Raw genomic sequence first — 104,254 nt, forward strand, 5'->3', positions numbered from 1 at the left:
GCGACAATGGCGGCTCCGGCAAGAGCGACAATGGCGGCTCCGGCAAGAGCGACAATGGCGGCTCCGGCAAGAGCGACAACGGCGGCTCCGGCAAGAGCGACAATGGCGGCTCCGGCAAGAGCGACAATGGCGGCTCCGGCAAGAGCGACAATGGCGGCTCCGGCAAGAGCGACAACGGCGGCTCCGGCAAGAGCGACAATGGCGGCTCCGGCAAGAGCGACAACGGCGGCTCCGGCAAGGGCGGCTCTGAATCCAAGCCGGACTAAGCTTATCCGCACAGAAATGCAAAAGGTGAGGCCGCCCTTGCGGCCTCACCTTTTTGAGTCATCGCTTTGTGTATCGATCGGCAGCACACACGGCGAGGAAACCAACGCCTGGATCGTCGCCTTCGGGCACGCCGCCGCTCCGCCCTCGCTCATTCCTGTCCTCCGGCTTGACCAGCGGGATGTCACAGCAATGAGGGTGGAGAAGTGGGCGCCCGTCAAAGTCCCGTTGGTGCGATAGGATAGGGTGCCGACGGATAGTGTGGCCGCTTACGCTGCACAAGCCTCGCACAAACCGCGGATCTCGATCGTCGTCTTCGCTGGTTTGAATTTCTGCCCCCGCACCCAGGCCATCAGTCGGTGGTCGACCTCGTGATCGTGGAACTCCGTCACCTGGCCGCAGCTTTCGCAGATCGCGAAGGCGACGATGCCGTGGCTGTGGCAGTCGTCACCCGGATGGGCGCAGGCGACGAAGGAATTGATGCTTTCGAGCCGGTGCACGACACCGTATTCGAGCAGCTTTTCCAGCGCCCGGTAGACCTGCAGCGGCGCGCGAAACCCGTGGTCCCTCAGCTTGTCGAGGATGGTATAGGCGCTGAGCGGCCCTTCGGCCTTTTCGAGCACGTCGAAGACCAGCGACTGGTTCTTGGTGAGTTGCGGTGTCGTCATGAACCTTGTCCTTGCATGCCTGCGCGATGCCGCCTGAGGGGAAGCAGGCTGAGAATGAAGAGGATCAGCGCCGCGACCACGATCGAGGGACCGGAGGGCGTGTCGTAGGTGAGCGAGCCGAACAGCCCGCCGACGACGGCAACCGCCCCGATGACCGAGGCGAGCACCGCCATCATCTCCGGCGTCGCCGAAAAGCGCCGCGCCGCGGCCGCCGGAATGATCAGCAGCGAGGTGATCAGCATGATGCCGACGATCTTCATGGCAATGGCGATGACGACGGCCATCAAAAGCATGAAGAACAGCCGCGCCCGCTCCGGCTTCAGACCCTCGGCCTCGGCAAGCTCGGCATTGACGGTTGCCGCCAGCAGCGGCCGCCAGAGCCAGGCCATCGCCACGAGCACGAAGAGCCCTCCACCCCAGATCAGCGCGATGTCGGTCGTTGAAACAGCAAGGATGTCGCCGAACAGGAAGGCGATGAGATCGATCCGCACCCAGCTCATGAAGGCGACCATGACGAGGCCGATTGCCAATGTGGCATGCGAGAGGATGCCGAGCAGCGCATCGGCCGACAGCGCCTGGCGCTTCTGCAGGAAGAGCAGCAACACCGATACGAGGGCTGCGACGGCAAAGACGGCCAGCGTCAGATTGAGTTCGAAGAGCAGCGACAGCGCGACGCCGAGCAGCGCCGAATGGGCGATCGTATCGCCGAAATAAGCCATGCGCCGCCAGATGATGAAGCAGCCGAGCGGTCCAGTCGTCAGCGCTAGCCCAACGCCGGCGAGGATGGCGCGAACAAAGAAATCGTCAAGCATGGCGGCCCTCCCCACTGTGGGAATGGGCGTGCGAGTGCTCATGTCCATGATGACCATCATGATCATGAGCATGGTCGTGCCCGTGATCATGCGCGTGATGCCCGTCATCGGGGTGGCAATGGTCGGTCACCGAACCGTCGGCATGTTGCACGCGCCCATCCGGCAGATGCGTATGGTCGTGATGATGGCTGTAGACGGCAAGCGTCTGCGCCGCGCGGCTGCCGAACAGACGCACATATTCCGGGCTGCGGCTGACGGCTTCGGGCGTGCCGCGGCAGCAGACATGGCCGTTGAGGCAGATGACCGTGTCGGTCTCGGCCATGACGACGTGGAGATCGTGCGAGATCAGCAGGATGCCGCAGCCGCTGGCGTTGCGGATCGATTTGATCAGATCGTAGAGCGCGATCTCGCCGGAGAAATCGACACCCTGCACCGGCTCGTCGAGCACGAGCAGGTCGGGTTTGCGGGCAATGGCGCGCGCCATCAGCGCCCGCTGGAATTCGCCCCCGGAGAGATGCTGCACCTCGGCATCGAGCATATGGTCGATGCCGGCGGCTTCGAGTGCCGCGCGCATGTCACGTTCCGGCAGGGGTCCGGTCAGCGTCATCAGCCGGCGCACCGAGAGCGGCAGCGTCCAGTCGATCGCAAGCTTCTGCGGGACATAGCCGACCTTCAGGCCGGCCAGACGCTTCACCCTGCCCTCATTCGGCTTCAGCACACCGATCGCCGCCTTGGCGCTGGTCGACTTGCCCGAGCCGTTCGGCCCGATCAGCGTCACGATCTCGCCGCGCGAGACGGAAAATTCGACGCCGCGCACAAGCCAGCGGCCGTTGCGCAGAACGCCGACATTCTCAAGCGAAACTAGCGGTTCGCCCTTCGTATTTGCGGGAGAGAGCATCAAATTTTCCGACAGCGCTGTTGCATCCTGCTATTGCACACGTTATAGCATAACGCAATTGATGTAATAACATAACATCTGCAATTCAAGCGGAGCATTCGATGAAACGCACCCTGGGCCCAGCCCTGAAGATCCTGGCCTTCAAAATTCCGCTCGCCTTCGCCCTACCGGCGCTGGCGGTTCCCGCCTTGCTGTTTGCCGGCAGCATGCGGGCGGCCGATGCGCCCGTCGTCGTCACTTCGATCAAGCCGATCCATTCGCTGGTTGCAGCGATCATGCAGGGTGTGGGCGAACCGGAGCTGATCGTCGATGGCGCCGCCTCCCCGCATACTTACAGCTTGAAGCCGTCGAATGCGCGCGCGCTGCAGGAAGCCAAGGTGATCTTCTGGACCGGTCCTGGCCTCGAGGCTTTTCTGGAAAAGCCGCTGCAGGCGCTGGGCTCGAAGGCCAGCATCGCCGAGCTCGATCATGCCCCCGGCCTCGTCAAGCTGCCCTTCCGCGAAGGCGGCGCCTTCGAGCCGCATGAGGATGGCGATGAGCATCAGGGCGCTTCCGCCGAGGGTGAGGATCACGATCATGCCGCCGGCACCGGCCATGATGATGACCACGACCATGGCGCCTTCGACACGCATCTCTGGCTCGACCCGATGAATGCCAAAGCCATGGCCGCCGTGATCACCACAACTCTTGTCGCCGCCGATCCCGCCAATGCGCTGACCTACCAGGCCAATGCCAAGGCGCTGGACGACAAGCTGACGGCCCTGGACAAGGAAATCGCCGCCACGGTCGCTCCCGTCAAGGACAAGCCCTTCATCGTCTTCCACGACGCTTACCAGTATTTCGAGCATCGCTATGGCATCCGCGTCGCCGGCTCGATCACCGTCAGCCCGGAAACCATTCCCGGTGCAGAGCGCGTTTCAGAAATCCACCGCAAGGTCGGCGAACTGGGCGCCACCTGCGTCTTTGCCGAACCGCAATTCGAGCCGCGCCTCGTCAATGTCGTCATCGAAGGCACGAACGCCAGATCCGGCGTGCTCGACCCCGAAGCCGCAACGTTGAAGGCCGGCCCCGATCTCTACTTCACCCTCATGCGCGGCATCGCCGACAGCATGAAGGATTGCCTCTCCAGCGCATGATAATCATGCGGCGCTGCGGGGAGAGCTGAGGCGGAAAGAGGCGGATGACCCCGTTCCGCCTTTTTTCGGCCCCGCCGATGTAATGATATAACATTAAAATGCGAGGTTTCATGGACAACAGACTTCCGGTCACGGTGCTCTCCGGCTTTCTCGGCGCCGGCAAGACGACGCTGCTGAACTACGTGCTTGCCAATCGCGACGGCATGCGCGTCGCCGTCATCGTCAACGACATGAGCGAGGTGAATATCGACGCCGCCCTGGTGCGCGACGGCGGCGCCAATCTGTCTCGCACCGAGGAGCAGCTGGTCGAGATGACCAATGGCTGTATCTGCTGCACCCTGCGCGACGACCTCTTGAAAGAGGTGCGCGATCTGGCGACCCAAGGCCGCTTCGACTACCTGCTGATCGAATCCACCGGCATCGCCGAGCCCCTGCCCGTCGCCACCACCTTCGAATTCCGCGACGAGAACGGAGAAAGCCTTTCCGACGTCGCAAGGCTGGATACGATGGTGACCGTCGTCGATGCCGCCAACCTGCTCGCCGATTATGCCTCCGCCGATTTCCTCGCCGACCGCGGCGAAACGGCAGGCGATGGCGATACCAGAACCATCGTCGACCTGCTGGTCGAGCAGATCGAATTCGCCGATGTCGTGGTGCTGAACAAGATCGGCACGGCAAGCGAGACGGAACGGGATGCCGCGCGGAAAATCATCACCGTCCTCAACCCGGATGCGCAGCTGATCGAGACGGATTTCGGCAAGGTGGTGCTGAAGCAAGTGCTCGGCACCGGCCGCTTCGATATCGACAGGGCCGAGACCCACCCGCTCTGGTACAAGGAGCTGCACGGCTTCAAGGACCATGTGCCGGAAACCGAGGAATACGGCATCCGCTCCTTCGTCTACCGCGAAAAGCGGCCCTTCCATCCGGCAAAATTGCAAGCCTTTCTCGATCTGACATGGCCGGGCGTGGTGCGCGCCAAGGGCTTTTTCTGGCTGGCGACGCGGCCGCATCATGTCGGCGAGATCAGCCAGGCGGGCGCCCTCGTGCGCACCGGCAAGATGGGTCTTTGGTGGGCGGCGGTGCCGCGCGAACAATGGCCTGACGAACCGGGCTTCATGAATGCCATCGGCCCCTATCTCGACCCCGTCTGGGGCGACCGCCGCCAGGAGATCGTCTTCATCGGCGCCGACCCGATGGATGAGGCTTGGATCAGGAGAGAACTTGACGCCTGCCTCATCGAGACCGCGGTCTTCGCGCCCGATCGCTGGCGCAACCTGCCCGACCCCTTCGCCAGCTGGAGCCGCCAGGCGGCATGAAGGCGACGGCAATCAAACCCTATCGCTGCGTCTGCACGGAGTGTGAACCGCTGCGGCCGATCGAGGGGCTGCATCCGTTGACGCATGAGGGGAGTGTGAAGGTTGATGCCGGAAGACCGAAGGGGTTGCTTGGTATTATTGCAAAGAGGATGACGGCGGCACGGCGGCAGAATTAGGCGGGGCCGAGCCCCATCCACTCTCATCCCTGTGCTCGTCACAGGGATCCAGCGCGCCCAAGTCTGTGGGCGCGGATGACTCTTTTCCAAAATCACATTGAGTCAATCACCGCGCGGACACGCGGTGCTGGATTCCTGTGACGAGCACAGGAATGAGGGAGCGTGGGGAGAGCGACGACGCTGATCGGGACGGCGTTCTGCACCAGACGGTGCCTTCAGACAAGTCACCAGCGGAAATCTCCGCACCCCTCCCAGAATCGGAAAGGGCGGCCAAAGCCGCCCTCCCATACTTCCAATCAATGACCAGCAATAATGCTGGAGATCACACCGCTGGTGATGCCGATCAGCAAGTAGTCGTTGTCGGCCCGGACCCAGCGATAGCCGCGCGGGGGAGGCGCGAGCCGGTAACGGCGGTAGTCGTTGACGTCGTGAAACCAGCGGCGCTCGTTGGCGTTGACGCGGTATCCCTTCTTCCAGTGCGGCCGCACGACCGTTTTCTCGACGATCACCTTCTTCTGCACGACGACAGGCGGACGGCGATAGTCATCAGCGCTGGCCTGGGAGACAACCATCGGGGAGAGAAGGAAGGAAGCGGAAAGGAGAGCTGCAAAAATCTTTTTCATGTCGGGTTCCTTATGTTCGGCGCAGGAGGAAACTAGGCCCGAAAAGATGAACCGAAACTGAAATGAAAATTAAACTTTCGTAATGGAATCCGATGCCTGGGGCGCAAAGCTTATATTACAGATTAGACTTATACACCCTTATCAATAACAGGGGCTGCAACTGGCACGGGGCCCCCGGAAGATCCGATTCGATTTTCGGAAGGATTGGGCGCAGATTCCATTCATGGAGCGTCCTTTGCGCCTCCGATCCAGCGTTCGGCGCTTGTCGGATCATCGTGGGGGATCGCTCGATCCAACAAAGATGGAGGAAACCATGCCCGGCATCAGCATGCGCTATATCGTCGACGACGTCGACGCCGCCTTGGAATTCTACACGAAACATCTTGGCTTCTCGGTCGCTCTTCATCCCGCGCCCAGCTTTGCCATCCTGACAAGGGATGGTTTTCGTCTGCTCGTCAGCGGCACGACCGGTCCGGGCGGAGCGTCCCAGGCAATGTCCGACGGGCGAAAACCCGAACCCGGCGGATGGAATCGCATCCAGATTGAAGTCGCCGACTTGGAGGCGGAAGTTGCCACGCTGCGCCAGGCGGGCGCGCGTTTTCGCAATGAGATCGTGCAGGGCATAGGCGGTAAGCAGATCCTGCTTGAGGACCCGGCCGGAAACCCGATCGAACTCTTCGAAGCGCCGAAGAGATAAATGCGAGGCGCATCAATCATGTGTTCAACTGCGCATTCTTGCGCGCGACACCAAGAAACCGCACATATCATCTGACGACAGCCGGCATCGGCATCGCCGCTGGAAGAATGGCGACCCGTGCCTTGCTACCTCTGTCCGAGCGTGTAGTTTCGGACTCGGATCAATTCAGAGGTAGGGAAACCATGTCCGAATCCGCAGGCGGCGTCTTCGACTATGTCGGGATACTCGCCGTGCTTCTACTGGTGGCTGCTAACGGCTTCTTCGTCGCTGCGGAATTCGCGCTGGTTTCGGTCAGGCGCAGCCGTGTCACCGAACTTGCCGCGGCAGGCCGCATGAATGCCTCCGCCCTCCAGCGCGCTGTCGACAATCTCGACGCCAACCTTGCCGCCACCCAGCTTGGTATCACCATCTCGTCGCTGGCGCTGGGTTGGGTCGGCGAGCCGGCGCTTGCCCATCTGATCGAGCCTCTGGTGTCCTGGCTGCCTGGGCAATGGGCGGCAACAGGCGCGCATACGGTCGCCATCGTCATTGCCTTCGTCATCATCACGGCACTGCACATCGTGCTGGGCGAGTTGGCGCCGAAAAGCTTGGCGCTTCAGCGCAGCGAGGCCACTTCGCTTGCCGTCGTGCGTCCGCTGGGGCTCTTCCTGGTGCTGTTCAAGCCGGCGATCTTCGTTCTGAACGGCATGGGCAATCTTGTGCTGCGGGGCGTCGGCCTTCGCGCCGGAACCGGGGAATCATCGTTCCATTCGCCGCAGGAACTCAAGCTGCTGGTCGCCGAAAGCCAGGAGGCCGGCCTTCTCAACCAGGTGCAGCAGCAGCTCGTCGAGCGGGTGTTCAACATCGGCGACAGACCGATCTCCGACATCATGACCCCGCGTCTCGATATCGAATGGTTCGACGCCGACGACAGCGAGGCCGAGATCCTGAAGACCATCCGCGAATGCAGCCACGAACAATTGCTGGTCGCCCGGGGCTCGATCGACGAACCGATCGGCATGGTGTTGAAGAAGGACCTTCTCGACCAGGTTCTCGACGGCGGCAAGGTCCGGCCGATGGAGGTGATCAAGCAGCCGCTGGTGCTGCATGAGGGCACCTCGGTCGTGCGCGTGCTCGACAGTTTCAAGGCCTCGCCTGTCCGGCTCGCCATCGTCATCGATGAATATGGCAGCCTCGAGGGTATCGTCACCCAGACCGACCTGCTCGAAGCGATCGCCGGCGACCTGCCGGGATCCAACGAAGAGCCCGACATTATCGTGCGGGAAGACGGATCGCTCTTGATCGATGCGATGATGCCCGCCTTCGACGCCTTCGAACGGCTGGGCCTGCGCGATCGTCCGGATGCCGATTTCCATACGCTTGCAGGCTTCGCGCTGCACCAGCTCCAGCACATCCCCGAAGCCGGCGAAACCTTCGTTTTCGATAGCTGGCGCTTCGAAGTGCTCGATATGGACGGCATGCGCATTGACAAGATGCTGGCGACTCGCATCCCCGCGGACGGGGCGGAAGGCTAATGCATGTCGCCCGGAAGTGTGCAACGGTTCCGGACGACATGCATGATATATAAAGAGCTCTAACCTGTCGCCAGCGTCCAGAGCATTCCCGCTATCGCACAGGCAAGCAACGTCGCGATCACAGACGTCTTGAACCGGAAGATCGCGATGGCGGCGGCGGCAGACAGCGCCATTGTCGCCGGCACGGCCGATTGCAGCACGGGGATATCGAGCCGCAAGCCGCCAAGGTGGACGGTCGCGACCTCGGCAAACAGCGTATGCAGGCCAAACCAGAGGACGAGGTTGAGAATGACCCCGACCACCGCCGCCGTGATCGCCGACATCGCGCCGGCGAGCGCCACATTGCCGCGCAGTTTTTCGATGAAGGGCGCACCAAGAAAGATCCAGAGGAAACAGGGTACGAACGTCACCCAAGTCGTCAGGATTGCCGCTAGCGTGGCGGCCAGCATCGGATCGAGCGAACCGGAATTGCGATAGGCGCCCATGAAGCCGACGAACTGAAGCACCATGATCAGCGGCCCCGGCGTCGTCTCGGCCATCCCGAGACCATCGAGCATCTCGCCGGGTTTCAGCCAGCCGAAACGCTGCACGGCCTCCTGCGCGACATAAGCGAGCGCGGCATAGGCACCGCCGAAGGTGACGACCGCCATCTTGCTGAAGAACAGGCCGATCTCGGTGAAAACGTCGTGTGCCCCGAAAGCCGCATAGAGGGCGGCGATCGGCGCGAGCCAGAGAGCGAGCAGCGCTGCCGACATACTGAGCGACCAACCGAGATTGGGGCGTGCATGCGGCGGTATGCCCTCGCCGAGCGCCGACTCCGCATCCGACACCATTGGCCCGCTTCCGGCCTTGTGGCCGCCGCCCGGTTTGAAGGCGGCAATGCCGAAGCGGCCGCCGAGAAAGCCCGCGATGGCGGCGGCAAGCACGATCAGCGGGAACGGCACATGGAAGAAGAAGATGGCAACGAAGGCCACAGCCGCGATCGCAAGCATGACGTTGTTTCTAAGAGCGCGGCTGCCGATGCGGATGACGGCCTGCACGACGACGGCAAGCACCGCCGCCTTCAGCCCGAAAAACAGGCCGGCGACGATGCCCACGCTGCCATAAGCGGCGTAGATATAGCTGAGACAGAGGATCGACAGGAATCCCGGCAGCACGAACAACAAACCAGCGACCAGACCACCCAGCGTGCGGTGCATCAGCCAGCCGATATAGACGGCGAGCTGTTGCGCCTCGGGGCCGGGAAGCAGCATGCAATAATTCAGCGCATGCAGGAACCGGTGCTCGCCGATCCATCGCTTCTCGTCGACGATGATCCGGTGCATGACGGCGATCTGGCCGGCCGGGCCGCCGAAACTCAAGGCGGCGACGCGCAGCCATACCTTGAAGGCCTCACTGAAGGAGACGCCGTGGTGATGCTCCTCGTCCGCATGTCTCTCCATCGTCTTATCCGCGCGGCCGTTGTCCGTCAACTCGGCCATTTCATGCCCTCTTCTTTGGCGTAGGCCAGTTGTGGGTTTCCTCGGTCGCGTCCCGGCACCAGCGGAAGAAGGCATCGTAGAGAAGCATTCCGGCTTCGAGCTGCTCCAGATCGTCGGAAAACATCCTGGAGAGACCGAGCGATGCTGCAAGCAGGCCGGGCGCCTCGGGCGCGAGATCGAGCCTTGCGGTATCCGCCGCCCTGACAATCTGCGCCAGACGAAGAAGCGGTTCGGATGCCAGGCCGAATTCCTCGACCATCACGTCGAAGGTGCAGAGCTCACCGCGATGGCTCCAGAACACGTCTTCGATATCGAAGGAAACCGCCCCGAAGCGTTCGCCAACGGCTATAACCTCGGGCGCCGGCACGAACAGGAAGACGGCGTTCGGATCGACGAAGCGGCGGATCAGCCAGGGACAGGCGATGCGGTCGATCTTCGGCCGCGCCCGTGTCACCCAGGCGGTGCGCCCCTCCGCGTCGCGGCGCGGAAGCTTTTCCGATGGCACGGCCGCCCCGCCGGCAATCCAGGCTTCGAAGCCGCCCTCGAGGCTCTCGGCGTCGATCCCGGCATGGCGCAGATAGGCGGCCACACCGTGGCTGAGCTTGCTGCCCTTTTGACAGACCACCACGACGGTGGCGGCATTCATGCTGTCCGCCCAAGACGCAACCTCGGCATGATCGCGCCGGATCGAGCCCGGAATTAGGCGCGGATCGAGCGCGAAGTCCTCCTCGGTGCGAACGTCGACGATGCAAGGCGCGCCGGGGGTTCCGATGAGGCGGCTGAGTTTGTCGGGAGAAATTTCGAGAAATGACGGCATGACGCGTCCTCCGTTGATCGGTGTTACTGGACGCGATTCTTCAGCATGACGCCTCGTGGGATGATCGCAACCCCATGGCAAAACCATGCGCAAACAGACCCCGCCGTGTCAAGCGGGCGCTTGCATAGAACAGCGGAACGCAGCCGATTCGGGTCAGCTGCCGCCCGGAATGCCTTGATATCAACTGCTTCGCGGTCCCGGTACGGAACAAAATCCTCACTTCGGCATTATTGTTTCACCGAAAGAGGAGAAAGTACCATGACGTACGACCCCAATAATGCCAACGACCCGAACCGCCCGCTGAACCCAAATCTGGATCTGCGCACCACGCCGAGCGCGCGCAGTAATAATACGTGGGTTGTCTGGGTCGCTGCATTGGCCGTGATCGCTGTCGCTGCATTCGCCTATTCGCAGTGGAGCACCCCGGGCACATCCCCGGATACGACAGCCTCCACGACCCAATCCGAGCCGGCACCGGCTGCACCCAAGCCGATCGCTCCGACCGACAACAGCGCAACGCCCGCACCGGCACCTGCACCGGCCACTCCGCCGGCTGCGCCTGCCCAGCAGTAACCGCTGCTCGGCTAAAGGAAGCCGACCCAGTGCCGGCTTCCTTTTCTGTCGTGTGCTCTTGAATACCGGCAGAGAGAGCTTATTTTAGAGATATTGAATTTGTCTCTGATGGCTGACCACGGAGGTACTGGCAGCCGTTATCGAGACAGATCGAGGAAGGGTCGGTGCGATTTTCGCCCGGCCTTTTTTCTTCGGTCTCAGACAGCTCTCGCAGCGGGATATTATTTGGGGATCCTGTTGTAGAAGGATTGGGGGTCGTACACGCACTGGTAGTCAAGAAGGCAAATCTTGCCGTTGGCATCCCTGACCCTTGCCGTGTCGTACTTGTCGCCGAGATTGCACCTGGCCGGAGGATAGCGAAAGCTACGGCCGCCAAAACCCATGCGCACGAAAACCGCTTTGTCTTTACGGATGATCTGCGCAAGCTCGTCGCAAGTATGATCCCTGGCATTGACCTCCACCGCATCGATGGCAAGGGCTGCGGACGGAAACAGCAGCACAAACGCCAGAACAATGCTTTTCATGAAAACTCCTGATTGTGGGAGAACGTCTTTGGCCGAACCCGCCCAAGACCATTTGCTCTACGGAAAATTATAGGGCGATGCGGGATCGAAGACGCAGGCATAGTCGAGAATGCACTGCTTTCCTTGACCATCGCGGAAACTCGTGCTGGTGCGCTTGTCGCCCATGCTGCATTGCGCCGGCGGATAGCGGAAGCTACGGCCGCCGAAGCCGACACGGACGAAGACCTTCTTGTTCTGGCGGATGATCTGCGCAATCTCACTGCAGCTATACGCGCTCGCCTTGATCTCCATCGCCCCCGCAGCGAAGGCCGGCAACGGCAGAGACAAGGCAACGACCAGAACGACGCTTCTCATGGAACCCTCCCGCTTATCAGAGAGCAAATAGGGCGCGGGGATCGACGCTGCCAGACATGCTGACGACACGAACCATGCAGCCCGGCCCGGAACAGTCTCCGGCAGGCCAGAAGATCCGGCCTGAGTTCAAATAATTGGGGATTTTGTGAATGTTTGCTACGATTTTGGCCCGTAGCGGCGCTGGTCAACGGCGGAGGCTGAAGAGGAGAGCATGACTTTGGATTATCCCGCTTCTGACGGTACGGTATTCGCCATAATACTGTTGTCGGTGATTGTTCTGTTTCTGGTTATTGTCGAAATAAGAGAGCTTCTTTTTTATAAGAGAAATAATTGGGATTTCAATTCCGACAGCAACGTCGGATTTAAGATGTATAATGGCGACAGCACCTCTGGAGAAGATCTGACTTCGAATAGAACAAGGGTTTGCTATGGAACTCCGTTCGTGATTTTAGGTTTTTCAATACTTTTAGCCTCGATCGCCGCAATCCATTTGTCGATGTAGATGTATGCAGCGAACTCGTGCTGACGCGAGAGGACGCCATCAGATATATCGTGCGGGAGTGGATGGAGAAGAACACCTATTTGCCGGTGCACGAGCTGGATGAAGATGGCGATGTGGATAGGTCTGCATGAATTTCGACCTAGTGAACTCATAAATTGAGTAGAATCGGTCATGCAAGTCGGCTAGTCGTAGTCCATGCTCGAGTTTGATAAACTACAACTCGGCCAAGGTTGGGTGGCCGAACCAAATGCGCCAGAGCCCCAGGTTTCAGTTGAGGGCTCCTCCATCAACGTCCGTTTCCGGTCGTATAGACCGGTGCGCGACAAAAAGCCGACGGGTATTCTCAGGGCGTTGAGCCTGTTTTCGAAGACCAGCCCGAAATTTGATGAGACATGGGGCACTTTGAGATTTGTTGGTTGCAGCCGCTGGCGCTGGGACAGCACCAATGATCATGAATGGTATAAGGTAAGCGGCCATGGTCGTTACAGCGGTGTGGCTCCTCGTTGGGGCGAGTTCTATGAGATAATCGGTCTCGACCCTGACCGCGACGCCGTGTCTTGGGAAAAGATCGGGGCAGACACCGTTAGCTCTCGGCATTTCCTATATTATTTCCGCGATGAAACGCTTGAGTTCATGGCCGAAGAATGGTCGTTCATCCCGACCTGACGGCCTAAATCGGCTCGTTCGGCGCTGGGACTTTCCTGTCGTTGCCCGACCTGATTCAGATTCAGGGATGAGCTGCCATGATCTGACCGACTTTGAATGGCGCGTAATTGCGCCTCCCCTACCTAACAAGCCGCGAGGCGTGCCTCGCGTCGATGACCGACGGGTGCTCAACGGCATCTTTAGGGTTCTACGATCCGGTGTCCCTTGGCGTGATGTCCCCGAAGGAGACCCGATCATGCAGGTAATATTCTGGCACTATCGGTTGCACTGGCTGGATGCCAGACGCAAATAAGAACAGGCTTTCGTTCAAAGCCTACGAAGTCGTTCTCGCTGTCCGGCCACGTCTTGCGCCAGCTGTATTTGAGTTTCAGCTGTTCCTGCATGCGGCTTGATCTCGGCATGTCTAACCGTATCGCTGGACGATTCTAGGTATCAGGGGTAGGACTCCGAGGGAAACCTTCAAGGGGGCGGTGGAGACAGTGCGGAAACTTCAACTGGACAGTCTGCGCGCCATTGCTGTCTTCGCGGTGATCATCACGCATACATGGCTTGCTGGAAGCACTTATGGCCATCTGGCTGTGCGCTTCTTCTTCGTGTTGAGTGGTTTCCTCATAACCAGGCACTTGCTACGCTCATTTTCCGATGGTCGCCAAACACCCGGCTCTGCATTGCGGGCGTTCTACGTCAGACGCAGCTTCCGCATCATGCCGGCATATTACGCGCTCCTGTTGATCATGTTCTTCCTTGAGGCGGACGGGTGGCGCGATCAATGGTACTGGCATGCGTTCTATGGGACCAATGTGCTCTTTACAAAGACTGATAGCTGGAGCCCATGGTTCTTCTCTCACTTGTGGTCACTCAGTGTCGAACAACAATTTTACTTGGCCTGGCCGCTTGTCGTGATGCTGCTGGGCCGCAAGTTCCTGGCGCCAGCCTGCTTCCTCGGGATCGCTATCGCTGTCGGTGTCAGGATAGTCATCAGCCTGAAGATGCCCGGAACCACTGTGATCTATTGGACCATGCCGACAAGCTCCTGGGACGCTCTTGCCGTAGGTGGCCTTTTAGCTCTCGCTCCTGCAGTCAAAGAGCTGTCTATCTTCAAATGGCGCGCCATGATCCCTGTCTACGCAGGTGTTATCTTGCTCTATTGGCTGCTAGAATACCCGTCTTCCCCGTTTGCTGCAGCCCTGTGGTATGAACTCATCGAAGTTTTGCCGCTTCTAATCTTCGCTCATCTGGTGTTTCTGGGATACCACGATGCCTTGCCGCGCTTCTTGAACTGGCGCATTCTCACGCAGCTCGGGCTCATCAGCTACGGCATCTACCTTTACCATGAACTGGCCATCGACCTTTTTCAGCGTGTCGCAGGCCCTCAATACTATCCAAGTCTGATCCAGTTCGCCGGGGCGTCGGTTATATCAGTGGTGCTCGCGGCTATATCCTGGGTCTTGCTTGAACGGCCTGCTCAGCAAGTAGGCCGTCAATTGAGCAGCCGCAGCCGACCCGAAACTATTCGTTCCAGTGACTTGCGTTTCAGGCGCAAGTAACTCTTCTGCCCGCTGCGGTGATAGGACAGAAGAGATGAGGCTGACCAACCCAAAGATCATCATCCGATTGCAAGAGCTGCGCCGCGTTATAGATCGCCCGCAGGCGCGCGGCCTTGCCAGTGCGGACAGAAGCCGGAAAATCTCGAAGCATCCTATGGGCCGATCTCAGTCATCACCTGCCCTAAGTGCAAGGAGAAGATGACGGTCAAGACGAAACCGTTCTTCCGGAGCGCTCTAACGGAGCTAGATCACGAAGCCGTGCGAGTTATTGGGGCGTGGAACGAGAGGATTGGTGGATGACCGTCCGTCGCCAGCCCACTAACCCGGCCGGCAGCTGGCCGCTGCGCATGACTGCGGACATGGCGGCTGGCGATTGCGGAGAAAAGCACGTCGAGGATTTCCTCGAGCGCGTCGGTACCGCATATCCACAGCCGCGCGTAGTTGACACCACCCGGCGGAAGTTTTGGTATCGTGACGACTTGGACCGCGCGATGAACATCGGCGCCGTCGAAACCGCCTCAAGCATTGGAGCGAAATTCCGTAACAAGATCAGGGAAAAGCGGAACGATCGAACTGCCTAAGCACGTCCACCGCGTCATAAAGCGCCGGAAGAGCGGCGCCGAGACGGTCTACACCTTCTACACCAAGTTCCGAAACACCGCCGCAGCCTGGCCGTCCCTGTCCCTGTCGCAGCACTTGGAACGTGACTTCCAGAGCCGGGTCGCCATTTGCGAAGCGCTGTAGCGCGACGACAAAGGTTTTCTGCTGGATGGCAAGAGGCTCCCCGACCACTCGGAAAAGGGTTTCTGGCCGGCCGCCGAGAAGGCTTTCGAAGCTCTTGAACCCGTCGGCGGTCTTGTAATATTTCGTGCGCGCGCCCGCATGTAGCATCACGCTAGGCGGAGTGGATCGGGATCCAGACCGTCCTTTTCGTCTTCTGCGCCTTGACGGCTATCGTGGTTCCTCCTGCCTTTGGCTTGACCATGGCGAGAACGTCGCCTTGGCGCTGGCCGGTGAAGAAGGCTGACATGGCGATAATCTTATCGTTGGCCGGTATGCGATCGATCCATTTCCTGTAAGGACGGAATGGCAGAAGCTAATGGACGAAGAGTCGTTCAAGCGATTCCGAGAGGAGAGGATCGTCTTCCACGGGCTGCGGAAGAACGCGGTCATCAATCTGCTTGAGGTGGGGTGCACCGAAAACCAGGTCGGATCGATCTGCAACATGTCTGGGCAGATGGTTCAGCACTACGGGCGGGAGGTCGCTCTGAGGAGTTTGGCGAAAGACGCCATGAAGCCCATGGAGGCACGATGGAGCGAGATCGAGCCGGCTGCTTTCAGGAACAGGATCGGAACGTGAATTGGAAACCGCTTCCAAAATGTTGGAAACCGGTAGTCCGGAATTGCCAGCACAATCACATAAAACCCAATAATATCAAGAGGTTTTTGGTGGGTGATGTAGGGCTCGAACCTACGACCCGCTGATTAAGAGTCAGCTGCTCTACCAACTGAGCTAATCACCCGTTCGCGCTTGGCTGCGCGGTGTGACGGGGCGTATAAACAGGATCGGCAGGCTTGTCCAGCGCATCGGCGAAAATTCTTTGGTTAATCGCGAAGATTTTTCGGGATGGGTGAAATGCGGGGCATAATCCCGGAAACCGGGATCGATTTTCGGACAGGATTAGACGCAGATTCAAAGCGATAAGGCAGCGCGCGCGGCTTCGGACGCGCGGCACGCCATAAAATTAAAGGTCGAGCGTGCCGCTCGCCAGCCGCACTGCCTGGCCGCCGATCCGCGCGTTGGAGATCGCGCCGCCGTCGACATCGATATGCAAATGGATGAAGGATGGCCGGCCCATCTCGACGCCTTGCTCAATCATGATCGGGTGATGCCCGTCCGTCAGCCGGTCGAAATGGTGGATCGCGCCGGAGAGTGCCGCCGCCGCCGAACCGGTGGCCGGGTCTTCGACGATGCCCATGCCGCTTGCGAACATTCGCGCATGGAACTTTGCCACGTGGTTGACCCCGCCGCGGCAATAGACATACGCCGAGGCAAGCGCACCCTCGACGAAGGGCACGATCTTTTCCCAGAGCTGCGGATCGAATTCGACCCGCTGCGCGGCTCCGACATCGTGCACCGGAATGAGCAGGAAAGGAACGCCGGCGCTCCAGACCGAGGGCACATGATTTTCAAAGCCGATTTCGGTCACCTTCAGCGACAGCGCATCAGCCATGCCGAGCTTGTCGAGCGGCATGACGGCCGGTTGCGATTTCCGCGGCAGGTCGAATTCGGCAAAGCTCGCCTCGCCCTCCCTCAGCCGCACCGCGCAGCGCACTGGCCCGACGTTTTCCTCAAGCACCGTCACGAGATCGAGCGTCGCCGCGCCATGCGCCCGTTCGGCCAGCGCCACCGCCGTGCCGACTGTGGGATGACCGGCAAACGGCAGCTCACGCCCCGGCGTGAAGATCCTGAGCTTTGCCGCATAGGCGGGATTGCTCGAAGGCTGCACGAACACTGTCTCGGAGAGATTGATCTCCCGGGTGATCGCCTGCATCGCCTCGTCGCTGAGATCGTCTCCGTCGAAGATCACCGCCAGCGGGTTGCCCGCCAGCTTTCGATCGGTGAACACGTCATAGACGCTGTAGCTTCGCGCCACATCGGCCTCCTTGAATCGGTCATCGCGCCGCCAACCTGCCCGACCAAACGGCCGAGTGCAAGGCGCTAAGTCAGATGGATGCAAGGAGCCAAGCCGGAGCGTGTCCTTCGAGGCTTCGGCCTTTGGCCTCTTATGCGCTCGCCTTGCCGAAATACCAGCTAATCACCGGCAGCATGGAGATGTTATAAGGATAGGCCTTGGGATCGGCCGAGCGGATCGCCACTGCACCGGCGATCTCCTTGTCCTCGGCGACCAGCATGTGAGCCTCGATCCGCTTCACCATCTCATCCGCCGTCATGTCGAAGCGGAAGAGCCGCATAAGCGTGACGGTGCGTCTGGAATAGCTGGCGTAGAGCCCCTGCCCTGCCACGGAATCGGAAAGGTCGAGGCCGGTCTCCTCATGGACCTCGCGGCGCATATTGGCCTCGATGTCGCAGCGCCCGTCGACGATATCCTCCTGTTCCAGCGAACCGGCGGCGAAATAGACCTGGCCGGGATTGGCGGTATGCGCGCCCATGCGGATCGCCACCAGCGCGCCGTCTGAGCTTTCCAGCACCGGATAAGCAAAGATATGCAGGCCGCCCTGGCGCTGCGGCTGCCGGCGCCACCACATGAAAGCGGAAAAGGGAGTGACGTAGCCCTCGCCCGCAATCCCGTCTTCACTGAACGACAGCCGCTGCTGGAACACCAGGCGTCCGTCGAACAGCGCCGGGTTGGCGGCGGTTTCCTTGGCCCAGTTCTCGCGGATCGCTGCTTCCTCGGCAAGCACGAAGGGATGGCTGCCGGGCAGGACGCGCAGATCGACGCCGGCGATCGGGAAGACCGTGGCCTCCGGAGGCCAGCCGGCGAAATCATCGGAAAAATCGCTGTTTGCAAAATTCATGTTCAAATTGGTTTTCATGTTCGCTTTCAGGGGAGATCCAGTGTCATGACGACGGGGCAGTGATCGGACGCCTTCGGCCGGTCCCAGCCTGTGCGCGGATAACGCTCCACCTCCTGCCCCGGTGGGAAGATGGTGCGATAGGGCTGCCCACTGCGGATGATGTCAGGCAGGCGGCCGGCATTGTGGGCGGCAAGTGCTGGCGAAAGCCAGAGATAGTCGAGCTGGCAGAGCCACTGCTCCTGCGGCCCGCGGGAGTGATAGAGCGTCCAGCGGTCGAGGGCGGCACGGCGGCGCACGACGTTTTCGGCAAAGCCGTCATGGCTGAAAACGTCGAGCGCGCTTTCGGCCTCGTCCTGATGCTCGAAACGATAGCCGGCCCCGCGGCGGCCGATGACATCGACGCGCTCCTGGTAATCGTTCATGTCGCCGCAAATGGCGAAACTCTTCTTGGCCGTGTGCCCGGCGCCGAAACTATCCTCGATGATGCGGCGCACGGCGCGCGCCTCGGCGCGACGGATCGGCATCGTCGATTTCCGCCCGTCGAGCTCGTCGCGCGGATTGCCCATCGATTTGAAATGCACGACATAGAGCGAGAATGGCCGACCGCCGATCAGGAGATCGAGCTCCAGGCAGTCGCGTTTGAAGATCTTGTCATCGATGCGGTTGGTGAGCGCCAGCTCCTCGTCGAAGAGATCGAGATCGCGATAGGTCGTCATCGCATGACTGCGGACTTCCTTGAGTTCGATCTTCTGGCCGTCGCGCGTTTCCTCGCGCATCAGCACGGCGACATCGATGCCGCGGCTGTCATTGCCCTCGACCAGATACTTCTGCCGGTAACCGTTTCCGACCATGCGGAAGAGATAGCCGTATTCGAAGGCCTGGAGAGCGGCCATATTGTCGATTTCCTGCAGGCAGAGGATATCGGCATCCGCATCGGCGATCGCCAGCGCCGTCATCTGTCTCGTGTCGTCGGTCGCGGCGATCACCCGCGCCTGCTCCAGTTGCTGATAGACGCCCTCGCTCGATACTTGGAAAAGCTTGATGACGCGATCCTGGCGCAACTGGTTACGAAAACCGGTGAAATCGAAACGGGTCAGGAGATTTTCGACGTTGAAGGTAGCGAGGCGAAGCGACATGGCAAAGGTCCGGTTGCGGGCAGTACCTTATCCGGCAATCGCACGGGGAAAAGATGGCGGGGCCAAGAAATATGCGGACAACCACCCCTTTTGAAGCCCCGGATGCAATTGCCTGCCTCGATCAAAGCCGCCAGCCGGCGCGGATGACGACGCGCACCCTTTCACCGGGCACGACAGCCACACGGCTAAAGCCACGCAACGTCTGGCCGTTGCCGAGCGTGAGCTTGACCGCATGACGTTCGCCCTCGAAAAGCACTGCTTCGACGGTTGCGGGAGCCCCCTCGCCGCCGATCGTCACATCTTCCGGCCGCACCAGAATATCGGCGCCGTCGGTGTTGGCCGCGTGGAGCGTATCCTGCAGCTCGTCCCACTCCAGATGGCGTTCGCTGCCCATCACCGGCAGCGTCAGGATTGCCCCTCGCCCGATCAGCCCCCCGACGACACGTCCCTCCGGCCGGGCATAGATCTCGGCCGGCGGCGCCACCTGCAGCAAGCGCCCTTCCGACATGACGGCAACGTCGGTTGCAAGCGCCATCGCCTCGCTCTGATCATGGGTGACGTAGATCATCGTGGCACCCGAGCGCTGGTGGAACTCGCGGAAGGTTTCCTCCATCTCCTGTTTCAGGTGCCGGTCGAGATTGGCGAGCGGCTCATCCAGCAGCACGACGTCGGGCGAGGTCACCAGGCAGCGGGCGAGCGCCACGCGCTGGCGCTGGCCGCCTGAAAGGTCGGCAGGACGCCGCCCGGCATAATCAGCAAGCCGGACGGAAGACAGCGCCTCGCCGACCTTCGCGCGGTAGGCCTCGTCGGAAATGCCGCGCACCTTCAAGGGGTATCCGACATTGTCGGCAACACTCATATGCGGCCAGAGCGCATAGGACTGAAACACCATCGCCATGTTGCGCTTCTCAGGCGGCAGCGCCTGGGCAGCATCGGCAATGACCCGCTCACCGAGATGGATCGAGCCGTCGGAGGGCGTCTCGAAACCGGCGATCATCCTGAGCACCGTCGTCTTGCCGCAGCCGGAAGGCCCGAGCAGCGCCAGGAAGCCGCCCTCCCGCACATCGAGCGAGAAATCGCTGACGGCCGGCCGCCCGGTGCCGAAATCCTTGGCCAGCCGGTTGAGGATCAGCTTCGCCATGGGACTACCCCTTTCGGCAGGCGTTTTGCCAGGAATTCGAGCAGCAGCATCATGACGACCACCATGAGGACGACGAGCACCGAGAGCGCCGAGGCGAGGTCGGAACTGCCGCTGTCGTCGAGATTGTAGGTGGCGACGCCGAGCGTCTGGGTGCCGGCCGACCAGAGAAGCGCGGAGATCGTCAGCTCGTTGCAGGCAATCAGGAAGACGAGGATGACGGAAGCGCCGGCGGCCGGCGCGATCAGCGGCACGATGATATCGAAAAGCCGGCGGAAGAAGCCGGCGCCGGAAAGCCGTGCCGCTTCCTCCAACGCTGGGTCAAGCTGGTGGAAAGCGCTGACGACGGGTTTCAGGCTGACGGCGAAGAAGGAGGAGAGGTAAGCGATCAGGATGATCCAGATCGTGCCGTAGAGCGAAATGTGCAGGAACGGGATGGGTGCCGCGAACACCAGGATGAAGGAGACCGCCATGACGATGCCGGGCAGCGAATAGGGTATCTCGATCAGGCTGGACGCGATGCGGGAAGCAGCATCTCTTCGCCGCGTCAGCGCATAGGCCGCAAGCACGGTCACCGTGAGGAGACAAATAGCGGTAGCGGCGGCGAGCGACAGCGAATTGACAAAGGCGGTGCGCGTCACCGCCTGCCGGAACAGGATTTCCTCGAAGGCATGCAGCGACATGGTCTTGAAGGTGAGCGGCACGCCGTAGGCCGGCACCAGCGCGCCGGCGACGAGCGCGGAGAAGGGTGCTGCCAGCATGAAGAACAGGATCGCCCAGAGAAGCGGCGTGAAGGCGAACCGCCAGGCGCCGAGCTCGAAGGCGGCACTCGCCCCCGACAGGCCGATGATGCGATAATCGCGGCCGCGCAGCGCCCGATCCTGGATCATCAGCCCAGCGACCGAGATCATCGCGATGATCCCCGAGAGCACGGCGACATCGCCGAAGGTGCGGCTGGTGAAAGCGGAAAACTTGGTGAAGATGAGTGTGGGCAGCGTGAAGATCGAGGCCGGAATGCCGAGAATGGCGGGAATGCCGAAATTGCCGGTGCAGGAGACGAAGGAGATCGCCGCCCCGGCGATGATGCCGGGCAGCGACAGCGGCAGGATGATGTCGCGGAACACCCGCAGGCTGGAGGCGCCGGAAAGCCGTGCCGCCTCGACCCCGTCGCGCGGCAGCGTCATCAACCCGGCCCGGAGCGCGAGATAGACCAGCGGCGCATGCTGCACGCCATAAAGCAGCGCGATGCCGCCGACCGAATAGAGCGGCTGCGGCGAGCCAAGCGGTGGGGCGATGGAGAGCGCCTTCAACAGCGGGCTTGATGGCCCCGACATCTGCACCCAGGCCAGCGCCGTCACCTGCGGCGGGATCATCATCGGCAGCACGAAGAAGAAGCTGAGCAGCCCCTTGCCAGTGATATCGGTCAGCGTCAGCAGGAAAGCGAAGAGACAGCCGATGACGAGCGAGATGATCGTGCCGAAAAGCGCCGTGACGATGGTGTAATAGGTCGCCGACCAAACCGACGGGTCGCCGAGCACAGTCAGAACGCCGCCGTTGGCGAAGGCCGCGATCCCGACCATCGCAAGGCGGGCGAGCGGCAGCACGCTGAGGATCAGGACGGTGATGACGACAAAGGGAAACAGCCAGGCGGGCTGGCTGTTTCCGGTTCTGACATAGCCGTGCATGGAAGGATCAGTTCGAGCCGTAGAGACCCGAGAAGGTCTTCAGATCCTGATCGGTATTCTTGAGCGCATCTGCGGCCTTGATCGGCAGGACCTTGATGGTGTCGCGCGACGGAAAACCTTCCGGCAGCTTCATGCCGTTACGGGCCGGGATGTAGCCGAGCTTGAGAAAACCTTCCTGGCCCTTTTCTGAGAGCACGTAATCGACGAACTTCTTGGCGGCATCGGCATTTTTGGTGCTGGCGAGGATGCCGACCGGCTCGGTGACGGCCGAAACGCCTTCCCTCGGGAAGACGAACTCGACCGGAGCGCCCTTGGCCTTCTCGCGGATCGGCAGATAGTCGACGACCATGCCATAGGCCTTTTCGCCCGAAGCGACCGACTTCAAGACGGCGCCGTTGCCGCCGGCGGCAATCGCGCCGTTTTCGGCAAGCGACTTGTAGAAATCCCAGCCGAGGCCGGGAACGGCGGTGAGCGTCTGGGCGTGGATGAGGGCCGCACCCGAAGCGAGCGGGCTCGGCATGGTGACGAGGCCCTTGGCTTCCGGCTTGGTCAGATCCTTCCAACTCGCAGGCTTCATGCCGGCCGAAGTATTGTACATGATGCCGGTCGTGATCAGCTTGGTTGAATAATAATAGCCGTCGGCATCATAGAGCGTGGCGTCGTATTGCCCGGCTTCCGGCGACTTGTAGGCGAGGAGCTTGCCGTCTTCCTTGAGGCGCTCCAGGGTCACCATGTCGGCGATGAGGAGAACGTCGGCAACCGGGTTGCCGGCCTGGATCTCGGCCTGGAGCTTGGCCATGATCTTCGGCGTGCCGTCGCGCACCCAGTCGACGTTGATATCGGGATTGGCAGCCATGAAGCCATCGACCGTCGCCTGCGCGTCTTCGTTCGGCTGGCTGGTGTAGAGAACGAGGTTTGCGGCAAGGGCCGGAACGGCGAGGAAGCTCGCGGCAAGAAGTGCAGCGGCGGAAACGATCGTTTTCATGGGAGGGATCCTCATTGCGGTCACCCCTCCCTTATTGGGGGTCGTTGACAGGGATGTGACAGGCGCCGCCGCTGGACGCCGACAAGCCATCGCTGCAAACCCGGTCGATCGCGGCCTCGCATGCAGGCTCATGCTTGCCAAAAGCCGAGCCACGGCACTTCAGCGCCGTGGCCCTGATCGAATGTTACTTTGCCGCCTCTTCGATGAGGTCTGCCACCTTCTGCGGCTGCGAAACCATCACGACGTGGGAAGCGCCCTCGACCACGACGGTTCGCTTGGACCCGGCCCGTTCGGCCATGAAGGCAAGGGCTGCGGCCGGAATGTTCTTGTCGCCGGTGCCGTAGACGAACCACGACGGCAGCTTCTTCCAGGCAGGCTCGCCCGACTTTTCGTTGAGAGCCGCGTCGGTGACCGGCCGTTGCGCCGCCGCCATCAGGGCAGCCTGTTCAGCCGGCACGTCGCTGGCGAACTGGTCATGGAACTTCGCTTGGTCGATATAAAGATCGACGCCGCCTCCGCTCAGTTTCACCGGCGCCGCAAGCGCAGTACCCAGCGTGCCGCCGGGAAACTTGCCGGCGAGATCGGCAACCGATTCCCCTGCATCAGGTGCGAAGGCCGCGACATAGACCAACGACTTGACATTGTCGTGGCCGTTTGCGGCAGCCGAGATCACCTGCCCGCCATAGGAATGGCCGACGAGGACGACCGGGCCGGCGATGCTGGCGACCACATCGGAAACATAGGCGGCGTCATTGGAAACGCTGCGCAGCGGGTTGGCAGCAGCCACGACCGGGAAGCCGTCCTTTCGCAGGATTTCGACGACGCCGTTCCAACTGGAGGAATCGGCAAAGGCGCCATGGACGAGGACGACGGTCGGCTTGACCGTCTCGGCAACGGTAGTACCGGAAAGAAGTGCGCCCGCCAGGGCGACGACAGCAGCAAACTTGAACATTGGCAATTTCCTTTCGTCGGTTGGGTTTGACTAAGATTCGTACCTGGAGGGCAATCACTCGTCTCCGCATCTCCTGACGCGGCAGGCCGCCCATATTCTCGATGACATATAATTTGTAAGCGATTTGTTTGTGCACGATCTATGTAGGCCAGAAAGCTCGAGACGTCAATAGCTTGCAAATAGATCGCGCACAAATTATATTGAGGCCTGAGGAGAAGGTGATGAAAAACGCCACACCAGATGATCTCACCGACGTGCCGAAGGTAGATGAAATGCTCTGCTTTTCAATCTATTCGGCAGGCCATGCCTTTAACCAGCTTTACCGCCCGCTGCTCGATGAGTTGGATCTCACCTATCCTCAGTTCCTGGTGATGACCGCATTATGGGCGCATGACGACCGCACGGTGAAGGATCTGGGCGAGACCCTGTTTCTCGACTCGAGCACCCTCACCCCGCTGTTGAAGCGGCTGGAGAAATCAGGCCTCGTCACCCGCAACCGAAATCCCGCCGATGAGCGCCAGGTCCTCCTGCGCCTGACGAAGGAGGGGCACGCCTTGAAGAGCCGTGCCGCCCCAGTGTTCGACTGCATCGGAAAAGCCGTCGGTCTCGACGCCGCGACCGTCAACACGATTCGGGAAACGATCGCTTCCATCCGCGACGACATTCACAAGAAGAACGAGGAAGAGACCTGACGCGGCGCGTCATCGCTGCGCCCGAACGATTTCCGTCGACAAGCCGATGGCATATTGTACGATCAGTCTGCCGGCGCCCTGCCGCCGGAGACGCGCGTCGACGGCGCCCGGCCCGAAAGATGTAGGCGCTCGAAATCTGGCCTAGCCTCACGCAGGCGTGAATACCCAGCCATTGCCATTCCGCCGCGCTGAGGTACGTCACTCGTGTTTTCGATGAAGGAGGAATTTCAATGGAATATCGTCTGCTCGGCCGTTCAGGCCTCAAAATTTCGACTTTGACCATGGGCACGATGACCTTCGGCGGCATCGGATGGGCCAAGATCGTCGGGGACCTCGGCGTCTCCGAGGCGCGGAAGATGATCGATATCTGCATCGATGCCGGCATCAACCTCATCGACACCGCCAATGCCTATTCCAACGGCGAATGCGAAAACATCATCGGCGACGTGCTCTCTGGCAAGCGGCCGCAAGGCGTGCTGGTTGCCACCAAGGCCCGTTTCGGCATGGGTGACGGCCCGAACGACCAGGGACTGTCGCGCTACCACTTGATCCGGGAATGCGAAGCGAGCCTCAAACGCTTGAAGACCGATGTCATCGACCTGTACCAGGTGCATGAATGGGACGGCCAGACGCCGCTCGAAGAGACGATGGAAGCCCTCGACACGCTGATCAAGCAGGGCAAGGTGCGTTACGTCGGCTGCTCGAACTATTCCGGCTGGCACATCATGAAGGCGCTCGGCATCGCCAACGAGCACCGCTACCAGCGCTTCGTCAGCCAGCAGATCCACTATACGCTGGAAGCCCGCGACGCCGAATACGAGCTGCTGCCGATTTCGATCGACCAGGGCCTCGGCGTGCTGGTCTGGAGCCCGCTTGCCGGCGGCCTGCTCTCCGGCAAACACCGCCGCAACCAGGCCGCTCCTGAAGGCACGCGCCAGTTTGCCGGCTGGACCGAACCGCCGATCCGAGATGAGAACCGCCTCTGGAACATCGTCGAGACCCTGGTCGCGATCGGGCAGGAGCGCGGCGTCTCGGCCGCACAAGTGGCGCTCGCCTGGCTGATCGGCCGCAAGGCGGTCACCTCGGTCATCATCGGCGGCCGCACAGAAGCCCAGTTCCGAGACAACATCGCCGCCGCCGAGCTGAAGCTCACGAACGAGGAGCGCAAGCGCCTCGATGCCGTCAGCCTGCCGCCGGTGATCTATCCCTACTGGCACCAGCTGAACACGGTGAGCGACAGGCTTGGTGAGGCCGATCTCGAGCTTTTCGGCCCGCATCTCCAGCAATAGGCGATGATGAACCCGCCATTGCACGGCGAAAGACAGGCGTCATAAAAGATGCACTTTCGCCGTGTTAGCGTAAGAGCCCGCTACTCCTGCGAGGTTCGGCATGCTAAGGAATTACAAGGTCCTGAAGGGTACGGCCAGCGCACTCGCCCTTGACGACGACAACGATCCGCACATCGAGATCCGCATCGAGGCGAACGGTATCAGCTACCGCATCGCGCTCAACGTCCGCTCGAAGGAATCGCCGCACGACCTGCTCTACGCCAACATCGTCGATTTCAAGCACCCGGCGCTGACGGAAGCGCTCGAAGAGCTGCCGATGGGCCTGACCGACATCCGCAAGGACCGTCCGGGCCCTGCGATCGATTATGTCCGCGGCGGGCTGATCGAACGCGAAGACATGAACGTCGCGCCCTTCCAGCTATCCGGCCCGAAGAACGACCTGCGTGATTTCATCGAGCCGATCGTCCAGGAAGGCATTGCCGATTCCGACGTGCATTTCTACGCCTTCGGCGAGGCCTGGGGGCCTGAAAATAACAAGCCAGACCAATATTTCGATTTCGAGCCGGGCAACGGCATCCACGACATCCACATGAACCAGGGCGATGGCGGCAGCTTCAAGGCCACCAACGGGCCGAACCAGGATGGTGCATTGCTCGTCCATTTCAACGACACCGACGAATGGGCAGCGATCTTTCTCTGCTTCCAGTCGCAGAACTGGAACACCGATGCGGCAACGGGCCATCCCGTCTCCGACGGCCGCGGCGGCCAGGGTCGCGGCGAAGGCACCCGCCGGCCGCAACCGATCGTGGCCTCGTCGCTGCGCATCATCGCCGCGCTGATCAACCCGGTAAACGGCGCAGGCGGCACGGAAGCCGAAACGGTGACGCTGATCAACCGCTCCGACATGGCGGCATCGCTCGACGGCTGGAAGCTGGAGGACGAAAACGACAGGACCCAGACGCTGTCGGGAACGCTTGAGGCCGGCGAACTCCGCACCATAGCGCTCGATGCCGCAAGCGGCCCCCAGCTTGCCAACAGAGGCGGCGACATCATCCTGCGCAATGCCGACGGCGCCGTGGCCGACCGCGTCGGCTACGGCAAGAGCGAAACGGCGAATGAAGGGTGGACGACGATTTTCTGATTGGTGAACGTCCATTGCGAATACGAGAGCAAGCGGTTCTCTCCCTCTTCTCCCCTCGGGGAGAAGGTGGCCCGAAGCGTCGGATGAGGGGGCCGCACCGCACGCCTTTGCTTGCCTTCGCTTGCGCTCAGCGCATTCGCTCCTGACGTCGCGCCCCCTCATCTGCCTGCCGGCATCTTCTCCCCGCTGGGAAGAAGGGACTCGTGGCATCGTCGCACCCACACTCTCTCAATCGACAACAATCAGCCGCCGATCTCGGCCGAGATCAGCGCGCCCAGGCGGCCGATGCCGTCCTCGATCACCTGCTCGTTGGCGCAGGAGAAGCTGACGCGGAAAGTGTTGGCGCCGGAACCGTCGGCGAAGAAGGCCTTGCCGGGTACGAAGGCCACCTTGGCGGTTTCGAGCGATTTCGCCAAGAGCTTGGCGCCGTCCATCCCCTCAGGCAGCGTGATCCAGATGAACATGCCGCCTTCCGGCTTCGTCCAGCTCGAGCCTTCGGGCATGTATTTTTCGAGCGCTGCCAGCATGCAGTCGCGGCGTTGGCTGTAGGCGGTTTTGATCTTGGCGACCTGCGCATCGAAGCCGCGCTCGGCGACATCTGATATCGCCATCTGGTTGATCGTCGAAGAATGCAGGTCGGCCGCCTGCTTCATCAGCACCAGCTTGCGGATAACGGGCGCATTGGCGACGATGAAGCCGACGCGAAGGCCGGGCGCCAGCGTCTTCGAGAAGCTGCCGCAATAGATCGTGCGCGTATCGTTGATATGGCCCTTCTCGGCGATTTCGAGCGCCAGGATCGGCAGGATCGGATCGCCGTCGTAACGCAGCGACTGATAGGCCGCATCCTCGATGACGGCGATGTCGAGATCTTCCGCCAGCGCCAGGACCTTCTTGCGGCCATCAAGATCGACGGTTTCGCCGGTCGGATTGGAGAAGTCGGCGGAGAGATAGGCGAACTTCACTTTGCCGCCGGCAGCGGAAGCGGCCGCGCGGTAGGACTCGGGCGTCCGGTTGCCGTTCGGCGTCAGTTGGTCGTAGGCCGGTTCATAGGCGTTAAAGGCCTGCAGCGCGCCGAGATAGGTCGGCCATGTCACGAGCGCGGTGTCGTTCGGTGACAGGAAGAGCTTGCCGAGATAATCCAGGCCCTGCTGCGAACCGGAGACGATGAAGACATTGTCGAGTTCGCAAGGAATGCCGAGAGCAGCCATCTGCCCGACCAGCCATTCGCGCAGCGGCTTGTAGCCTTCGCTGACCGAATATTGCAGCGCCGAATTGACGGCGGCGCCGTCGAAGATATCGGCATAGGCCTGCTTGAACTCCCGATCCGGAAAGAGCGCCGGATCCGGAATGCCGCCGGCAAAGGAGATGATGTCGGGCCGGTCGAGAAGCTTCAGGAGTTCACGGATTTCGGATGCGCGCATGCGCGACGAGCGCGACGCAAACATGGTGTCCCAGTTCAGCATGGGGTTTCCTCGTATTTTCTATACCGTCGACAAACCATGCGGTGGAAATTATGTCAATAATGCTGACCTATTTTCTTGTTATGGTGACAAGTTGGAAATCTTATATTCCAAAGCTTTGGTGCGAGATTGGCGAACGTCTTTGCGACGGCGCTCGATCCCGAATTTGCTGCTCGACGTCAGCCGCATCAAGTGATTATTCCTCTGGTCAAAGCCGAAACCGGCTGATTCAGACCTTTCCAAGACCAGCTCGGCGGCAGTAGTGTCGCCGCCACTATTCAATTTACTATCAAGGTGCCAGCAATGACCGTGACGTCGGCCTCTCCTGAAATCAAAATCGAACTCCACAAGTCTCCCGTCCCGGAAGCCGATCGCATCCAGGCACTGGAGACGCCCGGCTTCGGCAAGCTCTTCACGGATCACATGGTCCTGGCACGATGGACTGCCGACAAGGGCTGGCACGATGCAAAGGTTACGCCGAGGCGGCCCCTGGAACTCGATCCTGCGAGCGCCGTGCTGCACTACGCTCAGGAGATCTTCGAGGGCATGAAAGCCTACAAGGCGGATGATGGCCGGATTCTGCTCTTTCGGCCTGAGGAGAACGCACGCCGCTTCGCGCAATCGGCAACGCGCATGGCGATGCCTCCCGTGCCCGAAGAACTCTTCCTGAAGGCGGTCGAAGAACTGGTCCGCGTCGACAAGGCCTGGATACCCTCCGGCGACGCCAGCCTCTATCTTCGCCCCTTCATGTTCGCCAACGAGGCGTTTCTCGGCGTTCGTCCGGCGCAGGAATACGTCTTCTGCATCATCGCCTCTCCGGTCGGCGCCTACTTCAAGGGTGGCGCGAAGGCCGTCTCCCTCTGGGTCGAGACCGAATACACCCGTGCGGCCGCCGGCGGCACGGGTGCCGCAAAATGCGGCGGAAACTACGCAGCCAGCCTCGTGGCGCAAGCCGAGGCGACGAAGAAGGGTTGCGATCAGGTCGTCTTCCTTGATGCCGCAGAGCATCGCTGGGTCGAAGAACTCGGCGGCATGAACGTCTTCTTCGTGATGAACGATGGATCGGTGGTGACCCCGCCCCTTGGCGGCACGATCCTGCCGGGCATCACCCGGGGGTCGGTGATCGTGCTCGCCGAAGAAAGGGGCTTGCGCGTCGAGCAGCGCCCCTACTCGTTCGCGGAATGGCAAGACGACGCTGCCAGCGGCAAGCTCGTCGAAGCGTTCGCTTGCGGCACTGCCGCAGTCCTGGCGGGCATCGGCCTGGTTCGACATGCCGGCGGCGAGTTTCTGGTCGGAGACGGACAGACCGGCAAGTTGACCAGCGAACTGCGCCAGCAGCTCGTCAGTCTGCAGAAGGGCGTAACGAACGATGAGCACGGCTGGACGCGCCTCATCCCGACCTGAACGTCGGACATTCCACGCGAACGGCGGCGTCAACACCGACAGGGTGCCGCTCACCGTCGCCCGCAAAGCCGTCGGGTTAGAGATATATTCCGCCCTCGCCGGAGCGAGCATATACCGCGAAATGCATGGTGGCGCCCCTCGACACGAGGCTTGCCCACCATGCCGCGGAGATATCGGCAGCGCTCAACCTTACCACCGCTGATGCCATCACCAGCGCGACGGCCGAGCACCAAGATGCGGATATTCTGACCTGCGACGCCGATTTCAAGGATTTCGAGCGGGTCGTGCATATCGATAAAAAAGACTGACCTTGATGTGACCCAAGTGTTCGACGGCGGCGCATAACGCTTCTATCATAAAGTGGGAAATGGTAATCTGGCATCGGAGACGCCGAAACCGGCATGGACGGACGGCACTGAATTCAATGGCGAAAATGACGATCTCTCTTCCGGATGATCTGGCGGGCTATGTCGCACGCCGTGTTGCAAGCGGTGGATATAGCAGTGCCGGCGCCTATCTGGCGGAACTCGTCCTGAAGGATCAGAACCACCGCAAGCTCGATGACGAAGAAGTGCGCGAGATCCTGAGGCTGGCTGAGGAGAGCGGCATCAGCGACCGACGTATTGCCGACATTCTGATGGAAACCAAGGCGAAGCTGCGTGACCACCTATAGGCTGACACGAACCGCAGACGCCGTTTTGTCGGGCATCGACGAATATGCCAGCCTGCATTTCGGCGAGGCGCAGGCGGATGCCTATCTTCTCGATTGGGATAGGATTTTCGTACTGCTTTCGCGCGTGCCCTCCATGGGAGACGAGTGCGACGAACTCGGCTCCGGCCTCCGCCGCCTCCTCCACATGCGCCACGTCGCCTTCTACCGCGAAATACCGGACGGCATCCTCGTCATCGACATTATCGGCGCCGACCGGCTTCCCGAAAGACATCTTCAATCAAGACGACGCTCCCCAACGGCCGACCCGCATGTCTCGTGACAGCACCTCCGCCTTTTATGAAGAAAACGCCAAGACATACGCCAACCGGGCGCGCAGCTTGCCGAAGCGGCAGCTCGACGTCTTTCTCGCCGGTATCGCACCGGGTGGCGCAATCCTCGAACTCGGCTGCGGCGGCGGCCAGGACAGCGCCTACATGCTGTCGCAGGGTTTCCAAGTGACGGCGACCGATGGCTCGGCCGAGCTTGCCAGACAGGCGGAAGCGCTGATCGGCAGGCCGGTCAAGGTCATGCTGTTTCAGGAACTCGACGCCGACAGCGCCTTCGACGGCGTCTGGGCGCATGCGAGCCTTCTTCATGTCCCCAGGGCTGAACTGCCAGATGTCTTCACCCGCATCCGCCGCGCGCTCAGAACCGGCGGCCTTCTTCACGCCAGCTTCAAGGCGGGAGAAGCGGAAGGCCATGACGGCTTCGGGCGCTACTACAACTACCCCTCACGCGAATGGCTGTCGGCGCTTTTGACCAAAGGCGGCTGGCGCAACCTCGCCATCAAGGAAAGCGACGGCGGCGGCTATGACGGCAAACCGACCCGCTGGCTCGCCGTGAGCGCAGAACGATAGAGGCCAAAGTTTCGCCTCGGCCTTAAGCTGCAGCGGAATTACCTTTCGAAACAATGTCAGCGTGTCCTGGCCGTCAGTTGGCAACAGGCTCCCCGCGATGGGTTTGAGCGGTCATGGGCTGCCGCGCCGCGAGCAAATAGAACGCAACCATATGGGTGATCATCAGCAATGGAACATAGACGATCACGACCACATAGGCTGCGCCTAGTTGCCCAGCCAAGGCAGGCAGGCCGGACTGGGCGCCGTGATAATAGTTGATGACCAGATCACCGGCGCCTACGAGATTGAAGGCTACGACGAATAGCCAGAACAGTGGGCGGATGCGGAACGAAATCAGCGCCAGCATGGCCAGCAGCCCGGCAGCAAGATCGCCATAGGCGGCCGTGACGGCAAAGCCGGACGGCAGATCGGGACCGACGACGCCGGGAAGGATGAAGACGAGGCCGAAAAAGCGGAAGCTATGGAGCGTTGCGACGGCCCGCTGCGCCCCGGCGCGGTCCATCGACTTGAGCCGGGGCAGGCCATAGACGCCGATGCAAAGCAGCCAGGCGACGTAGCCGAGCAGCAGGTGAAGCTGGAAGATGGCGGCGGGGGACATTTTGCCTCCTGTTGGGCTGCGGGTTTCCAGCGCAATATACGGCCGCTTATACCGAGCGACTATTCGGGATAATATGGACAGGGCATGAAGCAGAACTTCACAGTCAGGCAGGGCGCGCTCGACGGGGTGGAGGCGTTCCTCAGCGTTGCGCAGCACCGCAGCTTTCGCCGGGCAGCGGCGGAACTCGGCGTCACTCCCTCCGCGATCAGCCAGGCCGTGCGCACGCTGGAGGCGCGGATCGGCGCAGCCCTGTTCATCCGAACGACGCGTAGCGTAGGGCTGACGGAAGCCGGCGAGCGTTTCTTTTCGCGTGCAAAAACAGCCTTCGAAGAGCTCGTCGCCGCAAGCGCTGACGCGCATGAGCTTGGACAGCGACCGGCCGGACGGCTGCGCCTCTCGGTGCCGCGCGCCGTTGTCCCGGTCTTGATCGAGCCGCTGATTGCGTCCTTTTCCCAAGCTTATCCCGAGATCGAGGTGGAAATCGCCGTCAGCGAGAAGCTGATCGACCTCGCGATCGAAGGCTTTGATGCAGGGATGAGGATGGGCCAGTTCATCGATGCCGACATGATCGCGGTTCGGCTGACGCCGCCATTTCGGTTCATCATCGTCGGGAGCCCGATCTATTTCTACAACCGGGATCTGCCAGCGTGCCCGGACGACCTGCGTCACCATGCATGCCTCAGAATACGCCGCTCCAATGGTGCGCTCGCGCGGTGGTCGCTCGACGACAATGGCCGAGTCATCGAGATCGCCGTCGCGGGGCCGCTTATCACTCACGACTTCCCGACAATGCTCGGCGCAGCCATCGAGGGGATGGGCCTGGCCCAGGTGCCGGAGCCGATCGCCGTCGAAGAGATCAGAACGGGAAAGCTCATCGAGGTGCTTGCATCATTCGCGCCGAAGACGCCCGGCGTATTTCTCTATTATCCCGGCCATCGGCAAATGACACCGAAACTACGCGCCTTCGTCGATCACATGAAGAACCATCCGGATGCGGCTGCCAAGACTCGCATTCGGAACAACGGCGAGTAGATCCTACCTAGGCACCATGTAGCCTTTTGGGAGATGACATGCCTAAAACCAAAAAACCGAGCGCGCCGCACGAACCAATGCTCGTGCGGCGCGCTCGGTAAAACGCTTAGTTCACGCTCTTGTCGACCAGCTTGTTCTTGCCGATCCAGGGCATCATGCCGCGCAGCTTGGCGCCGACTTCTTCGATCTGGTGGCTGTCGTTGTTGCGGCGGATACCCTTGAAGCGGGCTGCACCCGACCGGTATTCCTGCATCCACTCGGAGGTGAATTTGCCGGTCTGGATGTCCTTGAGGACGCGCTTCATCTCGGCCTTGGTCTCGGCGGTGATGATGCGCGGACCGGAGACGTACTCGCCCCACTCGGCCGTGTTGGAGATCGAGTAGTTCATGTTGGCGATGCCGCCTTCATAGATCAGGTCGACGATCAGCTTCACTTCGTGCAGGCATTCGAAATAGGCCATCTCAGGCGCATAACCGGCTTCGGTCAGCGTTTCGAAACCGGCGCGGATGAGCTCGACCAGACCGCCGCAGAGAACGACCTGTTCGCCGAAAAGGTCGGTTTCGCACTCTTCGCGGAAGTTGGTTTCGATGATGCCGGAACGGCCGCCGCCGACGCCGCAGGCGTAGGAGAGAGCGAGTTCAAGCGCATTGCCGGAGGCGTTCTGGTGAACGGCCACGAGGCAGGGAACGCCGCCGCCCTTCTGGTATTCGCCGCGAACCGTGTGGCCCGGGCCCTTCGGCGCGATCATGACGACGTCGACCGAAGCCTTCGGCTCGATCAGGCCGAAGTGAACGTTGAGGCCGTGAGCAAAGGCGATGGCAGCGCCGTCGCGGATGTTCGGTGCGATGTCGGCCTTGTAGATGTCGGCCTGCAGCTCGTCCGGGGTTGCCATCATCATCAGATCGGCCCAGCCGGCGGCTTCGGCAACCGTCATGACCTTGAAGCCGTCGGCTTCGGCCTTCTTGACGGTGGGCGAACCGGCCTTGAGAGCGATGACGAGGTTCTGGGCGCCGCTGTCCTTCAGGTTCAGCGCATGGGCGCGGCCCTGCGAGCCGTAGCCGATGACGGCGACCTTCTTGGCCTTGATGAGGTTGAGATCGGCATCACGATCGTAATAGACGCGCATTTGAAGTTCCTTCCCTTGTGCTTGTCTTGTTGACTGTCATTAAAGCGAAATCAGCCGAGAACCGGCATCTCCGCCAGAACCTTGTCCGTGCCATAAAGCCGGAGGAAGGCGGTCACCGCCCTCTCCGCCTGGCGCGCGGTATCCTTGAGGCCCGGTTCGCCGAGCAGCATGCGCACATGCAGGTCGGAAACAACAAGGCCGTAAAGCGTGTGATAAGCCTCATCGGCATCGGAAAAACGCAAGAGCCCTGCCCTCTTTCCCGCATCGATCAGCGCCATGGCGCGGCGGTCGATCTGCCGGCGGCCGCGCTCAAGCAGCAGCTTGCCGAGCTTCGAGCCGTCGCGGTTCGACTGGCCGATGGCGAGCCGGTTCAGCGCCAGCGAGACATCACCGGCCAGCACCTCCAGCAGGTCACGCGCGAAAATGACGACATGGTCATGAAGGCTCGCCGCCGTCAACCGCTCACCATTGCGCTCGAAGGTGCGCACCTTGCTCGCTTGATAGGCAATCATCGCCGACAGCAGACCATCGCGGTCGCCGAACCACTTGTAGAGGCTTTCCTTGGAGCAATTGGCGGCGCGCGCAACCCCCGAGGTCGTCAGCGCCTTCTCGCCGCCATCGACGAGCAACCGCAGCGCCTGCTCCAGAACGGCGTTCTGGCGCGGCGAAAACTCGCTCGGCTCTGCAGTATCGACGGACACGGTCACGGCTCCCATATACGTACCGTACGGTACGGTTCGTGAGCTTTATGCGGCAAACCCATCGGGCCGTCAAGCAGCTCCGGCAGATTTTTATACGGGAAAGACCGGCACGGCACCAGAATTGGATAGGCGGAGACGCCGTGGTGACTGCATAATGCTGCGGAACCCTATTTGCCGGAGCCTCCATGTCGCGCCTTTCTGCTGCCCTTCTCCTGGCCGGAGCGATGCTCCTCGCCGCGACGCCCTTCACCGGTCGCGCCGCCGCGCAGTCGGACAACGAGGTCTATAATCGCATCGAAGAGCTGCATGGCAATGCCCGGGCCTTCGATCAGCCGCTGCGCCAGCTCGTTCTGGCGATGCGCTCCGGCGATGCCGAGACCGTCGCCGGCCTTGCCGAATATCCGCTGACCGTCAAGGCCAATGGTGAGACCTATGATGTCGAGAACGCCGAAGATTTCGTCGAGAATTTCGACGATCTGGTGACGCCGGAGACCCGCCGCGCCGTCGGCCATCAGCAATATCAAGACCTCTTCGTCAACAGCGACGGCGTCATGCTCGCCAACGGCGCCGTCTGGATAGGCGCGGTCTGCGACGACAACGCCTGCGAGGAGAGCCATTGGGCGATCATCGCCATCAATAATTAGCCCCGAAGCGTTTGTCGTGCAGCGATGTCAGGCATCGCTGCGAAGCTTGCGCGCGAGCGTCTGAAGCTCCTTGAAGGCTTCGTAACGCTTGCCGTGGAGATCCGAAATCTCACCCTCAGACGGCTGAAAGCGTGTTTCCACCTTCGTAAGCCTGCTCATCGCTTCGCCGACATCGACAAATAACCGGCCGGCGACGGCGCCGAGGATGGCCGCCCCGAGCAATACCGGCTCCTCGGCCTTCGTGGCGACCACCGGCTTGCCGCTCGCATCGGCAAGCACCTGGCGGACGAAATCGTGCTGGCCGGCGCCGCCGCTGATGACGATGTTTTCGACGGTGACCCCCGCCTCGGCCTGCGTTTCGATGATCTGTCTCAGGCCGTAGCCGATGCCGCAGAGCCCTGCGATGTAGAGAGAGACCAGGCTGTCGACATCCCGCTCCATGCCGAGACCGGCAATGATCGCTCGGGCATGCGGATCGGCAAAGGGCGCACGGTTGCCGAGGAATTCGGGAACGACGTGCAGGCCGGCCGCCAGCGTGACGGCATCGGAAGAACGGCCCGCCTTGCCGGCAGCCATGTCTGCAAGGAGCACCGGCAGCGGAACGCCCGCGCTCTTCGCAAGCTCCCTCGCCTCGCCGGCCGCCGGATGGAAGGAAAGAAGCTGATCAATGGCAGCGCCGGCAGCGCTCTGGCCGCCCTCGTTCAGCCATAAGCCTGGCACCATCGCTGAATAATAGGGTCCCCAGACGCCGGGAACGAAAGACGGTTCTGCCGTCGAGGTCATCGTGCAGGAAGAGGTCCCGAAGACATAGGCAAGATTGGCCTGCGGATCGGCGCCGACAGTCCCGACACCGCCGGCATGAGCGTCGATCAACCCGGCTGCAACGGCCGTTCCGGGCGTCAGGCCAAGCTCCTCTGCCGCAGCAGCAGTCAGTCCCTCGCCGAGCGCTGAACCGGGCTCGACGATAGTTTTGCCGATGCGGACAAAACCTTCGTCTGCCAGCACTCCGAGGCCGATCTGGTGGAAATAACTGTCGTCCCAACGCTTTTCATGGGCGACATAGGTCCACTTGCAGGTGACCGTGCAGGTCGAGCGTGACAGATCGCCGGTCGCCCGCCAGGTCAGAAAATCCGCAAGATCGAAGAATTGCCAGGCGGCATCGAACACCTGACGCCGGTTTTCCCAGAGCCAGAGAAGCTTGGGCGTTTCCATCTCTGGCGAGATGCGGCCGCCGACGTAACGGAGCACGTCATGACCCAACGCATTGATGCGCTCCGCCTGCGGGACGGCGCGGTGGTCCATCCACACGATGATATCCCGGTCCGGATCTTCTGAGGGTCCGACGGCGAGCGGCTTGCCGCCTTCGCCGAGGACGACGAGCGAGCAGGTTGCGTCGAATCCCAGACCGACCACGGAAGCCGGATCGACGCCGGCGGTGGAAACCGCCTCTCGCACGGCCGCGCACACGGCGCGCCAGATTTCGCTGCTCGATTGCTCGACGATGGAACCGGCTTCATGAAACAGGCTGATATTCCGCTTGGCGGAGGCAAGCATGGTGCCGGCCATATCGAACAGGCCGGCCCGGGCGCTGCCGGTGCCGACATCGACGCCGATGACATATTTGGCGCCGGCTTCCGGGGTATGAGATGTGTCGCTCATGGTCTCTCGTTTCAGATCGCCAGGGATCGGGTTGATGGGCAGTTTCAGCCGGATTTCAAACTCTGTGCCTGGAAAGATCGCCTCCAGAGAGGCTGACATTACCCGGTCGCGACGCCATGACAAGGATGCCAACACGCTGGGCAGATGCAGTCACAGCCTTCCTCCGACATTTTCCAGAATGGCAGTGAGCTCCCCTGCCCCTGTCGCGACGGCGGCCGCTCCGGCGGCGTCGAGCACCGCGCGGCGGCCGGGCCTCGGATCGGCCGGATCGACAAATCCGATGGCCGTCATGCCTGCGGCTACGGCTGCCGCCACGCCATGGGCGCTGTCGTCGATCATGACGCATTTGGTCGGACGGGCCCGGAAACGCTCGGCGCAGTGCAGCAGAAGATCCGGCGCCGGCTTCGGCCGGGGGACCAGTTCGGCGCTGAAGACGTCCTCACCGAAGGCGCTCCACAGATCGAGTTTGCCCAGGCTGTTGCGCAGCCGCTGCATCGTGCTGTTCGATGCGACGCATTTCGGCCGGTTGAGGCTGTTGACAACCTCGGCAATGCCGGCAATCGGCGTCAGCGAACGGGCAAATTCGTCGAACAGATGACGATGCCACCTCTCGAACAGCCCGGTGACATCGCTGATCCCGTATTCGCGCCGGCACATCTCGGCAATGATGCTTTCCGAATTGCCGGTGAATTTGACATGAGCCTCCGCCGCGCTGATCGCTATGCCGGCGCCCTGCAGCGTTTCCGCCAAAGTGCGGCTGGCAATCGGCTCGCTGTCGATCAGCACCCCGTCGCAATCGAAGATCACGAGGTCGACGTTATCCATGCGCCCCGGCATACCGGGATAATCGATGCGGCTATCGAGCATGCCTCACCCCCGCGTCTGCAAGGCGAGATCCGGCCGGTCGGTAGTGATCTGCCGGATCGGTTTGGCAAGCCAGTATTCGAGATCGCTCGTTTCGTTCGGAACCCAGACCCCGAGTTGGTCGAGCGGCACAAGTTGGGTAATCTCGTCCCACTTTGCCCGCAGGAGCGATTTCTCGACGGCAATGACATCCGAGTATTGCCTCATCAGGCTGAGGCCGCTTGTCAGACCGAGACGCTCCGCCGATTTGGCGTCGAAGGACGACAGGGTGCGAATCCCGGGAGCGGCCTTGCGAATATCGGCAAGCACATCGGGTTGAAAGCTCGTCAGGATCGAGCGCTCCGCAAGACCAAGCCGCTCGACGGCGGAAAATGCCTTGGCCGCCAGATCCTCGTAAGGCGTCCCATCGGCATGGTTCTTCAGTTCGATATGAAGCTCGAGCGGCGTGTCCTTGAAGACCGCAAGGACCTCTTCCAGCGTCGGGATCGTCTCCCCGTCGCTGTCCTTGAGGCAGATTTCACGATGTTTTCCGGGGCCGAGGTCGGCAACCGGCCCGCGCCCATCCGTGGTGCGCTCCAGCGTCGGGTCATGAATGACGAGCATTTCGCCAGACTGCGTCAGGTGGATGTCGAACTCCACGCCATCGACCGCCATTTGCGCAAGTTTTCGGAAGCCCGAAAGACTGTTTTCAGGCCAGAGATTGCGGCCACCGCGGTGGCCGATGATATGCACCATCGTCTGAATATCCTTGAGATTCGGCGTGTTACTTTCCAGAGTCCACCAGCCCCTTGGTGAACCAGCGTTGCATGAAGAGAATGACGGCGGCAGGCGGAAGCATGACGAGCAGCGCAGCGCTCATCGCGATGTTCCAGGCAGGTGCCGAGTCCGAGACCGGAACGAGTTGCTTCAGCCCGAGGACCGCCGTTCCCATCTCCTTGTCGGTGGTGAACAGCAGCGGCCACAAATACTGGTTCCAGCCATAGAGAAACAGGATGATCGATAACGCCGCTATATTGGCGCTCGACAGCGGCAGCAGGATATCCTTGAAGAATTTCAGCGGACCGGCGCCATCGAGCTTGGCCGCCTCGCAAAGCTCGTCGGGAACGGAGAGGAAGAACTGCCGGAACAGGAAGGTTGCCGAGGCCGAGGCGATCAGCGGCAGGATCAGGCCGCTATAGCTGTTGACCATGTTCCACTTCAGCGACGCTTCGATGCTGTATCCCGTCAGCCGCTCGACGATACCGGAAAGGCCGATCGTCCCGGCCAGCCAGCGAAGCGGCCCGGCGGCATCGGCGACCGCTTCGTAGGTCGGGATGATGCGGACCTCGACAGGAAGCATCAGCGACACGAAGATCAGCCAGAACGCCGTCATGCGAAATGGGAAGCGGAAATAGGTGACGCCGAATGCGGCGATTAGCGAGATCGCCAGCTTGCCGACGACGATGCCGGCGGTGACGATGATCGAATTCAGGAATAGTCGGGAGAACTCGCCCTGCTGCCAGGCGGCGGCGAGGTTTTCGAGAAATTGCGAGCCCGGCAAGACCGGGAATGGCGCCTGCTGTACCTCCTGCAAGGTGAGCGAGCCGGCGACGAAGGCGAAGTAGAGCGGCAGGCAGACGAAAATCGCGCCGATGAGCAGCACCGCGTGGCAGAAGATCGATAGACCGAGATGGCGTTCGGGCATGGCTACACCTGGTAATTGACCTTGAGCTCGAGGGCGCGGAATTGAACGATGGTGAACAGGATGGCGATCAGCATCAAAAGCACCGACTGGGCGGCCGACGAGCCGAGATCGAGCTGCACGAAACCATCTTGATAGACCTTGTAAACCAGGCTGTTCGTCGCCCCCGCCGGACCGCCGCGGGTGACCGCGTCGATGATGCCGAAGGTTTCAAACAGTCCGTAGACGAAATTCATCACCACGAGGAAGAAGATCGTCGGTGAGATTAGGGGAAGCGAAATGGTGAAGAAGCGCCGCACGGGTCTTGCGCCGTCGAGCTTTGCCGCCTCCAGAAGCGAGACGGGCACAGCCAGCAATGCGGCGACGAGGAAGATGTAGTCGTAGCAGACATTCTTCCAGACCGAGGCGATGGTGACCAGCAACTGCGCATCGAACGGACGCCGGTTCGGATCCCATTCGAGACCGAGCCCATGCAGGAATTGCGCAATAGGCCCAACCGCAGGATTGAACAGGAAGGCCCAGATCACCCCTGAGATCACGGGGGCGATCGCATAAGGCAGCAGGATGATGCTTTTATAGATCCCCCTTCCCTTGATCACGAAATCGGTCGCGAAGGCAAACAGGCCGGCAAGCAGAAGCGTTGCGGCATTCTGCGCGACGGTGAACCACAGCGTGAACAGCGCGCTTCCGCGATATTCCGGACTGGCGAACAGATTGTAGAAATTCTCCAACCCGACGAAAATCTGCGTGCCGCCGAAGGGATCGACCTGAACGAAGGCCAGCGACAGCGCCTTGTAGGATGGGATGAAAAAGAAGAACAGGAGGATCAGCAGTTGCGGCGCGACCAAGCCGAAGGCGAGCCAGGGCTTGTTGAAATGAGCCGACTTCAACCCGGGCTCCGAGGGCTGCGCGCTCCTCCGGCCTGTCGACAGAATATCCGGGATGCGAAGGCGCCCGGCGGCGCCCCCCATCTTTCCGAAGGTTCTACTTTGCTGCATGAAGCTGCTCATACTGGCGAAGGATCAGGTTTCCGCGGGCCGCCGCTGCATCCAGCGCCTGCTGCGGTGTCTTCTGGCCGGTCCACACACCCTGGATCTCTTCCACCAGAAGCGCCATCGACTGGTTATGATTGCCGAAGCGGAAGCCGCGCGAATTGTCGGTCGGCGTGCCCCGGGTGAGCTGGAGAATGGCGATTTCGCGAGTCGGGTGATCCTTGAAATAGCCTTCGGACTTGGCCTGCTCATAGGCGGCGTTGGTGACCGGCACATAGCCGGTCTGCTTGCTCCACCAGACCTGCGTCTTCGGCGAAGCGAGGAAGTTCAAGAAGGCGGCAGCACCCGCATATTCTTCCTCGGACTTGCCTTTCAGGACCCAGAGCGCGCCGCCGCCGATGGTGCTGTTCTTCGGCTCGATGCCTTCTTCATGTGGCAGGAACGTTGCGCTCCAATTGAATTTTGCACCGCTCTCGACGGCGGCATGCGCCGCTGTGGAGGCCACATAGGTCGAGCAGGTTCCAGACGTGAACAACTGGTCGGGCGAGAGGCCCTGGCCGGCGATCTGCAGGATGCCGGCGTCGAGCCACGTCTTCAGGCGCGTCACCTGACCGACGACCAGCGGGCTCTTGTTGAAGATGAACTCGGTATCGAGACCGCCGAAACCATTCGCCTTGGTGCCGTAAGGCTGGTCCTGGATCGCCGCGTAGTTTTCGATCAGGCTCCAGTAGAAATCGTTTGCGAGCGCCATCTGGCATTTTGAGACGCCCTTCTCCTTGATGGCGCCAAGCTGCTTGTCGAGTTCCTGCCAGGTCTCGCCCGGCTTGTCGAAGCCGGCCGCCTTGAAGTGATCGGCATTGTACCAGAAAATCGGCGTCGAGCTGTTGAAGGGCATCGCCGCCGGTTTGCCGTCGACGAGATAGAAGCCGGCCACGGGAGCGAGGAAGTCGTTCCAGTCGATCTTGTAACCTTCCTTCTCCATGAGTTCCGGCACCGGAATGACGGCGCCGGAATTGTACATGGTGAGGAAACCTCGCTCGGCAGCCTGGATCAGAACCGGCTGCTGGTGGACGCGGTAGGCGGCCACCATCGCCGCCATGGTCTCCTCGTAATTGCCTTTGCCGATGCCGACGACCTCGTATTTGTCCTGCGAGGCGTTGAAGTCGGCAATCAGCTTGTTGGTGATCTCGGCGAGCCGACCGCCGGCCGCATTCCACCATTCGATCTTGATGCGATCGGCCGCGCCGGCGTCGCCAGCATTGGCCAATCCGAGCGTCACCAGTGCAGCACCCGCCGCGAACGACCGGATCGTCCGCCCCATGCGGGCGCCTATCGAAGACTTTGCCGTCATTTCGTTTTCCTCTCCATTGCCGTTATTCGCCGACCGGCGCGCTCAGCGCCGATCAACCCCTCCCAGAGTGGCGATAAACAAGGTTGGGGTTACTTGTTACAAATGTCAATAGCGTGTTACAAATGTATGACGACACCTGAGGAGGATGCCATGGCAGCTATCGAACTGATCGATTTGAAGAAGAATTACGGCGCGGTTCCCGCGGTAAAAGGGATCAATCTCAGCGTCGCCGACGGCGAAATGATCGTGCTGGTCGGGCCTTCGGGATGCGGGAAATCGACCCTGCTGCGGATGATTGCCGGCCTTGAGGCCATCAGCTCCGGCCATCTCAGGATCGCAGGCAGCGATGTCGGCCATGTCGATCCGGCCGACCGCAACATCGCCATGGTATTCCAGAACTACGCGCTCTATCCGCACATGACTGTCCGTCAGAATCTCGAATACGGGCTCAAGAACCGCCGCGTGCCGCGTGACGAGATCGACCGGCGGATCGCCAGCGCCGCCGGCATCCTGGAAATCGGCGACTTCCTCGAGCGGCGCCCCCGCCAGCTGTCGGGCGGGCAGCGCCAGCGCGTTGCCATGGGCCGCGCCATCGTCCGCGATCCCGCCGCCTTTCTGTTCGACGAACCTTTGTCCAATCTCGATGCGAAGCTGCGCGTACAAATGCGCGTCGAAATCCGCAGGCTGCAGCGGCAGCTCAAGACCACGAGCCTCTATGTGACGCACGACCAGCTCGAGGCCATGACGCTCGCCGACAGGCTGGTCGTCATGAATGGCGGCCGGATCGAGCAGATCGGGACACCGATCGAGGTCTATCGCCGTCCCGAGACCGTCTTCGTTGCCGGCTTCATCGGTTCTCCGCCGATGAACCTTGTCGATCTCGACGAGCTGGGACCCTGTAACCTGGCACTTCCCAGAGACACGGATCTTTTAGGTATCAGGCCGAGTGCGATCAACCTCGGTGATGGGGCAGCACATGACCTCCGGTTCGACGCCAATGTCGAATTGATCGAAACCGTCGGTGACGAGAACAATGTCCACCTGCGCATCGATGGCAGCGACAAGCGCATCGTGGCGAGCGTTTCCACCGATCGACGCCTGCAGGAAGGCGATCGTACTTCGTGCCATGTAAGAAGGGACGGTTTGCATCCGTTCAACAGGACGACTGGGCGGCGAACCGATTGAGGGGAGTGAAGCAGATGACGATTGCCCCTTGCGATTGACAAGCGTCAGGGATTTGAGATCCATGGCCATCGAATTGGAGGCGCAGATTATTGCATGTCACAGAACAGAGGTGCTTCTTTCCAACCGATGGCGCTCCCCGACGAGCAGATGCAGGTGCGCGTGGTCTGGCTCTATTACATGGAGGGACGCACCCAGGGTGAGATTGCAGAAGCGCTTTCGACCAACCGGCTTCGCGTCAACAAGATCATCGCCGAGGCGCGCCGGTCGGGCCTGGTGACGATCACCCTCAATTCCCGGCTGACCTCCTGTGTCGCCCTGGAACAGCAGCTGGCCATGGAATTCTCTCTCAATCGCGCGATCATTGTACCGACACCTGAAGATGCGGATCTTATCCCTGTTCTGCTCGGCCAGGCGGCAGCCGATTATCTCGTGCAATTGCTGAACGGCGGCAACATCCGCGGCGTCGGCGTCGGTTGGGGAGCGACGCTCCGCGAAATGGTGCGTCATATGCCATCGCTGAGACGCCCTGATATTTGTGTCAATTCGGTCATGGGCGGGCTGACCCACGGCATCGAAATCAATACTTTCGACATTGCGAGCGATCTTGCTCGGCAGCTTAACGCGGAATGTTCCTATCTTGCTGCGCCGATCTATGCCGGCACGCCGGAGTCGCGCACGGCGATTATCAGGCAGGATGTCTTCGAGACGGCCTTTCGGCAGATCGAGGCCAATGACGTCATCGTGCTCAGCATCGGCGACATGACCGAACGCTCGCTGCTAATGCGCTACGGCCTGCCGAGCAGCATCAATATCGAGGAGCTCGTCGCAGCCGGCGCCTGTGGAGATGTGCTCGGCCAGTTCGTCGACAAAACCGGGCGCCCGATCGAACATGCGATAAACAGATGCGCGATCGCTCCCGAGCTCGAAGCCCTGCGCGCCATTCCGAACGTCATCTTCGCGTCTGGCGGCCTGAACAAGGCGCAGGCTATTGCTGCTGTGCTGCTGTCGGGTCTGGGCAACGTGCTGATCTGCGATGAAGAGACGGCCCGGCAAGCACGACAGCTTGCGCTCGATCTCCGGGCGCGCAGCGGTTCATAGAGCCGTGGGGCAACCGGCGGGAACAGAGAGAGGCTCTGCCGGTGCCGCCTTGTCGATTGCGTAGAGCTTGGCGAAGCCGGCATCCTCGATCAGCGTCAGGCCGGCCGGCATCGCGGTGCCGACATACCGGTCGGGCATATCCGCATTGGCGACGAGGATGAAATCGAAACGCCTGCGCCAGTCCGAGAGATAAGGCGCATAGTCTCTATATTCCTGCATCATGTCAGGGCATGAAAGCACGCCGATCGACACGAGATCGCCCTCGGGAACCGCGATCTCCGACCAAGGCGGCAGAACAGTGAGCGGCTGCTTGCCTTTGGCGGTGAACAACGTCGGCACGAAGGCATGCGAGAAGGGTACGGCAAGCGTCGGCAAATGCCGGAAGGTGTCCAGTCCCCAGGCAAAATGCCGGTTGGAATGGGCGATGTCGCCGACCATCTCGGGTTCGTGCCCTAGAGGCAGAACAGCCGCGCCGGCCGGCACCTTTTTCAACACGGTCTCGACGGCATTGACGTCCCTCTGCGCCAGCCACCAGTTCCAACCGATCCAGCCGGTCCGGCCGAAAACCGCGAGATTGACGACAAGCGCCAGCAACAGCGCCTGCCGGCGCGTGAGATTGGCGAAGGGGCACACCATCGCCATGGCGACAAGCGCCGTCATGATCGGAAAGCGCCAGCTGATCCATCCGGTGTTGAGCATGTGGAGCGGTGCGACACAGGAAAGAAGCAGCAACCCGCAGGCCGCGACGGCAAGGCCCGCATGCATACGGATGTCGCCTGCGCGAACGGCGCGCGTGCAGATGAGGATCAGCGGCAGAATCAGCAGGACATCCACCGCCGGGACATAGGTGGTGATGGCGGAAAACAGGTTCATGACGATCAGGATGACGCCATCGTTCCAGACAAGGCCAAGGCCATCGCCGCCGGCGTTCGGCAAAGCGGTCGTGCGAAGATAGAGCGCGAGCGGCGGGAGGACGCAGGCGCCGATCGCCAGCGCCAAACGGCCGGCGAGCCTCATCAGCCCCGCCTTCGATCGCACGATGTCGAAACGCCAGGAAAATTCGAGACCGCAGACGATCGCCATATAGAAGCCGAGTGAGAAGATGTGCATCACAGTCAGCAGCAGCGCGGCGGCAAGTCGCCAGGCAAAAAGCAGAACCGGATTTCGGCGCTGCAGCCGCAGGTCGGCGCAGGCGAAGAACAAGGCCATGCCGAGGCCGATCTGGAAGTTGATGAAGCCGCCGATCATCGTGGCGCACCAGCCAAGCGACAGCATGGCGATCTGCCAGTAGTGCCGGCCGCCGAAAAGCGCCCGGTGCAGGCTGATCGCGCCAAGCGGCGGCAGCACGATCGCCAGGAAAAGCAAAGTCCGCGCCAACCTATCGGCGCCGACCAGCGGTCCTACCGAGATCGCCAGAAGATCGATCCCGACATTGGTGAAGGTGCGGTTCCAATCGATCGCATAGATCTCAGGAAACGGCCGTTCGCCGATCCCACCCGAAAGAAGCCAGATACGGGCGTAGTGATTTGCGTAGTCGAGAACCGGCGGAAAGCGGAACAGTGTCACCAGGACCGCGGTGAGGACCACGAAAGCAATGATCGCGACCGTGGAATCCTGCCGGGCGGTCAAATCCTCAGGCCCGGCAGCCGCATGAACAGGTGCAGCAATCCGGTCCATCATCCGGTCCGGCTGTTCTTTTTCGAGCGCGCTTCGCCTGGTGCAAAGGCCGCATCCAATGCTGCGCGTTTGTCGCCGGCGCCCATCTCGGAAAAAGCGGTCGGCAGCTCGGCATGTTCGTTGCCGCGAAGGATCGTCTCGATCATGAACATCGGCCGCCGCTTGCTCTCCTGCACGAGACGGCCGAGATATTCACCGATGATGCCGATGCAGATCAGCTGGATGGCGCTGAAGGCGCTGACGGCGGCCATGATGGACGACCAGCCGGTGACCGTCTCGCCCTGCAGCCAGCGAATAAAGGTATAGACGAGCAGCGCCATCGCGACGCTGGCGCTGATCATGCCGAGCCATGTGGCGATGCGCAGCGGCGTCGTCGAAAAGCTGGTGATCGCATCGAGCGCGAAATTGATCATCTTGCGCAGCGGATACTTCGTCGTGCCGGCAAAACGGGCGTCGCGCTCATAGGGCAGCGCCACCTGCCTGCCGCCGATCCAGCTGACCATGCCGCGGATGAAACGGTCGCGCTCCGGCATCGCCAGCAGTATATCGACGACGCGCCGGCGCATCAGCCGGAAATCTCCGGTATCGCGCGGGATGGTCACGGAAGCGAGCCTGGAGAGCGTGCGATAGAACAGCGAAGCGGTGGCGAGTTTGAACCAGCTTTCGCCCTCGCGGCGCGTGCGCTGGCCGTAAACGACATCGGCGCCGCGCTCCATGATCGGCATCATCATCAAAAGCAGCTCGGGCGGGTCCTGCAGGTCGGCGTCGATCAAAAGTACGCGCTCGCCCCGCGACGCGGAAAGGCCGGCCGTCGAGGCCAGTTGGTGGCCGTGATTGCGCAGGAGACGAACGCCGAGCACCTGCGGCAGCTTCGCCGCCAGATCCGAGATGATCTCCCAGGTGCCGTCGGACGAGCCGTCATCGACGAGGATGAGCTCAAAGCTGTCGCCGGCAACGCTCTGCGCCGCGGCGGCAGCGCGGCGGCAGAACTCGCGCAGCCCCTCCTCCTCGTTGTGACAAGGCGCGACGATGGAAAGAGACGGTGCTTGCGTCATGCGGACGGCGGTGCCTGCTTGATTGATCGCGCCAGCCTAGCCCGGAAACGTCAAACATCCTTTAATGACCGGATGGCGGCCGCCGAAGGTCCTTGAATACTATTCCGCCGCCATGATCTCGCGCCCGCCATCGACATCGCGGGCGGGCGAGGCTCCATAAAGGCGGCTGTATTCGCGGCTGAACTGCGACGGGCTCTGATAGCCGACGCGGTGGCCGGCGGTGCCGGCGTCGAGCCGCTCGACGAACATCAGCCGGCGTGCTTCATGCAGGCGAAGCTGCTTTTGATACTGCACCGGCGTCATCGCCGTGACCGATTTGAAGTGATGATGGAAGGACGAGACGCTCATGTTGACGCGGTCGGCAAGGTCTTCGATGCGCAGCGGCCGCGCGAAATTCTCCTTCAGCCAGGCGACGGCGCGCGCGATCCTGTTGCTGTGGCTGTCTGACGTGGCGATGTTGATCAGCCGGGCGCCATGCGGCCCGGTCAGCACCCGGTAGAGGATTTCCTGCTCGATCAGTGGCGCCATGGCGGGAATGTCGCCTGGACGATCGAGCAAGCGCAGCAGGCGGACGGCGGCATCCATCAGTTCCGGCGGCGCCACGTTCACCACCATGCCGCGCTGCCCGTCGGTATGGGCGGCCGGACGCGGAATATCGATGCGGCTGAGCAGCTCCAAAAGCTTTTCGGAATCGATTGCCAGCCCCAGGCAGAGATGCGGAACCTCGGGGCTTGCCTCCGTGACCCGCCAGGCGACGGGCAGGTCGAGCGAGGTCAGCAGATAATCCCCCGTCCCGTAGCTGATCTGTTCCGTGCCGAGCTGAAGGCTCTTGGCTCCCTGTAGCACGAAGGCAAAACAGGGCCGGTAGCTGCTGTGCAAGGGATCGCTGGGCTTGGACCGGCGGCTGACATGAAGATTGCCGATTGAAGTGGAGAACTCACCGTCGTGAGGCGCAAAGCGCATCGCGATATCGACGATCTCCTGATAGGGGCTGAAGGGCAAAGTCATGCTGCAACTCTCTCTGTCAGCTGTCTGACTGTCAGCTGTCTGGCGCGGGCGATACCGCCCTTATCTAGAGTGTCTTTGCCATTTCGCAAACAGGCGGGTGCCCGACTTTTGCAGGATCGTGCAAGAAGCTGAGAGGATCGCTCTAACGCCCTCGCTAACATCCGGGCAATAGTCTGCCATCCCGCTCAACCCCTCCCAACCCCAAAAGGAAGCTTCAGATGGCTATCGCAAAAGGCTATGCCGCAACCGACGCGTCGCAACCGCTGACCCCCTTCACCTTCGAGCGCCGCGAACCCAATGATGGCGACGTCGTTATCGCAGTTCAATATTGCGGCGTCTGCCACTCCGACATTCACCAGGCCCGCAACGAGTGGGGCAATTCCATCTTCCCGATGGTACCGGGCCACGAGGTCGCCGGCGTCGTTTCCGCCGTCGGCTCCAAGGTCACGAAATTCAAGGTCGGCGACCGCGTCGGCGTCGGCTGCTTCGTCGATTCCTGCGTGGGCTGCGCCACGCGTGACCTGGATTACGAGCACTACATGCCGGGCCTCGTCCCGACCTATAACGGCTATGAAGCCGACGGCGCGACCCCGACCTTCGGCGGCTACTCCGACACGATCGTCGTCAAGGAAGGTTATGTGCTGCGCTTCCCCGACAATATTCCGCTCGATACCGGCGCCCCGCTGCTTTGCGCCGGTATCACGCTTTATTCGCCGCTCGCGCATTGGAAAGCCGGTCCCGGCAAGAAGATCGCGATCGTCGGCATGGGCGGTCTCGGCCATATGGGTGTGAAGATCGGTGCTGCCATGGGCGCCGACATCACCGTGCTCTCCCAATCTCTGTCGAAGAAGGAAGACGGCCTCAAGCTCGGCGCCAAGGACTATTATGCAACGAGCGACGCAGAGACTTTCACCAAGCTCGCCGGCACCTTCGACCTGATCATCAACACGGTCGGCACCACAATCGACTGGAACGCCTATCTCAACCTGCTGAAGTCTGACGGCACGATGGTTCTGGTCGGCGTTCCCGAACACCCGGTACCGGTGCACGCCTTCTCGGTCATCGGCGGGCGCAAGAGCCTGGCGGGCTCGATGATCGGCTCGATCAAAGAAACCCAGGAAATGCTCGACTTCTGCGGCAAGCACAACATCGTCTCCGAGATCGAGAAGATCGACATCCAGAATATCAACGAAGCCTATGAGCGGGTCGTCAAGAGCGACGTCCGCTACCGCTTCGTCATCGATATTGCCTCGCTGTCGGCTTGAGGAATGAAAGGCGGCTCCTTCGGGGGCCGCCTTTTTATTGATGGGCCGGCATCCTCCTAGCCGCCATATCGGAGTGACCGCCCCGTGCTTCCAGGCTCCGGCCTTCGGCCTGCGCATCTCAGCAGGAGGCTCTCGCGGACTGCAGCTGCAGCAGATATTCGACCGGGTTGAACGGATCGGGCCCCGAACGCCGGCGCAGGCGCGGTGGCCCGGCCATCGGGGCGTAGTGATCGAAAGCGGTTTCCATCGTCCCTGCCCCGCTCGTCAGGCCCGGCAATTGCTGCTGGACGCTTTGAACCATCTGAGACGCGAGAATGCCTTCGAGCCGCGCCACGCCATCGGCGATCACGGAATGCGACGTCGCCGCAGCGGACTTCGCCAGCAGAGTCAGCACGCTGCTCAAGCTCTCGACAGGCGCTTCCAGGTGAAAGCGGTCGAAAGGCTCGCAGACGGCCGTTTGCGCAGCCGAGAGCGCCGTTGCCAGCACCCAGGGCGTCAATTGCCGGAAATCGGCGGCAGTGCTTGCGGGCGAACTGTGCCGGGCCGCCGTCATCGCCACATGGCAATCGATGACCTGCCAGCCGAAAATGCCCTGCTTCAGCGTCTCGAACACGGTTTCCTCGACCGCCCGGTAAAAGGCGACGGGCATCTGGCCGACCTCCACCTCGAGCGCGAAGCTGTTGCCTGCGCCGGCAGGACGCGGCTCGACGCGCAGGCCGATGGTGGCGAGAAACGGATTTGGCTCCTTGAAGAGTATCTGCAGGCCGGCCCCGCTGCCGACGGGTCTTTCGACCAGGATGACCGTGCTTTCCTCGAAACCCGCCTCGAGGCCGAAATCCGTCAGCAGCGTCGATTGGATCACTTCCTTCTGCACCTCGCCATAAAGCGACACGAAGACTTCATTCGTCTCCTCGGCCCTGCGCAAATTGATCAGCGGATCCTGCTCGGCCATCTGGTTCAGCGCCAGCCAAATCGCCGCGCTGTCCGAGGGCCGCCGGGCAAGCACGCGCGTTTCGAGCGTCGGCGGGGCAAAGTAAGCCCGCCCGCCCGAGGCCGGATTGCGGCCCACCGCATCACCGATCTGGGCACCGGCAAGGCCGCTGACGCGGGCGATCTGGCCGGCGCAGAAGCTCGCGGCGCCATGGCTGCGGCCGGCCTCGAACACATGGATTGCAGTCACCCGTTCCTCTCCCCCGGCAGATCCAGATATTGCCGCAGCCGCAGGGTCCCCGAAGTCAGGTAGAGATAGGCGAGCTTTTCGCCGCCCCAGCCGCGCTCGATCTTGAAGATCTTGCCAGCGACCGGCCCGTCCGGATCAAGCCGCCGCTCGGGCAACAGCGTCGCGATGGCCGAGCTTAGCGCCGGCACGCCGGCGCCGGTCATGGCCGCTCCTGCGAAAACGGGATGCACCAAGCCCATTGCCACCTGATCGGCCAGACTGCGCCCGAGCCTTTCCGTGGTCAGTCGTTCTGGGACGAGCACATAGTCGTCGAGCAGCGCCTGGTCGTTCTCACCGAGCGCCTCGCAGAGCGCTGAAAAAAGCGGCTCGTCTCCCGGCGCCAGAGCCTCCACCCGGGCAAGCTTGCTGCCGGCATCGATGACGGAGGACATGGCGATGGGACGCACCGCCAGTTGCGCGGCAAGGGCCTCCGTCACATCCCCGTACCGCGCGCCGAGACGATCGACCTTGTTGATGAAGAAGACGAAGGGAACGCCGAGCCGCCGCAGCGCCCGCACCAGCACACGCGTCTGCGCCTGTACGCCTTCGACCGCCGAAACGACGACGACCGCCGCATCCAGCAATCCAAGCACCCGCTCGACCTCGGCGATGAAATCGGGGTGGCCGGGCGTGTCGATCAGATTGACGACCCTGTCGCCGATCGCAAACGACACCACCGCGGCCCTGATCGTGATGCCGCGCTGTCGCTCGAGTTCGAGGGTATCAGTCTGTGTATTACCGGTATCGACGCTGCCAAGCTTGTCGATGACGCCGGCGTCAAAAAGCAGTCTTTCGGTAAGACTAGTCTTGCCTGCATCCACATGGGCGAGGATGCCCAGATTCAAAGTGCGCATGAACCACCAACTTCTCAGAAATTCGGACGTGATTTTCGTGAGAAGTGACTCGGCGCATTGGAACCTCTATCCGTTGATACGGCTGGATGCGACACCCCAGGTGGTGGTTGGGGGACGCGGGCGGGATGCTAAGGCGGTGTGGGGAGATGAGTCAAGCGTGGGAGTATTGCCTCAGCCACCGTTCGGTAGAAATCCGGTGCGGGCCTTCGCCACCCACCCTTTCCTGTGACGAGCACAGGAATGACGGAGGAGAGGGTTTACCGTGTGGCACCCCCTTGCTGTCCACCGGCTCGACTCGAAGCTAGAGGCTACCCCTCCTCCCGCATCGTCTCCCGCTGGGTGATCAGCCGGGCGCTGTGCTGGCCGCTGAGATAGATCCACAGCCAACTCCAGGCGACGGAGAAGCGCGAGCGGGTGCCGATCAGGAAGTAGATGTGGGCAAGGCCCCAGATCCACCAGGCGATCCATCCCTTCAGCTTGATACGGCCGAAATCGATAATCGCCGCACTCTGGCCGATCGTCGCAAGGCTGCCCTGATGCCGGTAGCGAAAAGGCGCTGGCGCCGATTTTCCCGACAGGCGGGCGCGGATGACCTTGGCGACATAGCCGCCCTGCTGCTTGGCCGCCGGCGCGATGCCCGGCACCGGTTTGCCGTCCCCGCGCATGACGGAAGCGGTGTCGCCGATGACGAAGACATCGGGCAGGCCAGGCGCGCTCAGATCCTTCTCGACGACGACGCGCCCCGCCCGGTCGGCCGGCACACCGAGCCAGCGGGCCGCCGGCGAGGCGGTGACGCCAGCCGCCCAGACGATCGTCCGGCTGGCGACGAAGGTCTCGCCGATCTTCACGCCGTCGGCGTTGCAGTCGGTCACCGGCCTACCGAGATGAATCTCGACGCCGAGTTTTTCCAGCGCCGTCTGAGCATAAGCCGAAAGCTCCTCGGCGAAGGTCGGCAGCACCCGCGGGCCCGCCTCGACCAGCACGACGCGGGTCTTGCGCGTATCGATGTTGCGGAATTCCTTCGGCAGCGTGAAATGCGCGAGCTCGGCGATAATGCCGGCAAGCTCGACGCCGGTCGGCCCGGCACCGACGATGGTGAAGGTAAGAAGCGCGTCGCGCGCGGCGGGATCGCGCTCCATCTCCGCCTTCTCAAAGGCAAGCAGCACGCGCCGGCGGATCGTCGTCGCATCCTCCAGCGTCTTCAGGCCGGGCGCCACCGGTTCCCATTCGTCACGACCGAAATAGGCATGCGTCGCCCCGGTCGCCAGCACCAGCGTATCGTAACCCAGAGTTATGCCGTTGCGCAGCGACACCGTCCTGGCGCCGCTGTCGACGCCGGTGACCTCGCCGAGGAGCACAGTCACATCGGGCCGGTCGGCATAGAGGCGGCGGATCGGCCAGGCGATCTCCGAGGTGGAAAGGATGGTGGTCGCCACCTGATAGAGCAGCGGCTGGAAAAGATGATGATTGCGCCGGTCAACGAGCGTGACCTTCACACCCGCCCCCTTCAACCCGTTGACGAGTTGCAGCCCGCCGAAACCGCCGCCGACAACGACGACATGATGATCGCTCATGACCTGCCCCTTTTGCGCCATTTCGCTCGAAACCAATGTGGCTTTTGCCGCGAATGTTGCAACTGCCGTTTCGGCATGCCTGCCCTGCGCCGCCGGCAGTGGAGAGGGTTCGATGATTATCGGCTTTTCCTGTGGGAAAGCTCATGGGAGCCGAACTCGGGCCGAGTCGTAACCACCCAGCCCGAGCGTCAGCCGCGGTTCAACACAGGCATGCCGTGTCGCCGGGTCGCAATACGGGGGTCGCCTCGAAGCAGTTCACGGCGCAGATGCGTAACGCGCCGATCAATAGGGACCGACGCACTGGCGACGGGGTCCGTGATAGGGCTGGAACGTATTGTCGAACGCCCTGTACGAACGATAGCGCGAATAGCACCAAGCCTCGTGGCTTCCGCCTCCTCCATAATAGGCAGAAGATGCATAGGCGCGGTACGGCCGGCCATAATAGCGGTAAGGCGAGCCATAGTAGCGATAGGGCGAACCATAATAGCGGTAAGGCGGACCGTAATAGCCGCCGTAGGGTGAGCCATAATACGAGCCGTAATAGGGCTGGGACAATGCGCCGCCTATGATCGTACCGACGGCCAGACCGCCCAAGGCCCAGCCCCAACCCGATCCATGACTGTGATGGTAACCACCGTGATGGCCGCCACCCCCGTGGCCATGGCCGCCATGCCATTGCACATACTCTGTCGGCTGCTGAGGTTCGATCCTGGGTGCGGTGATAGCCGGAAACGCCTGCGCCGGTACGCCGGGCATACCTATGATCAAGCATAACGCTGAAATGGTTAGCTTTCTCATGACTGTTCTCCTCTACTCCTCCAAGAGGAGGCATAGCTTCCCCTCCTCCTGAACCAAAGGTGAACGCAATATGTCGAAAAACGTTCCGTATCGAGGCAGATTAATCGCCATCGATGGCGCGGAGAACTATCGGCTTTTCATGCAATCGAGCCGTGCTTTTTCCAGAAGATTAAAAACTTGCCGCACGCTGTCGATTCCCAGAAGCTGAGGGTCTCTTGACAGGCTGGGCGTCCAGACGCCTGCCGTTTTGTATCGCTGAAAAGAAGACGTGCCGAATGTGATCGTCCCCCTACCGAAACTGCCCTCTTCGAGATTGATCGACGGCAGCAGGTCGAGTTGGGTGGCAGAGAAATTCGGAAGGAGACCGCTTCTGCGAATGATGACGCGCCGGTCGGTCAGGGCGTATTCGGTACGCGCCCGCACGGCCGCATCGACGACAAAGCGTGCCGCGATCAGGTAAAGGCCTATCAGAACGAACGGGATACCCCATAGGCGCATGAAAACCGGCGTTCCCGGCGTGGTCAATACGCTGGTCTCCCAAAAGAGAGCGAAGCCGCCCCAAAAAAGAGAGAAGGGAACGAGGGCGAAATCCCACATTGTCAGACGAAATCCCTGTGCTGGACGCCCCGACCAAAGAAGTTTTTCGCCTGGCAGAAAATAGCTATGAATATCGCTGTTGCTCATATTATCGCAGCCTCTCAAAATGCCGTTTTATCGGGCATAGCCCACGGGTATCGCCATTCCCTGTTTCAACTCCTCCATCGAGATCGACGCCGAGACGTCGAAGAGTTCCAGCTTGCGCACGATCTGCTTATAAATGACATCGTAATGCTCGACGCGCGGCAGCACGATCTTCAGGATGTAATCGTGGTTGCCGGTCAGCCGGTGCGCTTCGACGATCTCGGGGATGTCGCTGATGATCCTGCGGAAGGTTTCCGTCCATTCGTCGGAATGGTGTGCCGTCTTGACGAGCGCGAAGACCGTCGTCGGCACGCCCATCCTTTCCCGGTCGAGCACGATGATGCGCCGAAGGATATGGCCGCTTTCCTCCAGCCGCTGAATGCGGCGCGAGCAGGCCGAGACCGATAGCGCCACGTATTCGGCCAGATCGGTCACGGATATGCCTGCATCTTTCTGCAGCGTGTCGAGAATGCGTCTGTCACGATCATCAAGCATGTGCCTTAAGGAAATCCTCCGCCCGATTTTTGCACGGTTTTTAAAAACTGCGCAAAACCATAGCAGATATTTGATATGGAAGACAAACAACGCAAACACACCGCGCGAGCATTGCGGCATCATTTTCAAAACTCGCAGCATGGGAGCATGAAGAGATGAAAACGATCGGCCTGATCGGCGGCATGAGTTTCGAAAGTTCGGCGGTCTATTATCGGCTCGTCAACGAGATGGTGCGCGCCCGCAAAGGCGGCCTTGCCTCGGCCGAGCTCATTCTGCATTCGGTCAATTTCGAGGAGATCGTCGCACTCCAGAAGGCAGGCGACTGGGCTGGCGCAGCTCGCCGCCTCGGCGAGGTGGCAGCGCGTCTTGAGGCCGCGGGCGCCGGCTGTATCCTCATCTGCACCAACACCATGCACCTGATTGCCGATGAGGTCGCCGGCAAGATCTCCGCGCCGCTGATCCACATCATCGACGAGACGGCGAAATCGCTGCATGCGGCCGGCCGTAAGCGTCCGCTGCTGCTTGCCACCCGCTACACGATGGAGCACGGATTCTATACCGACCGGATGAAGAGCCTCGGTCTCGATATCATGGTGCCCGACGCCGCCGACCGCACCACTGTGCACGACATCATTTTCAACGAGCTTTGCGCCGGCAGGGTGCACGACAGTTCGCGCGAAAAACTGATCGATATCATCGACCGCGCCGCAGAGCACGGCGCCGACAGCATCATCCTCGGCTGCACCGAGATCTGCCTGATCCTTGATCCCACCCGCCTGCCGCTCCCGGGCTTCGACACCACGTCGATCCATGCCCATGCGGCGGTGGATTTCGCTCTCGGCGACGACGAAGCGGAAACGGAAGAAGCTGCGTGAGTACGCTACAGTTTAGTTGACTCAGTCCACTAAATATATAACGAATGTCTTCGTTTGAAGGCCTCGGTCTCATCGACGAGCCTAGCTTACTTACGCGCCGTCATCCTCGACCTTGTGCAGAGGATCTGCTACCCATCGACCGGAAGCAGATGCTTGGAACAAGCCCGAGCATGACGAATGGTGAGTGGCCGGCCTTGTCGGCAAGTCCGAGGTCTCCATTGGGAGGCCTTTGCCATGTCCGATACCGCTCTCATCGAAACCGCCCGCGATTTCAACCGCTTCTACACGAACTTCCTCGGCCTCTTGAACAAGGCCTATCTCGACTCCCCCTTCACGCTGACGGATGCCCGCATTCTCTTCGAGATCGGATCGCATGACGGCATCAGCGCCGCAGCCCTTGTCCGCGACCTGCATCTCGACCCTGCCTATCTCAGCCGCATTCTCAAGCGCTTTCGCGCCGAAGGGCTAATCGAGACCAGTCCAGATCCGGCCGACCTGCGCAGCCAGATCATCGATGTCACCGATCGGGGACGCGCGCAGTTCGAGGAACTCGGCCGGCGCGCCAATGCCCAGATCGCCGCCCGATTCGACAATCTGGCGATCGGCGAACCGCAAGCCATCGTCTCGGCCATGGACACGATCCGCGCCCTGCTCGACCCGGCAGCCAAGCCCGCCCCCGCTGTCATCCGCGCCCACCGCGCCGGCGATATCGGTTGGATCGTTCAGAGCCAGAGCCGCTTCTACGCCGAGGAATATGGCTGGGACCTACGCTTCGAGGCGCTGGTCGCCGAGGTCGCCGGCAAATTCCTCGCCAATTTCGATCCCGCCAACGAATATTGCTGGATTGCCGAACGCGGCGGCGTCAATGTCGGCTCGGTCCTCGTCACCAATGGCGGCGATGGCATCGCCAAGCTGCGGCTGCTCTATGTCGACAAGTCGGCCCGCGGCCTCGGGCTCGGCAAGCTGCTGGTCGACGAATGCATCCGCTTTTGCAGGCAGAAAGGCTACCGCGAACTTCAGCTCTGGACCAATGACATGCTGGAGACCGCCCGCGCCATCTACGTCAAATCAGGCTTCCGCCTTGTCTCCGAAGAGAGACATCGCATGTTCGGCCCCGAAGCGAATGGCCAAAACTGGGTTCTCACCCTCTGAATCACTGCGTCGCAAAATTTCGCTTGATTTGGAAACGTTCATTTCCTAATTAGGCGTACATGAATGCAACGACACTCCAACTGAAAACCCGCAGTCGCGGCCGTCCGCGGGAATTCGACGCCGAGGCGGCACTCGACGCGGCGCTGCGTGTCTTTTCCGAGCGCGGCTACCATGCCGCCTCGATCAGCGAACTGACCGAAGCCATGGGGCTTGCCGCCGGCAGTGTCTACAAGGCCTTCGGCGATAAGCGCGGCATCTTCCTCGCCGCCTTCGACCGCTACCGTGCCGTGCGTCGCGGCCTGCTCGATGCCAAGCTGGCACGTGCAGAGACCGGCCGCGACAAGCTCCATGCGCTCATCACCTTCTTTGCCGGCTCTTCCCACGGTGAAATCGGCAGGCAGGGCTGCCTCGTCGTCGGCAGCGCCGGCGATCTCGCCCTCTTCGACGAAGAGGCGGCTGAGCGCGTCGCCACCGCCTTCATCACCGACGAAACGCTTCTCGCCGACCTCATTCGCCTCGGCCAGTCCGACGGCTCGATTTCGGCGGATATCGATGTATCGGCTGTGGCACTTGCGCTTCTCTGCCTCACCAAGGGCATGCGCGTCATCGGCAAGACGGAACGCAGTGGCGAAGAAATGGCCGCGGCTGCCGAAGCCGCGATGAAGCTGGTGACCTGACTTCCGCCCAGGGGAATGCCTGCATTCCCCTGCGCGCCCGGAAACGGGTGGCCGCCGGCAGACCGATTTGCGATTAATCCATTCAATCATACCGGAGTTTCTGATGAGCATTTCAGCCACCGCGCCGGATAAGGCCATTCCACGGGCGCTATCCCCCTGGCTCACCTTTCTTTTTGCCGCCGCCTGCGGTCTGGTGGCCGCCAATCTCTACTACGGCCAGCCGCTTGCCGGTCCGATCAGCGCCGAGCTCGGTTTCACGCCTGCCGCAACCGGCCTGATCGTCACGCTGACGCAGATCGGCTACGGCCTCGGCCTGCTGCTGATCGTGCCACTCGGTGACCTCACGGAGAACCGCCGGCTTGTGCTGCTGCTGGTTGCCGTCTCCGCTGTTGCGCTGATCGGTGCGGCCCTGGCTTCGACACCCACAGCCTTCCTCGTCGCCTCGCTCTGCATCGGCCTTTCATCGGTCGCCGTTCAGGTCCTGGTTCCCTTTGCCGCCAACATGGCGCCCGACGCGACACGCGGACAGGTCGTCGGCAACGTCATGAGTGGCCTGCTCTGCGGCATCATGCTGGCCCGCCCCTTCGCAAGCTTCGTCGCCGAGGCCTCGTCCTGGCATGTGGTCTATTATGTCACCGCAGCGCTGATGATCGTGCTCGCAGTCATCCTGCGCGCCAACCTGCCGGTGCGCGTGCCGAAGACGAAGCTGCGCTACGGCGAGTTGCTGGCTTCCATGGGCCACTTGGCGCTGACCTCACGCGTGCTGCAGCGCCGGGCGCTTTATCAGGCCGGCATGTTCGGCGCCTTCAGCCTGTTCTGGACGACGACACCGCTGCTGCTCGCAAGCCCGGCCTTCGGCCTGACGCAAAACGGCATCGCCCTCTTTGCGCTTGCCGGCGCTGCCGGCGCCGTTGCCTCGCCGATTGCCGGCCGGCTTGCCGATCGCGGCATGACGAAAATTGCCTCGACGCTTGCCATGCTGCTCGGCATGGCTTCCTTCCTGATCAGCCATTTCGCCGCGGACGGCTCGCTGACCGCCCTGATCCTACTGACTGTGGCGGCGATCATGCTCGATTTCGGGGTGACGACCAATCTCGTCTGCGGCCAGCGTGCCATCTATGGCTTGAACCCGGAACATCGCAGCCGGCTGAACGGCCTGTTCATGGCCACCTTCTTCGCCGGCGGCGCGCTCGGCTCGGCGCTCGGCGGCTGGGCCTATGCGACCGGCGGCTGGACGATGACCGCCTGGATCGGCTTCGCCTTCCCGGCGCTTGCTTTCCTGCTGTTCCTCACGGAACGGCGCGACAGGTAAGCTGACCTGACGCATAATCCCGAAAATCGGAGTCGATCTCAGGATGATACGTGAGTTAAAGTACGAGGACGACAGGGTTTTCTCGTTCTTACAGGGATGCTTCCGGCATGCAAATGGATGAAGAAAAGATCGACGATGCCGTTCTCGCTTTGCTCTGGCTGACGCTGCATGACGGCGATCGGGCCTGGAAAGGGTTCGACTGGGACGCGATGGATCGTTTGTACAAGAAGGGTCTGATTGCCAATCCCGCGGGCAAGGCCAAATCAGTTGTTCTGAGCGACGAAGGGTTGCAGCGGTCGGAGGAATTGTTCCGCGCTCTGTTTACGCGATCGACGTAAAAGAGGCCCTCACCCCTTAACCATCGGCGGAATCGAAATGTGAGCGGGCGGCTCGCACCGCATCATGGTTGGCTTCCGCCCAGTTCAACAGCTGCGACAGCGGCTGGTAGAGCGAGCGGCCCAGTTCGGTCATCGAATATTCGACGCTCGGCGGTTTGGTCGGGAAGACCTCACGAGCGATATAACCGTCCCTTTGCAGATCACGCAGCGTCTGTGTCAGCATGCGCTGCGAAATATCGGGCAGCATCCGCCGCAACTCACCGAACCGACGGGGCTCCGCCGCCAGCACTTCGAGCAGCAGCGTCGACCATTTTCCGCCGATCTGCTGCATCATGTCCCTGACCGGGCAGTTGGAAAAATCAAGGCTGGCAAGATCGATCTTGCGCCGCGCCCCCGGCATCCTGTTTTTCAGACTGACGACCGCGCCGCTCATGAGCTGGTTCCCTTTTGGTAACGTAGAGCCGAAAAACTGCCTCCTTTACACCGCCAAGTCAATTCCTATTCTAGTGCTGCTCTCTTTTTGAGACTACCTATCGAGCATAGAAGGAACCGACTTATGAGCGAAACCATCCTGGTCACCGGCGCCGCCGGACAGCTCGGCCAGCGCATCATCCATCACCTCATCGAGACCTATAAGGTCGCCCCCGGCCAGATCATCGCGGCGACGCGCAACCCGGAAAAGCTCGCCGAACTCGCAAACAGGGGCGTTATCACCCGCAAGGCCGATTTCGATGACGCGGCAGGCCTCGAGAAGGCGTTCGCCGGCGTCGACCGCCTGCTGATCATCAGCACCGATGCGCTGGATACCCCCGGCAAACGCCTCGCCCAGCACAAGGCGGCCGTTGCCGCTGCCGCCAAGGCTGGCGTCAAGCACATCGCCTATACCTCGATGCCGGCGCCGGACGATTCGCTCGTCACCTTCGCGCCTGATCATCTCGGCAGCGAAAACGCCATCAAGGCGAGCGGCCTCGCCTACACGATCATCCGCGACGCCTGGTATCACGACAATTACCTGCACAGCATGCCGCACAACCTGCAGGGCGGCAAATGGTACAGCGCCACGGGCGACGGCAAGGTCTCGACGATCTCGCGTGACGACTGCGCCCTGGCGATCGCCGCCGTCCTTGCCTCCGGCACATCGGACAGCGCCACCTACACGCTGACCGGTGCGGTGTCTCTCGACAACCGCCAGATCGCCGGCATCGCCGCCGAAGCCGCCGGCAAGCCACTCGAAGTGGTCGACGTCAATGACGAACAGCTCGGTCAGGGCATGCGCGGTGCCGGCCTCCCCGGCTTCGTCGCCGACATGCTGGTGTCGGCCGACGCCAACATCCGCGCCGGTAAGTTCGACATCGTCACCGAGGATTTCACCAAGCTGACGGGCAAACGGCCGCAATCGCTGAAGGATTTCTTCGTGGCGCATAAGGCTGCTTTGACGGCTTGAGACCGAGGCTTGCCCCCTTCCTCGGATTTCACCTGAGGACGGGGGCACGGCATGCTTGATCCTTGAGTGGAAGAAGCTCCTCATTGCAGAGGAGTCATTCACGGCGGGACGTGCCGTGGCTGGATTCCTGTGACAAGCACAGGAATCCAGCGCGCCCAAGTCCTTGGGCGCAGGGCACTCTTCCCTCGCGGCAAATTGAGTGAGTCGCGATCAAACCTTCTGCCCACACGCCCTGCAGAACCGCCTGACCGTCTCGGCCATGCCATATTCCAGCGCATCGGCGGTCAGCCCATGGCCGATCGACACCTCGGCAAGCGCCGGAATGCGCTTCACCAGATCGGGCAGGTTTGCGACCGTCAGGTCGTGGCCGGCATTAACGGCAAGGCCGATCGCCAGCGCCGCATCCGCCGTCCGTCCGAGCGCTTCGAGAATCGGGGCCGCCCGTTCCGGCGCATCGTAACAGCCGCCATAGGGACCGGTATAAAGTTCGATCCGGTCGGCGGCGACGGCCTTGGCGATCTCGACGGCTTCAGCATCCCCGTCTCCGTCGGCAAACAGCGACACCCGGCATCCCATCGTCTTCAGCCGTGCGACGGCATCGGTCAGAAATGCCCGGTGCTTGCGGAAATCCCAGCCGTGATCCGAGGTCGCCTGCGCGGGATCGTCAGGCACCAGCGTCACCTGCTCGGGCGCGGCTCCGGCGCAGAGGTCAAAAAATTCCTCCGTGGGATAACCTTCGATGTTGAACTCGGCGTTCGGGAATTCGTCATCGATCAGATTGCGGATCACGGGCAGGTCGGAAAAGCGAATGTGGCGCTGGTCGGGGCGCGGATGCACCGTCAGGCCGCTCGCTCCTGACGCAAGGGCGATTCGCCCCAGCGCTTCGACGCTCGGCCAGGGCAGGTCGCGCCGGTTGCGCAGCATGGCGACGGCGTTGAGGTTCACGGAGAGCTTGGCGGGCATGGCTGGCATCCATCGGTCACGGAAACGGGATGCCCTGCTTTAAGCCAAGTGCTCTGCAATGGCCAACGAGATTCGCAGATGGATGCGATGCCGGACGTTGATGAAACCCAAGCATTTCAATCGAACATCGACGGCAAGCGTAGCGCAAACAGTAATTCCCGCTACCTTCCGAAGATGGCCGGATCATGCGGCAGCGCAGCACATGTTTTGCTGCAGCACAGAAGGCGTGCCGGCAAAATATGCCCTTACGTTGCTATCCCATTTAAAAGAGATTATTTTTAGCACTTATAAAAGAGATCGTTCACGCATAACGTGGACATTGTATCGCGTAAACGTAGGCCGCGTACTGCTTCTTTCCCAATGACAAGAACGCCCAGAGGAAAACCCCACTCGCCGCGCCTGGGAAGCAACTGGCAAATCCGCATGAGGTGCAACACGATGCCCTAGGAGGGTTCATGCCAGACGGTTCCAAACGCCTGTTTGCTGCCGCCGGTATCGCTTCGGAGGTCCGGTCGAAATACCGGTTTCTGCCTTCGGCCGCGCTGCCGCCGGATCTACCGGACGGTCCGGTGCCAATCGCCGATATGGCCAACGCATTCGGCGTTACGCACAGGACACTGCATTTCTACGAAGAAAAGGGGTTGATTTCTGCCAATCGAATCGGGCTGATGCGGGTCTACGGCCAGGACGACGTGATGCGCATGGCTGTGATCACCGTCTGCCGCGAGACCGGCATGCCGATCGCCGTCATCCAGGAATTGATGGACGAGCTTCGCAAGGCCGATTCGCAGGAAAGGGCCGAAGCGATGTTCCGCGAGGCGCTGCAGGTGCGCAAGCGCGAGCTGACTGCAGAGATGTCGACGCTGCACCGCCAGCTCCAGCAGGTGGGCGACCTTCTGGATTACGACAACAGTGTCGAAGAGCCGCCGCTCAACGACAACCAGGACAGCGCAAGCCTGACCCCGCAGGAGCGGCGTTGCCTGGAACTGATGGCGGAGGGCTATTCCACCCAGCGAATCGCCCGGGCGCTCGATCTGAAGCATGATGAGACGAGGGATCTCGAAGCCGCAATCATCCTGAAATTCCGCGCCAACAACCGCTTCCAGGCGATCGCCAAGGCCGTTCTGCTCGGCATCGTGCAGGCATAACCTTGAACGCCTGACTGCACCGCGGGCAAGCCTGGCCCACGCTCTCGACGGCCGCCACCGTCGCCTCCCGCCAATCCTATCAGCGCACGATCGTCAGCGTCTCCGCCGCGCGTGTGATGGCCGTATAAAGCCAGCGTTCCCGCGTATCGCGAAACGCCCAGCTCTCGTCGAAGAGCACGACGTCGTTCCATTGCGAACCCTGCGCCTTGTGAACGGTCAGTGCATAGCCGTAGTCGAACTCGTCGTAGCGCTTGCGGGTGTTCCAGGGGATTTCGCCTTCGACATCCTCGAAGGCCTGTTTCAGGAGCTTGATCTTGGCGGCGCCCCGATCCATGTCGTCGTCTTCGGGCCGGACCAGCAGATTGATGCCGGGCTTCGTCGTTTCCTTGGACGAGGTCATCACCTGCCAGAGCGAGCCGTTGAGCAGGCCTTTGGCCGGATCGTTGCGGAGGCAGACGAGTTTGTCGCCGGTCTGCGGATACTCGGCATTAAAGCCTTTCAACTCGCGCAGGCGCTGATTATAGCGCCGCCGCGTCCTGTTGGTGCCGACGAGCACCTGGTCGGCTTTCATCACGAGATCCTGCGTAACCTCGTTCTTCGAGATCACCTTGGCCGTGCCGTAATCGCCATACATCACCTCATTGCCCTCACGCACCTGCATGGCGAGCTTGATGATCGGATTGTCGCGCGCCTGCCGGTGGATATCGGTCAGCAGGTAATCCGGATCTTGATTGGTGAAGTATCCGCCGCCGCTGACCGGCGGCAACTGGCCGGGATCGCCGAGCACCAGGATCGGCGTGCCGAAGCTCATCAGATCCTTGCCGAGCGCCTCGTCCACCATCGAGCATTCGTCGACGATGATCAGCGCCGCCTTGGCGACCGGGCTTTGCCGGTTGATCGAAAACATCGGCGCGATCGAGGTCTTGCCGGTCTCTTCGTCCTCCACTGCCTCCTCGCCGCGTGGCCGGTAGATCAGCGAATGGATCGTCTTGGCGTTGGAGGCGCCGCGCGAGCGCAGCACTTGTGCCGCCTTGCCGGTGAAGGCGGCAAACAGCACGTCGCCGTCGACATTCTCGGCGAAATGCTTGGCAAGCGTCGTCTTTCCCGTCCCGGCATAGCCGAACAGGCGGAAGAGTGGCGAGCGCCCTTCATTCAGCCATTTCGAAACAGCCTTGAGGGCTTCATCTTGTTGCGGCGCAAATTGCATGATCGGAGGACTTGGCAGGATTCGCGGACGTTAGGCAAGGCGGAAAACCGCAAATCGCCCAGCGGGATGATCATCCCTCCCAGCGCCGGTCCATGCCGCTCGCGCACATCGACGGGTCCCGCCCGATGGCATCGGTCAGAAAATCCAGAACCGTCTTGACGCGCAGCGGCATGTTCCGTCTCGAGGGATAGACGACGGTGATCGGCAGCCGGCTTGGCTGAAAATCCTCCATCACGGGGATCAGCCGGCCGGCGGCGATATCGGGCCCGGCGATGATATGGGAGAGCACCGCCAGTCCCGCACCGGCAAGGGCTGCTCTGTGAATGGCGACGGCACTGCAGGCGGTCAGCCGCGGCGAGATCCGAATCGAAAGGTCTTCGGAGCCGTTGGAGAACGACCATGTCGCGGCATCGCCCGCCCTGTTGTAGCACAGGCATTCATGGTCCTTGATGTCCTTCGGCGTCCGCGGCGGCGCCTTGCGCGCGAGATAGGCGGGCGAGGCGACGAGGAAGGCCGTCGTCCAGCCGATCCGGCGGCAGACGAGGCTGCTGTCGGCGACCGAACCGAGGCGCACTTCGAGGTCGAGGCGCTCCTCGATCATATCGGAGCTCTGCTCCCTGAAGAGCAGTTCGACTGAAAGTTTCGGATGGGCGGCGAGAAGATAGCCCAGCCGCTCGCTCAGATAGAGGCCGAGCGGTGCCGGAACACTGAGCCTGACCTTCCCGGAAGCCATGACGCCGTCCGATCCGGTGGCATCGCCGAGTTCCTCCACCGCTTCGAGAATTCTGAGCGCCATCGGCAGCATCCGCTCCCCCTCCGCCGTCAGCGACAGGCCGCTCGTCGTGCGGTGCAGGAGGCGCGTGTTGAAATGCCCCTCAAGGGCCGCGACCTGCCGCGAGACCGCCGGCTGAGTCACGTCGAGATCGTGTGCCGCCGCCGAAAACGAGCCCGTCTCCACGACGCGCTGGAAGGTCCGCAATGCCGAAACGATATCCATCTCTGCCCCCTCATACTTTTGTGCATAGGCTTTATGCAGACAGACTAGGCTGGAATGGCTTTACAGTCCAGCAATTAAGGATATCCTTCATCCATAAGGATATCAGATATCCTTAATTAACGGAGAGACGACATGACCCAGCGATTGAACTACGCCCAGCAGTCCCCCGAGCTTTTCAAGAAGTTCATGGAATTCAGCATGGCATTGCGCAGCAGCGTGATCGACGAGAAGCTTCAGGCCCTCATCGAGATCCGCGCTTCCCAGATCAATGGATGCGGCTTTTGCCTCGACATGCATGTGAAGCAGGCAAAGATCCACGGCGAGACGGAACTGCGGCTCCATCACGTCGCCATCTGGCGGGAATCGAACCTCTTCGTCCCGCGCGAGCGGGCAGCCCTTGCCTGGACCGAAGCGCTGACGAAACTTCCAGAAGGCGGCATTCCCGACGAGATTTACGAACGGGTTCGCGGCCAGCTTTCCGAAAAGGAAATCTCCGATCTGACCTTCGTCGTCATGGCGATCAATGCCTGGAACCGCGTCAATGTCGGCTTCAAGACCGTCCCCGGTTCCGCCGACAAGGCGTACGGCCTCGACAAGGCCGGCTTGAACTAACCCTCACAATTCATTGAGAAGATTCACCTTTGACGCTGCCGCACCTCCGGCAGCGAACGGAGATCTGTTATGAAAATCGTCGTCATCGGCGGAACCGGCCTCATCGGTTCGAAGACTGTCGAACGCCTGCGCCTAAAGGGGCATGAGGTGATTGCCGCCTCGCCGAATTCCGGCGTCAATACGATCACGGGAGAAGGATTGGCAGCGGCGCTTGAGGGCGCGGAAGTCGTCCTCGATCTTGCCAATTCGCCGTCCTTCGAAGACAAAGCCGTCCTCGAATTCTTCGAGACCTCGGGGCGCAATCTTCTCGCCGCCGAGAAGACTGCCGGCGTGAAGCACCATATCGCGCTCTCCGTCGTCGGCACCGAGCGGCTACAGGACAGCGGCTATTTCCGCGGCAAGCTCGCCCAGGAAAAGCTGATCAAGGCGTCGGGCATTCCCTATACCATCGTGCATTCGACGCAGTTCATGGAATTCCTGGGCGGCATCGCCCAGTCGGGCACGGTCGGCCAGACGGTTCGCCTGTCGCAGGCCTATGTGCAGCCGATCGCCTCCGACGATGTCGCCGATGCCATGGCTGACGTGGCGCTGTCGGCCCCCGCCAACGCCACGATCGAAATATCAGGTCCGGAACGGGCCCGCTTGAGCGAACTCGTCGCCCGATATCTGAAGGCGATGAAAGACCCGCGCACCGTCGAGGCCGATCCGGAAGCAAAATATTTCGGCGTCCGGCTCAACGACCAGTCGCTTGTTTCCGACAACAACCCGCGGCTCGGTTCGATCAGCTTCGAAGAATGGTTCGCAAAATCCGCCCAGTCGAAGTGATCTTGCCCCGGGGCGCGACCACTGGGGCGCGTCCTCCCACACCAGCAAAGATGGAGATTCCAATGATCAGAGCATCGATCCTTGCCGCCGCCCTCACCTGCCTGGCGGCCACCGGCGCCGGCGCTAACGACAACAGCAAATCTGCCAAGGTCACCCTCGTCTACGAGCACGAACTTCCGAACGTGCCGGGCAAGAGCATCAAGGGCGTGCTGGTCGAATACGGCCCGGGCGGCTTCTCCGACGGCCATACTCATCCGGACTCCGCCTTCATCTACGCCACCGTGCTCGAAGGCGCGATCCGCAGCCAGGTCAATGACGGCCCGGTCAAGGTCTATCATGCCGGCGAGAGTTTCTCCGAAATGCCGGGCGACCGCCACGGCGTCAGCGCCAACGGCAGCGAGACGAAGCCCGCCCGCCTGCTCGCCGTCTTCGTCGTCGACACCGACCAGAAAGAGCTGACTTATCCCCTCAAGAAGTAAGGGCCGCCAAACCCGTCCGCGCGGGGCCGATGCTTGCGCGGACGGCCGACATGCTCGATCATGGGCCGCCCGCTCACCCCGGAGAACCGAGACAGATGATCTATGACGCGCTCTTCGGCAAGCCTCTGATATCACTGATAACAGTCGGCTTCGCCGGAATCGTCGTCTGGCACCTGCTGTCCCGCCAGCGGCCGACGACGCGTCTGGTGGTGCAGATCGTCTTTTTTGGCGTGATGACGCTGATCCTCGTCGGCAGCGGCATCGAACCCCACCGGTTTCAAGGTTATGGGTCCGAGGATCCGCAGGCTTTGCTCGTCATTGTCGCGAAGACGCTCTGGTGGATTCACCTGGCATGGGCTTTCATCGGTTTCATCAGGCTGTATCTGGTGCTGGAAGGCAGCCCCCGAGAGGCTCGCCTGCTGCAGGATCTCGTCATCGGCGTCGTCTATATCGGCATGGCCCTGTCGGTTCTGGCCTTCGTCTTCGGCGTGCCAATCGGGACCCTCGTTGCGACCTCGGGCGTAGTCGCTATCATTCTTGGCCTTGCTCTCCAGAACACGCTCGCCGACGTTTTCTCCGGCATCGCGCTGACACTCGGCCGGCCTTATGTCATCGGCGACTGGATTCTTTTGAGCGATGGCACGGAAGGGCGCGTCGTCGAGAGCAACTGGCGCGCGACGCATATCCTAACCAGCGCCAACAATATCGTCGTTCTGCCGAACAGTTTTCTCGCCAAGCTCGGCCTGACGAATGTCAGCCGGCCGGACGAGAGCCATCTCCTTGTCCTCACCATCCGCATCGCCCCGACACGGATGCCGGCATCGGTCCGCCAAGTCATGTTATCGGCGCTGACGAGCTGCAATTCGATCGTGCGCGACCCGCCGCCGGTCGTCGCACTAAAGGGGCTGGACGCCACCGCGCTCGAAGTCGAGCTGCAGTTCCGGGTGACGAGCCCGAGCCGGCGTGTCCAGGCGCGAAACGAGGTGCTCGATCTCGTCTATCGCCACTGCAAATCGGCCGGCCTGCTTCTCGCCGTTCCGGCGGCGGCCTCGGTGCTGACGGGCGATCTGCCGACCGAAGAGAGCGCTCGACCGCCGCGGGTGACGCCGCTCGAACTCATCGAGGCCATTCCGATCTTTGCGACGCTGACGGCAGATGAAAAGCAGAAGCTTGCCGAGACCACTGCCGTGCGTGAATTCCGCAAGGGCGACGTGATTGTGCGGGAGGGGGAAATGCTGCCGTCGCTGATGATGGTGCGGGCCGGCATTATTGCAGCGCGGCACGGCGATGGGGAACGCGGGCGGCTCGCACCAGGTGATTTTTTCGGTGAGACCGGGCTGCTCGCGGGCATGCAGGAAGTCTGCACGCTCGAGGCTCTGACCCCGGTGACGGTCTATGAAATCGATCAACAGGCATTCGCTCCGTTGCTGAACCAGCGTCCGGCGCTGGCGGAAGAAATCGCCGAAGAGCTCGCCAGCCGCGCGGAGCGCTTTCGCGACGCAGCACTCCCCCCGGAACCCGCCCACAGCGCGCACGCCATTCTGAAAACCATCAGGACAATCTTCAGGGGCTAGCACGATAATAAGACGCGCGGCCCTGTAATCAGCCGGCGCGCTTGAGCACCCATTCGAAGGTACTCTGCCAAAGCTCGGCCGGCACTTCCTCGGACAAGGTGCCGACCAGATCGGAAAGCCGGACGCGCCGCAGCGTATTGCGCCATGCCTCGTCGGCTTCCCACATGACGCGGGCGACTGCGCAGGGCTTGCTGTCGCAATAGCCTGCCGGACGGCAAGGATTGTTGTCGCGGATGTTCGTGCAGGTGAAGCTGCGCGCCTTGCCCTCGACCGCTTCGACGATGTCGAGAAAATTGATCTCGGAGGACGGTTTGGCAAGCCGGTAACCGCCGCTCGGGCCGAGCGTGGTATCGACCAGCGATGCCTGCGAAAGGCTCTGCAGCGCCTTGGAGAGATATTCCTTCGGCAGGCCATGAAGCTCGGCGAGCGCCTTGGTGGAGAGATACCTGCCCTCGGGCAGGCCCGCGAGAATGGCGCAACAGTGGAGCGCCCACTCGACCTGGCTTTTCAGGATCATTCAGCAACTCGCGTGATGGCTGATTCTGCGAATAGGAATTAAGGATACATCATATCCGCAAATTGAAATGATGTAAACGACCCGTAAAAGCAGCGTGTTGCGTGAGTTGAAATTTCTTTACATTCGTGCCGGCGGCACAATCCCTCACAGCGAATGATCACCCGCCCAAGATAAAACTTTGCCTGCATGCGGAATAATACCGCCTCGTCTCGTGTCTCATGTCAGGTACCGCAAAATTGCGTGCCCAACCTGAGGAGAGACATCATGAAATCCGTGAAATTCCTGTCCGTCGTGGCCGCAGCAGCCCTCGCAGCGACCGCTGCTTTCGCAGCCGCTCCCGTCAAGGAAGTCGAATCCGCCAAGGGCAAGGTTCTTGCCGGCGACAACGGCATGACCCTCTACACCTTCAAGAAGGACGCCAAGGGCGTTTCCAACTGCAATGACGATTGCGCCAAAAACTGGCCGCCGCTGATGGCCGCTTCCGATGCCAAGGCCGATGGTGCATATTCGATCATCGACCGCAAGGATGGCAAGAAGCAATGGGCCAAGGACGGCATGCCGCTGTATTACTGGGTCAAGGACAAGAAGGCGGGCGACATTACTGGCGATGGAGTCGGCGGCAACTGGGAGCTTGCCAAGCCTTGATCGCCTTGCTCATCAGAAAGCGGCTGGCGTGAAAACACCCGCACCTGAAAGTTTCGAGGGCCAGATCCTGGCCCTCCTTCCCTCGCTCAGGCGCTATTCGCGCAGCCTGACGCGCTCGGATGCCGATGGCGAGGATCTGCTCCAGGACTGTGTCGAAAAGGTGCTGGCGCGCCGTGGCCAATGGCGCGGCCTCAACCTGCGCGGCTGGGTCCTGACCATTATGACCAATCTCTACCGCAACGGCCGGCGCGGCAAGGCGCGCGACGGCCTGGTCGAGCTTGACGCCGCCGGGGACATGGCCGCTCCCGAACCGCCGGCCGATCCGCTGGAGCGTGCGCGGCTCGATAACGCGCTGAACAGCCTTTCGGAGGAGCACCGAGCCGTGCTGATGCTCGTCGTCATCGAAGGATACACGTACAGCGAGGTCGCCGCTTCCCTCGACATTCCCATCGGCACCGTCATGTCCCGGCTGTCGCGCGCCCGCCTGCGCGTCGCCGAGAGGCTGAAGGCCGATAACGTCATTACGCTTCGGAGACCGAAATGAACGAAACCAATCCGATCGTCACCGAAGCCGATCTCCACGCCTTTGCCGACGGTCAGCTGCCCGAAATGGCACGCGCTCGCATCGAGGCTTATCTTGCCGACAATCCCGACGAAGCGGCGCTGGTGGCCGAATGGCAGGCGCAGAACACGGGCATCCGATCGCTGTTTGCCGGTTACGAGAAGGCAAAGGACACCGACCCACTGCTCGTCGCCCCCACACGTGCCGTCTCCTCTACGCCGAAACGCTGGGCGATTGCCGCCGCGGCCCTCGTCGTCTTTGCGCTCGGCACCGTCAGTGGCCATTATGGCCCGGCACTGCTGGAAAGGCCGGCGTTGCAGCTTACCGGTTCAGAAACCTTGCCGAAACAGGCCGAGACCGCATTCATGGTCTACGCCGCCGAGGTTCGCCACCCGGTCGAGGTCTTCGCCGACGAGGAGGCCCATCTCGCCACCTGGCTCGGCAAGCGCCTCGCCATCCAGAACCTGAAGATCCCGAACCTGCAATCGCTCGGCTTTAAGCTGGTTGGCGGCCGCCTGCTGCCGGTCGATGACAGGCCGGGCGCCATGTTCATGTATGAGAACCAGGCGGGCGAACGCCTGACCGTCATTGTCGGCCGCAACACGGAAAACCGCACGACGAGCTTTCGCTTCGCCTCCTCGGGCAATCTCGAAACCTTCTACTGGATCGACGGCGAACTCGGCTATGCCGTCACCGGCGAAATCTCGCGTGAAACCCTGCGGGGTGTGGCCGAGGAATGCTACAGACAGTTTCCGTCCTAGAGCAACGCCAGGAAAAGTGCGAAGCGGTTTTCCGTCCGGAATTGCGTAAAACAAAAGACTAGAGCGGTTCTGCGCTTCCGTTGAACCGCTCCACAGATCAGCGCAGCGGATCGTTGGCAAGTTCGATCGGCTGCCCGTGTGGCGTGGCTTCGGCGGCCCGCTGCCAGCTCTGCTGCAGGTCGAGGATGACGGATGCATCCGCTACGCCGCGGCTGACAAGCAGTTCGGAAAGAGCCGCCACCCAGCAGTCGAAATAATCGCTGCCATCCCTAGCGCGGCCGGGCTTATGCAACTCCTTGGACAGGGCCTCGGCCCATTCGCTCCACGCGAACAGCCCCTTCTCATGCAGATGCACCGTCATGGCGAACGCGTCCGCCGTCCAAGGCTCGGGAAAAACCGGATCACCTTCGGGCGACTTCGGCAACCCAAGCGATTGCGCCAGCTGAGACGGCGTCTCACAAACGCTCAAGATAGCTCTCCCACGCATCGATGGAGACCGTTAGCGACGGATCCGCTCCCTCGCCCCAGATCTCACCGCCGCCGAAGACGACGGTATAGAGCCATTGCGGATTTTCGCCTCGGCCATGCGCATTGTCGTCGGGAAAGACGAAAGCCCCTTGCACCGCCTCGACGACACCCGTCTTGGCGCGCGCATATCGCGGCAGCCGCGTATGGGTGGCCAGATTGAAATTCTTCGTCCTCACCGCCTCGCCCACAGCAAAGAGCGGTGCGGTTTCGACAGGACGATCGCAAGGCCCGCCTTTCGCCAGCGCGCCCGGCACCATCTCCGCCTTCAGCACCCGTTTCGGCGCGGCGCCCTCCTGCAGCTTGCGGCCGGACAACAGCTCCTCGCGCGTCGCAAAACCGTGCCGCGCGAGCAACGTCTCGACGCCGCGGATCCAGATCTCGTAATAGCTGGCGGCGAGATAATCGGCCGGCGGAATGTTTTCGCGTGCATGCCGGCTTTCATCGATCGTCCATGCGCCGAAAGCGCCGCAGGAAAGCGTGATGCCGAGTGCCCGCTTTTCCCATTCGGCATGGAAATAAGGTTCGTTTTTCTCAGGCGCGACAGGCCCGAAGCCCATCTGCCCGCCGAGATCGTGCGGTCCGTTCATGGAAGAGCCTCCGGGCTGCCGGCAGCTGAAATCTTCGCGCTGCCTGCGATTGCCGTGCCGATCATCGCATCGCGGCTGACGAGGCCGGCAAGTGCTGCCTCGTTCATTCCGTCCGTGCCGTCCGGCCGCTCGGGAATAACGAGATAACGCAGTTCCGCCGTCGAATCCCAGACGCGGATCTTCTTTTCCTCGGGCAGCGTCAGCCCAAATTCGGCAAGCACGCCGCGCGGATCGATGACGGCGCGCGAGCGATAGGCCGGCGCCTTGTACCACACCGGCGGCAGCCCGAGCACCGACCAGGGATAACAGGAGCAGAGCGTGCAGACGATGAGATTATGGGTCTCTGCCGTGTTGAAGACGGCGCGCATGTGCTCGCCCTGCCGGCCGGTGTAACCGAGGCTCACAATCGCCGCCGTCGCATCGCGCTTCAGCCACTCGGCGAAATCGGCATCGCTCCAGGCCTTGGCGACGACATGCGCCCCATTCCTCGGCCCCACCTTCGTCTCATAAGTCTCGACGATCGCATCGATCGCCGCCGGATCGATCAGCCCCTTCTCCGTCAGCAGCGTTTCCAGGGCTTTGACGCGGGCCTGCATGTCGGAGTAGTGGTTGTCGTGGGCATGATCGTGGTGGTCGTGGTCGTGATCGTCGTTCAAGGCAATGTCCTCCAAACGGCAATCGGCCGTCCTGTTTCCTCAATGCGCGCGGACTCGCTCCTCCTCTTCTCCCCAGCGGGGAGAAGGTGTCCCGAAGGGTCGGATGGGGGGCCGCACGGCATGCCCGTCATTGTTGCCCTTTGCTTGCGCTCCGTGCATTCGCGGCAGTGCCGCTCACCCCCTCATCTGCCTGCCGGCATCTTCTCCCCGCTGGGGAGAAGGGGAATCGTGGGCAACGTCTCGCCATCCAGTATCCTCCGCTTCCTCCTTCTACCACACACCACAAGCCCGCCAAGCCCTCCTATCCCACTCAAACTTTTCCGCTAATCTCCCGCCATGAACATTCTGATTCTCGGTGCAACCGGCTTCATAGGCTCCGTCGTCGCGGCCCGGCTCGTCGCTGATGGGCATGCCGTGACCGGGCTCGGCCGCAACCCCATGCGTGCCCGCCCAAAGCAGCCGGCGATCGACTGGCGCCGGGCCGATCTCTCACATATGACGAAAGCGGACGACTGGGACGAGATCCTCAACGGCCAGCATGCCGTCGTCAATTGCGCCGGCGCCCTGCAGGACGGCCTCTCGGACAATCTGGCGGCCACGCAAGCCGAAGCTATGCTGGCGCTCTATGCCGCAGCCAAACGCGGGTCGCAGCCGCTAATCGTGCAGATATCGGCGAGGACGGCCGGCGCGGCGGGCGACCTGCCCTTCCTCGCCACCAAGCGCCGGGCCGACGAGGCGCTGGCGGCAAGCGGCCTGCCTTGCCTCATCCTGCGCCCTGCCCTCGTTCTCGGCCGCAATGCCCATGGCGGTTCGTCGCTGCTCAGGGCGCTTGCCGCCCTCCCCCTGGCGCTGCCGCTCGTCCATGCCGAAAGCCCGGTCGAAACGTTGTCGGTGGACGATGTGGCGGAAGCCGTGTCGCGGGCGGTTGCAGTCGGCCTCTGCGGTGATATCAATCTCGCAGCCGACGAGATCCTTACGCTTGCCGATCTCGTCAGCCTTCACCGGCAATGGCTGGGCCTCCCGCCCGCCCGCGTCTTTTCCCTTGCGCCGTGGCTTGCAAAGCCCGTCATGTGGCTTGCCGATGTCGCAGGGCTGCTCGGCTGGCGCTCGCCGCTGCGCTCGACGGCGATGACAGTCATGTCGGAGGGCATACGAAGCGTAAAGGGAGAAAGCGGCCTCGTCGCGACATCCGCTGCGGCAACCCTATCAGCCAATCCATCCGGCGTGCAGGATCTCTGGTTTGCCCGGCTCTACCTGCTGAAACCACTCGTCATATCGGGGCTCTCCGCCTTCTGGCTGCTCTCCGGCCTGATCCCGCTGCTGGCGTTGCAGAAGACATCCGCCCATTTCCTGCCGTTCATGCCGGAGTCCACGGCCACGGCGCTGACGCTTGCGACCTGCCTCATCGACGTGGCGCTGGGCGCTGCCGTGCTTGTCCGTCCGCTCGCCAAACGCGCTCTTCTCGGCATGCTCGCCGTCTCTTTCGCCTATCTCGCCGGCGCCAGCCTGCTCGAACCGACGCTCTGGCTCGACCCGCTCGGTCCCCTCGTAAAGGTGCTGCCGTCGATCTTACTGACGCTGACGGCCCTTGCCACCCTGGATGAACGCTGATGCTCGAGGAGTGGCTGCTGCTTGCCCACGTCATCGGCGCGACCGTGCTCTTCGGCACCGGCGCCGGCATCGCCTTCTTCATGGTGATGGCGCATCGCACGCGTAATCCCGTCCTAGTCGCCCATGTCGCCGGAACCGTCGTCATTGCCGATACGATTTTCACCGCAACTGCCGCCATTTTCCAGCCCGTAACCGGATATCTGCTGGCGCGGGCAATCGGCTGGGAGTTGTCGGAAGGCTGGATCGCGCTGTCGCTGCTGCTTTATATCGTCACCGGCCTGTTCTGGCTGCCGGTCGTCTGGATCCAGATCCGGCTGCGCGATCTCGCCCGTGTCGCAGCAAAGTCCGGAAGCGCATTGCCGCCGGCCTATTTCAGCCTCTACCGCATCTGGTTCGCCTGCGGCTTTCCGGCCTTCTTTGCCGTCATCGGCATTTTGTGGCTGATGCTGACGAAACCGTCGATCACCCTATTTTAACATCGGCCAGAGGCTCGCCACCAGAAGTACAGCCATGCTGATATTGAACCATTTCAGCCGCACCGGATCGGAAAGCCATTCCCTGAGCGCCGAGCCGAAGCCTGCCCAGGTCGAAACGCTCGGCACATTGACCGCCGCAAAGGCGAGGCCGACGAGAAGCACGCTGCCGAGATAGAGCTCGGGATTGGTATAGGTCGCCATCGCGGTGACCGCCATCACCCAGGCTTTCGGATTGACCCACTGAAAGGCCGCCGCCGAAAAGAAAGACATCGGCCTGACAGCGCTCTTGCCTTCACTGATCGATCGCGATGAGGCGATCTTCCAGGCGATCCAGACGAGATAGGCGCCGCCGGCAAATTTCAACGCCGAATAGACGACAGGAACGGTATGCAGCAAGGCGCCGAGCCCGAGGCCGACGCCGATCAGCAGCGAGAAGAAGCCGACACCGATGCCGAACATATGCGGTATCGTTCTGCGGAAGCCGAAATTCACGCCCGATGCGAAGAGCATCATATTGTTCGGCCCCGGCGTGATCGACGTCGTGAAGGCAAAGAGTACAAGGGCGAGAAACGTATCCAGCGGCATGCGACCTCCCGGGGCCGGCTTTCCCGCAGGCCGTTTATTTAGGTCAGCATAACTGCCCTAAATCGGCGATGCCATTACATCATTGTCATGGTGACAGGATTACTTGAAAGATGGCGGCGCGGCCCAATCTCTTTCCCAGGAAAAGACCCATGCAGGACGACCCAATTCCCTTCGTCAGATTTCCGAACGGCGCGGAAGTGCCGGCGCTCGGCCAGGGAACCTGGGCGATGGGCGAGGATGCCGGCCATGCCAGGGCCGAGATCGAAAGCCTCAAGGCCGGCATCGATCTGGGGATGACACTGATCGACACCGCCGAAATGTATGGCGACGGCGGCGCCGAGGAGATCGTCGCTCAGGCGATCAAGGGACGGCGCGACGAGGTTTTCATCGTCAGCAAGGTCTATCCCTGGAATGCCAGCCTGAAAGGCACAATCGAAGCCTGCGAGCACAGCCTGGAGCGGCTCGGCACCGACCGCATCGATCTTTATCTCCTGCACTGGCGCGGGAGCCATCCGCTGGCCGAGACCGTCGCGGCCTTCGAAATGCTGAAGGCCGCCGGAAAGATCGGCGCCTGGGGCGTCTCCAACTTCGACACCGGCGACATGGAGGAACTGCTAGCCGTGCCCGACGGTGCCAATGTCGCCGCCAATCAGGTGCTCTACAACCTCTCCCGCCGCGGCATCGAATTCGACCTCCTGCCCTGGTGCCAGAACCGCGGCATTCCGGTCATGGCCTATTCGCCGATCGAGCAGGGGCACATCCTGCATCATCCCGAGCTGATCCGCATCGCCAAGGCCTATCAGGCAACACCCGCCCAGTTGGCGCTCGCCTTCCTGCTGGAACGCGACGGCGTCATCGTCATCCCGAAAACGTCGAATGCCGCCCGCGCGGCTGAGAATCGCGACTGCGTCTCGCTTGAGATCACCGACGTGGATTGGCAGGCGCTCGACGCCGCCTTCCCGCCGCCGGCAAAGAAAAAGCCGCTGGAGATGCTCTGACCTCCAGCGGCTTTCAGCACTGTTGTGGTGCGTGCCCGGCTCACATGCCCTGCGCGCCGCGGTTCATCGCGGCGATGCCGGTGCGGCAGACCTCGATCAGGCCGAGCGGCTTCATGATCGCCACGAACTGGTCGATCTTGGACGACTTGCCGGTGATCTCAAGGATGAAGTGACCGACGGTCGCATCCACGACCTTGGCGTGGAAGGCATCGGCAAGGCGCAGCGTCTCGGCGCGCATCTCGCCCTCGCCGATCACTTTGACCAGCGCCACCTCGCGCTCGATCGGCCGGTCCTGGCCGAGTTCGCGGGCGCGCACCGTCAGATCGACGACGCGGTGCACCGGTACGATACGCTCGAGTTGCGCCTTGATCTGTTCCAGCACGTGCGGTGTGCCGCGTGTGACGATGGTGATGCGGGAAAGATGCGCCTGATGCTCGGTCTCGGAGACCGTCAGGCTCTCGATATTGTAGCCGCGACCGGAAAACAGGCCGATGACCCGGGCAAGAACGCCCGGTTCGTTGTCGACGAGAATGGAAAGCGTATGGCTTTCGATCGCCGCCGTTTCCGGCGAGATGAAGTAAGCGGAGCCCGTGGGCTGTAGGTGTGCGTTCATGGTCTTGAGTTTCCTCTTCCCTGCCGCATAACCCCGAAATCGGAAAGGATTATGCGCAATTAAAAATGTCAGACGAGCGCGCGGCCCTTGGCGTCGATCGCATTGGCGACCGCTTCGTCGGTGGCTTCATCAGGCAGCAGCATTTCATTATGCGCCTTGCCCGAGGGGATCATCGGGAAGCAGTTGGCGAGATTGGCAACTCGGCAATCGAAGATGACCGGTTTCCTGACCTCGATCATCTCGACAATGGCGTCGTCCAGCTCATCCGGCTTTTCGCAGCGCAGGCCGACGGCGCCGTAGGCTTCCGCCAGCTTGACGAAATCGGGCATCGCCTCCGTATAGGAGTTCGACAGCCGGTTGCCGTGCAACAACTGCTGCCACTGGCGCACCATGCCCATATACTGGTTGTTCATGATGAAGATCTTGATCGGCGCATCGTGCTGGATCGCCGCCGACATTTCCTGGATGCACATCTGGATCGAGGCATCGCCGGCAATGTCGATGACGAGGCTGTCGGGATGGGCGATCTGCACGCCGAGCGCGGCCGGCAGGCCGTAGCCCATCGTACCGAGGCCGCCCGAAGTCATCCAGCGGTTAGGCTGCTCGAAGCCGAAGAACTGCGCCGCCCACATCTGATGCTGACCGACTTCCGTGGTGATGTAGGTATCGCGGTCCTTGGTATGCGCATAGAGCCGCTCCAGCGCATATTGCGGCATGATGACATCGTTGCTCCTTGTGTAGGCGAAGGAGTTGCGCGCCCGCCAGCGGGCGATATCGGTCCACCAGTCTTCGAGACGGTTCTTCTCCGGCTTCTTCGGCAGCGCCCGCCACAAGCGGACCATATCTTCGAGGACATGACCGACATCACCGCGGATGCCGATATCGACCCGGACATTCTTGTTGATCGAAGAGGGATCGACATCGATATGGATCTTCTTCGAGTTCGGCGAAAAGGCGTTGAGGCGGCCAGTGATGCGGTCGTCGAAGCGAGCGCCGATGCAGACCATGACGTCGCAGTCGTGCATCGCCATGTTGGCCTCGTAGGAGCCGTGCATGCCGAGCATCTTCAGCCAGTTTTTGCCCGAAGCCGGATAGGCGCCGAGGCCCATCAGCGTCGAGGTGATCGGGAAATCGGTGAGCTCGACCAGTTCGCGCAGCAGCTTGGAAGCCTCGGGGCCGGAATTGATGACGCCGCCGCCGGAATAGATGATCGGACGACGCGCTGTCGCCATCAGCTCGATCGCCGCATGGATCTGGTTGAGGTCGCCCTGGATCTTCGGCTGATAGCTCTTCTGGATCGCGTAATCGGCGGGCGGCGTGTAGGTGCCGGTGGCAAACTGCACGTCTTTCGGAATATCGACGACGACCGGACCCGGACGGCCGGACTGGGCGATGCGGAAGGCCTCGTGAATAACAGCAGCGAGCTGGTTGACGTCCTTGACCAGCCAGTTGTGCTTGGTGCAGGGCCTGGTGATGCCGACCGTGTCGCATTCTTGGAAGGCGTCGGAGCCGATCAGCGGCGTCGGAACCTGACCGGTCAGGCAGACGAGCGGGATCGAATCCATCAGCGCGTCCTGCAGCGGCGTGACTGCATTGGTGGCGCCTGGACCCGAGGTGACCAGCATGACGCCGACCTTGCCGGTGGAGCGGGCATAACCCTCGGCCGCATGACCTGCCCCCTGCTCGTGGCGGACGAGGATGTGCTTGACCTCTTCCTGCTGGAAGATCTCGTCATAGATCGGCAGGACCGCGCCGCCGGGATAGCCGAAGATATGTTCGACGCCGTTGTCCTTCAGCGCCTTGAGAACGATCTCCGCTCCCGTCATCCGATTGCCTGCCGCCTGATTGTCCGTGCTCATCTGTCTGTTCCGTTTATGCTGGGATTTGCGTTTGTGGCCGGAAGCCCGAATTTCGGGCATAAAAAAAGGCCCCGGAGGAGCCTGTCATCTAGCGCATGGGTGGCTACCGCCGGATGGTTACACCATCCTGCCCATGCGCTTTCCCACCACGATAAGAGCCGTTGCGATTTTCATGGTCGGAAGTGATAGACAGAAAATTTCGCAGCGTCAACGCATGCCGCAATAAAAATCCATGCGCGCTCCTTTACCCTCTAAAAACCATGGTTTGAAGGATTTGTTAAAGGATGGACTTTATTATCAAGCCCCATTGCAGGGAGTAGCCCTTTGCTCAACAACGACTTGCGCGTGTCTGGCAAGGCAGGCGAGCACGATCGACGCGACGGCCATGCGCCGGGAAATCGCTTTCTCGGCCGCGTCGTTGCCTGCAGCGGCTCGCGGGCGACGATTGCCGCCGTCGCCGAAGAAGGCGGCACCGATCTGACCGAACTCTGGTCCGTCGGGCGGCTGATTTCGATCAGCGTCGGCCGCAACCGCGTCGTTGCCCTCGTCTATCAGATGAACACCGGCAGCCATGCCTGGGGCGAAGGCGAGGACAACAATTTCAAGATCGAAACCGAACTGCTCGGCGAAGTCCGTGTCGATGAGGACGGCCGCGAGGAATTCTCGACCGGCATTTCGCGTTATCCCTATCTCGGCGCTATCGCCCACCGCATCCGCGCCGCCGATTTGATGCGCATCTATGATGCCGGAGAAGGCACGACCGCCGTCATCGGCAAGCTGACCCAGGACGAAAGCATTGATGCGGCGATCCACATCCCATCGATGCTCTCCAAGCATTTCGCCGTTGTCGGCTCCACCGGCGTCGGCAAGTCGACCGCCGTGTCGCTGCTGCTGCATAAGGCGATCGCGGCGGATCCGAAACTGCGTGTTCTGATCCTCGATCCGCATAACGAATTCGCCGCCGCCTTTCCCAAGCACGCCGTCACAATCGATACCGATACGCTCGACCTGCCCTTCTGGCTGATGCGGCTGGAAGAATTTGCCGAAGTCGTCTTTCGCGGCCGCCCGCCGGTGCCGGAAGAGCTCGACATGCTGCGCGATATCCTGCCCGAGGCCAAGCGCGCCTTCCGCGGCAGCGACAACTCGTTGGTACGCCGCACGACGGAAAAGAGCTCGATCACCGCCGATACGCCGGTTCCCTACCGCATGGCCGACCTGCTGGCGCTGATCGACGAGCGCATCGGCCGCCTGGAAGGTCGCACCGAAAAGCCCTCCCTGCGTTCGCTGAAGATGCGCCTGATCGCTGCGATCAACGATCCGCGTTATCACTTCATGTTCTCCAACAACACGATCAGCGACACGATCACCGAGACCATTGCGCAGATCTTCCGCATTCCTGGCGAAAACCGGCCGATCTGTACCTTCCAGCTGGCCGGCATTCCCTCCGAGGTGGTCAATTCCGTCGCCTCAGTGCTCTGCCGCATGGCCTTCGAGGTGGCGCTCTGGAGCGACGGCGCCATCCACATGCTCGTCGTCTGCGAGGAAGCCCACCGTTACATCCCTTCCGATCCGACGCTCGGCTTCGTGCCAACGCGCCAGGCGATCGCCCGCATCGCCAAGGAAGGCCGCAAATATGGCGTCTCGCTGGGGATCATCACGCAGCGGCCGGGCGAACTCGATCAGACGATCCTGTCGCAGTGCTCGACGCTCTTTGCCATGCGCCTCGCCAACGACCGCGACCAGGAAATCATCCGCTCGGCGATCCCGAATTCGTCGATCTCGACGACGAGCTTCATCTCTTCGATCGGCAACGGCGAGGCGATTGCTTTCGGCGAGGCGATCAGCGTGCCGATGCGCATGCGCTTTTCCCGCGTCGACGAAAAACTGTTACCGAAGGCTGCCAGCGCCAACAGCAAGCACAGCGAGGAAGATCCGGATACGGTCGATCTGCGCAAGATCGTCACCCGCATGCGCGCAGTCACCGTTGGACCCGACATTTCGAATTTCCAACAGAGCTATGCGGCCTCAGCGGCAGCCCTCGACGAGGTTGATGCGGCCGACGAGGAAATCGACGCAAAGCCGAATACTCCGCCTGCCCCCTCGTCCGCGCCGCTCGAATCCTACCGGCGCGAACTGCTGCCGCAGACCCCACGGCTCGACCCCGCCGCGCCGCCGGCGACCGATCCCCGGCTGGACGCGCTCCGCCGCGAGATGCGCCGCGAGGAACCGGTCTTTCCGCGGCCGGCGCCTCCGGCCGATCAGCCCGCGGTCACCCGCCGGGAGCCTGGCCCGTCGCTGCGCGAAAGCATTCTGAAAAAGCCGCTGAGCAGCCTTTACAACAAGGATTGATGCTCCAAAGCCGTGAGCGGCTCGGTAACGTCGAGCACACGCTGCCGCTCCGTCGGAGCGAGCGGCAAGAGCGGCCGCGGCAGCTCTGATTGGGCCGACAAAACATGCTCGACCAGCGTATAGACCACACGGATGCTTCCGAATTCCTTGAACATCTTCCAAAGCGGCTCAAGCAGCCCATCGAGCCTGCGCGCCTCATTGCGGTCGCCTGCCATCGCAGCCTTGGTCAGGGCAAGGGCCGTGCGAGGCAGCAAGCCGCCGACGACGCTGTACCAGGCATCGGCGCCTGAGAGCAGCGCTTCGGCCCCGCCCCAATCGCCGCTATAGCCGATCGCAAGATCGGTCTTCCCGCGCAATGCCGCAAGTTCCCCCCGCACATCGCCGTCGGCCGGCAGAGGCATCTTCACCGCCCGGATCGCCTCGATGTCGGAAAGGCGCTGCAGAAGCTCACGGCTGAAGGTGAAGTGGGTGGTGCCAGGATTATTGTAGATGCAGAGCGGCAGCGGCGCCGCTTTGGTGACCGCGAGGAAGTGCTGGTAGGCTTCTTCCTGGGTCAGCGGCGTATAGGATACGGGCGCCAGCAGAAGCGCATCCGCGCCGGCCGCCTCGGCATTCCTGGCCAGATCCTGGGCGTGGTCCGTCCGGAGAGCCCCGACCCCGACGACGATGGGAACACGTCCTTTAACGCATTCGACCGCCGCCTTGACGGCACGCAGCCGCTCCTCGCGCGTGAGGTAGGCATAGATGCCGGTGCTGCCGAGAAGGCCGATGGAGGTGACGCCGGCGTCACACAGAGGCTCGAGAAGGCGGCAGAGGGCTTCCGTGACCACCCGGCCATTGATGTCGGCGGGCGTTAGCGGAAAGGCCGAAAGGCCATGAAACGGAGACACTGAAGACATGATACGATCCTGAAAAGCGGTCAGTGGGAGAACAGCAGGCGCGATCCGGCACCCGCAAAGAACACGGCGAGGCTTCCCTCGATCCAGCGGCGCGCCCGCGCATAGCCGCGCACCATCGGCGCCGTCGAGAACAGCAGCGCATAACCGGAAAATATCGCGATCCCGAGAAGCACGCAGCCGCCGAACGCGGTGACGGCCATCTCGGGCGAAGCGCCAGGCTTGAGGCCGAGCGACATGATCGCCACCCAGGCCAGAACCGCCTTCGGGTTTCCGAGATGCATCAGAATACCGCGGCGATACAGTGCTCCGAGTTGCGCGGCGGGCCGGACGACCACGCTTGCCGATCTATCCGGGGCAGCCGCCGAGCGAGCCGCCCTCCAGGCGAGCCAAAGGAGGTAAAGCCCACCTATGACCTTGAGGATGAGCAGAGCATGAGCATAGCGGACAAGGAGCGTCGAAATGCCCGTGACCGCGATCAGTCCCCAGCACGTGGACATCGTAATGACCCCGGCGGCAAGCGCCAAAGCCGGTCGCCGCCCTTGGCTCATCGCCACGTTCATGATCGCCATATTGCTGGGGCCGGGACTGCCGGCCGCGATGACATAGGCGATATAGACGACGAGGAGATCCTGCATTTCCATTTTCCGGAAGCATCCAATTCGCTTCCTTCTCCGCGCAAATTGGTCCATCTTGAAGCGCCATTTTCAAAAATATTCATGGACCACTTTACAATGCCCAAACGGCGCAGCACCATCGAAATCCCGTCGCTCAACGCGATCGACCGAACGGTCAATGTCGGCCGCCACCTGGCCCAAGCTCTGCGGAGCGCAATCTCGCGCGGCGAACTGAGGCCCGGTGAGCGCCTCCCTTCGACGCGTTCCCTCGCGGTTTCCTTGAAGATCGCCCGCGGCACCGTCGTCGACGTATTCGATCAGCTGACCGCTGAGGGCTATCTCGAAGCGAAGATCGGCGCCGGAACCCGGGTCGCCGCCGCTCTGACAGATACGACAACAACACCCCTGCCCGCACCGGCGATGCCGTCGGGAGCGGATGCCATCGACCTGCCTTCCCCGGCGGTGCGGCTCATCGCCATAGCCCGCGCGCTCACCCCTCACCCGCCCATTCCCTTTGCCATCGCCGTCCCTGCTGCCGGCATCGCGCCCGACGACAACTGGCGCCGCCTCGGCAATCGCGTACGCACGTCGAAACAGGCAGCTCCCGCGAGCTATCAAGATCCGATGGGCCTGTTCGAGCTGCGGGTCGCCATTGCCGAACACGTCCGACGCGCGCGGGCCGTTCGCTGCGAGCCGGAACAGGTCATCATCACGTCGGGCACCCAGCAAGGCCTCTATATGGCGGGCCGGGTCCTGCTGTCGCGCGACGATCCGGTCTGGGCCGAGGACCCGGCCTATCCGGGGCTGACGGCGGTGCTCGACGATCTCGGCGTCAAGACGCACCGCATCCCGGTCGACGCACAGGGAATGAACGTCGAACGCGGCTTCGAACTCTGCCCGCAAGCGCGCGCCGCCTTCGTCACCCCCTCACATCAATATCCGGTCGGCATGCCGCTCAGCATGGCGCGGCGCAATGCCTTGATTGCCTGGGCCGATCGGAACCGCGCCTGGATCGTCGAGGACGATTATGACAGCGAGCTGCGTTATGCCGGACATCCGTTCCCCTCGATGCAGGGCTTGCGTCCCTCCCGCGTCGTCTATCTCGGCACCTTCAGCAAGGTGCTCTTTCCATCACTGCGCCTCGGCTACGTCATCGCACCTCCTCCGCTCGCAGAAGCCTTTGCGGGCGCCCGCGCCATTCTCGACCGGCACGCGCCGACCGCAGAACAGCACGTTCTGGCCGCCTACATGAGGGAGGGTTATTTCGAAGCGCATATCCGCCGCATTCGCGGCCTCTATGCCGAACGCCGCGCAGTCCTGCTCGCAACGCTCGAGCGGGCCTTGCCGGACGGCTGCCGCATTCAGCCGAGTGATCAGGGCATGCACATTCTTCTATGGCTGCCCGAGGGGACCGACGACGTAAAGCTCGCAGCCCGTGCCCTGTCGGCCGGCCTCGCGGTTCGCGCGATCTCCCCGATGTATGCCGCGCAGGCGGCGCCCCCCGGCCTGATGCTGGGCTTCGGCGGATTTCTGCCGGAGCACTTACAGGCGGCGGTTGGCAAACTCGTCAAATTGCTGGAGCTGCAGATCTTCGGAGTGGAAGTCCAACGCTGAGCCTAAGCCGTCAGCCGTTCCCAGCTGTCGTCCATCTGGTTGCGGAACCATGTCATTTGCCGCTTGGCATATTGCCGCGTCGCCGCAGCACCCTTCTCCAGCACCTCGTCACGGGTCATCCCGCCCTTCAGCATCGCCGCGATCTGCGAGACTCCGATCGCCTTCATCACAGGCGCCTCGGCCGGCAGGTCGAGCGCAAGCAGCGCCCTCACCTCGCCTTCCGCGCCTTGGTCCAGCATCTTTTCGAAACGCCCGTTGATGCGCTGATGCAGCACCGCTCGGTCCGGCAGCACGACGATCTTGCGAGCCTGGGCAGCGTCGATCACCACCGGTCCCGACCGGCCCTGGAAATCGGCGATCGACCGTCCCGTCGCCTTGAACACTTCAAGCGCCCGGACGATGCGCTGCCCGTCCTGGCGGTTGAAACTGGCCGCCATGGCGGGATCAGCCTCAGCGAGCTCGGCATGAAGCCCTTCCGGCCCCTCCTCCAGCAGCCGCGCCCGCAACTCCTCCCGTAACGCCTCCGGTATCTCGGGCATATCGGAGAGCCCACCGGTCAGCGCCTTGAAATAAAGCCCGGTACCGCCGACGAAGACCGGCAGCCGGCCGGCGGCCCTGAGCGCCGGCAGCAGCGCCGAGACATCGCGCAGCCAGGTGCCGGTGGAATAGCCGGCGCCTGCCGGAACATGGCCGTAGAGATGATGCGGCACACCCTGCATTTCCTCTTTCGACGGGCGCGCGGTCAGCACCCGCAGCGTGTCGTACACCTGCATGCTGTCGGCGTTGACGACCGCGCCGTCATGGCGCTTTGCCAGTTCGACGGCGAGCGCGGACTTGCCGCTGGCGGTCGGCCCGGTTATCAGGATCGCGTTCACTGTGCTCAGAAGGTTTTCCATCATGGCTCTCGTTGCCACGCTTGTTGCCAATCCGTCAAATCCCGTGCTGACACCCAAGATCGCCGAACGGGCGGCCGAAGCGGTGAACGCTTCCGGCCTCTACTGGCTGGCAGACGGCATCGCTTGCGACATCGCACTGCGTGACGGCACGGATGCGCCCGCGGCGGAGGCCGATATTCTTGCCGTCATATCAGGCGCGCCGATCGACCTCGTCATCCAGGAGCAGGAGAGCCGCCGCAAGAAACTGCTGATCGCCGACATGGATTCGACGATGATCGGCCAGGAATGCATCGACGAACTTGCCGCCGAAGTCGGCCTGAAGGAGAAGGTCGCCGCGATCACCGCCCGCGCCATGAACGGCGAGATCGCCTTCGAGCCCGCTTTGCGTGAGCGCGTCGCCCTCTTGAAGGGCCTGCCGATATCGGTGGTCGACGAAGTGATCGCCAAGCGCATTACGCTGACGCCGGGCGGGCCGGAACTGATCGCCACCATGAAATCGAAAGGCCATTACACCGCCCTCGTCTCCGGCGGCTTCACCGTCTTCACCAGCCGCATCGCCGCCACCCTCGGCTTCGACGAGAACCGCGCCAACATGCTGCTCGAAGACGGCGGCATCCTCTCCGGCTTCGTCGCCGAACCGATCCTCGGCAAGCAGGCGAAGGTCGATGCGCTGAACGAAATTTCGGCTCAGCTCGGCATTTCGCCTGACGATGCGATCGCCGTCGGCGACGGCGCCAACGACCTCGGCATGCTGCACGTCGCCGGTGCCGGCGTCGCCCTCCACGCCAAGCCCGCCGTCGCCGCCGAGGCCCAGATGCGCATCAACCACGGCGACCTGACGGCGCTGCTCTACATCCAGGGGTATCGGAAGACGGATTTTGTAACGGGTTGAATGTTTAACTCACCATCTCCGAACGGTTGCTAAACCAAACACGGTCACAATCCGACGCGTCGGCATAAAAATTGGCGCGACGCTTACCCCAATCTCCTCATCCCTGTGCTCGTCACAGGGATGCAGCGCGCCCAAGTCCTTGGGCGCGGGACACCCCTTGCCTTCAAGAGCCTCATTCACCGCGCAGACGCGCGATGGCTGGATTCCTGTGACAAGCACAGGAATGACGGAGGAGAGGTTGAGCGAGAACAGAAAATGCGGCGGCTGACCGCGCCTTTCGCCTACTCCATCGGCACCGCCACAAACCGCAGATCGCCATTCGCCGATGCGATCATCAGCTGGGCGTTGCGGCGGCCTTCCTGCTTCAGCGACTTCACCTTGGCGGCGACCGCGTCCGGCGACTTCATGAACTCCTGCGCCACTTCGACGATCACATCGCCGGGCTTCAGCCCTTTTTCGGCCGAGGCGGAGCCGGGCGTCACCTCGGTCACGACGACACCGTCGACGCTCTCGGCAATGCCGAAAGCCTTGCGCGTCTCGGCGCTCAAAAGCGACAGCGACAGGCCGAGCACGTTCTTCGGCGTTGATGCATCCGGTGACACCTGGCCCTGGTGTTGGTCCGGCGTGGGCGCGCCTGGTGTCGGCTGGGCCTGATCGCCGGAATCCGGCTCGTCCATATCGTTGTTCTCGCCGGGATCCGGGGTGATAACGCCGTCATCCTGCGAACCGTCCGGCGCCGCGTCGCCGGATGCTGCCGCCTGATCGCTGTCTTCGAGCCGGCCGAGCTTCACCTTCACGGTCTGCTCCTTGCCGTCGCGCAGCACCACCACGTCGACTTCCTTGCCGACCGAGCTTTCCGCCACGACGCGCGGCAGATCGCGCATTTCGCCGACGGTCTTGCCGTCGAATTTCAAAATAACGTCGCCCGCCTTGATCGAACCGTCGTCGACAGGCCCACCCTTGATGACGCCGGCGACCAGCGCGCCCTTGGCGGTGTCAAGCCCGAGGCTGTCGGCGATATCGTCGGTCACCGGCTGGATGCGCACGCCGAGCCAGCCGCGCCGCGTCTCACCATATTCGCGCAATTGGTCGACGACGCCGGAGGCAAGCTCGGAGGGTACCGAGAAGCCGATACCGATCGAGCCGCCGCTCGGCGAAATGATCGCCGTGTTGATACCGATCACCTCACCCTTCATGTTGAAGAGCGGCCCGCCGGAATTGCCCTTGTTGATCGCGGCATCCGTCTGGATGAAATTGTCGTAAGGGCCGGCATTGATGTTGCGGCCGCGCCCGGAAATGATGCCGACCGTCACCGAACCGCCGAAGCCGAACGGATTGCCGATCGCCATCACCCAGTCGCCGATGCGCATCGTGCTGGAATCGCCGAATTTCACCGATTTCAGCGGCGCCTTCGGCTCGACTTTCAGCACCGAAAGATCGGTCTTCGTATCCGTGCCGATCAGCTTTGCCTTGAGCTTCGAACCATTGGCGAAATTGATCTCGATATCGTCGGCGCCCTCGATTACATGGTTGTTGGTGACGATATAGCCGGCCGGATCGATGACGAAGCCGGAGCCGAGCGAGCTGACATTGTGGTTCGGGCCATTGTTGCCCTGCTTCTTGTCGAAGAAGTCGTTGAAGAACTCCTGGAACGGCGAGCCGTCGGGCGCACGCGGCGCCGGGCCGACGCCCTCATCGTCCTTGACGTTCTGCGAGGTCGAGATGTTGACCACGGCGTCAAGCAGTCCCTCGGCCAGATCGGCGACCGAAGCCGGACCGTTGTTCGGGGCTGCGGCCTGAATTTGCGGTGCCTGCTGCGGTGCAACCGTTGCGGGCGGCGTGGGTGCAGGAGCAGCCGTTTCCGGGGTAGCCGGAGCGGGTGTAACAACTCCGGGCGCCGTCGTCTGCGGCGCGGTTTGCGCATAGGCGACCCCGTTGATGCCAGCATGCGCAAGAATTGCAGCGCTGGCCATAAGCGCGAGCGTTCGTCTGAAGGGCGAGCGATTCGTGGGGGCCATCAAGCTTCCTCATAAGGGGTAAATGCGCACATTGAGCACCAGCATAAGGCGGAATGATGGAGGGCGAAATCACCTTTTCGCGAAATCCCCGTGCAATATGACGGGCCCTCGCAAAAGCCTGATTATCTCGACCTTTCCACGAAAAAAGGGCCGGCACCCGGGCCGGCCCTTTCAGGATTGTCAGGATGCGAATGGCATCCCTCGGTATCAGTTCGCCGGCTGGGCGGGTGCTGCCGGAGCAGCCGCGCCGGGAATTGCCGGAGCCGGGCTTGTCGGCGCTTTCAGGGTGCCGGCGGCGTTGTCGAAATAGCGGAAGAATTCCGTATTCGGCGACAACACCAGCGTCGTGTCCTGCGATGAAAGCGCTGAAGAGTAGGCGGCCATCGAGCGATAGAACTCGAAGAAAGCCGGATCCTTGCTGAAAGCGTCGGCGAAGACACGGTTGCGTTCCGCATCGCCCTGACCGCGCAGGATTTCCGCATCGCGCTGGGCGCCCGCGGTGAACTCGACGACCTGGCGATCGGCGACGGCCCGGCGGCGCTGACCTTCTTCATTGCCCTCCGCGCGGATGCGCTCGGCTTCGGCCAGGCGTTCCGAACGCATGGCGTTGTAGGTGTTGGGCGCAACCTCGGGAGAAAGGTCGGTGCGGCGAATGCGAACGTCGTCGATATGCAGACCGAGATTTTCGGCATCCGTGCGCAGGTCGTCTCGGATTTCCAGCATCATCGCGACACGCTCTTCCGAGAGCGCGGCATTGTAGTCGCGCAGGCCGTAGACGCGGCGAAGCGATGAATCGAGCTGCGCCCTCAGCCGCGCTTCCGCGGCCTCGCGGTCACCCGAGACCGTTTCGCGGAAGCGGCGAACATCCGAGATGTTATAGATCACGAAGGCATCGACGTCGAAAGTCTGGCCGTCCTGAACCTGAACGCGGATATTGTCGAGATCGAGCCTCAGCGCCTGCTTTTCCACAAGCTGGACGCGGTCGGCATCCATGAAGCCGAAGGGCAGCTTGAAATAGATGCCGGGTTCGGTCTTGACCGACTGGATCTGGCCGAAGCGGACGACGATCGCCTGCTCGCGGGCATTCACCACGAAAATCGACGAATAGAGGCCGACCAGCACGATGGCGAGGATGAGGAGAATGATGGGAAGTCTGTTCGATGTCATGGTTCAACCTCCCTGCTGCGCCGGCTTGCCGAGCTCATTGAGCGGCAGATAGGGCAGCACGCCCTGCTTCTCGTCGATGATGACCTTCTTCGAGTTCTTCAGCACCTGCTCCATCGTTTCGATGAACAGCCGTTTGCGGGTTACTTCGGGCGCCTTCGAATATTCGTCGTTGATCGCGGTGAAGCGCTGCGCCTCGCCTTCGGCCTCCTTAACGACACGGTTCTTGTAGGCGGCTGCATCTTCACGGATTCGTGCCGCATCGCCTCGCGCCTGACCGAGCTTCTGGTTCGTGTAGCGGTTGGCATCTTCGATCGTGCTGTCGCGGTCTCGGCCGGCACGCTGCACTTCTTCGAAGGCATCGGCGACTTCGCGCGGCGGCGCCACGTTCTGGATCGTCACACCGGTCACGGTCACGCCGGCGCCATACCGGTTCATCGTATCCTGCACGATATTGAGCACATCCACTTCGATCGGCTGGCGATTGCTGCGGAAGGCGTCCTGCGCCGGACGACGCCCGACGATTTCGCGCATGGCGCTGTCGGAAACCTGCTGCAGGGTCTCTGCCGGATTTTCGACGTTGAACAGATAGGCCTTCGGATCGCTGACCGTGTAGAAGACCGCGAACTGCACGTTGATGACGCTCTTGTCGCTCGACAGCATCAGCCCGTTCGAAGACGATGCAGAGGTCGCTCCGATATTCAGCTGTTGCACGGTCACCTTGACGGTCTCGACGGATTCCAGCGGCCAGAGATGGAAATGCAGGCCGGGCATCGAAATCTCGTCCTTCGGCTTGCCGAACCGCAGCTCGACGCCGCGTTCGTCCGGCTGCACCACGTAGACGCACTGGATCAGCCAGAAAATGGCGACGACCGCCGCGACGATCACCGCCACGCCGCCGTTGAAACCGCCGGGAACGATGTTGCGCAGCTGGTCCTGGCCGCGCCGGATGATATCTTCCAGATCGGGCGGTCCGCCCTTGCCGCTGCCACCGCCCCGCGGGCGGTTCGGCCCTTGGCCCCATGGTCCCTGATTATTACCGCCGCCGCCGCCCCAAGGGCCGCCGCCGCCATTCTGATTGCTCCAGGGCATCAAAACCTCGTTGTTCGTTAAGTCTTCCACGCATCCGGAACCGTGGGGGCTGACCGGCGGATGCGTTGGGACCGTTATAAGTATCGCCGCATCGGCTTTCAACGCAACGTGAGAAACTTGGTCAATTTAATTGGAAAATAGTTCATTTTCAGGCGTGTCGGCGCTCGTAGACGACGAAGCGCGTGGGGTGACTGTCCTTGTCGCCTGCCGGCACCGCTATAGACTCCCCTGCCCGCCAGATGTCGGGATCGATCGCGGGGAACGAGGCGTCTCCGTCGAGATCGGCTTCGACATGGGTGATGCACATCCGGTCGGCAAGGCCGATCGCCTGGGCATAGATCTGCCCGCCGCCGATGATGCAGATCTCGTCGATGCTCTTTTCGCGTGCCAGCCTTTCGGCCGCCGTCATCGCCTCCGTCAGCGAATGCGCCATGGAAACATCGGGATGGTCTATCGCCGCCTGCCTGGAGATGACGACGTTCGGCCGCCCCGGCAGCGGCTTGCCGATTGAATCATATGTCTTGCGGCCCATCACGACAGGCTTGCCCAATGTCAGCGCCTTGAAGCGCTTGAGATCGCTCGACAGCCGCCAGGGCATGTCGCCGTCGCGCCCGATGATGCCGTTGCGGGCAACGGCGGCAATAATGGTCCTGCGGATATCGGCCATGGAATGTCTCGGATCAGACGGCGATCGGCGCCTTGATGCTGGCATCGGCCTCGTAGCCGATCAGCTCGAAATCGTCGAAGGTAAAGCTGAAGATGTCTTTCACATCGGGATTGATGCGCATGAAGGGAAGCGGCTTCGGCTGGCGCGCCAGCTGCAGCTTCGCCTGGTCGAAATGGTTGTGGTAGAGATGGGCGTCGCCCAGAGTGTGCACGAAATCGCCAGGCTTCAGCCCGGTGACCTCCGCCACCATCATCGTCAAAAGCGCATAGGAGGCGATGTTGAACGGTTTTCCGACATCATCAGTTTTTTTCATAACTTGGTACCATAAAACGAGTCAGTTCTCATTGTCGGCTTCCGCTGACGATAGTCAATTCGGACAATTCAAATTCAACATTTGAGATCGTCCCCTACCTCAGAGCCGCCAAACGAATAAGCATCCGCCATCGGCGGATTCCGCTTTTTGAAGAAAGCCTGAACTGGCGTTGATTTCCGCTAAAGCCAGAGTTCAGGCTTTCTTTGGAAGAAGCCGTCCGAAGGACGTCCGTTTCCGGCGACAAGCCGGTTTGGACCCTTTGGGCTCGTTCACAGGGATCGGACTTCTAGCCAAGTCCAACAATTCTTTCCACGACAATTACCCGGGCCAATCTTGCGACAGAACGTAAAGGTTCTGTCAATCAGCATGCGTCATGAAGGCTCAAATCAAGTGGGACATGAGGACTCTGATGCCGACGGTTTACGCTCTACGCGAGCGAGTTGCTGATATGCTCCTGGGCTATTCTGACGAAAAGAGGAAGACGCTGGAGAATAGGCGAATAGGCGCGGACAACAAGGACAAGGGCACCGAGTTTGAGCGCCACTATGGCGTCTATCACCTAATGCAAGGAGCATTCAACAGCGTGACGCGCAATCAGGATGGGACACGTTTTTACGTGTCCAACAATCTTATTGCAGACGCTGACGATCTTTACGTTAGCGAAGATGATTGGCTTACTTTCGTCCAGGCAAAGGATCGTCTTGAACTAAGCTGGTCGGCCGTTTCCGAAAGACTGGAAGAACAACTGAGAGAACTACGAGCGTACGGCCTGGAAGCACACTCGACCGTCGAGCTTGTCGTTTCCAGGGAGAACATTGCGAAAAACCTGAAAGAAAAGGTCCCACCGTCTTTGGTTGCCATCAACGTTGTTCATTTTGAGACCAACGACGAAGTCTTCCTCGGGTTTGCTGAGCTGCTTACTGCTCGGGAAACCGACCAAATTGGGAAGGAAAATGCTCGCCATCATTACTACGACGCGTGGCGTACTCTGGAGTTTAGCGCCACCGCCAGTCAGGTCGCGAGGCGAGCCCACCGGCTGTCTTACGGGACCTTGCGCACTCTCGATGCGAACGTCGAATTGCCGAAAAAAGTCGAAGAAGCCTTGGCGGCAGTTGAGTTTTTAACGTCGAGGGTTATTGGCCGACGCCTCTATTACGCATTTAAGACGCAAGATTTCACGCCACTTCGGTGGGAGATTGAGTCCCCACAGTGGAAAAGATTCGCCAATTCTTTGTGTCATGCGGAGAACCTTGATTACATCGGATTCTTGAACCTTCTGGAAGAAGTAAGATGATCAATCACATTTTCGGCACGAAAGTTGTCTCCGATGATGACCGCGCTTTTGCGACAAAACTGCAGCAACGTAACGCCCTGAAAGATGACGTCGGCCCTTCTTTTGCTGATGCAGCGGAACGCTTGGCCAAACTCTTCATTAAGGCCTTCCCTGATCGAAACCTGTCATTGCCGCAAAAGGTGGCACTATACTTCGAAGTCGAAGACGCCGATGATGCGGCGACAGTTCTGACCGCACAGCTTGAGAAGGAAGGCATATCAGTCGGGACGGCCTGCTTTTGGCTGCACCGCCGTAAAAGCTCGTTTGATGATGTAATTGTAGATGTCGCAAAAGCTTTCATCGACGATATCGCGGGTGCGAACGTTTCAGTTATTTTACAGCCTGGGGCGCTTCGGCCCGATGCGATACGGGCCTTTTTAGTCCACACATCAGGCCAGATAAGCCCAACCGCTCCAGTCGTTGTCCTGACCACCTGGTCAGCGCCAGACCTTGAAGACACGTTGGAGAGCGCCCTCGAACCTGAGTTTTCGTCTCGAATGGTGATCGGCAATATGGCCGACGGATCGCTGGCAAGTGACAGCAACCTTTATCTATCTAGCCGGTTTAGTAGCTCTCAGCGTCTGGGCTTTCCCAGTGGGTGGGACAAGAATGATTTTCATCCGAAGTCAGTCCGCCTTGCGATGCAGAAACAGATGGACCTCGACCGTTCTCGAAAACAGGGCTTAAGTTTCGACGGCACCTGAACCGCAATTAAGTCAGATGACCTGCTCAGAGCCAGGCTGCCAATACTCCAGCTTCGTGCCACTCTCCACAACGATCCTTAAATCTCTTATCAATCCGGCCGCCTCAACCAGAGCGCCGGTCCGAGCGGCTGGATCGACCTGGTCAATATTCATGGCAACGTCGTAAAGCTTAACGACGGCATCCTCTGCTGTCCCGCTACCTGGTATGCCGACTGTCTCTCGGAGGTCTCGGGCCGTTACAATCGAACGAAACAGGAGTGATTTGACCTCGTGGTCGCTCAATTTGTCGATTTGGTTGGCCGCACGGATTAATTCCGCAACGAATGCAGCCTCAACGTTTTCGCTCAAACGAGAATGTCCATCCACCGTGCATGTCCAGTCAATTTCTTTCCGAGGCGGTTAGTCGCCGAAAACGACTGCTCCTCGTAATCCTTACATAAGCTGGTGCTCTTCGGTTTCCACCGGTGGCTTTCAACGAAGTGCGGACGCGGCCGCCAAAATCCGCTGGGAGCTTCACTTCAAGAATTTTGTGTAGCCGCTGCTCATACCGCAACCTTCGCCGTTGAGCGCTGTCCAAAAGTTTACCGGTCATATGGCGCAACTGGGTGCGTCCACGCCTGAAGAACTTACTAATCCTCCTTCACCGCAGGCCGACTAAACGGCTCCGTTACCGTCCATCGAACTCCCGCACCCCAGTTTTCGCTCTCAGCAGTGAGTTCGATATTCAGACGGGCAAAGGCCTGCTCCAGCTTCTTTAAGGTCTCCAGATTCAATGCGCCGATTTGCCCCGTTTCCAACCGGGTGACGAAGTTCCGGTTTACGCCAGACATCTCTTGGAGATCACGCATCGACAGGTTAGCCATCGCCCGCGCCGCTCGGAACTGCGCTCCCCGAAATCGATCCTTTTGGCCCGGCTTGAGCCACCGCACCCCTGCCCCCTGTGTTCCTGTCCCTGGCAGAAATTCGATACCGTTTTTTTCAAACGCCTTTTGCATGTCTTCGGCATCTGAAGAGAACAGCTTGTACTTAGCGGCTTCCCATCGACTGACTTCGCGGCGATCCAGTCCCACCCACGCCGCGACATCCTCTTGATCTTTACCAAGAAGCGCTCGTGCTGCCCGGAATTGGCTCGCCAAAATCCTCATTTGGCGGAAGAGCAGCCCTCATTTGCAAAATGTCAACATATTGAGCGTTTGTCCCACCAAAGGAGATTTCAACTCTTTTTCTTTGCGTATGTCTCACGAATCGGTCTATTTCCTTGCTCGCCAGTAAACGGAACTCGAATCAAAAGGTCCTCTCGATGAACGACAAATGGCTTGGAACCCCGCCCTTCGTGATCCTCCCGCGACTGAGGTCGCTTCTGGCTGATCTCGAACAACTTGCCCTGCCCGGCAGCCACCCGGTACCGAACGAGCTTGTCACCATCCGGAATTGCTTTGTCGCGAGCCGCGCGGTGCCCTGCTTGATGGGCGAGATGAGCGGACATCCGTCTATCAAGGACGGTCCCGGTATCACCTCCGAACTGTTTTATCTCGACGGGAAGCGGAAGCTCGCGCGGACGTTGAGCCGTTGGTATCGGTTCGACGAAGGCCTCATCTGATCCGGGCGGAGAATATCGATGGATACGGCCTTTAGGGACAACCTCGAAGAATACATCACCAAACTCCAGCGGATCGCGATCCAGCTGAACGGATTGCGAGGCGCTCATCCGCTGAGAATCGGGCGCGAAGGTGCAGCAATCGCAATGCGGTCTGCCCGCCTCTTTTTGTCTTATTGTGCGCTCGTGAGCCTGGTTCGGCGGAACATTGAGCTGATCTCGGAGCCATTTTGCGTAGCGCTGATTATCGTACCGGCTGAATGGCAACTGACTGACGTCAATGAGGCGGCGAAAATCCTCTTCAAAGATGAGAAAATTCGCTTCTATTTGCATCCTGCAGCCAAAAGCAGGCGCGGCTGGGATATCGACGCTACTGAACAACTGGTATTTGGCAAGGTGATCATCTTTGCGACCGAGGGATCGCCGGTTCACGAAGATTTCGAACTTGCTGCAACGATGCGCGACCGTCTCCGAACATGCAATGTCCGCCACCTCCGAGCGCTAGCCAAGCTTAGAGGCTGCGGCGACATCTCCGACGATCAGGCTGCACTGATTGCCGAGCAACCATCCGAGAGAATGGAGGCCATTTTCCGGATCGGCCAACCGGCTCGTAGGGCAGCGCTTAGGCTGACCGAGCTTGGCCCAAAACGGCCGGTCTCCGAGAAAGCTAAGCACCTGGACCTCTCTAAGGGCTTCGGTGCGGCTGGTGATTGGGCGCAGGAGCTGAAAAAGGACCTGCAAGATTGGCGAGATGGAAAGCTACCGTGGTCTGACGTTGACAAGGGATGCCTCCTCTATGGCCCACCTGGGACTGGGAAGACCAAGTTTGCGGCGGCTCTTGCAGCTGAATGCGGCATGCATCTGGAAGCCACAAGCATTTCGAGGTGGCAAAGCAGCAAAGATGGCCACCTCGGCGATATGCTGAAGGCCATGTATAAGGCGTTTGCAGCCGCCAGGGAAAATGCGCCATGCCTGCTATTTCTCGATGAATTTGACTCGATTGGTGACCGTTCGAAGTTCGTTTCCAGTTACGCGGACTACAGCATCCAGGTCGTTAACGGACTTCTGGAATGCATCGACGGCATCGAAGGACGAGAGGGCGTCGTTGTTGTTGGCGCTTGCAACAATCCCGAACGGATCGACCCAGCTCTTGTCAGGAGTGGGCGGTTGGAGAAACACATCCACTTCCCACTGCCGGATGCACAGGGTCGCGCCCAAATCCTCGCGTTTCATCTTCCTTCGCTCGCGGAGCATCCTTCACTGAAGGAAATCGCCGCCAAATTGCCTGGCAAAAGCGGGGCTGATCTGGAACGCCTGACGCGGGATGCCCGACGCGTTGCGCGGCGGGAGCACCGGGGCGTAACAATTGATGACCTCCGAGAAAAGATCGAGCCACTCCCTGTTTTAAATGAAGGCTACCAACTGCACATCGCAATACACGAAGCCGGTCATGCCCTTATCGCTCACGCTTTGCGGGTTGGGAGAGTCGAGCGAGTTGAGGTGTTTGATAACGCCCAGAACTTCGCGACAGACATCGATGCGCACGGGATCACTGTTATCCAGCACCAAAGGCTACCCTTCAGAACCAAGGGGGAAATGATGAATCTGGTCGCCATGCACTTGGCTGGCGCGGCTGCCGAAGAGGTCTTTTACAAAGACCGGTCGACTATGGCCACAGGTTCGAGCCGAAGTGATTTCGCGATGGCAACGGAACTCGCTGTCGAAATGGTCACGAAATACGGCTTTGGAACGTCGCCCTACTATCTCCCCAGCTCCGTAAACACGAACAGCCCATCGGAGCTGTGGCGAGATCGCCCACTGAGAGCGGAGGTCGATGGCATTCTTCGAACCGAGTACGCGCGGGCAAAAGACATGCTCAACGGCCTGCAGCAAACGCTTGTGAAATTCGCTGTCCAGCTGGCCAAACACAAACGACTGCAGGGAGATCAGCTGGAAAAGCTCTGGCCAGGGCCGTCCTAATTGGGCGAACCGCAGGCAAGGAAATGTTGAGCGGCCTTTTTGCTGTGTTTCCTTGGCCCGTGAAAAGCTTGCTCTCGCGGTGGTGCGGGCCGTGGCATTCGACATGAGTGAACCGGTGCCTGGCGATGCGTCCATGAAATCTGGCTGACTCAGCCAGCTCCCAGACATCCTGAACCAGAACGACAGCGGCGGCATTCCGGCGCGTCATCCCCATCCCTTTGCCTTCACGAAAGGAACAGCTGAGTGCGAGCTTGGATCATCAGTGACCTTCACTACTCCCCGATGGACGCTCTCGGGGGCGTTCCCTTTCGCATTCCGGATGCGGACATCTGCATCTGCGCGGGCGACATTTCGGAGAATGTCTCAAGGAGCATCGCTTACCTGCGACGCGACATCGGGCGGCACATGCCCGTCATCTTGGTCTTGGGAAATCATGACTACTACAGCGGCAGCATCGATTTTGCCCTGGAAAGAGCACGTCGCGAAATCGAAGGCACCCGTATCCATCTCCTCGAAAATCAAAGCATCGAGATGGCCGGATGCCGCTTTGTCGGCGCAACCTTGTGGACCGACTTTGCGGTGTCTATCGGTGGGGACGAGCATATTCCGGCGGAGGAGCGGCGGACCAAAGCGTTCGGTCTAGTGCCGTACCGAATGGCGGACTTCTCATGTATTTTCCGATCCGACCCACGACACCCCGGTGAAAACGGGCTGATCACAGTTCAGGAAATCCTTAAGCGCCACATCGAGAGCCGGTCGTATATTGATCAGGAACTCGAAAAGCCGTTCGGCGGCCGCACCTTCGTCGTGACGCATCATGCACCGCTCATTCAGAGCTTCGACCCTCGCTTCTATGGCGAGATAACCAATGCGGCGTTCGGAAGTGATCTGTCCGACTTGGTCGCGCGGCGGCGGCCGTCGGTTTGGATTCATGGTCATATCCATAAATTCCGTGACTATATGGCTGACAAAACTAGGGTGATCTGCAATCCTCGTGGTTACGGAGGCGAGCGAGACATGAATGGATTTCGGTCTGGGTTCGTTATCGATCTGTAGAAGACGTCAAGACGGAAGCTCAGGTCCTGGAAGGCATCATCAGCTGGGTCGAATGGCCACCTGCCCTCTGCGATCCGCGTTCCTAAGATCGATGAGTAGAAGCGCCATCTGCTGAAAGTCTTCGTCGTTCAAACCAGAATAGTCCTCGCCCAGGCTCGCGAAGTGTGACCGCAGTGGCCTGCCACTGCGAATTTCCTCCAGAACTGATTAGAGTCCGTGACGTGCTACTGAATTTTCATCCGGCGGCGAATAGAGCCTCGGCGGTAAAAAAATGTGGTTGGAGCGAAGTCATGCGTTCAATCTGACCCTTGACTACGTCTACACCGCGACGACGTTTTCCTTCCCAAACCAAATTTCGGCCTTGCTCAATACGGCGGGAGTGGGGTTCCGGTAGTAAACTGCCAGCTCTTCCTTCGCTCTGGTGCAGCAAACATAGAACAATTTGCTCGTCCGCTCTCTGACGGTATCCGTGCCGCCGCCTTCAAAAAGATATTTGAAATTGTAGTTGTTCCACCCGCCAGCATCGAGAACGACCAGCACACGTTTGAACTCCCGTCCCTTGATTTTATGCTGCGTTGAAAAAGTCGTTCGCCCTTCCAAGTAGTCGTAGAGCTTTTGGAACGTTCCGTAACTGACGTTGGTCAGCCGGTCGAAAAGATAAGGTTTCCGAACTTGGAAATCATTGAACTTGTCGTCTTTCAGGCAGAAGCCCTTCTCGTGGGCGTAGTCGATAACATCCATTATCGATTTATCGCTCATAGCTGCAATCGCCTCGACGTTGTCCCTGATACGCACCTTATCCTGAGCATTTGTCAGCCTGAACTCAGTTTTGCGCAGGAATTCGTTGTATTTCCTCTGCTCGTAAAGATGGACGACACTCTGGATTTTGAAGACATGCTTCACGAAATCACATCGTTTTGAACCTTTACGCGCGATCTCATCTTCCGTTTGCTTCTTGTCATCCACCAATTGGTCTTTATCGACATACAGACTGCGTAAGAGGTGAAAATCCGTTTGATTTGCGCGATCCAGCAAATCCGGGTGGGCGTTGATAAATGTTTGCATTCCGGCCGTGGGCTTTACGGCGTTGAGGTCACTTCCGCTCTTGCCCTGCTGCAGTGACGCGACCACTTCGCCGAACGTTTTCCCGTCATAATCCTTCAGATCACCATTCTTTTTGATGTAATCGACGATCCTTTTTTTGAAAGCGAGCACGCCGTCTTTGTCGTAGATTTCCATCAATTCGCCAAAACCTGCCTGGGGAGCGATCAGGTTATGAGTAAGATTGAGTTCCTTCGTCTCCAAAACATCCGAAAAATCCCAGCCGAGATCGTCGCGAACCTCAGGTAGCTTGTCGTCATCACCCGTGGAGTGGTAAAAGCGCACAATGCCATCCCGCACCTTCCCGCCGCTCATATTAGGCGCGTTGAGGTCTTGAGAGGCAACCTGAACGATCCCGTCAGTTCGCAAGGCATTCGCTAACTCAAACACACGGCGCGGATTACGGCGGTTTTGTTGTTTTTTGACCTCGCTGACGGAGCCACTCTGAACGTAGGGCTGGATTGAGCCGACTCCTTCTTCGTAGATTGACTGCATGGCGTCGCCGAAGAAGCCGCAAACACCAACCCGCGTGCTCTGGGATAGGCATTCGAGTAGAATTTTCACGACCTCTGGAAAGGTGTCCTGGTACTCGTCGACCAGAATGTATCTGAAGCGATCCCGAAGAATATCTCGTATTTTCGGGTACTGCTCAAACATTCCGTGAGCGAGAAGGATGACCTCGTCATGCGAGACAATACCCTCGCTCACCCTCTTGAATTCTTTGTATTGGATGGCTTTCCCTGCAAACATGTCGTCGGAGACAACAACTGTTCCGGGGTCCAACGTTGGATCAGCACCACTCAGGAAGCCTCGAAGAACCTTTGCAAGCTCCTTCTGAAACGGGCTGATGGCCTCCCAAAGGAAATCGTGGATGGTGCGAACGACTAGCCTGTCGTTACTGATACGACTTTCGACTTCCCGAACCGCAGCGTTCGTGAACGTGATACATGCGACGAATGCGCTCGGGTCTTTCCGGAGCAGCTCGCCGATGACCTGCACTAGGGAATAGGTTTTTCCGCTTCCGGCACCGCCGCTCAGCAGAAAATTCCTTCCCGCATGAATGTGGCCTAGAACCTCCTCAACTTCAGCTTCAAGTTTCAGCCCGCCTTGATCCATCGCAGGCCCTCCTCGATATATCCTGGAGTGTTCCAGTTGCTAAATTCAGACGAAAATTCCTTGTTGATCCCTTTCGGAGAAGCAACGGCCGAGTTGGTGGTGGCACTGTTCAATAGGATTTCGATTGCAAAGGAAGGCTTCCTTGAAATGCCTTTTTCCGCCATTTTGAATGATGAGCCACCTTCAAGATATTCCTTGAGATACATCTGAACCAGACTAGGGAAACCTGCCTTCTCCACGCCAGCCTCGTCTGTCGTGGCGTCCTTTACGAACGCGCGGTTCACATGAAAGAATGCATCCTCAAAACTTCTGGCATGGTAGCCATTGCCATCGCTGTCGGTCTCGGAAATCTGGTAGGCACAAAGGAGTTGGCCGCCAGGTTTTGGACCCCATTTTCCGGTTGCGACGTCCTTCCAGACCGCCTTTTGCTCAACCTTCAAGCCCAGAAAATACGCGACCTCCGGCCCGACGTTGTGAAAAAACTGGAGCGCGTGATTGGTTGTGTGGGTTGCTTTATCAACCTCACGCGCACGAAGCACACTTTTGGGCTTGCCGTCTTTGGTCAGGGCTGGACTACCGTCCTCTTCGAGAACCGCCTCTTCCAGCGCTGAATCGATATCCGTGATTATGAGGGTCTTGACCCCGATAAAATGAAGGAAAATTTCGTAAATCTGCGAATGTGCGCCAACCTCGATCATTGATATGTTTTGGGATAGCAACGCGACTGGCGGATATTCCCCGCTCTGCCAGGCGTTAACGGCATCGTTTTGGTCAACCTTGCGCATCATCGCCGGTAGCAAAATTCGCTCAGTGTCACCCTCAACGAGGATAGCTTTGTCGGCAAAAAACAGCTGCGATCTGTTGAGCGTTAGGTACTGCTTCAGAAATGCGTAATGTCCGCTCTTCCCTGCAGCCTTGTACAACCCACCCAGCTCTTTAAGGCTTCGCGACTGGGTTTCACCCTCGATGCGCCGGAAATACTTGATGTCATCGAAATCAGATTCCGCAACGATGTGGGCGGAGTGGGTCGACAAGATCGTCTGCAACGGTCTGGTGACTCCATCGGCATTTTTGACCGTATTGCCAACCAGTCGTTTGATGTTGGAGATAAAGATCGCCTGCATCTGCGGATGGGTGTGTGCCTCCGGCTCCTCGATGAAAAGGAGATTTATGTCCGAGGGACGTGGCGACCTGCCGCGCTTGAACTCGTTGAGAAGAATCTTGATCTCGAAGATGATCGAGATCAGATTTAGATAGCCAAGGCCATTGTGATTTTCTGGCAGCGTGGTGTCCGCGCCCTGCCGATACATGACAGTCGTGTTCTCGCCAAGAAGATCACGATGCTGCAGGGTCGATTTGATTTTGATCTCGGTATCACCCTCCTTGATGCCACCAAAACTGCGCACATCGGAGATAACCGACCTGAAAAGGTCATCGTAGATCACATCGAGTTGGCTATCGGTGTCGCTGAGAGCTTCCTTGAAGGTCTCAAAGACCTCCTCGTCCTCGGCATCTGAGGCCATCGCACTATAAATCTTTGCCGACATCGCTGACAGACCGCGATCAGAATCTTTGTTCGAGACGGACCGGCGAGCATTTATCCGCTTGAACGAGACAATATCCTCTACCCGTATAGCTTCCTTTAATAGGTCGACATATTCGGCCTCGATGACAGCGGCCGTAACATGGTCAAAACGGACGCTGCGCTTGGCAATCTTGAAATATTTCCCGTGGAATTCTTGAAGAAACTTGCGGGCGTGTTTGGGCTTCTTTTTCTCGCTCAGCTTCTTCTCGTTGAACGAATGATAATCTCTCATCATCGACGCGAGATTTTCAGACGACAGCTGATACAGGAAGTCTAGAACGATGAACCTGTTTTCGGGATCGAGGTCCATTACGATTGCGTTCCCGACATTCGCGAGATCGTCGTGGTCGCCATACTCAACGAAAAGGCGCAACGAAATCCCGCAGAACGGAAATGGGTCAACCGGCGGAGCATTGTTATTGAGAAGGTCAATCAACTGCTGCTGAAAGTCCGTGTTGAAATCGTCGAACTCAAAGCGGGCAGTCGCACTTCCGTTCAGGAACCTCTCTAGGGCGAGGAGCAACGAAGTCTTCCCGGAGTTGTTTTTGCCGACCACAATCGAGAGGTAATCCTCCAAGTCGATCTGCAGGTGCTTGAGTGACCTGAAATTTTGTATCGAAATCTTGGCTATTTTCACGACAACACCCGGCGCAATCTGTTGATTAGCGATACATACCAAATCAAAATGATTCGCCTATAACGTGAAGCCTTCTTTCCGCACTAAATTACAAGTCTGCATTCCGCGTTCGGAACCAAGCGATCTCTCGGCCTAACCCGAGGAGTTTCGTATCTCCGTTGTCTCTGAAGTACGAGTACCTTCGCCATTCCCCAGGAAGCCGCATTTATAGCGAAATAGCATATCCAACGACGAAATATGTGGTTTATGCCGCTCTGCGGACTGTGATCATCTTCGTGAATTCGGACAATATATCCGGATAAAACTGCGCTAGGTGACGCACCACTCTCGCATTGGCGGTTATGCGCGTCACGTATCCAATGGCCAGCACCAGGTCGAGATGATCAGCGCCGTAATCTTGCTCAATGGTTTTGAACTCACGATCAAGTGTCGCCGCTTCCTGCTCCATCAACGAGATTTGGTCTTCGCTGAGCCCAACGGTCTTCTTCTTGGGAGACACGAGCATAGAATCCGACGTGGCGGCGACCAAGGACTTGGCATAGCTGACCGTGAATTTGTTCATCACGATCATCAACCCGGCGGCTTCGATCTGCCGCATGGGTTTCATTTTTCGCAGTTCGCCGATTGTGTTGATGGGGACATGCTTCTCTTTAAGCAGATCAATGGCCTCAGCGCACATCCCGTCCAGTAAGTTCTTCTTATGGCGAATACTGGAAATGTTTACATTGAGCGCCCGCGCCAGGCGCTCTTCAGGCACGCCTTTTTCAATCGCCTTCAGGATCATCTTATGTTCCTGGATCGTGGCTAGACGACTTATGCGACGATTGTAGGTGTAAGCTTCGTCTTCCGTGGCAACCAGGCAAACCACTTCGGTGTCGCCTCGTTTGGCAAGGACGTCGATACGGATGTGGCCATCCAAAAGATGAAACTTATCGTGTTGTTGGCTGTCCCGGATAACAACTGGCGGCTCGATGATGCCCACCTCGTCAATCGAGGCGGCTATCTGTGCGTATTTTACAGATTTCAAAGCAGCGGATGACAATTGCTTCAGGGGCAGAATTTCCGCAATCGGTATCCGTAAGCTCATGTCTTCGAACGAGAGCGGAACAGAGGAAGTGGCAAAAGAGGATTTCATCGTGAATGTCCTCGTTCACTCTGGAGCCTCGTAGCCAACGCCTCGGGGAGTGAAGCAAGTCCTTCTTCGCCCAATATGCCGGTGAATTGAGCATCCGCCAGGAGTTTGCGAACGGCCTCTGTAATGAAGGTCAGGCGAGCTTTGGCCGTTTCTGCGCGGCGTATCAGTATCCGCTTGCGATCAACGTCGTCTTGAAACGCCTTGAGCAAAGCCTCCGACGAAATGGGGCGCGGTTTCCCTTTGCTGGTTGTGATTAGGCATGGAATAAGGACCCCGCATTTGGGGTGATCGGCGTCCAAACGGGACCCCCATCTGCGATGGGGTTACAACAGCCTCCGGTTTCATCGGAGGCTTTTTGTTTGGATGCTTATTGTG

At 60.8% G+C, this 104,254-nt stretch carries 109 protein-coding genes, 1 tRNA gene and 3 pseudogenes; 53 read left to right on the forward strand and 60 right to left on the reverse strand.

Features of this window, described 5'->3' with window-relative positions:
* Window positions 1-266 (forward strand): hypothetical protein (locus K6N12_RS34380; RefSeq protein WP_246645669.1); only part of this gene is annotated, 266 nt, incomplete at its 5' end.
* A 267-nt stretch (window positions 267-533) separates the two neighbouring features.
* Here K6N12_RS34380 and K6N12_RS28350 read toward each other — a convergent pair.
* Genes K6N12_RS28350 through K6N12_RS28360 form a run of 3 tightly spaced genes read right to left on the reverse strand, consistent with a single transcriptional unit; the run spans window position 534 to window position 2,642 of the window.
* A complete protein-coding gene (locus tag K6N12_RS28350) occupies window positions 534-932 on the reverse strand; it encodes a Fur family transcriptional regulator (RefSeq protein ID WP_003593569.1) in 399 nt (132 codons plus the stop codon).
* On the reverse strand, window positions 929-1,744 hold the full coding sequence (znuB, locus tag K6N12_RS28355) for a zinc ABC transporter permease subunit ZnuB (RefSeq protein ID WP_131711351.1): 816 nt from the start codon (window positions 1,742-1,744) through the stop codon (window positions 929-931). Before znuB ends, K6N12_RS28350 begins: the two co-directional genes overlap by 4 nt.
* A complete protein-coding gene (locus tag K6N12_RS28360; RefSeq protein WP_097629380.1) occupies window positions 1,737-2,642 on the reverse strand; it encodes an ATP-binding cassette domain-containing protein in 906 nt (301 codons plus the stop codon). Before K6N12_RS28360 ends, znuB begins: the two co-directional genes overlap by 8 nt.
* A gap of 101 nt (window positions 2,643-2,743) precedes the next feature.
* Between K6N12_RS28360 and K6N12_RS28365 the strand changes: the two genes are divergently transcribed.
* From K6N12_RS28365 to K6N12_RS34385, 3 genes are all read left to right on the forward strand, one after another.
* Window positions 2,744-3,778, forward strand: coding sequence for a zinc ABC transporter substrate-binding protein (locus tag K6N12_RS28365; protein WP_097629379.1), 1,035 nt, complete (start codon window positions 2,744-2,746; stop codon window positions 3,776-3,778).
* Window positions 3,779-3,888: 110 nt separating this feature from the next.
* Entirely contained in the window at window positions 3,889-5,094 is a 1,206-nt protein-coding gene (zigA, locus tag K6N12_RS28370) for a zinc metallochaperone GTPase ZigA (protein ID WP_097629378.1), read from the forward strand.
* On the forward strand, window positions 5,091-5,270 hold the full coding sequence (locus K6N12_RS34385) for a hypothetical protein (RefSeq protein ID WP_097629377.1): 180 nt from the start codon (window positions 5,091-5,093) through the stop codon (window positions 5,268-5,270). The genes zigA and K6N12_RS34385 overlap by 4 nt, the downstream gene beginning before the upstream one ends.
* A gap of 296 nt (window positions 5,271-5,566) precedes the next feature.
* On the opposite strand, the gene K6N12_RS28375 is transcribed toward K6N12_RS34385, so the two are convergent.
* Window positions 5,567-5,893: an RcnB family protein gene (locus tag K6N12_RS28375; protein ID WP_097629376.1), complete on the reverse strand. Its 327-nt coding sequence runs from the start codon at window positions 5,891-5,893 to the stop codon at window positions 5,567-5,569.
* 313 nt (window positions 5,894-6,206) lie between these two features.
* Here K6N12_RS28375 and K6N12_RS28380 point away from each other — a divergent pair, with 313 nt between their 5' ends.
* Both K6N12_RS28380 and K6N12_RS28385 read left to right on the forward strand, forming a co-directional pair.
* Entirely contained in the window at window positions 6,207-6,590 is a 384-nt protein-coding gene (locus K6N12_RS28380) for a VOC family protein (RefSeq protein ID WP_097629375.1), read from the forward strand.
* A gap of 182 nt (window positions 6,591-6,772) precedes the next feature.
* Entirely contained in the window at window positions 6,773-8,104 is a 1,332-nt protein-coding gene (locus tag K6N12_RS28385; RefSeq protein WP_097629374.1) for a hemolysin family protein, read from the forward strand.
* 59 nt (window positions 8,105-8,163) lie between these two features.
* Here the strand turns inward: K6N12_RS28385 and chrA are convergent, their stop codons facing one another.
* Window positions 8,164-9,585 carry a chromate efflux transporter gene (chrA, locus tag K6N12_RS28390; RefSeq protein ID WP_131711352.1) on the reverse strand — a complete coding sequence of 474 codons (1,422 nt, stop codon included), beginning with the start codon at window positions 9,583-9,585 and terminating at the stop codon, window positions 8,164-8,166.
* A 1-nt stretch (window position 9,586) separates the two neighbouring features.
* Window positions 9,587-10,402 carry a chromate resistance protein ChrB domain-containing protein gene (locus tag K6N12_RS28395; RefSeq protein WP_097629372.1) on the reverse strand — a complete coding sequence of 272 codons (816 nt, stop codon included), beginning with the start codon at window positions 10,400-10,402 and terminating at the stop codon, window positions 9,587-9,589.
* A gap of 258 nt (window positions 10,403-10,660) precedes the next feature.
* On the opposite strand from K6N12_RS28395, the gene K6N12_RS28400 reads away from it, so the two are divergent.
* Window positions 10,661-10,975 carry a hypothetical protein gene (locus tag K6N12_RS28400; RefSeq protein WP_012558192.1) on the forward strand — a complete coding sequence of 105 codons (315 nt, stop codon included), beginning with the start codon at window positions 10,661-10,663 and terminating at the stop codon, window positions 10,973-10,975.
* Between the two features lie 221 nt (window positions 10,976-11,196).
* Here K6N12_RS28400 and K6N12_RS28405 read toward each other — a convergent pair whose 3' ends face one another.
* Window positions 11,197-11,499 carry a hypothetical protein gene (locus K6N12_RS28405; RefSeq protein WP_097629371.1) on the reverse strand — a complete coding sequence of 101 codons (303 nt, stop codon included), beginning with the start codon at window positions 11,497-11,499 and terminating at the stop codon, window positions 11,197-11,199.
* Between the two features lie 57 nt (window positions 11,500-11,556).
* Window positions 11,557-11,853, reverse strand: coding sequence for a hypothetical protein (locus K6N12_RS28410; protein WP_097629370.1), 297 nt, complete (start codon window positions 11,851-11,853; stop codon window positions 11,557-11,559).
* A gap of 211 nt (window positions 11,854-12,064) precedes the next feature.
* On the opposite strand from K6N12_RS28410, the gene K6N12_RS28415 reads away from it, so the two are divergent.
* From K6N12_RS28415 to K6N12_RS28435, 6 genes and pseudogenes are all read left to right on the forward strand, one after another.
* On the forward strand, window positions 12,065-12,355 hold the full coding sequence (locus K6N12_RS28415; protein ID WP_165503934.1) for a hypothetical protein: 291 nt from the start codon (window positions 12,065-12,067) through the stop codon (window positions 12,353-12,355).
* A gap of 11 nt (window positions 12,356-12,366) precedes the next feature.
* Window positions 12,367-12,486: pseudogene (locus K6N12_RS34390) on the forward strand (CopG family transcriptional regulator); the annotation flags it as partial.
* 64 nt (window positions 12,487-12,550) lie between these two features.
* The gene (locus tag K6N12_RS28420) at window positions 12,551-13,021 is read left to right on the forward strand and encodes a hypothetical protein (protein ID WP_097629369.1); all 471 of its coding nucleotides are present in this window, start codon (window positions 12,551-12,553) and stop codon (window positions 13,019-13,021) included.
* A gap of 67 nt (window positions 13,022-13,088) precedes the next feature.
* Complete coding sequence (locus K6N12_RS28425) at window positions 13,089-13,313, forward strand: transposase (protein ID WP_275593023.1); 225 nt, start codon at window positions 13,089-13,091, stop codon at window positions 13,311-13,313.
* Window positions 13,314-13,500: 187 nt separating this feature from the next.
* Window positions 13,501-14,568 (forward strand): acyltransferase family protein, encoded by a 1,068-nt coding sequence (locus tag K6N12_RS28430; protein WP_165503935.1) that lies wholly within the window; start codon window positions 13,501-13,503, stop codon window positions 14,566-14,568.
* A 296-nt stretch (window positions 14,569-14,864) separates the two neighbouring features.
* On the forward strand, window positions 14,865-15,149 hold the full coding sequence (locus K6N12_RS28435; protein ID WP_097629367.1) for a hypothetical protein: 285 nt from the start codon (window positions 14,865-14,867) through the stop codon (window positions 15,147-15,149).
* On the opposite strand, the gene K6N12_RS28440 is transcribed toward K6N12_RS28435, so the two are convergent.
* Window positions 15,118-15,462 (reverse strand): hypothetical protein, encoded by a 345-nt coding sequence (locus K6N12_RS28440; RefSeq protein WP_222149025.1) that lies wholly within the window; start codon window positions 15,460-15,462, stop codon window positions 15,118-15,120. The two genes, K6N12_RS28435 and K6N12_RS28440, sit on opposite strands and share 32 nt — an antisense overlap.
* A 1-nt stretch (window position 15,463) precedes the next feature.
* On the reverse strand, window positions 15,464-15,598 hold the full coding sequence (locus tag K6N12_RS34685) for a site-specific integrase (protein WP_275593022.1): 135 nt from the start codon (window positions 15,596-15,598) through the stop codon (window positions 15,464-15,466).
* A gap of 69 nt (window positions 15,599-15,667) precedes the next feature.
* Between K6N12_RS34685 and K6N12_RS28445 the strand changes: the two genes are divergently transcribed.
* Window positions 15,668-15,928, forward strand: coding sequence for a hypothetical protein (locus tag K6N12_RS28445; RefSeq protein WP_239620219.1), 261 nt, complete (start codon window positions 15,668-15,670; stop codon window positions 15,926-15,928).
* Window positions 15,929-16,015: 87 nt separating this feature from the next.
* Here the strand turns inward: K6N12_RS28445 and K6N12_RS28450 are convergent.
* From K6N12_RS28450 to K6N12_RS28485, 8 genes are all read right to left on the reverse strand, one after another.
* A tRNA-Lys gene (locus K6N12_RS28450) sits at window positions 16,016-16,091 on the reverse strand.
* A 222-nt stretch (window positions 16,092-16,313) separates the two neighbouring features.
* Window positions 16,314-17,225: a PhzF family phenazine biosynthesis protein gene (locus K6N12_RS28455; protein ID WP_097629366.1), complete on the reverse strand. Its 912-nt coding sequence runs from the start codon at window positions 17,223-17,225 to the stop codon at window positions 16,314-16,316.
* 130 nt (window positions 17,226-17,355) lie between these two features.
* Window positions 17,356-18,126, reverse strand: coding sequence for an NUDIX hydrolase (locus tag K6N12_RS28460; protein ID WP_097629365.1), 771 nt, complete (start codon window positions 18,124-18,126; stop codon window positions 17,356-17,358).
* 8 nt (window positions 18,127-18,134) lie between these two features.
* Window positions 18,135-19,244 carry an endonuclease/exonuclease/phosphatase family protein gene (locus tag K6N12_RS28465; protein ID WP_097629364.1) on the reverse strand — a complete coding sequence of 370 codons (1,110 nt, stop codon included), beginning with the start codon at window positions 19,242-19,244 and terminating at the stop codon, window positions 18,135-18,137.
* A gap of 121 nt (window positions 19,245-19,365) precedes the next feature.
* Window positions 19,366-20,385 carry an ABC transporter ATP-binding protein gene (locus K6N12_RS28470; RefSeq protein WP_097629363.1) on the reverse strand — a complete coding sequence of 340 codons (1,020 nt, stop codon included), beginning with the start codon at window positions 20,383-20,385 and terminating at the stop codon, window positions 19,366-19,368.
* Window positions 20,373-22,067 carry an ABC transporter permease gene (locus tag K6N12_RS28475; protein ID WP_097629362.1) on the reverse strand — a complete coding sequence of 565 codons (1,695 nt, stop codon included), beginning with the start codon at window positions 22,065-22,067 and terminating at the stop codon, window positions 20,373-20,375. Before K6N12_RS28475 ends, K6N12_RS28470 begins: the two co-directional genes overlap by 13 nt.
* 7 nt (window positions 22,068-22,074) lie before the next feature.
* Complete coding sequence (locus K6N12_RS28480) at window positions 22,075-23,052, reverse strand: ABC transporter substrate-binding protein (RefSeq protein ID WP_097629361.1); 978 nt, start codon at window positions 23,050-23,052, stop codon at window positions 22,075-22,077.
* A gap of 184 nt (window positions 23,053-23,236) precedes the next feature.
* A complete protein-coding gene (locus K6N12_RS28485; protein WP_097629360.1) occupies window positions 23,237-24,004 on the reverse strand; it encodes an alpha/beta fold hydrolase in 768 nt (255 codons plus the stop codon).
* Window positions 24,005-24,225: 221 nt separating this feature from the next.
* Here K6N12_RS28485 and K6N12_RS28490 point away from each other — a divergent pair, with 221 nt between their 5' ends.
* From K6N12_RS28490 to K6N12_RS28500, 3 genes are all read left to right on the forward strand, one after another.
* Window positions 24,226-24,696 (forward strand): MarR family winged helix-turn-helix transcriptional regulator, encoded by a 471-nt coding sequence (locus K6N12_RS28490; RefSeq protein ID WP_097629359.1) that lies wholly within the window; start codon window positions 24,226-24,228, stop codon window positions 24,694-24,696.
* Window positions 24,697-24,926: 230 nt separating this feature from the next.
* Entirely contained in the window at window positions 24,927-25,985 is a 1,059-nt protein-coding gene (locus K6N12_RS28495; protein ID WP_097629358.1) for an aldo/keto reductase, read from the forward strand.
* A gap of 100 nt (window positions 25,986-26,085) precedes the next feature.
* Complete coding sequence (locus K6N12_RS28500; RefSeq protein WP_097629357.1) at window positions 26,086-27,126, forward strand: DUF2278 family protein; 1,041 nt, start codon at window positions 26,086-26,088, stop codon at window positions 27,124-27,126.
* A gap of 242 nt (window positions 27,127-27,368) precedes the next feature.
* Here K6N12_RS28500 and K6N12_RS28505 read toward each other — a convergent pair whose 3' ends face one another.
* Window positions 27,369-28,589: an aminotransferase-like domain-containing protein gene (locus tag K6N12_RS28505; protein ID WP_097629356.1), complete on the reverse strand. Its 1,221-nt coding sequence runs from the start codon at window positions 28,587-28,589 to the stop codon at window positions 27,369-27,371.
* 300 nt (window positions 28,590-28,889) lie between these two features.
* Between K6N12_RS28505 and K6N12_RS28510 the strand changes: the two genes are divergently transcribed.
* The 5 genes from K6N12_RS28510 to K6N12_RS28530 all read left to right on the forward strand — a co-directional run bounded on the left by K6N12_RS28510 (window position 28,890) and on the right by K6N12_RS28530 (window position 31,559).
* Complete coding sequence (locus K6N12_RS28510) at window positions 28,890-29,990, forward strand: branched-chain amino acid aminotransferase (RefSeq protein ID WP_097629355.1); 1,101 nt, start codon at window positions 28,890-28,892, stop codon at window positions 29,988-29,990.
* A 125-nt stretch (window positions 29,991-30,115) separates the two neighbouring features.
* A complete protein-coding gene (locus K6N12_RS28515) occupies window positions 30,116-30,298 on the forward strand; it encodes a PIN domain-containing protein (protein WP_097629354.1) in 183 nt (60 codons plus the stop codon).
* 116 nt (window positions 30,299-30,414) lie between these two features.
* Complete coding sequence (locus K6N12_RS28520; RefSeq protein ID WP_097629353.1) at window positions 30,415-30,663, forward strand: ribbon-helix-helix domain-containing protein; 249 nt, start codon at window positions 30,415-30,417, stop codon at window positions 30,661-30,663.
* Entirely contained in the window at window positions 30,650-30,982 is a 333-nt protein-coding gene (locus K6N12_RS28525) for a type II toxin-antitoxin system RelE/ParE family toxin (RefSeq protein ID WP_097629352.1), read from the forward strand. The genes K6N12_RS28520 and K6N12_RS28525 overlap by 14 nt, the downstream gene beginning before the upstream one ends.
* Window positions 30,972-31,559, forward strand: coding sequence for a class I SAM-dependent methyltransferase (locus K6N12_RS28530; RefSeq protein WP_097629351.1), 588 nt, complete (start codon window positions 30,972-30,974; stop codon window positions 31,557-31,559). Before K6N12_RS28525 ends, K6N12_RS28530 begins: the two co-directional genes overlap by 11 nt.
* Window positions 31,560-31,632: 73 nt before the next feature.
* Here the strand turns inward: K6N12_RS28530 and K6N12_RS28535 are convergent, their stop codons facing one another.
* On the reverse strand, window positions 31,633-32,157 hold the full coding sequence (locus K6N12_RS28535; RefSeq protein ID WP_097629350.1) for a hypothetical protein: 525 nt from the start codon (window positions 32,155-32,157) through the stop codon (window positions 31,633-31,635).
* 84 nt (window positions 32,158-32,241) lie between these two features.
* On the opposite strand from K6N12_RS28535, the gene K6N12_RS28540 reads away from it, so the two are divergent.
* Window positions 32,242-33,189, forward strand: coding sequence for a LysR substrate-binding domain-containing protein (locus K6N12_RS28540; RefSeq protein WP_097629349.1), 948 nt, complete (start codon window positions 32,242-32,244; stop codon window positions 33,187-33,189).
* A gap of 106 nt (window positions 33,190-33,295) precedes the next feature.
* On the opposite strand, the gene ilvC is transcribed toward K6N12_RS28540, so the two are convergent.
* A complete protein-coding gene (ilvC, locus tag K6N12_RS28545; RefSeq protein WP_003593524.1) occupies window positions 33,296-34,315 on the reverse strand; it encodes a ketol-acid reductoisomerase in 1,020 nt (339 codons plus the stop codon).
* Window positions 34,316-34,365: 50 nt separating this feature from the next.
* The gene (locus K6N12_RS28550; protein WP_012558289.1) at window positions 34,366-35,031 is read right to left on the reverse strand and encodes a TetR/AcrR family transcriptional regulator; all 666 of its coding nucleotides are present in this window, start codon (window positions 35,029-35,031) and stop codon (window positions 34,366-34,368) included.
* Between the two features lie 170 nt (window positions 35,032-35,201).
* Between K6N12_RS28550 and K6N12_RS28555 the strand changes: the two genes are divergently transcribed.
* A complete protein-coding gene (locus tag K6N12_RS28555) occupies window positions 35,202-35,660 on the forward strand; it encodes a hypothetical protein (protein WP_097629348.1) in 459 nt (152 codons plus the stop codon).
* 27 nt (window positions 35,661-35,687) lie between these two features.
* Here the strand turns inward: K6N12_RS28555 and K6N12_RS28560 are convergent, their stop codons facing one another.
* The 6 genes from K6N12_RS28560 to K6N12_RS28585 form a co-directional block, all read right to left on the reverse strand.
* Window positions 35,688-37,319 carry an FGGY-family carbohydrate kinase gene (locus tag K6N12_RS28560; RefSeq protein ID WP_097629387.1) on the reverse strand — a complete coding sequence of 544 codons (1,632 nt, stop codon included), beginning with the start codon at window positions 37,317-37,319 and terminating at the stop codon, window positions 35,688-35,690.
* Window positions 37,320-37,469: 150 nt separating this feature from the next.
* Window positions 37,470-38,186: an HAD-IA family hydrolase gene (locus K6N12_RS28565; protein ID WP_097629347.1), complete on the reverse strand. Its 717-nt coding sequence runs from the start codon at window positions 38,184-38,186 to the stop codon at window positions 37,470-37,472.
* A 3-nt stretch (window positions 38,187-38,189) separates the two neighbouring features.
* On the reverse strand, window positions 38,190-38,918 hold the full coding sequence (locus K6N12_RS28570) for a glycerophosphodiester phosphodiesterase family protein (RefSeq protein WP_097629346.1): 729 nt from the start codon (window positions 38,916-38,918) through the stop codon (window positions 38,190-38,192).
* A gap of 28 nt (window positions 38,919-38,946) precedes the next feature.
* Window positions 38,947-39,867, reverse strand: a complete 921-nt coding sequence (locus K6N12_RS28575; protein ID WP_097629345.1) for an ABC transporter permease subunit — start codon at window positions 39,865-39,867, stop codon at window positions 38,947-38,949.
* Between the two features lie 2 nt (window positions 39,868-39,869).
* Window positions 39,870-40,835, reverse strand: coding sequence for an ABC transporter permease subunit (locus K6N12_RS28580; protein WP_222149034.1), 966 nt, complete (start codon window positions 40,833-40,835; stop codon window positions 39,870-39,872).
* 13 nt (window positions 40,836-40,848) lie between these two features.
* Window positions 40,849-42,207 carry an extracellular solute-binding protein gene (locus tag K6N12_RS28585; protein WP_097629344.1) on the reverse strand — a complete coding sequence of 453 codons (1,359 nt, stop codon included), beginning with the start codon at window positions 42,205-42,207 and terminating at the stop codon, window positions 40,849-40,851.
* Between the two features lie 150 nt (window positions 42,208-42,357).
* On the opposite strand from K6N12_RS28585, the gene K6N12_RS28590 reads away from it, so the two are divergent.
* Together K6N12_RS28590 and K6N12_RS28595 are read left to right on the forward strand one after the other, a co-directional pair.
* Window positions 42,358-43,392 (forward strand): sn-glycerol-3-phosphate import ATP-binding protein UgpC, encoded by a 1,035-nt coding sequence (locus tag K6N12_RS28590; RefSeq protein ID WP_097629343.1) that lies wholly within the window; start codon window positions 42,358-42,360, stop codon window positions 43,390-43,392.
* Between the two features lie 93 nt (window positions 43,393-43,485).
* Window positions 43,486-44,490: a sugar-binding transcriptional regulator gene (locus tag K6N12_RS28595; protein ID WP_097629342.1), complete on the forward strand. Its 1,005-nt coding sequence runs from the start codon at window positions 43,486-43,488 to the stop codon at window positions 44,488-44,490.
* Here the strand turns inward: K6N12_RS28595 and K6N12_RS28600 are convergent.
* The 3 genes from K6N12_RS28600 to K6N12_RS28610 form a co-directional block, all read right to left on the reverse strand.
* Window positions 44,485-46,167: a hypothetical protein gene (locus K6N12_RS28600; protein WP_097629341.1), complete on the reverse strand. Its 1,683-nt coding sequence runs from the start codon at window positions 46,165-46,167 to the stop codon at window positions 44,485-44,487. The two genes, K6N12_RS28595 and K6N12_RS28600, sit on opposite strands and share 6 nt — an antisense overlap.
* On the reverse strand, window positions 46,167-47,222 hold the full coding sequence (locus K6N12_RS28605; protein ID WP_097629340.1) for a glycosyltransferase family 2 protein: 1,056 nt from the start codon (window positions 47,220-47,222) through the stop codon (window positions 46,167-46,169). The genes K6N12_RS28600 and K6N12_RS28605 overlap by 1 nt, the downstream gene beginning before the upstream one ends.
* Window positions 47,223-47,321: 99 nt before the next feature.
* The gene (locus tag K6N12_RS28610; protein ID WP_097629339.1) at window positions 47,322-48,230 is read right to left on the reverse strand and encodes an AraC family transcriptional regulator; all 909 of its coding nucleotides are present in this window, start codon (window positions 48,228-48,230) and stop codon (window positions 47,322-47,324) included.
* Between the two features lie 218 nt (window positions 48,231-48,448).
* Between K6N12_RS28610 and K6N12_RS28615 the strand changes: the two genes are divergently transcribed.
* Entirely contained in the window at window positions 48,449-49,495 is a 1,047-nt protein-coding gene (locus K6N12_RS28615) for an NAD(P)-dependent alcohol dehydrogenase (RefSeq protein WP_097629338.1), read from the forward strand.
* A 118-nt stretch (window positions 49,496-49,613) separates the two neighbouring features.
* Here K6N12_RS28615 and K6N12_RS28620 read toward each other — a convergent pair.
* From K6N12_RS28620 to K6N12_RS28640, 5 genes and pseudogenes are all read right to left on the reverse strand, one after another.
* Window positions 49,614-51,568, reverse strand: a pseudogene (locus tag K6N12_RS28620) (GTP-binding protein).
* Between the two features lie 308 nt (window positions 51,569-51,876).
* A complete protein-coding gene (locus K6N12_RS28625; RefSeq protein WP_097629385.1) occupies window positions 51,877-53,142 on the reverse strand; it encodes an NAD(P)/FAD-dependent oxidoreductase in 1,266 nt (421 codons plus the stop codon).
* A gap of 282 nt (window positions 53,143-53,424) precedes the next feature.
* Window positions 53,425-53,940, reverse strand: a complete 516-nt coding sequence (locus tag K6N12_RS28630; protein ID WP_097629336.1) for a BA14K family protein — start codon at window positions 53,938-53,940, stop codon at window positions 53,425-53,427.
* 126 nt (window positions 53,941-54,066) lie between these two features.
* Window positions 54,067-54,624: a hypothetical protein gene (locus K6N12_RS28635; RefSeq protein WP_097629335.1), complete on the reverse strand. Its 558-nt coding sequence runs from the start codon at window positions 54,622-54,624 to the stop codon at window positions 54,067-54,069.
* A gap of 27 nt (window positions 54,625-54,651) precedes the next feature.
* Window positions 54,652-55,116 carry an Lrp/AsnC family transcriptional regulator gene (locus tag K6N12_RS28640; protein ID WP_097629334.1) on the reverse strand — a complete coding sequence of 155 codons (465 nt, stop codon included), beginning with the start codon at window positions 55,114-55,116 and terminating at the stop codon, window positions 54,652-54,654.
* A gap of 155 nt (window positions 55,117-55,271) precedes the next feature.
* On the opposite strand from K6N12_RS28640, the gene K6N12_RS28645 reads away from it, so the two are divergent.
* The 5 genes from K6N12_RS28645 to K6N12_RS28665 all read left to right on the forward strand — a co-directional run bounded on the left by K6N12_RS28645 (window position 55,272) and on the right by K6N12_RS28665 (window position 59,470).
* Entirely contained in the window at window positions 55,272-55,991 is a 720-nt protein-coding gene (locus K6N12_RS28645) for an aspartate/glutamate racemase family protein (protein WP_097629333.1), read from the forward strand.
* Between the two features lie 234 nt (window positions 55,992-56,225).
* A complete protein-coding gene (locus tag K6N12_RS28650) occupies window positions 56,226-57,143 on the forward strand; it encodes a bifunctional helix-turn-helix transcriptional regulator/GNAT family N-acetyltransferase (protein WP_097629332.1) in 918 nt (305 codons plus the stop codon).
* A 59-nt stretch (window positions 57,144-57,202) separates the two neighbouring features.
* A complete protein-coding gene (locus K6N12_RS28655) occupies window positions 57,203-57,820 on the forward strand; it encodes a TetR/AcrR family transcriptional regulator (RefSeq protein WP_097629331.1) in 618 nt (205 codons plus the stop codon).
* 103 nt (window positions 57,821-57,923) lie between these two features.
* Window positions 57,924-59,132: an MFS transporter gene (locus K6N12_RS28660; protein ID WP_097629330.1), complete on the forward strand. Its 1,209-nt coding sequence runs from the start codon at window positions 57,924-57,926 to the stop codon at window positions 59,130-59,132.
* 107 nt (window positions 59,133-59,239) lie between these two features.
* Window positions 59,240-59,470, forward strand: coding sequence for a DUF6429 family protein (locus tag K6N12_RS28665; protein WP_097629329.1), 231 nt, complete (start codon window positions 59,240-59,242; stop codon window positions 59,468-59,470).
* A 16-nt stretch (window positions 59,471-59,486) separates the two neighbouring features.
* On the opposite strand, the gene K6N12_RS28670 is transcribed toward K6N12_RS28665, so the two are convergent.
* Window positions 59,487-59,903 carry a winged helix-turn-helix transcriptional regulator gene (locus K6N12_RS28670; protein WP_097629328.1) on the reverse strand — a complete coding sequence of 139 codons (417 nt, stop codon included), beginning with the start codon at window positions 59,901-59,903 and terminating at the stop codon, window positions 59,487-59,489.
* A 123-nt stretch (window positions 59,904-60,026) separates the two neighbouring features.
* On the opposite strand from K6N12_RS28670, the gene K6N12_RS28675 reads away from it, so the two are divergent.
* Window positions 60,027-60,914 (forward strand): SDR family oxidoreductase, encoded by an 888-nt coding sequence (locus tag K6N12_RS28675; RefSeq protein ID WP_097629327.1) that lies wholly within the window; start codon window positions 60,027-60,029, stop codon window positions 60,912-60,914.
* 210 nt (window positions 60,915-61,124) lie between these two features.
* Here K6N12_RS28675 and K6N12_RS28680 read toward each other — a convergent pair whose 3' ends face one another.
* Complete coding sequence (locus K6N12_RS28680) at window positions 61,125-61,877, reverse strand: pyridoxine 5'-phosphate synthase (RefSeq protein ID WP_097629326.1); 753 nt, start codon at window positions 61,875-61,877, stop codon at window positions 61,125-61,127.
* 78 nt (window positions 61,878-61,955) lie between these two features.
* Here K6N12_RS28680 and K6N12_RS28685 point away from each other — a divergent pair, with 78 nt between their 5' ends.
* Window positions 61,956-62,159 carry a hypothetical protein gene (locus K6N12_RS28685; RefSeq protein WP_131711353.1) on the forward strand — a complete coding sequence of 68 codons (204 nt, stop codon included), beginning with the start codon at window positions 61,956-61,958 and terminating at the stop codon, window positions 62,157-62,159.
* Window positions 62,160-62,332: 173 nt separating this feature from the next.
* Entirely contained in the window at window positions 62,333-63,025 is a 693-nt protein-coding gene (locus tag K6N12_RS28690) for a MerR family transcriptional regulator (protein ID WP_097629325.1), read from the forward strand.
* A 79-nt stretch (window positions 63,026-63,104) separates the two neighbouring features.
* On the opposite strand, the gene K6N12_RS28695 is transcribed toward K6N12_RS28690, so the two are convergent.
* Together K6N12_RS28695 and K6N12_RS28700 are read right to left on the reverse strand one after the other, a co-directional pair.
* A complete protein-coding gene (locus K6N12_RS28695; RefSeq protein WP_003593484.1) occupies window positions 63,105-64,232 on the reverse strand; it encodes an ATP-dependent DNA helicase in 1,128 nt (375 codons plus the stop codon).
* Window positions 64,233-64,302: 70 nt separating this feature from the next.
* Window positions 64,303-65,229, reverse strand: a complete 927-nt coding sequence (locus K6N12_RS28700; RefSeq protein WP_097629324.1) for a LysR family transcriptional regulator — start codon at window positions 65,227-65,229, stop codon at window positions 64,303-64,305.
* A gap of 132 nt (window positions 65,230-65,361) precedes the next feature.
* On the opposite strand from K6N12_RS28700, the gene K6N12_RS28705 reads away from it, so the two are divergent.
* The 4 genes from K6N12_RS28705 to K6N12_RS28720 all read left to right on the forward strand — a co-directional run bounded on the left by K6N12_RS28705 (window position 65,362) and on the right by K6N12_RS28720 (window position 68,719).
* Window positions 65,362-65,841, forward strand: coding sequence for a carboxymuconolactone decarboxylase family protein (locus K6N12_RS28705; protein WP_003593481.1), 480 nt, complete (start codon window positions 65,362-65,364; stop codon window positions 65,839-65,841).
* A gap of 69 nt (window positions 65,842-65,910) precedes the next feature.
* Window positions 65,911-66,666, forward strand: coding sequence for an SDR family oxidoreductase (locus K6N12_RS28710; protein WP_097629323.1), 756 nt, complete (start codon window positions 65,911-65,913; stop codon window positions 66,664-66,666).
* 62 nt (window positions 66,667-66,728) lie between these two features.
* Entirely contained in the window at window positions 66,729-67,145 is a 417-nt protein-coding gene (locus K6N12_RS28715; protein WP_097629322.1) for a cupin domain-containing protein, read from the forward strand.
* Between the two features lie 95 nt (window positions 67,146-67,240).
* The gene (locus K6N12_RS28720) at window positions 67,241-68,719 is read left to right on the forward strand and encodes a mechanosensitive ion channel family protein (RefSeq protein WP_097629321.1); all 1,479 of its coding nucleotides are present in this window, start codon (window positions 67,241-67,243) and stop codon (window positions 68,717-68,719) included.
* A 28-nt stretch (window positions 68,720-68,747) separates the two neighbouring features.
* On the opposite strand, the gene K6N12_RS28725 is transcribed toward K6N12_RS28720, so the two are convergent.
* Entirely contained in the window at window positions 68,748-69,236 is a 489-nt protein-coding gene (locus K6N12_RS28725; RefSeq protein WP_097629320.1) for an RrF2 family transcriptional regulator, read from the reverse strand.
* Window positions 69,237-69,500: 264 nt separating this feature from the next.
* Between K6N12_RS28725 and K6N12_RS28730 the strand changes: the two genes are divergently transcribed.
* From K6N12_RS28730 to K6N12_RS28740, 3 genes are read left to right on the forward strand one after another with little or no spacing between them, the layout of a single operon-like run.
* The gene (locus K6N12_RS28730; RefSeq protein ID WP_097629319.1) at window positions 69,501-69,881 is read left to right on the forward strand and encodes a COG4315 family predicted lipoprotein; all 381 of its coding nucleotides are present in this window, start codon (window positions 69,501-69,503) and stop codon (window positions 69,879-69,881) included.
* Window positions 69,882-69,909: 28 nt separating this feature from the next.
* Window positions 69,910-70,425, forward strand: a complete 516-nt coding sequence (locus K6N12_RS28735) for an RNA polymerase sigma factor (RefSeq protein ID WP_097629384.1) — start codon at window positions 69,910-69,912, stop codon at window positions 70,423-70,425.
* Complete coding sequence (locus K6N12_RS28740) at window positions 70,422-71,204, forward strand: anti-sigma factor family protein (RefSeq protein WP_097629318.1); 783 nt, start codon at window positions 70,422-70,424, stop codon at window positions 71,202-71,204. Before K6N12_RS28735 ends, K6N12_RS28740 begins: the two co-directional genes overlap by 4 nt.
* A gap of 97 nt (window positions 71,205-71,301) precedes the next feature.
* Here K6N12_RS28740 and K6N12_RS28745 read toward each other — a convergent pair whose 3' ends face one another.
* From K6N12_RS28745 to nthA, 3 genes are read right to left on the reverse strand one after another with little or no spacing between them, the layout of a single operon-like run.
* Window positions 71,302-71,673, reverse strand: coding sequence for a nitrile hydratase accessory protein (locus K6N12_RS28745; protein ID WP_097629317.1), 372 nt, complete (start codon window positions 71,671-71,673; stop codon window positions 71,302-71,304).
* Complete coding sequence (nthB, locus tag K6N12_RS28750) at window positions 71,660-72,319, reverse strand: nitrile hydratase subunit beta (protein WP_097629316.1); 660 nt, start codon at window positions 72,317-72,319, stop codon at window positions 71,660-71,662. The genes K6N12_RS28745 and nthB overlap by 14 nt, the downstream gene beginning before the upstream one ends.
* Window positions 72,316-72,915, reverse strand: a complete 600-nt coding sequence (gene nthA / locus K6N12_RS28755; RefSeq protein WP_097629383.1) for a nitrile hydratase subunit alpha — start codon at window positions 72,913-72,915, stop codon at window positions 72,316-72,318. The genes nthB and nthA overlap by 4 nt, the downstream gene beginning before the upstream one ends.
* Before the next feature lie 396 nt (window positions 72,916-73,311).
* Between nthA and K6N12_RS28760 the strand changes: the two genes are divergently transcribed.
* Together K6N12_RS28760 and K6N12_RS28765 are read left to right on the forward strand one after the other, a co-directional pair.
* On the forward strand, window positions 73,312-74,586 hold the full coding sequence (locus tag K6N12_RS28760; protein WP_097629315.1) for an SDR family oxidoreductase: 1,275 nt from the start codon (window positions 73,312-73,314) through the stop codon (window positions 74,584-74,586).
* On the forward strand, window positions 74,586-75,062 hold the full coding sequence (locus K6N12_RS28765) for a DUF2269 family protein (RefSeq protein WP_097629314.1): 477 nt from the start codon (window positions 74,586-74,588) through the stop codon (window positions 75,060-75,062). Before K6N12_RS28760 ends, K6N12_RS28765 begins: the two co-directional genes overlap by 1 nt.
* On the opposite strand, the gene K6N12_RS28770 is transcribed toward K6N12_RS28765, so the two are convergent.
* Window positions 75,054-75,647 (reverse strand): LysE family translocator, encoded by a 594-nt coding sequence (locus tag K6N12_RS28770; RefSeq protein WP_097629313.1) that lies wholly within the window; start codon window positions 75,645-75,647, stop codon window positions 75,054-75,056. The two genes, K6N12_RS28765 and K6N12_RS28770, sit on opposite strands and share 9 nt — an antisense overlap.
* A gap of 149 nt (window positions 75,648-75,796) precedes the next feature.
* Between K6N12_RS28770 and K6N12_RS28775 the strand changes: the two genes are divergently transcribed.
* Complete coding sequence (locus K6N12_RS28775) at window positions 75,797-76,645, forward strand: aldo/keto reductase (protein ID WP_097629312.1); 849 nt, start codon at window positions 75,797-75,799, stop codon at window positions 76,643-76,645.
* Between the two features lie 40 nt (window positions 76,646-76,685).
* On the opposite strand, the gene ilvN is transcribed toward K6N12_RS28775, so the two are convergent.
* Together ilvN and K6N12_RS28785 are read right to left on the reverse strand one after the other, a co-directional pair.
* On the reverse strand, window positions 76,686-77,258 hold the full coding sequence (ilvN, locus tag K6N12_RS28780; protein WP_097629311.1) for an acetolactate synthase small subunit: 573 nt from the start codon (window positions 77,256-77,258) through the stop codon (window positions 76,686-76,688).
* A gap of 68 nt (window positions 77,259-77,326) precedes the next feature.
* A complete protein-coding gene (locus tag K6N12_RS28785) occupies window positions 77,327-79,117 on the reverse strand; it encodes an acetolactate synthase 3 large subunit (protein WP_097629310.1) in 1,791 nt (596 codons plus the stop codon).
* A gap of 324 nt (window positions 79,118-79,441) precedes the next feature.
* Here K6N12_RS28785 and K6N12_RS28790 point away from each other — a divergent pair, with 324 nt between their 5' ends.
* Window positions 79,442-81,466: an ATP-binding protein gene (locus tag K6N12_RS28790; RefSeq protein WP_097629309.1), complete on the forward strand. Its 2,025-nt coding sequence runs from the start codon at window positions 79,442-79,444 to the stop codon at window positions 81,464-81,466.
* Here K6N12_RS28790 and K6N12_RS28795 read toward each other — a convergent pair.
* Both K6N12_RS28795 and K6N12_RS28800 read right to left on the reverse strand, forming a co-directional pair.
* On the reverse strand, window positions 81,451-82,365 hold the full coding sequence (locus tag K6N12_RS28795) for a dihydrodipicolinate synthase family protein (RefSeq protein ID WP_097629308.1): 915 nt from the start codon (window positions 82,363-82,365) through the stop codon (window positions 81,451-81,453). The genes K6N12_RS28790 and K6N12_RS28795 overlap by 16 nt on opposite strands.
* A 20-nt stretch (window positions 82,366-82,385) precedes the next feature.
* Window positions 82,386-83,000, reverse strand: a complete 615-nt coding sequence (locus K6N12_RS28800; RefSeq protein WP_097629307.1) for a LysE family translocator — start codon at window positions 82,998-83,000, stop codon at window positions 82,386-82,388.
* A gap of 96 nt (window positions 83,001-83,096) precedes the next feature.
* Here K6N12_RS28800 and pdxR point away from each other — a divergent pair, with 96 nt between their 5' ends.
* Entirely contained in the window at window positions 83,097-84,593 is a 1,497-nt protein-coding gene (gene pdxR, locus K6N12_RS28805; protein ID WP_179867180.1) for a MocR-like pyridoxine biosynthesis transcription factor PdxR, read from the forward strand.
* Window positions 84,594-84,595: 2 nt separating this feature from the next.
* Here pdxR and miaA read toward each other — a convergent pair whose 3' ends face one another.
* On the reverse strand, window positions 84,596-85,492 hold the full coding sequence (miaA, locus tag K6N12_RS28810; protein ID WP_179867183.1) for a tRNA (adenosine(37)-N6)-dimethylallyltransferase MiaA: 897 nt from the start codon (window positions 85,490-85,492) through the stop codon (window positions 84,596-84,598).
* Between miaA and serB the strand changes: the two genes are divergently transcribed.
* Window positions 85,491-86,381, forward strand: coding sequence for a phosphoserine phosphatase SerB (gene serB / locus K6N12_RS28815; RefSeq protein WP_097629304.1), 891 nt, complete (start codon window positions 85,491-85,493; stop codon window positions 86,379-86,381). The genes miaA and serB overlap by 2 nt on opposite strands.
* Window positions 86,382-86,662: 281 nt before the next feature.
* On the opposite strand, the gene K6N12_RS28820 is transcribed toward serB, so the two are convergent.
* The 5 genes and pseudogenes from K6N12_RS28820 to thyA form a co-directional block, all read right to left on the reverse strand.
* Entirely contained in the window at window positions 86,663-88,399 is a 1,737-nt protein-coding gene (locus K6N12_RS28820) for a Do family serine endopeptidase (protein ID WP_097629302.1), read from the reverse strand.
* A 207-nt stretch (window positions 88,400-88,606) separates the two neighbouring features.
* Window positions 88,607-89,566, reverse strand: a complete 960-nt coding sequence (gene hflC / locus K6N12_RS28825; protein ID WP_097629301.1) for a protease modulator HflC — start codon at window positions 89,564-89,566, stop codon at window positions 88,607-88,609.
* Between the two features lie 3 nt (window positions 89,567-89,569).
* Window positions 89,570-90,655, reverse strand: a complete 1,086-nt coding sequence (gene hflK / locus K6N12_RS28830; protein ID WP_097629300.1) for an FtsH protease activity modulator HflK — start codon at window positions 90,653-90,655, stop codon at window positions 89,570-89,572.
* A gap of 148 nt (window positions 90,656-90,803) precedes the next feature.
* Window positions 90,804-91,322, reverse strand: a complete 519-nt coding sequence (locus K6N12_RS28835) for a dihydrofolate reductase (protein WP_097629299.1) — start codon at window positions 91,320-91,322, stop codon at window positions 90,804-90,806.
* Between the two features lie 13 nt (window positions 91,323-91,335).
* Window positions 91,336-91,614 (reverse strand): annotated as a pseudogene (gene thyA, locus K6N12_RS28840) (thymidylate synthase); the annotation flags it as partial.
* 430 nt (window positions 91,615-92,044) lie between these two features.
* Here thyA and K6N12_RS28845 point away from each other — a divergent pair.
* Together K6N12_RS28845 and K6N12_RS28850 are read left to right on the forward strand one after the other, a co-directional pair.
* Window positions 92,045-92,929 carry a hypothetical protein gene (locus tag K6N12_RS28845; protein ID WP_222149026.1) on the forward strand — a complete coding sequence of 295 codons (885 nt, stop codon included), beginning with the start codon at window positions 92,045-92,047 and terminating at the stop codon, window positions 92,927-92,929.
* Window positions 92,926-93,672, forward strand: a complete 747-nt coding sequence (locus K6N12_RS28850; RefSeq protein ID WP_222149027.1) for a hypothetical protein — start codon at window positions 92,926-92,928, stop codon at window positions 93,670-93,672. Before K6N12_RS28845 ends, K6N12_RS28850 begins: the two co-directional genes overlap by 4 nt.
* A 12-nt stretch (window positions 93,673-93,684) precedes the next feature.
* Here the strand turns inward: K6N12_RS28850 and K6N12_RS28855 are convergent, their stop codons facing one another.
* Entirely contained in the window at window positions 93,685-94,020 is a 336-nt protein-coding gene (locus K6N12_RS28855) for a hypothetical protein (RefSeq protein ID WP_222149028.1), read from the reverse strand.
* A 281-nt stretch (window positions 94,021-94,301) separates the two neighbouring features.
* Window positions 94,302-94,742: a helix-turn-helix domain-containing protein gene (locus tag K6N12_RS28860; RefSeq protein ID WP_313903451.1), complete on the reverse strand. Its 441-nt coding sequence runs from the start codon at window positions 94,740-94,742 to the stop codon at window positions 94,302-94,304.
* Between the two features lie 230 nt (window positions 94,743-94,972).
* On the opposite strand from K6N12_RS28860, the gene K6N12_RS28865 reads away from it, so the two are divergent.
* The 3 genes from K6N12_RS28865 to K6N12_RS28875 all read left to right on the forward strand — a co-directional run bounded on the left by K6N12_RS28865 (window position 94,973) and on the right by K6N12_RS28875 (window position 98,305).
* On the forward strand, window positions 94,973-95,272 hold the full coding sequence (locus K6N12_RS28865; RefSeq protein ID WP_164593226.1) for a hypothetical protein: 300 nt from the start codon (window positions 94,973-94,975) through the stop codon (window positions 95,270-95,272).
* Between the two features lie 18 nt (window positions 95,273-95,290).
* Window positions 95,291-97,249 (forward strand): AAA family ATPase, encoded by a 1,959-nt coding sequence (locus K6N12_RS28870; protein ID WP_222149029.1) that lies wholly within the window; start codon window positions 95,291-95,293, stop codon window positions 97,247-97,249.
* 243 nt (window positions 97,250-97,492) lie between these two features.
* Window positions 97,493-98,305, forward strand: a complete 813-nt coding sequence (locus K6N12_RS28875; protein WP_222149030.1) for a metallophosphoesterase family protein — start codon at window positions 97,493-97,495, stop codon at window positions 98,303-98,305.
* Between the two features lie 318 nt (window positions 98,306-98,623).
* Here the strand turns inward: K6N12_RS28875 and K6N12_RS28880 are convergent, their stop codons facing one another.
* From K6N12_RS28880 to K6N12_RS28890, 3 genes are all read right to left on the reverse strand, one after another.
* Window positions 98,624-100,522, reverse strand: coding sequence for a UvrD-helicase domain-containing protein (locus tag K6N12_RS28880; RefSeq protein ID WP_222149031.1), 1,899 nt, complete (start codon window positions 100,520-100,522; stop codon window positions 98,624-98,626).
* On the reverse strand, window positions 100,504-102,744 hold the full coding sequence (locus K6N12_RS28885) for an ATP-dependent nuclease (RefSeq protein ID WP_222149032.1): 2,241 nt from the start codon (window positions 102,742-102,744) through the stop codon (window positions 100,504-100,506). Before K6N12_RS28885 ends, K6N12_RS28880 begins: the two co-directional genes overlap by 19 nt.
* Window positions 102,745-102,988: 244 nt before the next feature.
* On the reverse strand, window positions 102,989-103,879 hold the full coding sequence (locus K6N12_RS28890) for a plasmid partitioning protein RepB C-terminal domain-containing protein (protein ID WP_222149033.1): 891 nt from the start codon (window positions 103,877-103,879) through the stop codon (window positions 102,989-102,991).
* Window positions 103,880-104,254: the final 375 nt, after the last annotated feature.

It is taken from the genome of Rhizobium redzepovicii (genome assembly GCF_019793435.1).
GTDB classification, from domain to species: Bacteria; Pseudomonadota; Alphaproteobacteria; order Rhizobiales; family Rhizobiaceae; genus Rhizobium; species Rhizobium redzepovicii.

Coding starts and splice junctions, on each gene's coding strand:
- K6N12_RS28690 (WP_097629325.1), top strand. CDS start 62,333: ATGCCAGACGGTTCCAAACGCCTGTTTGCTGCCGCCGGTATCGCTTCG.
- K6N12_RS28850 (WP_222149027.1), top strand. CDS start 92,926: ATGATCAATCACATTTTCGGCACGAAAGTTGTCTCCGATGATGACCGC.
- K6N12_RS28720 (WP_097629321.1), top strand. CDS start 67,241: ATGATCTATGACGCGCTCTTCGGCAAGCCTCTGATATCACTGATAACA.
- K6N12_RS28570 (WP_097629346.1), bottom strand. CDS start 38,918: ATGGTGCATATCATCGGCCACCGCGGTGGCCGCAATCTCTGGCCTGAA.
- K6N12_RS28600 (WP_097629341.1), bottom strand. CDS start 46,167: ATGGACCGGATTGCTGCACCTGTTCATGCGGCTGCCGGGCCTGAGGAT.
- K6N12_RS28575 (WP_097629345.1), bottom strand. CDS start 39,867: ATGCCCGAACGCCATCTCGGTCTATCGATCTTCTGCCACGCGGTGCTG.
- K6N12_RS28415 (WP_165503934.1), top strand. CDS start 12,065: ATGACTTTGGATTATCCCGCTTCTGACGGTACGGTATTCGCCATAATA.
- K6N12_RS28460 (WP_097629365.1), bottom strand. CDS start 18,126: ATGAAAACCAATTTGAACATGAATTTTGCAAACAGCGATTTTTCCGAT.
- K6N12_RS28540 (WP_097629349.1), top strand. CDS start 32,242: ATGAAGCAGAACTTCACAGTCAGGCAGGGCGCGCTCGACGGGGTGGAG.
- nthB (WP_097629316.1), bottom strand. CDS start 72,319: ATGAACGGACCGCACGATCTCGGCGGGCAGATGGGCTTCGGGCCTGTC.
- K6N12_RS28730 (WP_097629319.1), top strand. CDS start 69,501: ATGAAATCCGTGAAATTCCTGTCCGTCGTGGCCGCAGCAGCCCTCGCA.
- K6N12_RS28595 (WP_097629342.1), top strand. CDS start 43,486: ATGTCACAGAACAGAGGTGCTTCTTTCCAACCGATGGCGCTCCCCGAC.
- znuB (WP_131711351.1), bottom strand. CDS start 1,744: ATGCTTGACGATTTCTTTGTTCGCGCCATCCTCGCCGGCGTTGGGCTA.
- hflK (WP_097629300.1), bottom strand. CDS start 90,655: ATGCCCTGGAGCAATCAGAATGGCGGCGGCGGCCCTTGGGGCGGCGGC.
- K6N12_RS28590 (WP_097629343.1), top strand. CDS start 42,358: ATGGCAGCTATCGAACTGATCGATTTGAAGAAGAATTACGGCGCGGTT.
- K6N12_RS28795 (WP_097629308.1), bottom strand. CDS start 82,365: ATGTCTTCAGTGTCTCCGTTTCATGGCCTTTCGGCCTTTCCGCTAACG.
- K6N12_RS28890 (WP_222149033.1), bottom strand. CDS start 103,879: ATGAAATCCTCTTTTGCCACTTCCTCTGTTCCGCTCTCGTTCGAAGAC.
- pdxR (WP_179867180.1), top strand. CDS start 83,097: ATGCCCAAACGGCGCAGCACCATCGAAATCCCGTCGCTCAACGCGATC.
- K6N12_RS28865 (WP_164593226.1), top strand. CDS start 94,973: ATGAACGACAAATGGCTTGGAACCCCGCCCTTCGTGATCCTCCCGCGA.
- K6N12_RS28515 (WP_097629354.1), top strand. CDS start 30,116: ATGGTGGCGCCCCTCGACACGAGGCTTGCCCACCATGCCGCGGAGATA.
- K6N12_RS28435 (WP_097629367.1), top strand. CDS start 14,865: ATGACCGTCCGTCGCCAGCCCACTAACCCGGCCGGCAGCTGGCCGCTG.
- K6N12_RS28660 (WP_097629330.1), top strand. CDS start 57,924: ATGAGCATTTCAGCCACCGCGCCGGATAAGGCCATTCCACGGGCGCTA.
- K6N12_RS28680 (WP_097629326.1), bottom strand. CDS start 61,877: ATGCCCGCCAAGCTCTCCGTGAACCTCAACGCCGTCGCCATGCTGCGC.
- K6N12_RS28630 (WP_097629336.1), bottom strand. CDS start 53,940: ATGAGAAAGCTAACCATTTCAGCGTTATGCTTGATCATAGGTATGCCC.
- K6N12_RS28530 (WP_097629351.1), top strand. CDS start 30,972: ATGTCTCGTGACAGCACCTCCGCCTTTTATGAAGAAAACGCCAAGACA.
- serB (WP_097629304.1), top strand. CDS start 85,491: ATGGCTCTCGTTGCCACGCTTGTTGCCAATCCGTCAAATCCCGTGCTG.
- K6N12_RS28580 (WP_222149034.1), bottom strand. CDS start 40,835: ATGGGGGGCGCCGCCGGGCGCCTTCGCATCCCGGATATTCTGTCGACA.
- K6N12_RS28485 (WP_097629360.1), bottom strand. CDS start 24,004: ATGTTCAAGTTTGCTGCTGTCGTCGCCCTGGCGGGCGCACTTCTTTCC.
- K6N12_RS28480 (WP_097629361.1), bottom strand. CDS start 23,052: ATGAAAACGATCGTTTCCGCCGCTGCACTTCTTGCCGCGAGCTTCCTC.
- K6N12_RS28835 (WP_097629299.1), bottom strand. CDS start 91,322: ATGGCCGATATCCGCAGGACCATTATTGCCGCCGTTGCCCGCAACGGC.
- K6N12_RS28820 (WP_097629302.1), bottom strand. CDS start 88,399: ATGGCCCCCACGAATCGCTCGCCCTTCAGACGAACGCTCGCGCTTATG.
- ilvN (WP_097629311.1), bottom strand. CDS start 77,258: ATGAACGCACACCTACAGCCCACGGGCTCCGCTTACTTCATCTCGCCG.
- nthA (WP_097629383.1), bottom strand. CDS start 72,915: ATGCAGGCCCGCGTCAAAGCCCTGGAAACGCTGCTGACGGAGAAGGGG.
- K6N12_RS28385 (WP_097629374.1), top strand. CDS start 6,773: ATGTCCGAATCCGCAGGCGGCGTCTTCGACTATGTCGGGATACTCGCC.
- K6N12_RS28420 (WP_097629369.1), top strand. CDS start 12,551: ATGCTCGAGTTTGATAAACTACAACTCGGCCAAGGTTGGGTGGCCGAA.
- K6N12_RS28510 (WP_097629355.1), top strand. CDS start 28,890: ATGACCGTGACGTCGGCCTCTCCTGAAATCAAAATCGAACTCCACAAG.
- K6N12_RS28725 (WP_097629320.1), bottom strand. CDS start 69,236: ATGATCCTGAAAAGCCAGGTCGAGTGGGCGCTCCACTGTTGCGCCATT.
- K6N12_RS28650 (WP_097629332.1), top strand. CDS start 56,226: ATGTCCGATACCGCTCTCATCGAAACCGCCCGCGATTTCAACCGCTTC.
- K6N12_RS28445 (WP_239620219.1), top strand. CDS start 15,668: ATGGACGAAGAGTCGTTCAAGCGATTCCGAGAGGAGAGGATCGTCTTC.
- K6N12_RS28550 (WP_012558289.1), bottom strand. CDS start 35,031: ATGGGAGCCGTGACCGTGTCCGTCGATACTGCAGAGCCGAGCGAGTTT.
- K6N12_RS28765 (WP_097629314.1), top strand. CDS start 74,586: ATGCTCGAGGAGTGGCTGCTGCTTGCCCACGTCATCGGCGCGACCGTG.
- K6N12_RS28770 (WP_097629313.1), bottom strand. CDS start 75,647: ATGCCGCTGGATACGTTTCTCGCCCTTGTACTCTTTGCCTTCACGACG.
- K6N12_RS28375 (WP_097629376.1), bottom strand. CDS start 5,893: ATGAAAAAGATTTTTGCAGCTCTCCTTTCCGCTTCCTTCCTTCTCTCC.
- K6N12_RS28585 (WP_097629344.1), bottom strand. CDS start 42,207: ATGACGGCAAAGTCTTCGATAGGCGCCCGCATGGGGCGGACGATCCGG.
- K6N12_RS28505 (WP_097629356.1), bottom strand. CDS start 28,589: ATGCTGAACTGGGACACCATGTTTGCGTCGCGCTCGTCGCGCATGCGC.
- K6N12_RS28380 (WP_097629375.1), top strand. CDS start 6,207: ATGCCCGGCATCAGCATGCGCTATATCGTCGACGACGTCGACGCCGCC.
- K6N12_RS28800 (WP_097629307.1), bottom strand. CDS start 83,000: ATGCAGGATCTCCTCGTCGTCTATATCGCCTATGTCATCGCGGCCGGC.
- K6N12_RS28535 (WP_097629350.1), bottom strand. CDS start 32,157: ATGTCCCCCGCCGCCATCTTCCAGCTTCACCTGCTGCTCGGCTACGTC.
- K6N12_RS28605 (WP_097629340.1), bottom strand. CDS start 47,222: ATGACGCAAGCACCGTCTCTTTCCATCGTCGCGCCTTGTCACAACGAG.
- K6N12_RS28470 (WP_097629363.1), bottom strand. CDS start 20,385: ATGGCGAAGCTGATCCTCAACCGGCTGGCCAAGGATTTCGGCACCGGG.
- K6N12_RS28610 (WP_097629339.1), bottom strand. CDS start 48,230: ATGACTTTGCCCTTCAGCCCCTATCAGGAGATCGTCGATATCGCGATG.
- K6N12_RS28665 (WP_097629329.1), top strand. CDS start 59,240: ATGCAAATGGATGAAGAAAAGATCGACGATGCCGTTCTCGCTTTGCTC.
- K6N12_RS28845 (WP_222149026.1), top strand. CDS start 92,045: ATGCCGACGGTTTACGCTCTACGCGAGCGAGTTGCTGATATGCTCCTG.
- K6N12_RS28400 (WP_012558192.1), top strand. CDS start 10,661: ATGACGTACGACCCCAATAATGCCAACGACCCGAACCGCCCGCTGAAC.
- K6N12_RS28685 (WP_131711353.1), top strand. CDS start 61,956: ATGGATGCGATGCCGGACGTTGATGAAACCCAAGCATTTCAATCGAAC.
- K6N12_RS28410 (WP_097629370.1), bottom strand. CDS start 11,853: ATGAGAAGCGTCGTTCTGGTCGTTGCCTTGTCTCTGCCGTTGCCGGCC.
- K6N12_RS28495 (WP_097629358.1), top strand. CDS start 24,927: ATGGAATATCGTCTGCTCGGCCGTTCAGGCCTCAAAATTTCGACTTTG.
- K6N12_RS28360 (WP_097629380.1), bottom strand. CDS start 2,642: ATGCTCTCTCCCGCAAATACGAAGGGCGAACCGCTAGTTTCGCTTGAG.
- K6N12_RS28350 (WP_003593569.1), bottom strand. CDS start 932: ATGACGACACCGCAACTCACCAAGAACCAGTCGCTGGTCTTCGACGTG.
- K6N12_RS28490 (WP_097629359.1), top strand. CDS start 24,226: ATGAAAAACGCCACACCAGATGATCTCACCGACGTGCCGAAGGTAGAT.
- K6N12_RS28475 (WP_097629362.1), bottom strand. CDS start 22,067: ATGCACGGCTATGTCAGAACCGGAAACAGCCAGCCCGCCTGGCTGTTT.
- K6N12_RS28640 (WP_097629334.1), bottom strand. CDS start 55,116: ATGCTTGATGATCGTGACAGACGCATTCTCGACACGCTGCAGAAAGAT.
- K6N12_RS28655 (WP_097629331.1), top strand. CDS start 57,203: ATGAATGCAACGACACTCCAACTGAAAACCCGCAGTCGCGGCCGTCCG.
- K6N12_RS28560 (WP_097629387.1), bottom strand. CDS start 37,319: ATGAGCGACACATCTCATACCCCGGAAGCCGGCGCCAAATATGTCATC.
- miaA (WP_179867183.1), bottom strand. CDS start 85,492: ATGATGGAAAACCTTCTGAGCACAGTGAACGCGATCCTGATAACCGGG.
- zigA (WP_097629378.1), top strand. CDS start 3,889: ATGGACAACAGACTTCCGGTCACGGTGCTCTCCGGCTTTCTCGGCGCC.
- K6N12_RS28555 (WP_097629348.1), top strand. CDS start 35,202: ATGTCGCGCCTTTCTGCTGCCCTTCTCCTGGCCGGAGCGATGCTCCTC.
- K6N12_RS28565 (WP_097629347.1), bottom strand. CDS start 38,186: ATGCTCGATAGCCGCATCGATTATCCCGGTATGCCGGGGCGCATGGAT.
- K6N12_RS28500 (WP_097629357.1), top strand. CDS start 26,086: ATGCTAAGGAATTACAAGGTCCTGAAGGGTACGGCCAGCGCACTCGCC.
- K6N12_RS28405 (WP_097629371.1), bottom strand. CDS start 11,499: ATGAAAAGCATTGTTCTGGCGTTTGTGCTGCTGTTTCCGTCCGCAGCC.
- K6N12_RS28710 (WP_097629323.1), top strand. CDS start 65,911: ATGAAAATCGTCGTCATCGGCGGAACCGGCCTCATCGGTTCGAAGACT.
- chrA (WP_131711352.1), bottom strand. CDS start 9,585: ATGGCCGAGTTGACGGACAACGGCCGCGCGGATAAGACGATGGAGAGA.
- K6N12_RS28870 (WP_222149029.1), top strand. CDS start 95,291: ATGGATACGGCCTTTAGGGACAACCTCGAAGAATACATCACCAAACTC.
- K6N12_RS28775 (WP_097629312.1), top strand. CDS start 75,797: ATGCAGGACGACCCAATTCCCTTCGTCAGATTTCCGAACGGCGCGGAA.
- K6N12_RS34385 (WP_097629377.1), top strand. CDS start 5,091: ATGAAGGCGACGGCAATCAAACCCTATCGCTGCGTCTGCACGGAGTGT.
- K6N12_RS28615 (WP_097629338.1), top strand. CDS start 48,449: ATGGCTATCGCAAAAGGCTATGCCGCAACCGACGCGTCGCAACCGCTG.
- K6N12_RS28395 (WP_097629372.1), bottom strand. CDS start 10,402: ATGCCGTCATTTCTCGAAATTTCTCCCGACAAACTCAGCCGCCTCATC.
- K6N12_RS28425 (WP_275593023.1), top strand. CDS start 13,089: ATGAGCTGCCATGATCTGACCGACTTTGAATGGCGCGTAATTGCGCCT.
- K6N12_RS28520 (WP_097629353.1), top strand. CDS start 30,415: ATGGCGAAAATGACGATCTCTCTTCCGGATGATCTGGCGGGCTATGTC.
- K6N12_RS28670 (WP_097629328.1), bottom strand. CDS start 59,903: ATGAGCGGCGCGGTCGTCAGTCTGAAAAACAGGATGCCGGGGGCGCGG.
- K6N12_RS28635 (WP_097629335.1), bottom strand. CDS start 54,624: ATGAGCAACAGCGATATTCATAGCTATTTTCTGCCAGGCGAAAAACTT.
- K6N12_RS34685 (WP_275593022.1), bottom strand. CDS start 15,598: ATGTCAGCCTTCTTCACCGGCCAGCGCCAAGGCGACGTTCTCGCCATG.
- K6N12_RS28880 (WP_222149031.1), bottom strand. CDS start 100,522: ATGGATCAAGGCGGGCTGAAACTTGAAGCTGAAGTTGAGGAGGTTCTA.
- K6N12_RS28740 (WP_097629318.1), top strand. CDS start 70,422: ATGAACGAAACCAATCCGATCGTCACCGAAGCCGATCTCCACGCCTTT.
- K6N12_RS28700 (WP_097629324.1), bottom strand. CDS start 65,229: ATGGATATCGTTTCGGCATTGCGGACCTTCCAGCGCGTCGTGGAGACG.
- K6N12_RS28785 (WP_097629310.1), bottom strand. CDS start 79,117: ATGAGCACGGACAATCAGGCGGCAGGCAATCGGATGACGGGAGCGGAG.
- K6N12_RS28715 (WP_097629322.1), top strand. CDS start 66,729: ATGATCAGAGCATCGATCCTTGCCGCCGCCCTCACCTGCCTGGCGGCC.
- K6N12_RS28705 (WP_003593481.1), top strand. CDS start 65,362: ATGACCCAGCGATTGAACTACGCCCAGCAGTCCCCCGAGCTTTTCAAG.
- K6N12_RS28625 (WP_097629385.1), bottom strand. CDS start 53,142: ATGAGCGATCATCATGTCGTCGTTGTCGGCGGCGGTTTCGGCGGGCTG.
- K6N12_RS28675 (WP_097629327.1), top strand. CDS start 60,027: ATGAGCGAAACCATCCTGGTCACCGGCGCCGCCGGACAGCTCGGCCAG.
- K6N12_RS28365 (WP_097629379.1), top strand. CDS start 2,744: ATGAAACGCACCCTGGGCCCAGCCCTGAAGATCCTGGCCTTCAAAATT.
- hflC (WP_097629301.1), bottom strand. CDS start 89,566: ATGACATCGAACAGACTTCCCATCATTCTCCTCATCCTCGCCATCGTG.
- K6N12_RS28695 (WP_003593484.1), bottom strand. CDS start 64,232: ATGCAATTTGCGCCGCAACAAGATGAAGCCCTCAAGGCTGTTTCGAAA.
- K6N12_RS28465 (WP_097629364.1), bottom strand. CDS start 19,244: ATGTCGCTTCGCCTCGCTACCTTCAACGTCGAAAATCTCCTGACCCGT.
- K6N12_RS28645 (WP_097629333.1), top strand. CDS start 55,272: ATGAAAACGATCGGCCTGATCGGCGGCATGAGTTTCGAAAGTTCGGCG.
- ilvC (WP_003593524.1), bottom strand. CDS start 34,315: ATGCGCGTCTATTACGATCGTGATGCCGATCTCAACCTCATCAAGGCC.
- K6N12_RS28760 (WP_097629315.1), top strand. CDS start 73,312: ATGAACATTCTGATTCTCGGTGCAACCGGCTTCATAGGCTCCGTCGTC.